104 protein-coding genes and 2 pseudogenes (2 of these 106 running past the window's edge) are annotated in these 115,343 nt (G+C 54.8%); 46 read left to right on the forward strand and 60 right to left on the reverse strand.

What is annotated here, in order from left to right:
* On the forward strand, nt 1–309 hold the 3' portion of the coding sequence (gene idi / locus WH277_RS12870) for an isopentenyl-diphosphate Delta-isomerase (protein WP_339505763.1). Its footprint begins 243 nt before the window's first position; the window shows 309 of its 552 coding nt (coding positions 244–552); the start codon falls outside the window, past its left edge; it ends in the stop codon at nt 307–309.
* Between the two features lie 101 nt (nt 310–410).
* Here the strand turns inward: idi and WH277_RS12875 are convergent.
* The 13 genes and pseudogenes from WH277_RS12875 to WH277_RS12935 form a co-directional block, all read right to left on the reverse strand.
* Nucleotides 411–986: pseudogene (locus WH277_RS12875) on the reverse strand (RES family NAD+ phosphorylase); the annotation flags it as partial.
* Nucleotides 946–1,677: a DUF2384 domain-containing protein gene (locus tag WH277_RS12880; protein WP_205945534.1), complete on the reverse strand. Its 732-nt coding sequence runs from the start codon at nt 1,675–1,677 to the stop codon at nt 946–948. The gene WH277_RS12880 and the pseudogene WH277_RS12875, both read right to left, overlap by 41 nt.
* 131 nt (nt 1,678–1,808) lie before the next feature.
* Nucleotides 1,809–3,287 carry an MFS transporter gene (locus tag WH277_RS12885; RefSeq protein WP_133841140.1) on the reverse strand — a complete coding sequence of 493 codons (1,479 nt, stop codon included), beginning with the start codon at nt 3,285–3,287 and terminating at the stop codon, nt 1,809–1,811.
* A gap of 132 nt (nt 3,288–3,419) precedes the next feature.
* The gene (locus WH277_RS12890) at nt 3,420–3,524 is read right to left on the reverse strand and encodes a protein YohO (RefSeq protein ID WP_133841139.1); all 105 of its coding nucleotides are present in this window, start codon (nt 3,522–3,524) and stop codon (nt 3,420–3,422) included.
* Between the two features lie 74 nt (nt 3,525–3,598).
* Nucleotides 3,599–4,132, reverse strand: a complete 534-nt coding sequence (locus WH277_RS12895; RefSeq protein WP_133841138.1) for a DUF3833 domain-containing protein — start codon at nt 4,130–4,132, stop codon at nt 3,599–3,601.
* A 2-nt stretch (nt 4,133–4,134) separates the two neighbouring features.
* Nucleotides 4,135–4,644 carry a hypothetical protein gene (locus WH277_RS12900; RefSeq protein WP_133841137.1) on the reverse strand — a complete coding sequence of 170 codons (510 nt, stop codon included), beginning with the start codon at nt 4,642–4,644 and terminating at the stop codon, nt 4,135–4,137.
* Nucleotides 4,641–5,123: a DUF2878 domain-containing protein gene (locus WH277_RS12905; RefSeq protein ID WP_339505764.1), complete on the reverse strand. Its 483-nt coding sequence runs from the start codon at nt 5,121–5,123 to the stop codon at nt 4,641–4,643. Before WH277_RS12905 ends, WH277_RS12900 begins: the two co-directional genes overlap by 4 nt.
* The gene (locus WH277_RS12910) at nt 5,120–6,349 is read right to left on the reverse strand and encodes an SAM-dependent methyltransferase (protein ID WP_167864893.1); all 1,230 of its coding nucleotides are present in this window, start codon (nt 6,347–6,349) and stop codon (nt 5,120–5,122) included. The genes WH277_RS12905 and WH277_RS12910 overlap by 4 nt, the downstream gene beginning before the upstream one ends.
* A 3-nt stretch (nt 6,350–6,352) precedes the next feature.
* On the reverse strand, nt 6,353–7,069 hold the full coding sequence (locus tag WH277_RS12915) for a DUF1365 domain-containing protein (RefSeq protein ID WP_167864892.1): 717 nt from the start codon (nt 7,067–7,069) through the stop codon (nt 6,353–6,355).
* Entirely contained in the window at nt 7,066–8,331 is a 1,266-nt protein-coding gene (locus WH277_RS12920; protein ID WP_339505765.1) for an NAD(P)/FAD-dependent oxidoreductase, read from the reverse strand. Before WH277_RS12920 ends, WH277_RS12915 begins: the two co-directional genes overlap by 4 nt.
* Before the next feature lie 3 nt (nt 8,332–8,334).
* Complete coding sequence (locus WH277_RS12925) at nt 8,335–9,051, reverse strand: SDR family NAD(P)-dependent oxidoreductase (protein WP_133841132.1); 717 nt, start codon at nt 9,049–9,051, stop codon at nt 8,335–8,337.
* Complete coding sequence (locus WH277_RS12930) at nt 9,048–9,479, reverse strand: nuclear transport factor 2 family protein (RefSeq protein ID WP_133841131.1); 432 nt, start codon at nt 9,477–9,479, stop codon at nt 9,048–9,050. Before WH277_RS12930 ends, WH277_RS12925 begins: the two co-directional genes overlap by 4 nt.
* Nucleotides 9,480–9,489: 10 nt before the next feature.
* Nucleotides 9,490–10,221 (reverse strand): MerR family transcriptional regulator, encoded by a 732-nt coding sequence (locus WH277_RS12935; protein ID WP_159338090.1) that lies wholly within the window; start codon nt 10,219–10,221, stop codon nt 9,490–9,492.
* 151 nt (nt 10,222–10,372) lie between these two features.
* On the opposite strand from WH277_RS12935, the gene WH277_RS12940 reads away from it, so the two are divergent.
* Nucleotides 10,373–10,936 (forward strand): helix-turn-helix domain-containing protein, encoded by a 564-nt coding sequence (locus WH277_RS12940; RefSeq protein ID WP_133841129.1) that lies wholly within the window; start codon nt 10,373–10,375, stop codon nt 10,934–10,936.
* Nucleotides 10,933–11,463 (forward strand): GNAT family N-acetyltransferase, encoded by a 531-nt coding sequence (locus tag WH277_RS12945; RefSeq protein ID WP_339505766.1) that lies wholly within the window; start codon nt 10,933–10,935, stop codon nt 11,461–11,463. The genes WH277_RS12940 and WH277_RS12945 overlap by 4 nt, the downstream gene beginning before the upstream one ends.
* Before the next feature lie 45 nt (nt 11,464–11,508).
* On the opposite strand, the gene WH277_RS12950 is transcribed toward WH277_RS12945, so the two are convergent.
* Complete coding sequence (locus WH277_RS12950) at nt 11,509–12,594, reverse strand: iron-containing alcohol dehydrogenase family protein (protein WP_159338091.1); 1,086 nt, start codon at nt 12,592–12,594, stop codon at nt 11,509–11,511.
* A 132-nt stretch (nt 12,595–12,726) separates the two neighbouring features.
* On the opposite strand from WH277_RS12950, the gene WH277_RS12955 reads away from it, so the two are divergent.
* From WH277_RS12955 to ybiB, 3 genes and pseudogenes are all read left to right on the forward strand, one after another.
* Nucleotides 12,727–13,620, forward strand: a complete 894-nt coding sequence (locus WH277_RS12955; protein ID WP_192933208.1) for a LysR family transcriptional regulator — start codon at nt 12,727–12,729, stop codon at nt 13,618–13,620.
* A gap of 68 nt (nt 13,621–13,688) precedes the next feature.
* Nucleotides 13,689–15,851, forward strand: a pseudogene (gene dinG, locus WH277_RS12960) (ATP-dependent DNA helicase DinG).
* Nucleotides 15,852–15,878: 27 nt separating this feature from the next.
* Nucleotides 15,879–16,850: a DNA-binding protein YbiB gene (gene ybiB / locus WH277_RS12965; protein WP_339506347.1), complete on the forward strand. Its 972-nt coding sequence runs from the start codon at nt 15,879–15,881 to the stop codon at nt 16,848–16,850.
* Between the two features lie 251 nt (nt 16,851–17,101).
* Here the strand turns inward: ybiB and WH277_RS12970 are convergent, their stop codons facing one another.
* From WH277_RS12970 to hutH, 3 genes are all read right to left on the reverse strand, one after another.
* Nucleotides 17,102–18,244: a M20 aminoacylase family protein gene (locus tag WH277_RS12970; RefSeq protein WP_339505767.1), complete on the reverse strand. Its 1,143-nt coding sequence runs from the start codon at nt 18,242–18,244 to the stop codon at nt 17,102–17,104.
* 123 nt (nt 18,245–18,367) lie between these two features.
* Nucleotides 18,368–20,053, reverse strand: coding sequence for a urocanate hydratase (hutU, locus tag WH277_RS12975; protein WP_133841123.1), 1,686 nt, complete (start codon nt 20,051–20,053; stop codon nt 18,368–18,370).
* 24 nt (nt 20,054–20,077) lie between these two features.
* On the reverse strand, nt 20,078–21,622 hold the full coding sequence (gene hutH, locus WH277_RS12980) for a histidine ammonia-lyase (protein ID WP_133841122.1): 1,545 nt from the start codon (nt 21,620–21,622) through the stop codon (nt 20,078–20,080).
* Nucleotides 21,623–21,922: 300 nt separating this feature from the next.
* Between hutH and hutC the strand changes: the two genes are divergently transcribed.
* The gene (gene hutC, locus WH277_RS12985; protein WP_133841121.1) at nt 21,923–22,669 is read left to right on the forward strand and encodes a histidine utilization repressor; all 747 of its coding nucleotides are present in this window, start codon (nt 21,923–21,925) and stop codon (nt 22,667–22,669) included.
* On the opposite strand, the gene WH277_RS12990 is transcribed toward hutC, so the two are convergent.
* Nucleotides 22,645–23,202: a HutD/Ves family protein gene (locus WH277_RS12990; protein WP_159338093.1), complete on the reverse strand. Its 558-nt coding sequence runs from the start codon at nt 23,200–23,202 to the stop codon at nt 22,645–22,647. The genes hutC and WH277_RS12990 overlap by 25 nt on opposite strands.
* Nucleotides 23,199–24,554, reverse strand: a complete 1,356-nt coding sequence (locus WH277_RS12995; protein ID WP_339505768.1) for a formimidoylglutamate deiminase — start codon at nt 24,552–24,554, stop codon at nt 23,199–23,201. The genes WH277_RS12990 and WH277_RS12995 overlap by 4 nt, the downstream gene beginning before the upstream one ends.
* 81 nt (nt 24,555–24,635) lie before the next feature.
* On the opposite strand from WH277_RS12995, the gene hutI reads away from it, so the two are divergent.
* Nucleotides 24,636–25,853, forward strand: a complete 1,218-nt coding sequence (gene hutI / locus WH277_RS13000) for an imidazolonepropionase (RefSeq protein WP_133841118.1) — start codon at nt 24,636–24,638, stop codon at nt 25,851–25,853.
* Nucleotides 25,850–26,641 carry an N-formylglutamate deformylase gene (gene hutG, locus WH277_RS13005; protein ID WP_339505769.1) on the forward strand — a complete coding sequence of 264 codons (792 nt, stop codon included), beginning with the start codon at nt 25,850–25,852 and terminating at the stop codon, nt 26,639–26,641. Before hutI ends, hutG begins: the two co-directional genes overlap by 4 nt.
* A gap of 79 nt (nt 26,642–26,720) precedes the next feature.
* Here hutG and WH277_RS13010 read toward each other — a convergent pair whose 3' ends face one another.
* On the reverse strand, nt 26,721–27,242 hold the full coding sequence (locus WH277_RS13010) for a 5' nucleotidase, NT5C type (RefSeq protein ID WP_133841116.1): 522 nt from the start codon (nt 27,240–27,242) through the stop codon (nt 26,721–26,723).
* A gap of 148 nt (nt 27,243–27,390) precedes the next feature.
* Entirely contained in the window at nt 27,391–28,017 is a 627-nt protein-coding gene (locus WH277_RS13015; RefSeq protein ID WP_339505770.1) for a flavin reductase family protein, read from the reverse strand.
* Between the two features lie 153 nt (nt 28,018–28,170).
* On the opposite strand from WH277_RS13015, the gene WH277_RS13020 reads away from it, so the two are divergent.
* Nucleotides 28,171–28,707, forward strand: coding sequence for a hypothetical protein (locus WH277_RS13020; RefSeq protein WP_133841114.1), 537 nt, complete (start codon nt 28,171–28,173; stop codon nt 28,705–28,707).
* Nucleotides 28,708–28,852: 145 nt separating this feature from the next.
* Nucleotides 28,853–29,782 (forward strand): 23S rRNA (adenine(1618)-N(6))-methyltransferase RlmF, encoded by a 930-nt coding sequence (rlmF, locus tag WH277_RS13025; RefSeq protein WP_167864885.1) that lies wholly within the window; start codon nt 28,853–28,855, stop codon nt 29,780–29,782.
* Nucleotides 29,783–29,975: 193 nt separating this feature from the next.
* On the opposite strand, the gene glnQ is transcribed toward rlmF, so the two are convergent.
* From glnQ to rhtA, 5 genes are all read right to left on the reverse strand, one after another.
* Nucleotides 29,976–30,698, reverse strand: a complete 723-nt coding sequence (glnQ, locus tag WH277_RS13030; RefSeq protein ID WP_133841112.1) for a glutamine ABC transporter ATP-binding protein GlnQ — start codon at nt 30,696–30,698, stop codon at nt 29,976–29,978.
* Nucleotides 30,695–31,354 (reverse strand): glutamine ABC transporter permease GlnP, encoded by a 660-nt coding sequence (gene glnP / locus WH277_RS13035; RefSeq protein WP_062746608.1) that lies wholly within the window; start codon nt 31,352–31,354, stop codon nt 30,695–30,697. Before glnP ends, glnQ begins: the two co-directional genes overlap by 4 nt.
* 92 nt (nt 31,355–31,446) lie before the next feature.
* Entirely contained in the window at nt 31,447–32,193 is a 747-nt protein-coding gene (gene glnH, locus WH277_RS13040; protein ID WP_200641077.1) for a glutamine ABC transporter substrate-binding protein GlnH, read from the reverse strand.
* Between the two features lie 350 nt (nt 32,194–32,543).
* Nucleotides 32,544–33,047 carry a DNA starvation/stationary phase protection protein Dps gene (gene dps / locus WH277_RS13045; RefSeq protein ID WP_133842093.1) on the reverse strand — a complete coding sequence of 168 codons (504 nt, stop codon included), beginning with the start codon at nt 33,045–33,047 and terminating at the stop codon, nt 32,544–32,546.
* Nucleotides 33,048–33,415: 368 nt separating this feature from the next.
* Nucleotides 33,416–34,309, reverse strand: coding sequence for a threonine/homoserine exporter RhtA (gene rhtA, locus WH277_RS13050; RefSeq protein WP_167864884.1), 894 nt, complete (start codon nt 34,307–34,309; stop codon nt 33,416–33,418).
* A 375-nt stretch (nt 34,310–34,684) separates the two neighbouring features.
* On the opposite strand from rhtA, the gene ompX reads away from it, so the two are divergent.
* Entirely contained in the window at nt 34,685–35,194 is a 510-nt protein-coding gene (ompX, locus tag WH277_RS13055; protein ID WP_133841110.1) for an outer membrane protein OmpX, read from the forward strand.
* A gap of 80 nt (nt 35,195–35,274) precedes the next feature.
* Here ompX and WH277_RS13060 read toward each other — a convergent pair whose 3' ends face one another.
* Nucleotides 35,275–36,855, reverse strand: a complete 1,581-nt coding sequence (locus tag WH277_RS13060; RefSeq protein WP_339505771.1) for a phosphoethanolamine transferase — start codon at nt 36,853–36,855, stop codon at nt 35,275–35,277.
* A gap of 518 nt (nt 36,856–37,373) precedes the next feature.
* Here WH277_RS13060 and mntR point away from each other — a divergent pair.
* The 7 genes from mntR to WH277_RS13095 all read left to right on the forward strand — a co-directional run bounded on the left by mntR (nt 37,374) and on the right by WH277_RS13095 (nt 47,254).
* Nucleotides 37,374–37,823, forward strand: a complete 450-nt coding sequence (gene mntR / locus WH277_RS13065; RefSeq protein WP_133841108.1) for a manganese-binding transcriptional regulator MntR — start codon at nt 37,374–37,376, stop codon at nt 37,821–37,823.
* Between the two features lie 130 nt (nt 37,824–37,953).
* Nucleotides 37,954–39,069 (forward strand): SLC13 family permease, encoded by a 1,116-nt coding sequence (locus WH277_RS13070; RefSeq protein WP_159338099.1) that lies wholly within the window; start codon nt 37,954–37,956, stop codon nt 39,067–39,069.
* A gap of 117 nt (nt 39,070–39,186) precedes the next feature.
* Complete coding sequence (locus tag WH277_RS13075; protein WP_339505772.1) at nt 39,187–40,305, forward strand: HlyD family secretion protein; 1,119 nt, start codon at nt 39,187–39,189, stop codon at nt 40,303–40,305.
* Nucleotides 40,302–41,870: a DHA2 family efflux MFS transporter permease subunit gene (locus tag WH277_RS13080; RefSeq protein WP_339505773.1), complete on the forward strand. Its 1,569-nt coding sequence runs from the start codon at nt 40,302–40,304 to the stop codon at nt 41,868–41,870. Before WH277_RS13075 ends, WH277_RS13080 begins: the two co-directional genes overlap by 4 nt.
* 1 nt (nt 41,871) lies before the next feature.
* Nucleotides 41,872–43,422: an efflux transporter outer membrane subunit gene (locus tag WH277_RS13085; protein ID WP_133841104.1), complete on the forward strand. Its 1,551-nt coding sequence runs from the start codon at nt 41,872–41,874 to the stop codon at nt 43,420–43,422.
* Nucleotides 43,423–44,040: 618 nt separating this feature from the next.
* Nucleotides 44,041–45,528 (forward strand): sugar porter family MFS transporter, encoded by a 1,488-nt coding sequence (locus tag WH277_RS13090; RefSeq protein WP_133841103.1) that lies wholly within the window; start codon nt 44,041–44,043, stop codon nt 45,526–45,528.
* Nucleotides 45,529–45,661: 133 nt separating this feature from the next.
* On the forward strand, nt 45,662–47,254 hold the full coding sequence (locus tag WH277_RS13095) for an ABC-F family ATPase (RefSeq protein WP_133841102.1): 1,593 nt from the start codon (nt 45,662–45,664) through the stop codon (nt 47,252–47,254).
* Between the two features lie 111 nt (nt 47,255–47,365).
* Here the strand turns inward: WH277_RS13095 and WH277_RS13100 are convergent, their stop codons facing one another.
* From WH277_RS13100 to moeA, 3 genes are read right to left on the reverse strand one after another with little or no spacing between them, the layout of a single operon-like run.
* Nucleotides 47,366–48,928 carry a sensor domain-containing diguanylate cyclase gene (locus WH277_RS13100; protein WP_339505774.1) on the reverse strand — a complete coding sequence of 521 codons (1,563 nt, stop codon included), beginning with the start codon at nt 48,926–48,928 and terminating at the stop codon, nt 47,366–47,368.
* Nucleotides 48,929–48,964: 36 nt separating this feature from the next.
* Nucleotides 48,965–49,735 carry a molybdopterin-synthase adenylyltransferase MoeB gene (gene moeB, locus WH277_RS13105; protein ID WP_339505775.1) on the reverse strand — a complete coding sequence of 257 codons (771 nt, stop codon included), beginning with the start codon at nt 49,733–49,735 and terminating at the stop codon, nt 48,965–48,967.
* A gap of 1 nt (nt 49,736) precedes the next feature.
* On the reverse strand, nt 49,737–50,972 hold the full coding sequence (gene moeA / locus WH277_RS13110; protein WP_339505776.1) for a molybdopterin molybdotransferase MoeA: 1,236 nt from the start codon (nt 50,970–50,972) through the stop codon (nt 49,737–49,739).
* Nucleotides 50,973–51,233: 261 nt separating this feature from the next.
* Here moeA and WH277_RS13115 point away from each other — a divergent pair, with 261 nt between their 5' ends.
* The 6 genes from WH277_RS13115 (at nt 51,234) to WH277_RS13140 (ending at nt 58,261) form a co-directional block, all read left to right on the forward strand.
* Nucleotides 51,234–52,190 carry an isoaspartyl peptidase/L-asparaginase family protein gene (locus tag WH277_RS13115; protein WP_339505777.1) on the forward strand — a complete coding sequence of 319 codons (957 nt, stop codon included), beginning with the start codon at nt 51,234–51,236 and terminating at the stop codon, nt 52,188–52,190.
* A complete protein-coding gene (gene gsiA / locus WH277_RS13120; protein WP_339505778.1) occupies nt 52,190–54,040 on the forward strand; it encodes a glutathione ABC transporter ATP-binding protein GsiA in 1,851 nt (616 codons plus the stop codon). Before WH277_RS13115 ends, gsiA begins: the two co-directional genes overlap by 1 nt.
* Before the next feature lie 40 nt (nt 54,041–54,080).
* Nucleotides 54,081–55,619, forward strand: a complete 1,539-nt coding sequence (gsiB, locus tag WH277_RS13125) for a glutathione ABC transporter substrate-binding protein GsiB (protein ID WP_171149364.1) — start codon at nt 54,081–54,083, stop codon at nt 55,617–55,619.
* Nucleotides 55,620–55,660: 41 nt separating this feature from the next.
* Complete coding sequence (gsiC, locus tag WH277_RS13130; RefSeq protein WP_133841096.1) at nt 55,661–56,581, forward strand: glutathione ABC transporter permease GsiC; 921 nt, start codon at nt 55,661–55,663, stop codon at nt 56,579–56,581.
* 9 nt (nt 56,582–56,590) lie between these two features.
* Entirely contained in the window at nt 56,591–57,496 is a 906-nt protein-coding gene (gsiD, locus tag WH277_RS13135) for a glutathione ABC transporter permease GsiD (protein ID WP_133842091.1), read from the forward strand.
* Between the two features lie 99 nt (nt 57,497–57,595).
* Complete coding sequence (locus WH277_RS13140) at nt 57,596–58,261, forward strand: DUF3313 domain-containing protein (protein ID WP_159338107.1); 666 nt, start codon at nt 57,596–57,598, stop codon at nt 58,259–58,261.
* Nucleotides 58,262–58,342: 81 nt separating this feature from the next.
* Here the strand turns inward: WH277_RS13140 and WH277_RS13145 are convergent, their stop codons facing one another.
* On the reverse strand, nt 58,343–59,068 hold the full coding sequence (locus WH277_RS13145) for a DUF3053 domain-containing protein (RefSeq protein WP_159338108.1): 726 nt from the start codon (nt 59,066–59,068) through the stop codon (nt 58,343–58,345).
* A 124-nt stretch (nt 59,069–59,192) separates the two neighbouring features.
* Here WH277_RS13145 and WH277_RS13150 point away from each other — a divergent pair, with 124 nt between their 5' ends.
* On the forward strand, nt 59,193–60,305 hold the full coding sequence (locus tag WH277_RS13150) for a PQQ-dependent sugar dehydrogenase (RefSeq protein WP_133841093.1): 1,113 nt from the start codon (nt 59,193–59,195) through the stop codon (nt 60,303–60,305).
* 41 nt (nt 60,306–60,346) lie between these two features.
* Here the strand turns inward: WH277_RS13150 and WH277_RS13155 are convergent, their stop codons facing one another.
* Nucleotides 60,347–61,003, reverse strand: a complete 657-nt coding sequence (locus tag WH277_RS13155; protein WP_133841092.1) for an HAD family hydrolase — start codon at nt 61,001–61,003, stop codon at nt 60,347–60,349.
* Between the two features lie 274 nt (nt 61,004–61,277).
* Between WH277_RS13155 and WH277_RS13160 the strand changes: the two genes are divergently transcribed.
* Nucleotides 61,278–62,483, forward strand: coding sequence for a serine hydrolase (locus WH277_RS13160; RefSeq protein ID WP_133841091.1), 1,206 nt, complete (start codon nt 61,278–61,280; stop codon nt 62,481–62,483).
* Nucleotides 62,484–62,593: 110 nt separating this feature from the next.
* Here WH277_RS13160 and WH277_RS13165 read toward each other — a convergent pair whose 3' ends face one another.
* The 4 genes from WH277_RS13165 to WH277_RS13180 form a co-directional block, all read right to left on the reverse strand.
* Nucleotides 62,594–63,877: an HAAAP family serine/threonine permease gene (locus WH277_RS13165; RefSeq protein WP_159338109.1), complete on the reverse strand. Its 1,284-nt coding sequence runs from the start codon at nt 63,875–63,877 to the stop codon at nt 62,594–62,596.
* 563 nt (nt 63,878–64,440) lie between these two features.
* Complete coding sequence (ybjG, locus tag WH277_RS13170; RefSeq protein ID WP_159338128.1) at nt 64,441–65,046, reverse strand: undecaprenyl-diphosphate phosphatase; 606 nt, start codon at nt 65,044–65,046, stop codon at nt 64,441–64,443.
* The gene (locus WH277_RS13175; RefSeq protein WP_171149367.1) at nt 65,046–65,786 is read right to left on the reverse strand and encodes a phosphatase PAP2 family protein; all 741 of its coding nucleotides are present in this window, start codon (nt 65,784–65,786) and stop codon (nt 65,046–65,048) included. The genes ybjG and WH277_RS13175 overlap by 1 nt, the downstream gene beginning before the upstream one ends.
* A 217-nt stretch (nt 65,787–66,003) precedes the next feature.
* The gene (locus tag WH277_RS13180; protein WP_339455068.1) at nt 66,004–67,692 is read right to left on the reverse strand and encodes an aspartate:alanine antiporter; all 1,689 of its coding nucleotides are present in this window, start codon (nt 67,690–67,692) and stop codon (nt 66,004–66,006) included.
* Between the two features lie 297 nt (nt 67,693–67,989).
* Between WH277_RS13180 and ybjM the strand changes: the two genes are divergently transcribed.
* Entirely contained in the window at nt 67,990–68,376 is a 387-nt protein-coding gene (gene ybjM, locus WH277_RS13185) for an inner membrane protein YbjM (RefSeq protein WP_159338111.1), read from the forward strand.
* Nucleotides 68,377–68,503: 127 nt separating this feature from the next.
* On the opposite strand, the gene WH277_RS13190 is transcribed toward ybjM, so the two are convergent.
* Nucleotides 68,504–68,767: a GrxA family glutaredoxin gene (locus WH277_RS13190; RefSeq protein ID WP_200640794.1), complete on the reverse strand. Its 264-nt coding sequence runs from the start codon at nt 68,765–68,767 to the stop codon at nt 68,504–68,506.
* Between the two features lie 202 nt (nt 68,768–68,969).
* Between WH277_RS13190 and WH277_RS13195 the strand changes: the two genes are divergently transcribed.
* The 9 genes from WH277_RS13195 (at nt 68,970) to potI (ending at nt 76,895) form a co-directional block, all read left to right on the forward strand.
* The gene (locus WH277_RS13195) at nt 68,970–69,257 is read left to right on the forward strand and encodes a YbjC family protein (RefSeq protein WP_133841085.1); all 288 of its coding nucleotides are present in this window, start codon (nt 68,970–68,972) and stop codon (nt 69,255–69,257) included.
* Nucleotides 69,241–69,963 (forward strand): oxygen-insensitive NADPH nitroreductase, encoded by a 723-nt coding sequence (gene nfsA, locus WH277_RS13200; protein ID WP_339505779.1) that lies wholly within the window; start codon nt 69,241–69,243, stop codon nt 69,961–69,963. Before WH277_RS13195 ends, nfsA begins: the two co-directional genes overlap by 17 nt.
* A 24-nt stretch (nt 69,964–69,987) precedes the next feature.
* Entirely contained in the window at nt 69,988–70,890 is a 903-nt protein-coding gene (rimK, locus tag WH277_RS13205; protein WP_133841083.1) for a 30S ribosomal protein S6--L-glutamate ligase, read from the forward strand.
* A 121-nt stretch (nt 70,891–71,011) separates the two neighbouring features.
* Nucleotides 71,012–71,587 carry a YceI family protein gene (locus tag WH277_RS13210; protein ID WP_133841082.1) on the forward strand — a complete coding sequence of 192 codons (576 nt, stop codon included), beginning with the start codon at nt 71,012–71,014 and terminating at the stop codon, nt 71,585–71,587.
* A gap of 192 nt (nt 71,588–71,779) precedes the next feature.
* Nucleotides 71,780–72,259, forward strand: a complete 480-nt coding sequence (locus WH277_RS13215) for a YbjN domain-containing protein (protein ID WP_133841081.1) — start codon at nt 71,780–71,782, stop codon at nt 72,257–72,259.
* A 463-nt stretch (nt 72,260–72,722) separates the two neighbouring features.
* Nucleotides 72,723–73,829, forward strand: a complete 1,107-nt coding sequence (gene potF / locus WH277_RS13220) for a spermidine/putrescine ABC transporter substrate-binding protein PotF (protein WP_339505780.1) — start codon at nt 72,723–72,725, stop codon at nt 73,827–73,829.
* A 128-nt stretch (nt 73,830–73,957) separates the two neighbouring features.
* The gene (potG, locus tag WH277_RS13225) at nt 73,958–75,091 is read left to right on the forward strand and encodes a putrescine ABC transporter ATP-binding subunit PotG (RefSeq protein ID WP_159338129.1); all 1,134 of its coding nucleotides are present in this window, start codon (nt 73,958–73,960) and stop codon (nt 75,089–75,091) included.
* 2 nt (nt 75,092–75,093) lie between these two features.
* Nucleotides 75,094–76,053, forward strand: a complete 960-nt coding sequence (potH, locus tag WH277_RS13230) for a putrescine ABC transporter permease PotH (RefSeq protein ID WP_339505781.1) — start codon at nt 75,094–75,096, stop codon at nt 76,051–76,053.
* On the forward strand, nt 76,050–76,895 hold the full coding sequence (gene potI / locus WH277_RS13235; protein WP_133841077.1) for a putrescine ABC transporter permease PotI: 846 nt from the start codon (nt 76,050–76,052) through the stop codon (nt 76,893–76,895). Before potH ends, potI begins: the two co-directional genes overlap by 4 nt.
* Nucleotides 76,896–77,025: 130 nt before the next feature.
* On the opposite strand, the gene WH277_RS13240 is transcribed toward potI, so the two are convergent.
* The 3 genes from WH277_RS13240 to WH277_RS13250 are packed head-to-tail and all read right to left on the reverse strand — an operon-like array spanning nt 77,026 to nt 79,288.
* Nucleotides 77,026–78,129, reverse strand: a complete 1,104-nt coding sequence (locus tag WH277_RS13240; protein ID WP_167864871.1) for an amidohydrolase — start codon at nt 78,127–78,129, stop codon at nt 77,026–77,028.
* Between the two features lie 24 nt (nt 78,130–78,153).
* A complete protein-coding gene (locus WH277_RS13245) occupies nt 78,154–78,627 on the reverse strand; it encodes a YjiG family protein (RefSeq protein ID WP_133841075.1) in 474 nt (157 codons plus the stop codon).
* The gene (locus WH277_RS13250; RefSeq protein WP_339505782.1) at nt 78,617–79,288 is read right to left on the reverse strand and encodes a nucleoside recognition domain-containing protein; all 672 of its coding nucleotides are present in this window, start codon (nt 79,286–79,288) and stop codon (nt 78,617–78,619) included. The genes WH277_RS13245 and WH277_RS13250 overlap by 11 nt, the downstream gene beginning before the upstream one ends.
* Before the next feature lie 379 nt (nt 79,289–79,667).
* Between WH277_RS13250 and WH277_RS13255 the strand changes: the two genes are divergently transcribed.
* Together WH277_RS13255 and rlmC are read left to right on the forward strand one after the other, a co-directional pair.
* Complete coding sequence (locus tag WH277_RS13255; protein ID WP_133841073.1) at nt 79,668–80,141, forward strand: YbjO family protein; 474 nt, start codon at nt 79,668–79,670, stop codon at nt 80,139–80,141.
* 55 nt (nt 80,142–80,196) lie between these two features.
* A complete protein-coding gene (rlmC, locus tag WH277_RS13260) occupies nt 80,197–81,324 on the forward strand; it encodes a 23S rRNA (uracil(747)-C(5))-methyltransferase RlmC (RefSeq protein ID WP_339505783.1) in 1,128 nt (375 codons plus the stop codon).
* A 130-nt stretch (nt 81,325–81,454) separates the two neighbouring features.
* Here the strand turns inward: rlmC and WH277_RS13265 are convergent, their stop codons facing one another.
* The 7 genes from WH277_RS13265 to WH277_RS13295 form a co-directional block, all read right to left on the reverse strand.
* Nucleotides 81,455–82,186: an arginine ABC transporter substrate-binding protein gene (locus WH277_RS13265; RefSeq protein WP_133841071.1), complete on the reverse strand. Its 732-nt coding sequence runs from the start codon at nt 82,184–82,186 to the stop codon at nt 81,455–81,457.
* Between the two features lie 138 nt (nt 82,187–82,324).
* On the reverse strand, nt 82,325–82,993 hold the full coding sequence (gene artM, locus WH277_RS13270) for an arginine ABC transporter permease ArtM (protein ID WP_339505784.1): 669 nt from the start codon (nt 82,991–82,993) through the stop codon (nt 82,325–82,327).
* The gene (artQ, locus tag WH277_RS13275; RefSeq protein WP_133841069.1) at nt 82,993–83,709 is read right to left on the reverse strand and encodes an arginine ABC transporter permease ArtQ; all 717 of its coding nucleotides are present in this window, start codon (nt 83,707–83,709) and stop codon (nt 82,993–82,995) included. Before artQ ends, artM begins: the two co-directional genes overlap by 1 nt.
* Before the next feature lie 3 nt (nt 83,710–83,712).
* Entirely contained in the window at nt 83,713–84,444 is a 732-nt protein-coding gene (gene artJ, locus WH277_RS13280) for an arginine ABC transporter substrate-binding protein (protein WP_133841068.1), read from the reverse strand.
* A 15-nt stretch (nt 84,445–84,459) separates the two neighbouring features.
* Nucleotides 84,460–85,188 carry an arginine ABC transporter ATP-binding protein ArtP gene (gene artP / locus WH277_RS13285; protein WP_133841067.1) on the reverse strand — a complete coding sequence of 243 codons (729 nt, stop codon included), beginning with the start codon at nt 85,186–85,188 and terminating at the stop codon, nt 84,460–84,462.
* A 1,036-nt stretch (nt 85,189–86,224) separates the two neighbouring features.
* Nucleotides 86,225–86,875 carry a hypothetical protein gene (locus WH277_RS13290; protein WP_133841066.1) on the reverse strand — a complete coding sequence of 217 codons (651 nt, stop codon included), beginning with the start codon at nt 86,873–86,875 and terminating at the stop codon, nt 86,225–86,227.
* 289 nt (nt 86,876–87,164) lie between these two features.
* On the reverse strand, nt 87,165–87,695 hold the full coding sequence (locus WH277_RS13295) for a lipoprotein (protein ID WP_339505785.1): 531 nt from the start codon (nt 87,693–87,695) through the stop codon (nt 87,165–87,167).
* A 100-nt stretch (nt 87,696–87,795) separates the two neighbouring features.
* Here WH277_RS13295 and WH277_RS13300 point away from each other — a divergent pair, with 100 nt between their 5' ends.
* Together WH277_RS13300 and WH277_RS13305 are read left to right on the forward strand one after the other, a co-directional pair.
* The gene (locus WH277_RS13300) at nt 87,796–88,119 is read left to right on the forward strand and encodes a heavy metal-binding domain-containing protein (protein WP_159338119.1); all 324 of its coding nucleotides are present in this window, start codon (nt 87,796–87,798) and stop codon (nt 88,117–88,119) included.
* Nucleotides 88,119–88,961, forward strand: coding sequence for an N-acetylmuramoyl-L-alanine amidase (locus WH277_RS13305; RefSeq protein WP_159338120.1), 843 nt, complete (start codon nt 88,119–88,121; stop codon nt 88,959–88,961). The genes WH277_RS13300 and WH277_RS13305 overlap by 1 nt, the downstream gene beginning before the upstream one ends.
* A gap of 1 nt (nt 88,962) precedes the next feature.
* On the opposite strand, the gene ltaE is transcribed toward WH277_RS13305, so the two are convergent.
* The 4 genes from ltaE to hcp form a co-directional block, all read right to left on the reverse strand.
* Nucleotides 88,963–89,967, reverse strand: coding sequence for a low-specificity L-threonine aldolase (ltaE, locus tag WH277_RS13310; RefSeq protein ID WP_133841062.1), 1,005 nt, complete (start codon nt 89,965–89,967; stop codon nt 88,963–88,965).
* Nucleotides 89,968–90,032: 65 nt separating this feature from the next.
* Nucleotides 90,033–91,754: a ubiquinone-dependent pyruvate dehydrogenase gene (poxB, locus tag WH277_RS13315; RefSeq protein ID WP_171149371.1), complete on the reverse strand. Its 1,722-nt coding sequence runs from the start codon at nt 91,752–91,754 to the stop codon at nt 90,033–90,035.
* A 131-nt stretch (nt 91,755–91,885) separates the two neighbouring features.
* Nucleotides 91,886–92,866 (reverse strand): NADH oxidoreductase, encoded by a 981-nt coding sequence (gene hcr, locus WH277_RS13320; RefSeq protein WP_171149372.1) that lies wholly within the window; start codon nt 92,864–92,866, stop codon nt 91,886–91,888.
* A gap of 3 nt (nt 92,867–92,869) precedes the next feature.
* Nucleotides 92,870–94,522 carry a hydroxylamine reductase gene (hcp, locus tag WH277_RS13325; RefSeq protein ID WP_133841059.1) on the reverse strand — a complete coding sequence of 551 codons (1,653 nt, stop codon included), beginning with the start codon at nt 94,520–94,522 and terminating at the stop codon, nt 92,870–92,872.
* Nucleotides 94,523–94,721: 199 nt separating this feature from the next.
* Between hcp and WH277_RS13330 the strand changes: the two genes are divergently transcribed.
* Nucleotides 94,722–96,380: an ATP-dependent endonuclease gene (locus tag WH277_RS13330; protein WP_339505786.1), complete on the forward strand. Its 1,659-nt coding sequence runs from the start codon at nt 94,722–94,724 to the stop codon at nt 96,378–96,380.
* A 146-nt stretch (nt 96,381–96,526) separates the two neighbouring features.
* Here the strand turns inward: WH277_RS13330 and cspD are convergent, their stop codons facing one another.
* Nucleotides 96,527–96,754, reverse strand: a complete 228-nt coding sequence (gene cspD, locus WH277_RS13335; protein WP_133841057.1) for a cold shock-like protein CspD — start codon at nt 96,752–96,754, stop codon at nt 96,527–96,529.
* Between the two features lie 321 nt (nt 96,755–97,075).
* On the opposite strand from cspD, the gene clpS reads away from it, so the two are divergent.
* Both clpS and clpA read left to right on the forward strand, forming a co-directional pair.
* Nucleotides 97,076–97,396 carry an ATP-dependent Clp protease adapter ClpS gene (gene clpS / locus WH277_RS13340; RefSeq protein ID WP_133841056.1) on the forward strand — a complete coding sequence of 107 codons (321 nt, stop codon included), beginning with the start codon at nt 97,076–97,078 and terminating at the stop codon, nt 97,394–97,396.
* A gap of 31 nt (nt 97,397–97,427) precedes the next feature.
* Nucleotides 97,428–99,704, forward strand: coding sequence for an ATP-dependent Clp protease ATP-binding subunit ClpA (gene clpA / locus WH277_RS13345; protein ID WP_133841055.1), 2,277 nt, complete (start codon nt 97,428–97,430; stop codon nt 99,702–99,704).
* Nucleotides 99,705–99,762: 58 nt separating this feature from the next.
* On the opposite strand, the gene WH277_RS13350 is transcribed toward clpA, so the two are convergent.
* The 8 genes from WH277_RS13350 to trxB all read right to left on the reverse strand — a co-directional run bounded on the left by WH277_RS13350 (nt 99,763) and on the right by trxB (nt 111,856).
* A complete protein-coding gene (locus WH277_RS13350) occupies nt 99,763–100,590 on the reverse strand; it encodes a cutinase family protein (RefSeq protein WP_339505787.1) in 828 nt (275 codons plus the stop codon).
* Between the two features lie 7 nt (nt 100,591–100,597).
* Entirely contained in the window at nt 100,598–103,009 is a 2,412-nt protein-coding gene (locus WH277_RS13355) for an autotransporter family protein (RefSeq protein WP_339505788.1), read from the reverse strand.
* A gap of 276 nt (nt 103,010–103,285) precedes the next feature.
* A complete protein-coding gene (locus tag WH277_RS13360; protein ID WP_159337138.1) occupies nt 103,286–105,745 on the reverse strand; it encodes an autotransporter family protein in 2,460 nt (819 codons plus the stop codon).
* Nucleotides 105,746–105,942: 197 nt separating this feature from the next.
* Entirely contained in the window at nt 105,943–106,161 is a 219-nt protein-coding gene (infA, locus tag WH277_RS13365; protein ID WP_002211347.1) for a translation initiation factor IF-1, read from the reverse strand.
* Nucleotides 106,162–106,521: 360 nt separating this feature from the next.
* Nucleotides 106,522–107,214 (reverse strand): leucyl/phenylalanyl-tRNA--protein transferase, encoded by a 693-nt coding sequence (gene aat, locus WH277_RS13370; RefSeq protein ID WP_133841051.1) that lies wholly within the window; start codon nt 107,212–107,214, stop codon nt 106,522–106,524.
* Nucleotides 107,215–107,246: 32 nt separating this feature from the next.
* On the reverse strand, nt 107,247–108,977 hold the full coding sequence (gene cydC / locus WH277_RS13375; protein WP_339505789.1) for a heme ABC transporter ATP-binding protein/permease CydC: 1,731 nt from the start codon (nt 108,975–108,977) through the stop codon (nt 107,247–107,249).
* The gene (cydD, locus tag WH277_RS13380; protein WP_339506350.1) at nt 108,974–110,743 is read right to left on the reverse strand and encodes a heme ABC transporter permease/ATP-binding protein CydD; all 1,770 of its coding nucleotides are present in this window, start codon (nt 110,741–110,743) and stop codon (nt 108,974–108,976) included. The genes cydC and cydD overlap by 4 nt, the downstream gene beginning before the upstream one ends.
* Before the next feature lie 147 nt (nt 110,744–110,890).
* Nucleotides 110,891–111,856 carry a thioredoxin-disulfide reductase gene (trxB, locus tag WH277_RS13385; protein WP_159337136.1) on the reverse strand — a complete coding sequence of 322 codons (966 nt, stop codon included), beginning with the start codon at nt 111,854–111,856 and terminating at the stop codon, nt 110,891–110,893.
* Nucleotides 111,857–112,379: 523 nt separating this feature from the next.
* Here trxB and lrp point away from each other — a divergent pair.
* Both lrp and WH277_RS13395 read left to right on the forward strand, forming a co-directional pair.
* On the forward strand, nt 112,380–112,874 hold the full coding sequence (gene lrp, locus WH277_RS13390) for a leucine-responsive transcriptional regulator Lrp (RefSeq protein WP_133841047.1): 495 nt from the start codon (nt 112,380–112,382) through the stop codon (nt 112,872–112,874).
* Between the two features lie 119 nt (nt 112,875–112,993).
* Nucleotides 112,994–115,343, forward strand: the 5' portion of a protein-coding gene (locus WH277_RS13395; protein ID WP_133841046.1) for a DNA translocase FtsK 4TM domain-containing protein. Its footprint extends 1,010 nt past the window's final position; only the first 2,350 of its 3,360 coding nucleotides appear in the window; the start codon lies at nt 112,994–112,996; its stop codon lies beyond the right edge, outside the window.

Genomic DNA, 115,343 nt, shown 5'->3' on the forward strand with positions numbered 1-115,343 from the left:
CGCTTGCGCGAGGAGATGGGGCTGCGCCTGACGCTGCAACCGGTGTTTGAACTCAGTTATTATCTGCCGCTCAGTAATGGCCTGACCGAACATGAATATGGCCACGTCTATTTTGCCATCAGCGATGTGCAGCCTGATATTAATCCGGAAGAGGCCGACGACTGGCGTTATTGTTCCCTGGCCGATATCCAGCGAGAAATGCACGCTCACCCGGAACGCTTCACTCCGTGGTTTTTGCTGACGTTTCCCCGCATCCCTTCTGAATTTGCGCGTTTTACCGCGCAGCAGTCAGATCACTCTTCCAGATAGATCCCCATCCGGTCAGCCAGCGCCAGTAACTCGCCAACCACCGGCGGGGTAGTGAGAAGCTGAGTTCCCTGGTGGTGCATCTGTAATTCTCCGTTAATACGGTCGCCAAAAAACAACCATGCCTGGCCTTCGTGCTGACGTGAAGGCCAGGTCAGACCCTGAATGTGCGGATATTGATGATGGACTGCTTCAGCCCACTGGCGTGTAATGTTGTATTAACTGGCATCGGAGTGAATGAGCTTTTTGTTGGCGCGCATTTTTACCAATGAAGCCAGGTCGAGGCTGGCTAACTGCATGGGGATTGTGGTGACCAGTTGGCTATGACGAAATGCAGCCAACGCTTTAACCTGATAGACAATAGCCGACTGCGAAATATCGATATCATGAAATATCACTTCGCACAGCGCCACCCTGGTGACGTCTCCGGCATAGAGTGTCGGAATGAGTCTGCCCTGCTGGTCGAAAATCGGGCTGAAGCGCGCGTTACCCTGCAATGTATTGTTAAAACTGTCGCCAGCAAACTGCTGACGATGAACGCGAAACAATAAATGACCTGCAGGTAGTAACACAGGGTTAATCGCAACCGAACCTACAGGACATAAAAACGGCGAAAGTCCTTTTCCGTTACTGCTCTCCTTAGCCATGCTGTGCTCCGGATTTTGCCTGAAGCGCAGCATCGGTGACTGCCTGAGGATCGCTGGTGAGCAGGTCTTTTGGCCTGCGTCCCCCCAGCCAACTGTTTCCAGTAGCAAACCAGGCGGCCAGCGACCAGGGCGTGCGTGTGCCATCGAAGATGTCCAGCACCTGTTTGATCACGGGCAGAGGTTGCCAGGCTTCATCAAACGCGTAATCCGGGTAGCGGTCCTGGCCTTCAACGTTGATGGCAAAGGTTTTACCCCGACGTTTCCAGGCATTGGGCCCGGCACTGCGGTTAGCATTGGTAAAATGGGCTTTGTCAGACAGTTCGCCGGATCTGATCCATCGGTCTTCGCTCAGTACGAATTCACGGATATCGTGCTGACGCTGTTGATTACGTGCATGGTACTGCTCATAGCCATCAAAAATACTTTCTGATTTATTTCCGCCGGCGTGAGCGGGTTTTTTTTTGCGCGCAGGTTTAAGCAGTGTCTGGGCAATTTCAAAAAAAGCCAGCGCCAGGGAGGGATCAAGAAGGGGATTGCTGACCATCTTCTCCAGTTTTTTGCGCAATGCGACACCATTGCCTGCAGGCGAAGGGGCGGCATCTTTTAGCTGATTAACATTGATGACCAGATATTCAGCACTCTCTTCAGCAGCCATATTGCGTAGCTGCTGACCATTAAACAGGCTGATGGTTTCTGATATGGCTGGTGTAGATTTTGCTGACATAGAACACCCCCGACTGGATATATTGCATATTTTGAATATATCGAATATTTGTCGGTATGTCTAAAATTTCATCGAAATTTGCGTGCAATGCGGGAGCGTGTGACGAATCATTTCGCCACACGCTTTCTCCTCTACTGATGACTGAAAGCAAAATCCTCGGAATCCACATCATAACCTGAGGGTTCCCAGCGGATAGCCAGCAGGGCGATCAGGCCGATAATCGGTGCCATCCCAATCACCCAGAACACATTAGTGCCCAGCAGGGCGGCCAGCACCGGGAACAGGAACAGCGAAGCCGTCGAACTGGCGCGCACCATTGTCTGATTGAAGCCCACGCCCACGCCGCGCAGCGACGTCGGGTAGCTGAGTGAGGCGTAAGTCATGGTATGTGCGCCCGGTCCGAAGCCCTGGCCCAGCAGGAACAGGGCCAGCATGCCAATCGAGATCGCCGCCTGTTGCCCGTCTTCCGGGCGTCCAACCAGTGCCAGACCGACCAGCGCCGCGATCTGGAACGTATAACCGAGTGTCATCATTTTCCAGGCACCAAAACGTGGCACCAGCCGTACGGCCAGCGTACCCCCGACAAAGGCAAACAACAGATTCAGCGCCAGCGACAGCAGAATGGTGTTCAGCATCGATTGTGCCAGGAAGCTGGAGATAATCACCGGCAGGCCAAACGCCACCGCGTTATAGGCGAAGGGGGAGACAATCGAGGTAACGGTCGCCAGCACGGTACGCTTCAGGTAAACCCCTTTGAACAGCGAGCCGTAGTTGCTCCAGCTGGCACGGCGTACCGCTTTGACTGGCGCGAGATCCGCATCTGCGGCGACATGTGCATTAATGCCCCAGGAGCTGCGCAGGATGGCCGCTGCCCCTTTCAGGTCACCCTGATTGGCGGCCCAGACCGGAGACTCGCTCATATAGCGACTGCGAATGGCGATAATAATCAGTGCCGGAACGGCCCCGAAGCCAAGAATAATGCGCCACATCAGGTCGCTGTGGCTTTCCGGCAGCACTGACCAGAAGAACAACACCAGCAGATAAGAGATAGAGATCGCGGCGTACCAGGTGGGGCACCACATGGCAATACTGGCGGCTTTATTGCCGCGCCCTCGCAGTTTGGAGAACTCGGCAAGAAAAGCCATCGCTACCGGTAAATCAATACCGATACCCATGCCCATCACGAAACGCGCACCGGCCAGAACATACTCATTGGGGGCAAAGGCACAGGCGAGGGCTGCAAAAACAAAGAAGAACATATCCGCCATAAAGACGCGGTAGCGGCCAATTTTATCGGTAAGGTAGCCACCAATTAGCGCGCCGACAATGGCACCCAGCGTAATCGATGAGGCGATCATACCTGCCCCTGCCGGGGAGAGGCCAAATTCGCGAGTGACATCTTTCATGCCAAAGGCGAGTGCACCCAGATCGTAGGCATCGAGAAAAACACCACCGAGGGCGATACCGATAACGATACGTGCATTGTTGCCAGAGTGACTGCTGGTGTTGACCAGCTGAGAGACATCCGATGCCTGACGGAGGGTGACGACCTCGCCTGTCGGCGTGTTCCCTGCCAGCGCGACGTGCGCCGAAGAAGTGATTTCAGTCATGATGTTGAGTTTTATTGTGATGAGTAAACTCAGAGCATAACTGTCTGACCTGTCGTGGTTAATTACGTCTGGTTTTAATTTAAAACCAACGGTGCTAGCGGGGCGGCAACAGGCTGCCGCCGGGCCGCACGATCAGGAACGCACGATGAAGGTATATCCGGCCAGCATCACGCCGCCAATCCCGCCGAGCGCCATCAGCAGGAAGATAAATATCACACCAATCTTTTGTAAGTTCATCACTTCATCCATTTTCTTAACCAGGGGCGAAGTATAGCGCTTTCGCCCGTGGGAATTAAGCCAAAGCCGGCGTTTTATTGTGCCGAATCGGGCTGTTTTGAGAAGAACAGCGTGACGCGTGCCACTTCAATACCAAATTTTTTCATCGAGGTGACGTTCATCAGATGCTGCGCATCCTGCTGATAAATCCAGTCGTCAAAGTTCAGTTTATAACTGCTGTCGTCGGTTTTGACCGTCATGGTGTAACGCCAGTTAAACGCGTTACCGCTGGCATGGCCGGTTGCCGTGCCGATAATATCCCCGGCCGTTCCGGTGTAGCTGCCGTCGGCCAGGCGGCGGATATGCCAGACCCGCGTCTGCTTCTCGCCGTCGTCATAAACGAACTGCTCGTTTAACGTCAGGGTTTCGCCCACCACCTGGCCGCGGATAACCACTTCAAAACGGCGGATCTGCTTCCCGCTGTAATCCTGCACCATGCCCCAGGCGCGGGACTCACCGTTGAACCAGCTGAAAATATCAATCTTCGGTTGCGCCTGCTGATAGTCTTCCAGCGTGGCACCACAGCCTGCCAGCAGCAGGCTGAACGTCAGTAACAGGGATTTCCACATGATTAACCTCCGGTCAGTTCCCGACGGATATCGGGGTAAGTCGACGATGGCGATAGCCAGATATTGAGGAAAGCGTCGCGAAAGGCAGCGTCAAAGCGCGGGCCGATCGGGCTAATAGCCGCCTGCGTTCCGGCGGCCTGCCAGTAAAACTGTCCGCCGCGGGCATCCGCCTGAAATGCCAGGCGGGTGCCATCGCTGACGTCCGGCCAGACGGTGGCCAGCTGTTGTAGCCACTGCTGACGCTGATCGCTGCTGCCGGTATTCTGTGCCTGCCACTGTTCCAGCGTGGCATCCAGCAGTTCCTGGCGGCTGATGTCGCGGCGGTAGGTTATCACCAGTGCCAGCGGCCACTGCTCGGGTTGCCAGCGTCCGCCGGGCGTCAGGAGCTGGGAATCGTACAGTGTAAATGGCCCCCAGGTCAGCGTCGCTTTGCCCACGTTCTTCCAGCGTAGCCAGTCAGCGGCCTGGCTCAGCGATGAAAACAACAACAGCAATAACAGCCATTTTTTCATGAATTTCTCCGCAGGAGTCTGCTGGCTAATGGTAGCCAGATCGCCCAGACAATCGCCAGCGCACCCAGCGCCATGGCGGGTGACTGATGCCATTGCAGGCCACCGAGCCGCTCACCAATGAAATAGGAAAAGGGTCCGCCCAATGCGCCAGCCAGGATCAGCCAGCGCCAGTCAGGTGCAAAGCGATGGAGGATCAGCCCCCACCAGCAGGCGAACGTCAGCCACAGTGCAAGCATCCAGACGGGAAACGCGTGGCTGCCGCTAAAACTGAACAGATCGACGCCCAGCCACAGACTGTCGAGCGCGATACCTGCCAGCGCGACCAGCAGCAGGCGCAGCTTCATCACGCGCGGGCTCAGCAGCCAGGCCAGCAGCGCCCCGGCGCACAGCAGCAGCCCGATGCGCTCGCGCAGCGCCACGGCCAGCCCCCAGTAGAGATCAAAACCGAGGGTGAGCAACCAGAAGCGCAGGCGGCTCATGCGCGTTGCAGTGTGAGCTGGACGGTGCCAATGGTCTGCGCGCGGAAACCCGCCTCGCAATAGCAGAGATAAAACAGCCACATACGGCGGAAGCGCTCATCAAAGCGTCCTTTTGACAGCTGTGGCCAGGCGTTGTCAAACCGCCGCCGCCACAGTTGCAAGGTCTGCGCGTAGTCCGGGCCGATTTCCAGCTGGTCAATTTCGCTGAAATCGCTGATTTCTTGCAGCGTGTTCTGCAACAGGCTGACGGAGGGTAAAAAGCCGCCGGGGAAGATATAACGCTGGATAAAATCGACGCCGCGCGCATAGCTGTCAAAACGTTCTTCACTGATGGTGATCGCCTGCAATGCCAGACGGCCGCCCGGCTTCAGCAACTGCTGGCAGCGCTGAATAAACAGCGGAATATAGGCTTTACCCACCGCTTCTATCATCTCTATCGAGACAATTTTGTCGTACTGGCCGCTAAGATCACGGTAATCTTCACACAGCACGGTTACCTGGTCGCTCAGCCCGGCGGCGGCGATGCGCTGACAGCAATAGACATACTGTTCGCGCGAGATGGTGGTGGTGGTCACCCGGCAGCCGTACTCGCGAGCGGCAAATTCAGCCATGGCGCCCCAGCCGCTGCCAATCTCCAGCAGATGATCATTCGGCGTCAGCCCCAGCTTCACGCACAGGCGTTTCATTTTGGCCTGCTGCGCCTGCTCCAGCGTCATCTCCGGCTGCTGGAACCAGGCGCTGGAATAGAGCATCGCCTCATCTAGAAACGTGGTGTAGAAGTCGTTGCCGAGGTCGTAATGGGCGGCGATATTGCGCTTTGCCTGGCGCACATTGTTGCGGCGCAACGCATGACGCAGCTGATTAAACGGTGCGGTCAGCCAGCTGAGGCGGGCCTCCAGTTTATCAGCGACACGGGTATTTTGTGCCAGCGTCAGGATAACGGCGGTTAAGTCCGGGGTTTCCCATTCGCCATCCATATAGGTTTCTGCAGCGGCAATGCTGCCGCCCAGCAGGATACGGCGATACGCTCGTGAGTGATGCACCATCACTTCGGCCTGAAGCGCAGCCTGCGCATCGCCGAAGAAGCAGGTGCCGAGATGCGGGTCATGCAGGGTTAATCCCGCCCCTTTGATGCCCTGCAACAGGGATAAAATCACCCGGCGTGATGCGGAGAAGCGTTTACCCGTTTTTGCACGGCGTGCCAGGCTGAAATCAGTGCCAGTCATGGGTTATTTCTCCGACTTGCTGTGGTCATACACCGGCGCACCTTTGCGCCAAAGTTTCCACGCCTGCCAGTAAATCGCCAGCGCGGTACGAACGGTCATCATTGGAAAACGCCAGAGAAAATGGCGCAGCGTCTGCCGGGTCAGCGGCTGACGTCGTAAATGCAGGGTGGCGTCAAACTCGCGCCCCTCACGGTGATTCTCAATATGCACCAGCAGTGATTTACCCGGCGGGGACAGCCGCCAGTGGTAAACCATCTCCATGGGATTAAACGGAGAAACATGAAACGCTTTCTGCGTGGTTTCGCTGCCGTCAGGTTTCACCGCATACGTATGACGCTCATTCCACGGCGTATTACGCACTTCGGCCAGCATCCAGCGCAGGCTGTCGGCGGCATCGTACAGGTAGTAAAGGTTGACAGGATTGAATGAGCAGCCAAAGTAACGCAGCTGCGTCAGCAGCATCACACGTCCGGTAAGATGTTCCCCAGTCAGGGCGGCAATGCGCGCCTGAGCACGCTCTTTGATGCCGCTGCCGCCACCAAGATAATCGTCCTCACTGAAGCTGGCAGCGCGCAGATTGTGGTGGCCGATGCCGACGCTTTTCAGTAACGGCAGTTCATCAAGATCAATCAGCGGCATAAAAATGCGGTAGCTGAACTGATGATCCACCGGGGTGAAGCGACGATGGCGCACATGGCCGCTGTACAGCACGCTGTTCACAGTAAACCTGCCTGGTCCATGGCCGTCGTCACATCTAACGCGCTGCGAATGCCATCTTCATGAAAACCGTTGTAGCTCCAGGCACCGCAGAACCAGGTGCGGTTGTTCCCGTTCAGCAGCAGCCGCTGCTCTTGTGTGCACAGAGCATGTGGTCCGAACTGCGGATGATGGTATTCAAAGCGGCGTAACACGCGGGCCGGATCGATCGGTTGTGTCGGGTTGAGGCTGACGCAGAACGTATGCGGTGACTGAATGCCCTGCAGGATATTCATATTGTATGTCACGCTGGCACCCTGCTGTTCGCTGTCGTTTGCTTCATCATCCAGACGGTAGTTCCAGCTCGCCCAGGCTGCGCGGTTCTGTGGTAGCAAACGGGTATCGGTATGCAGCACCACTTCATTGGCGCGATAGGGCACCCCGGCCAACATCTCACTTTCCTGCGGCGACGCATCGCCCAGCAGCTGCAATGCCTGATCGCTGTGACAGGCGAAAATCACCTGGTCATAGCGCTCAACGCCTCGCGGGCTTTCCAGCGTGACGCCATCGGCATCACGCGTTATCCGGGTGACCGGGGTATCGAGATAGACCTGCATCTGCTGCCCGATCAGCTGCATCATGCGGCGGATATATTCCCGCGAACCGCCGGGCACTACGTACCATTGCGGTCGCTGGGTTAAATCCAGCAGGCCGTGATGATGGAAGAAGTTCAGAAACTGGGTCAGCGGCATACGGCGCATCTCACTCAGTGAGACTGACCAGATGGCGGCACCCATCGGCAAAATATAGTGCCGGGCAAAAAATTCACTAAAGCCCTGCGCGGTCAGAAACTCATCCAGTGAACCCTGGTCCTGCTGCTGCGCCAGCCACTGCTTTCCACAGCGATTAAACCGCACGATCTCTGCGAGGAAGCGATAAAACGAGGGCTTTAACAGGTTGCTACGCTGGGCGAAAAGGCTGCTGAGCGTGTGGCCGTTATACTCCAGCCCGGTGCGGGAATTGCGCACCGAAAAACTCATTTCCGTGGGCCTGCCTTCCAGCCCCAGTTCGGCCAGGAATCCCTGAAAACGCGGATAAGTGCGATCGTTAAAAACAATGAATCCGGTATCAATCGCCCAGTGCTGACCGTCCAGCTCAACGTCCACCGTGGCGGTATGGCCACCGAGTGTACTGCCGGTTTCATAAAGATGAACCTCGGTGCGTGGGGCTAATTTCCACGCACAGCTCAGGCCAGCAATTCCACTGCCAATAATCGCAATGCGCACGCATTACCTCGCTATTTTTTGCGTTAACAGACGCTGAAGGGCCTGGGGCAACCGTGAGGTCACCCGCAGAATAAAAGCAAACAGCGCCGGGAAAGCGATTTCGGCCTTTCCTTTTGCCAGCCCGCGCCGGATAAAGCGCGAAGCCTGAACCACGTCGACAATCATCGGCATGGCAAAATCGTTGCGCTGTGTCAGCGGCGTGTCGACAAAGCCGGGCAGCACCAGCGTGATGCCAATCTGCTGACGCTTGACATCCTGCGCCAGGCTGCGGGCGAAATAGGCCAGCGCGGCTTTCGAGGCACCGTACGCTTCGGCGCGCGGCAGGGGAACCATGCTGGCGGTAGAGCCGACCAGCGCCACGCGGCTGCCAGGCTGCATCTGTGGGAGCAGGCTGTCCAGGCAGTTCACCGGACCACTGAAGTTCGTCAGCATCACGCGGTGGACTTTTTCGGCATCGACAATGCCATGGTCAAGATATTCACAGGTGCCTGCACAGAGGATCGCCAGATCTGCCCGCTTGCCGTCCAGAGCGGCGCGCGTTTCAGCCAGGTCAGTGATATCAAACAGGCAGATGTCAATCAGTGGGAACTGCTGGCGCAGTGCGTCCAGTCGCTCCGGATTACGCCCGCAGGCGGTGACATGCCAGCCTTCCGTTGCATAATCCTGCGCTAATTGCAGGCCGATGCCGGAGCTGGCGCCAGTGATCAGGACACGTTTCATGGTTGCAACCTCTTTTTGACCAGGCCGATGATCGTGCCCAGCAACGGTAGCTTTTCGTAGAGCATGGCGCCCATATCGTAGTAATCGCGCTGAAAGACCACTTTATTGTCGCGAAATTGCAGGTAGCTGCTGCCCTCCAGCGTCTGGTCAGCTCCCCGTTGCAGGGCAGGGTGGGCATACTCCATGCGCCACAGCAGCAGCGCGTCGGTATCAAACTCGCGCACCTGCGTCACCACAAAGCGGCAGTAACGCATGTTTTTCAGCAGGCTGGCAAAGTACTGCTCCACCACCGCAATGCCCTGGTGTTCACCTACCGGATCGCTCAGGCAGATCTCCGGATGGTAAATCTGCGCCAGCATTGTCAGCCTGTCGCTGTCCAGCGTCTGGTAAAATGTCACTAACTGCTGTAGTGCGGCCTGCTGAGTCATACCTGATTCCTTAGTGACCGTATGCGGTAATCGAGAACCCCTGCGCCTGCCAGTGGCTCATCTGTTCCTGCTGGCGTTTGGTTAACGCTTTTCCGGTATAAACAAAAATATGCTGACCGGGGAAAAGCTCGGGGCGGGGAGACTCCAGCGGCTCGGCCAGGATGTCAATGCGCCAGCCCTGCTGCGAGAGTCGCCAGGCTTCCAGCCACAGGCGGGGTCGGTCCGTCAGGCCCCAGCCAATCAGCAGTGCATCTTTGCCTGCTTTCTTGCGTGAACCCGTTAAACAGAAGCTTATGTAATCAATTAAAGCACCATCTAATAAACTACACATGGCCCGGGCGGTATTTTGATCTAAACCAAGGCGCTGGCGGATGGGGATGAAAACATGGTCGATAAGCATTTCTGCCGGGTTTTCTTTACCCATTGAGGCGATTTTTACGCGTAGCTTTGACGGACGCACGAGGCGAATAACCGCCAGCATCTCTTCCTGAAGGGCAAGCCACCCATCATCAATATTAACGTTTTCGCCTTCGAGCAGCGCTTTGACCTTACCGACCGGCACGCCGCTCTCAATCCAGCGTTTAATCTCTTCAATGCGCGCAATATCGTCTTCATCAAACAGACGATGACCCCCTTCGGTGCGCTGTGGTTTCAGCAGACCATAACGACGTTGCCAGGCGCGCAGCGTGACCGGATTAATGCCGCAGCGTTCTGCGACGTCACCGATGCTGTACAGTGCCATGTATTACCTCTTGACTTGCTGTCAGACTTTTTATCAGCCTAACCAATATTATCAGGTTGTACAAAGTATTATTTGTTGTACAAGTTGAAATGATGAAAATAAACGGCTATATCTCATATTAGAGATTAATTCCCAAATATGAGAAACCAAGATGGAACAAACCCCAACGGAACAGCGGCTGGCACAACGTCTGGCCGACCTGCGTGTGGAAAAGGGCTGGTCGCTGGAGACACTTGCCGAGCTTACCGGGATTAGCCGCGCTTCGCTATCCCGTATCGAGCGGGCTGAGACCAGCCCGACAGCCTCTTTGCTTAACCGACTGTGTAATGCCTACGGATTAACGATGTCACGTTTGTTAAGCGAAGTGGAACAGGAAGCTGTACAACTTTTACGGCCTGAGCAGCAAAGCGTCTGGCACGATGTAGAAAATGGCTACCAGCGCCGATCGCTCTCCCCGCCTGCGCAGGCGTTTCATGCGGAGCTGGTGGAAGCCCGGCTGGCGGGAGGGGCACGTATTGACTACGACATTCCGCCGATTGCCGGGCTTGAGCAACATATCTGGATCCTGGATGGCGTACTGGAATTTCAAATGGATGAGCGTTTCTGGCGGCTGGAGCAGGGGGACTGCCTGCGTTTTCATCTGTTTGGCCGCACCCGCTTTCATGCACCTGAAGCGGGCGGTGCACGCTATGCACTGGTGGTGGCCCGTCCATGAACAATATTGATTATCAATGGCTGGATGCCGGTCAGGCGCAGCAGGCGCTGCCTGCATTGTGTGAGGTGCTGGATGGCTGCGTGGCGCAGGGTGCCAGTATTGGCTTTATCGATCGTGATGCGCAGAGGCTGCAACATTTCTGGCAGGATGCCGTTCTCAGCCTGGCCTGCGGGGATAAACAGCTGCTGGTGGCGAAGCGCGACGGGCGAATTGTCGGGACGGTAATGCTGGTGCTGGCTATGCCCGCGAACGGCGTGCATCGTGCCGAAGTGATCAAACTGTTGGTGCATCCGGATGCACGCCGCTGCGGGATTGCCCGTGAACTGATGCAGCAGGCAGAAGCCCGGGGACGTGAACTCGGGCGCAGTCTGCTGGTGCTGGACACGCGCAGCGGGGATGCGGCTGAACCGCTTTACCTCTCGCTGGGCTGGAAGGTGGCCGGGCAGATCCCGGGCTATGCCCGATCGACCGCTGGCGTGATAGATGCCACCACGATCATGTATAAGGCGATCGATCCGATTGGGTAAGCGGTCGGGCGCGCTCCCCCGGATCACTTTCCGGGGGAGACGGGGCTAAACGCGGGCGGCCAGCGCGTCCACGCGCGCCATCGCCTGATACAGCGCACTTTCTGTCACCGTCTCGCGCATATTTTCCATATCCGGTGCATGCACCGATTCACGCACAATCACCGCCAGTTCGTCCGCATTCAGTTCGGCAATCTCTGCCAGACTAAGCGGTACACCACAGTCTCGCGCCAGGCGCATTTCTGCCAGCAGCTCTGCATCATCGCGCTGCTCCAGCGCCAGCAGGCAGAGATTGCCGTAGCCGACCAGCAGGCCGTGGCCGAATTCGCGGGTTTTGTCGACGAAAGTGAACCCTTCGTAAATGGCATGGGAAGCCGCCGCATGGGCGCCGTTGCTCATCAGTGAAGTCAGCCCGGCAAAGGTGAAGATGGCATCCAGCGCCTGATCGAGAGCGTGATCAGGCTGCCGCTGGCGCACGGCTTCACAGGCTGCCGGGCCGTGTTTTGCTATCACGTCATAGCAGAGACGGCTGTGTGCCAGCGAGGAGAGCGCATTCGCATCCACGGCCGGGTGGCGTTCGCTCACCGCACGAAACTCATACCATTTTGCCAGCGTATCGCCCAGCCCTGCGGCCAGCCAGCGCAGCGGTGCCTCGGTCAGCAGTTGGCTGTCGATGATCACCGCCGCCGGAGCCTGCGGCAGCGGGAAGATATCAAAAAAGTTGCCGTTATCGTCATAGCGAATGGTTAACGGCGTCACCGCCGAACAGGTCGCGGCGATGGTGGGCAGGGTGATCACCGGGATATTCTGCTCGGCACCGACCGCCTTGCAGGTATCCAGCGATTTACCTCCCCCCGCTGCAATAATCACGTCGGCCTGATATTCCTGCGCCAGCGCGCCCAGGCGGGCAATCTGGCGTAATGAGGTTTCGCCGCCAAACCATTCGCTGCCCACCAGCAGACAACCTGCTGCCGTCAGCTGTTGCGCCACCCGGTCTTTGACCGCCGCCAGCGCCTGGTGGCCGCCAATCAGCAGCACACGCTGGCCCAGTTCACGGCTGAGGGTGCCGATCTGGTTGATGACTCCCGCGCCACGCAGTACGCGCGCCGGGAAAATCAGATGTTGGTGTGACATGGTTATCCTTCAGAAAAAAAGGGGGAAAGTTATGGCTATCATCTGACGGAACCCTCCGCAGGAAAATCACTCGTATCCACTATTCACTTCATGATTTACTTAACTATCGATCGTTTAATCAGTGGAACGAAAGTGAGCCTCAACCGTTTACCCAATCTGAAACTATTGAGTGTGTTTGTCTGTGTGGCGCGCTGCCAGGGCTACTCCCGCGCCCAGCAGGAGCTGAATATGACCACGCCTGCGATCAGCGCCTATATGAGTGAGCTGGAGCAACAGCTGGGTTTCGTGCTGTGCCGACGCGGGCGGGCAGGATTTTCACTGACAGAAAAAGGCGAACAGTATCTGCAATACAGCCTGCAATTGCTGGATACCTTGCAGGACTTTGACCGCCAGGTGGACGGGCTGAAGAATGAGCAGGGTGGCGTGTTTTCACTTGGCGTCGTGGACTCCATCGCCACGGATGACCGACTGCATCTGGCCGATACCCTGCGTCAGTTCAGTGACCGCTTTCCGGCGATCTACCTCAGCCTGGCGGTACGTGACCCGAATGAGTTGCAGCAGCAGGTGCTGGATAACCGCCTTGACCTGGCCATCGGGCATTTCCCGGTGAACGTGAATAATCTGGTGACAGTGCCGCTGCACCATGAACAGCACTGGCTTTACTGTAGCGACAGCCATTCGCTGTTTGCCCGCCACACCCTGGATGACCTGCAAAATGTGGGCTTCGTGACTCGCAGCTACTGGAATCAGAGCGAGCTGGCGCGGCGCGGCTTTAAAGACAGTAGCGCCTCTGTGGAAAGCATCGAAGCGCAGCTGATTCTTATCCTTTCTGGTAAGTATATTGGTTACCTGCCGGAGCACTGCGCGCGGTCATGGGTGGCTGAGGGCCGGTTGCGGCGTCTGTCACCGGAACAGTTCAACTATCGTGCAGCATTTTCCCTGATTTTTCGTCGTGGCCGCAGCCGGGAAGTTCCGATCCGTGCCCTGCGTGACCTGCTGAAACTGCAAGCCGCCGCAGGAGATTAACGTTTGCAGGCTGACGCCGCCGCAATACTGTGTAAAAATACAGCCTTGTTTAGCTGGAAGTGATTGTCATGGCGTTAACTGTCGCGTTAAAAACGCAAATTGCCGGGTGGTATAAAGCCCTGCAACAGGAAGTTCCCGATTTTATTCCGCGTGCGCCGCAGCGGCAGATGATTGCCGAGGTCGCGAAAACGCTGGCGGGGGACGACGGTCGTCATCTGGCAATTGAAGCGCCGACCGGGGTGGGGAAAACCCTCTCCTATCTGATCCCTGGTATTGCTGTCAGCCGCGCCGAGGAAAAACCGCTGGTGGTCAGCACCGCTAACGTGGCCTTACAGGATCAGATTTTCAGCAAGGATCTGCCCCTGCTGAAGAAAATTATTCCCGATTTGAAGTTTACTGCGGCGTTTGGTCGTGGTCGTTACGTGTGTCCGCGCAATCTGTCGGCGCTGGCAACGGATGAAGAAAATCAGGGCGATCTGCTGCTGTTCCTCGACGACGATATGACCGCCAGCAAAGATGAACGGGTCATCTGCACTGAACTGGAAAAATCCCTCAAGCGCTATCAGTGGGATGGACTGCGCGATCACTGTGCGGAAAATATTGAAGACTCCCTCTGGCAACGCCTGAGCACCGATAAAGCCAACTGCCTCGGCAGTAACTGCAACTGGTTCCGTGAATGTCCGTTTTATGTGGCGCGGCGTGAAATCGAAGATGCGGACGTGGTGGTGGCGAATCACGCCCTGGTGATGGCCGCACTGGAAACAGAATCCGTGCTGCCACCGCCGAAAAACCTGCTTCTGGTGCTGGATGAAGGCCACCATTTACCGGATGTGGCACGCGATGCGCTGGAGATGAGCGGCGAAATCACCCCAGGCTGGACCGTGTTACAACTGGATCTGTTCTGCCGCCTGGTGGAGCAGTGCCTGGCGCAGTTTCGTCCGAAACGCCCGCCGTCCCTTAGCCACCCGGACAAGCTCAAAGCCCACTGCGAAGAGGTGCGTGAGCAGTTACAGATGCTGTCGCAAATCTTAGGCCTGTATCTGCCGCCGGAAGGGCAGGAGGGCGAATATCGCTTTGAGATGGGGCTGCTGCCCGAAGAGATCCTGACAATCTGCGCCCGCCTTTTCAAACTCAGCGATGCGCTGCGTGGGTTGGCGGAAGGGATGATGAATGACCTCAGCGAGAAAACCGGCCAGTTTGACGTAGTGCGCCTGCACCGTACGCTGATCCAGATGAACCGTGCGCTGGGCTGGTTTGAAGCCAGCAGCAAGCTGTGGCGACTGGCGGCAATGGAGCAGGCATCCGGCGCCCCGGTGTCGAAATGGGTCACACGGTAAATCCGCGACGGTAGCGCGCATCTGATGTTTCACTGCGCCGGGATACGCGTCAGTGAACAGCTTGAAAAGTTGCTGTGGCGCAAGATCCCGCATGTGGTGGTGACCTCGGCGACGCTGCGCTCGTTAAACAGTTTCCAGCGTCTGCAGGAGATGTCCGGCTTGAGTGAGAAAGCCGGGGACCGTTTTGTCGCCCTCGATTCGCCGTTTAATCATGTGACTCAGGGGCAGCTGATTATCCCGCAGATGAAGTACGAGCCGATGCTGGCGAACGAAGTGATGCACCTGGCGGAAATGGCGCACTTCTTTCGTCATCAAATTAAGCTTGCGGCCCATAAAGGTATCCTGGTGCTGTTCGCCAGTGGTCGCGCCATGCATCAATTCCTCGCTTACCTGCCCGAGTTGCGCCTGATGATGCTGGTGCAGGGCGATAAGCCACGCCCGGCGCTGGTGGCGCTGCACCGTAAACGCGTAGAGCAGGGGGAAACCAGCGTTCTGGTGGGATTACAGTCCTTTGCGGAGGGGCTGGATCTGAAAGGTGACCTGCTTTCTCAGGTCCATATTCATAAAATCGCTTTCCCCCCGATAGACAGTCCGGTTATTTTGACAGAGGGAGAGTGGCTAAAAAGCCTCAAGCGCTATCCGTTTGAAGTGCAAAGCCTGCCCAGCGCCTCGTTTAACCTCATCCAGCAGGTCGGGAGGTTGATCCGCAGCCATGATTGCTTTGGCGAGATTGTGATTTACGATCGGCGCTTGATCAGCAAAAGCTATGGTGCACGCCTGCTGGGGGCGCTGCCGGTGTTCCCCATCGCGCAACCTCCGATGCCGGAAGGTGAACTGCCAAAAGCCGTAACCCCGGCCGCGAAGAAGAAACCCGCGCCGCGCCGTCGTCGTTAACCCTTTTTACTGAGCAAAAACATGAGCATGGACTATAAAAAAATCATCAAAGAGGTCGGACGCGGTAAGAATCATGCCCGCGATATTGATGCGGATACCGCGTGCGAGCTTTATCGCCGGATACTGAACGGCGAGGTGCCGGATCTTGAGCTGGGTGCTCTGCTGATTGCTCTGCGCATTAAAGGCGAAGGCGAAGGGGAGATGCTGGGCTTCTACCAGGCGATGCAGCAGCAGATGCCACGCCTGATACCGCCTGCACAGCGACCGATGCCCATTGTGATCCCGAGTTACAACGGGGCACGCCGTCAGGGAAACCTGACGCCGCTGCTGGCGCTGCTGCTGTCGCGTTTGGGCTTCCCGGTGCTGGTTCACGGCGTTAGCGACGATCCGACCCGCATCACCAGCGAGGCGGTCTTTGCAGCGCTGGATATACCCGCTGTTTCCACCCTGGAAGAAGCACAGGCGAAGCTGGATGCCGGTGATCTGGTGTTTATCACTATTGGCACGCTTTGCCAGCCCATGGAGCAGCAGCTGGCGTTGCGCTGGCGTATGGGGGTGCGTAACAGTGCGCATACGCTGGCCAAGCTGGCAACGCCGTTTGCCGCCGATGCGGCGCTGCGGCTGGCCAGCGTTTCGCATCCGGAGTATATCCCGCGCGTGGCAACATTTTTCAGCGCCGTTGGCGGGCGGGGTTTGTTGCTGAACGGTACGGAAGGGGAAGTGTACGCCAGCCCGCAGCGGTGCCCGTCGATAACGCTGATTGCTGGAGAAGACACGCGTGCGCTGTTGTCCCGGCAGGAAGAAGTGGTGCTGAGCGCTGACCATCTGCCTTCAGCTAAAGATGCGGCCACCACGGCCGCATGGATCAGTCGTTGCCTGGATCGCCAAGTGCCGGTGCCCCAGTCGCTGCGTTTGCAGATTGCCTGTTGTTACCTCGCTACCGGGCGGGCGATTGATCTGGATGGCGCGTTAGCGCAGATCGATTCGGCGGGCTATTAACACCCGCGCCGCATTCGGGTCGGGCATGCCCGACCCCTACCAATCCCTCATCATCGTTAACCGCTGTAGGGGCGAGGCAGGCCTCGCCCGGTGTTGAATGCCGGATTTAACGAGGCAATAACGGCCCGACCCCGACGACATCCCCCTTATCTGGAACGGATGGACCGGACCCGGAAGCCCTTTTATCTGGAATCGCTGTAGGGCCGAGGCATGCCTCGCCCGGTGTTGTATACGCGGTTCTAACGAGGCAATTACTGCCCGACCAGGGCGGTCCACAGCGCAATGCCTGGGCCGATCAGCGTATCGTTAAAATCATAGCGGGCATTATGCAGCGGTGCAGAAGGGATTTTACCGTCGGCCCCCAGCCAGAAATAGGCACCGGGACAGGCTTCCAGCATGCAGGCAAAATCTTCCGATGCCATCGATGGGTTAACATTCCAGTGCACCTGCTCTGCGGGAAGTACCGTCAGCGCACAGTCACGCACCTTCGCGGCTTCCTGTGGATTATTCGCCGTGACCGGATAATCCGTCTGATAAACAATGCTGCCTTCGATGCCCAGCGGGCGAGTGAAGGTGGTGACAAACTCATCAATCATCTGGCGTACCCGTACACGGACATCCGCCTGCAGGCAGCGCAGCGTGCCGCGCAGCACCACCGTCTCAGGGATGACGTTGATCGCCTCGCCACCGTTAATCTGCGTAATGCTGACGACCGCCGAGGCCAGCGGCGACAGGCGACGTGCAGGGATGGTTTGCAGCGCCAGAATCAGTTGGGCAGCAGCGACAATCGGGTCTGCGCCGTTTTCCGGCATGGCGGCATGACAGCTGCGTCCGTTCAGCGTGATTTCGAACGAATCCAGCGAGGCCATCATCGCTCCTTCATTGACCGCCACATGGCCCGCAGGCAGGCCCGGCCAGTTGTGCATACCGTAAATGGCATCCATCGGGAACAGGGTAAACAAGCCGTCTTCAACCATGCGGCGTGCACCGCCGAGGTTTTCTTCCGCAGGCTGAAAGACAAAGTGAACGGTGCCGCTAAAACATCGGGTGGTGCTGAGGTGTCTGGCCGTTGCCAGCAGTATTGCCGTGTGGCCATCGTGGCCACAGGCATGCATCACGCCCGGCTGCGTGGAGCGGTGCGGCGGGTTTCCCAGTTCGGTCATCGGCAGTGCGTCCATATCAGCGCGCAGACCAATGGTCGGGCCGGGGCCGTTTTCCAACGTCCCGACGACGCCCGTCCCCGCCAGGCCACGATGCACCTGAAGCCCCATCGCTGTAAGCTGTTCCGCCACCGCTTGCGACGTATGATGCTCCTGATAGCCAAGCTCCGGGCGGGCATGAAATGCCCTGCGCCAGCCAGTGGCTTCATCAATCAGCGAAACGGGAATGACCATAGATTACTTCTCCTGTCAGGGGCTTTGCTATCCAGTAGCGGGCACAAAATAAGTTAGCATAAAACGGATAAGGAAAGGGGCAGGTGCAGAGAAAAACGGGCCTGAGAGCAGGCCCGTGTGGGGTTATTTGATCATGGGAAGATTTAGCTCGTGCTTGCGGGCACAGGCTTTGGCTGTTTCGTAACCCGCATCCGCATGGCGCATCACGCCGGTAGCCGGGTCGTTCCACAGTACGCGCCCGAGGCGCACATCAGCTTCCGGGGTGCCGTCTGCAACAATCACCACGCCAGCATGCTGTGAGAAGCCCATCCCGACGCCACCGCCATGATGCAGACTGACCCAGGTGGCCCCGCCAGCGGTGTTCAGCAGAGCGTTCAGCAGCGGCCAGTCCGACACGGCATCCGATCCATCCATCATCGCTTCGGTTTCACGGTTAGGGGAAGCCACCGAACCGCAGTCAAGGTGGTCACGACCGATAACCACCGGTGCTTTTAGCTCACCGTTGCGCACCATTTCGTTGAAGGCCAGCCCGGCAAGATGACGCTCACCCAACCCCAGCCAGCAGATGCGGGCAGGCAGACCCTGGAAAGCGATGCGCTCCTGCGCCATATCCAGCCAGCGATGCAGGTTGCTGTGATCCGGGAACAGCTCTTTCAGTTTGGCATCTGTCTTGTAGATATCTTCCGGGTCACCGGACAGGGCGACCCAGCGGAAGGGACCTTTGCCTTCACAGAACAGGGGGCGAATATAAGCAGGAACAAAGCCTGGGAAATCAAAGGCATTTTTCACCCCTTCGTCCAGGGCAACCTGTCGAATATTATTGCCGTAATCCACCGTCGGAATGCCCATATGGCAGAAGTCGAGCATCGCCTGAACATGGACTGCCATTGAGGCACGGGCGGCTTTTTCTACGGCTTTTGCATCGGTCTTGCGGGTGGATTCCCAACGCGCCAGATCCCAGCCCGCAGGCAGGTAGCCGTTGATCGGGTCGTGGGCAGAGGTCTGATCGGTGACGATATCCGGCTTCATGCCGCCGGCTTTCGCACGTTTCACCAGCTCTGGCAGGATTTCGGCCGCGTTACCCAGCAGGCCGACAGAAATCGCGCGTTTCTCTTTGTTTGCCCGGTCGATAATTTCCAGGGCTTCATTGATGCTAAAGGCTTTGTAATCCAGATAACGGGTGCGCAGACGGAAATCAATACGGGACTCCTGGCACTCTATCGCCAGCACGGAGGCACCGGCCAGCACGCCCGCCAGAGGCTGTGCGCCGCCCATCCCGCCTAGCCCGGCGGTCAGGATCCATTTACCGGCAAGATCGCCCTGATAATGCTGGCGCCCGGCCTCCACGAAGGTTTCAAACGTCCCCTGCACAATGCCCTGCGCACCGATGTAGATCCAGGAGCCGGCAGTCATCTGGCCGTACATCATCAGCCCGGCTTTATCCAGCTCATGGAAGTGGTCCCAGGTGGCCCAGTGCGGCACAAGGTTAGAGTTGGCAATCAGCACGCGTGGCGCATCGGCATGGGTGCGGAATACGCCCACCGGTTTGCCGGACTGCACCAGCAGCGTCTCTTCCGGTTTCAGCGCTTTCAGCGATCGCAGGATCTGCTCAAAGCACTCCCAGTTCCGTGCTGCTTTGCCAATGCCGCCATAAACCACCAGGTCTTCCGGGCGCTCAGCAACATCCGGGTCAAGGTTGTTCTGGATCATGCGATAAGCAGCTTCAATCAGCCAGTTAGCACAGTGCAGTTCACTGCCGTGCGGGGCGCGTATGGTACGGGCGACGGCATTTTTTACAGATTCAGTCATGGTGTATTCCTTCTCAATATGGGCTTAGCGCGCGCGTGAGGGTTGCAGGGCGGCGATCATATCCGGCCAGCGATCCGCGCCAGCCCACAGACGCATCTGCTCGATATCCGGTGCCATCAGGCGGTCTTTTTCCAGGTAAGGCACGCGTTCGCGGATGGCGGCGAGCACGTTTTCCAGCTGAGGGGAGCTGTGCAGCGGGCGGATAAAATCAATACCCTGCGCAGCGGCCATCGCTTCGATGCCGACCACGGCAGCGGTGTTAAAACACATCGCGCCCAGACGACGGGCGGCGTAGGTTGCCATGGAAACGTGATCTTCCTGGTTTGCGGAGGTGGGCAGGCTGTCGACGCTGCCCGGATGGGCCAGCGATTTGTTTTCAGAGGCCAGCGCAGCGGCGGTCACCTGAGCGATCATAAAGCCGGAGTTCACCCCGCCATCGTTCACCAGGAACGGCGGCAGACCGGAAAGGCCGGTATCCAGCAGCAGCGCCAGGCGACGCTCAGAGATGGCACCGATTTCGGCAACGGCCAGTGCGATGATATCGGCGGCAAACGCCACCGGCTCGGCGTGGAAGTTACCGCCGGAAATCACTTCGCCGGTGTCGGTAAACACCAGCGGGTTATCGGAGGCGGCATTAGCTTCAATCTGTAACACTTTCGCCGCATGATTGAGGTTATCGAGGCAGGCGCCCATCACCTGTGGGACACAGCGAATGGAGTAGGGGTCCTGCACGCGGCCACAGTTGGCATGCGAAGTGAGGATTTCACTGCCTTCCAGAAGCGCTGACACCGCCGCGGCCACGTCAATCTGTCCCTGCTGACCACGCGCTTCATGAATACGGTGATCGAAAGGTTTGATCGAGCCTTTAATCGCTTCCAGCGACAGAGCGCCCGCCACCAACCCGGCGGCAAACACATTCTCCCCCTCGAACAGGCCGCGCAGTGCCAGCGCCGTCGACACCTGGGTACCGTTGAGTAGCGCCAGGCCCTCTTTGGGTCCCAGCACAAAGGGCTTCAGCCCGGCGATCGCCAGCCCTTCAGTGGCAGGTATCAGTTTGCCCTGTACGCGGACGTCACCTTCACCCAGCAGCATCAGCGACAGATGTGCCAGCGGGGCCAAATCGCCGGAGGCGCCAACGGAGCCTTTTTCCGGGATGCACGGCATGATGCCTGCGTTAAACAGGGCGAGCAGTGCGTCGACAAGTTCAATACGTATTCCCGAATGACCGCGCGCGAGACTGATGACTTTGGTCGCCATAATCACGCGTACAACATCATCTGGCAGCAGATCACCCAGCCCGACGCTGTGTGACAGAACAAGGTTACGTTGCAGCTCGGCCAGGCGTTCCGTTGGAATGGTGGTTTGTGCCAGTTTGCCAAAACCGGTGTTGATGCCGTAGGTCACTTTGCCTTCTTTGACGATCGCGGCCACCGTGGCACTCGCCTGCTGAATACGGCTGCGTGACGTTTCGTCCAGCGCCAGTGTGACACCCCCGCGATAGATCCTTTTGAGGGTGGCCAGGTCCACCTTGCCCGGCGTCAGCAGGCAATGATGCGTAGTCAGTGACATGGTATACTCCTGTATAGACAACTAAGGTTGCTGTGTTTTGTTAGGAAGACGTTAATGAGTGAAACACATGTGTATAGTCTTGTCTATACAACCAGCAAGAGTTGTGCCAGCTGCGTCACAAAAACGATTTCGGAGAAAATGTGTGTTTAACCGGGGATTTTTCCAGCAGCCCGCGCACAGCAGGCTTTCGGGTTTGCACTGCATCAGGGCATCATGCTTTATTCAGGTGCGGTCCGGATGTCTATACATATCAGGTTTTAGCCCGTAAACTTCCGTTATCAGATAATTAAGGAATCCGCTATGGTCGTGCAGACTGCCATTTCACAACTCTCCGCAGCCATGAGCGATCAGCCTGCTCCGATTTACCTGCGTGTTAAGCAGGCGATTATCAGCCAGATCCGTGAAGGGGTGTGGAAAGCCAACCAGCGCGTGCCGTCAGAAAGCGAGCTGGTCAATGAACTCGGCGTCAGCCGTATGACCATCAACCGCGCGCTGCGCGAACTCACCAGCGAAGGGTATCTGATCCGTATGCAGGGGGTGGGCACCTTTGTGGCCGAAGTGAAGGGCTATACGGCAATGCTGGAAGTGCACAATATCGCAGAAGAGATCGCCCAGCGTGGTCATCGGCACAGCAGCAAAATCCTCACGCTGCGCGAATGTAAAGCCGACCCGGAACAAGCGGCTGTGCTGGGATTAACCACCGGTCAGTCACTGTTCCACTCGCTGATGGTGCATTACGAAAACGAGCAACCCGTACAGCTGGAAGATCGCCTGGTGAATCCGCAAATGGCACCGGATTATCTGCAACAGGACTATGAGCATCAGACGCCTTATACCTATCTGATGCATGTGGCACCGCTGACAGCAGGTGAGCATATTGTGGAAGCGGTATTGCCGGATGCACAGCAGTGCCGTCATCTGGCAATCGAGGCTACGGAACCCTGCCTGTTGATCCGCCGCCAGACCTGGAGCGAGGGCAAGATTGTGACTTACGCGCGCCTGCTCTATCCTGGTTCACGCTATCAGTTATTCGGACGTTTTAAGTGAAGTGTGCCCCAGAGCAACTGCGCATCTTCTGACACCGGGATAAACGCCCCGGCATTGTTCTCCCACCATGCGCCCTGGCCTGCTTTTAGCAGCGTTTGCTGATGCTGCCACTGACCTGAAATCACATACACCACGCCCGCCTCAATCGCTGCAGGTGCAAAGCGCGTGGTGGCAATCCCCGCCTCCGGCAGAAAAGCACTGCGCCGTGCCATGATATTAAAGTCTGTACTGATTTTGCCGGAGAGCCGGGCGCTGATGGCTTCTTCGCCACGAAAGGCGAACGGCTGATGCAGGCTCAACGGCTGATAAAGCTGGTCATGACGATAGAGCGCCACATCCCCGCTGAGCAGCGTAATAATGCGATCGATACCGGGGAACAGTGAAAAATCACCGTCAGCGGCAATGGTGGCAATGCTAATGCGCCAGTCAAAATCCGCTGCACCGGGTGGATAGCTGACAATTTCCCGCGTTTCACCACCGCCATTACGCCAGCGGGTGGCGGGCAGGCGGTTGCTCTCATACAGATGGATCACTGTAATGCCTCCAGGGCATCACGCAGATCGGCATTAATTGCGGTCTGTTGTGCATGCTGTCCGTCACGGATGCGCTGCTGTCCGGCGACAAACACATCCTGAATCTGGCTACGGTGGCCGGCAAACAGCCAGCGGTTCAGCAGTGAGGTATCCGGGGTGCTGTCCAGCAGGGCATCCCCGGCCAGCACCAGCCAGTCAGCGCGGTAGCCGGGTTGCAGGCTGCCGATCTTCACGCCGCATGCCTGAGCACCACCTGCCAGCGCTTGCTGATACAGCACGTCACCCACTGACGGTTCCTGTGCGGTCACAATACGGTTGCGGCGGCGGTCGCGCAGTCGCTGGGCATATTCCAGCCAGCGCAACTCTTCCACCACATCCAGCGAAACATGGCTGTCAGAGCCAATCCCCCAGCGACCGCCCTGAGCCACGTAGTCGGTGGCCGGGAAAATCCCGTCCCCCAGATTAGCCTCGGTGGTCGGGCACAGACCGGCAACGGCCTGGCTGGCGGCAAGGCGGCGGATCTCCTGTTCGTCCAGATGCGTGGCGTGAATCAGACACCAGCGTGAATCCACGGCAAAGCGATCCAGCAGCCAGCTCACCGGGCGTTCACCGCTCCAGGCCAGCGAGTCGTTGACTTCTTTTTCCTGCTCCGCGATATGAATATGTACCGGAAGATCGGCGGGACTGCTTTCCAACACCTCGCGCATCTGCTGTTCGTTCACCGCACGCAGAGAATGGAAGCACAGCCCCTGGTTGTACAACGGCCGCCCGGCAATCAGCTGGTGCAGGCGCTGCTGCTGAGCCAGATAGGTGTTGGTATCCTGAATAAACCGTTTCTGCCCCGGCTGTGCGGGCTGGCTGCCAAATCCGGCATAACTGTACAACACGGGTAACAGCGTCTGACCAATGCCGCTGCGGTCGGCGGCGTGCATCAACTGGTGCAGCATCGCATCGTCAGGATAGGGCTGGCCATCGGGCTGATGGTGCAGATAGTGGAACTCGGCCACCTGGGTATAGCCGCCTTTCAGCATATCAACATACAGATGTGTGGCGATGGCACCGACCTGCTGCGGCGACAGACGCTGCACCATGCGATACATCAGGTCGCGCCAGGTCCAGAAGCTGTCCTGCGGGTCACCCGCTACTTCAGCCAGCCCGGCCATCGCCCGCTGGAAAGCGTGTGAATGCAGGTTGGCCATCGCAGGCAGCACGACGCCATTAAGACGCTGTGCTCCCTCAGGCGTGCTGTTGGCAGCGGTGGCGGTGATCATGCCTTGTGCGTCGACATCGATCAGGACGTTGCGTTGCCAGCCATCGGCCAGCAGGGCGCGGGGCGCAAAAAAGCGTGTCATGGTTGCTTCCTGTGCAATGAGGTTGTATATACATATACATACTTATGATTCAACAGTAAAGTGCATAACATGGGAGAGCGGATGAACCAGCAACTCAGCTGCGACCATCTTTGGTATGGGGCCGATATTGTCACCATGCAGGATGGGCGTTACAGCATCATTGAGCAAGGCGCCATTGCCGTCAGCGGGGAAGAGATTGTCTGGCTGGGGCCTTATACACACAGTGCGCATATTGCGGCCAGTCAGCGCACCGATCTCGGCGGGGGGATCATCACGCCCGGTCTGGTGGACTGTCATACGCATCTGGTGTTTGGGGGCGATCGCAGCCATGAGTTTGAACAACGTCTGAACGGGGTCAGTTACAGCGAGATTGCGGCCCAGGGCGGGGGCATTTTGTCTACCGTGCGCGCAACCCGCAGCGCTTCCCAGGCGCAGTTAGTGGCCAGTGCCCGCAAGCGCCTCGATCATTTGCTGGCCGAGGGTGTCACCACCGTTGAGATTAAATCCGGTTACGGGCTGGAAATTGCCAGCGAGCTGCGGATGCTGCAGGCCATTCGTCAACTGGCGCAGCAGGTACCTGCACAGATCCAGGCAACCTGCCTGGCGGCACATGCGGTGCCGCCGGAGTATCAGCAGCAGCCCGATGCCTGGGTTGATGTCATTTGTGATCAGCTGTTGCCTCAGGTGGCGGCAGAAGGTCTGGCCGATGCGGTGGATGCCTTCTGCGAGCACCTGGCCTTTTCCCCCGATCAGGTACGGCGGGTCTTTACCGCGGCGCAGCGGCTCGGATTGCCAGTGAAGCTGCACGCAGAACAGCTGTCACCGCTGGGTGGCAGTGCGCTTGCGGCAGAATTTAATGCGCTGTCGGCGGACCATGTGGAATATGCCACTGAAACTGACGTTGCTGCGATGGCGCAACATGGCACCGTTGCCGTACTGCTGCCCGGTGCTTTCTATTTGTTGCGTGAAACACAGCGCCCGCCGGTTGAGTTGTTCCGCCGTTATCAGGTGCCGATGGCGCTGGCCAGCGACGCCAACCCGGGAACGTCCCCGGCTTTGTCACTGCGTCTGATGCTGAATATGGGCTGCACGCTGTTTGGTATGACGCCGGAAGAGGCGCTGGCAGGAGTGACGCTGAACGGTGCGCGTGCACTGGGTCTGGCCGATCGACTGGGTTCGCTGGAGGTGGGTAAGTTGGCCGATTTCGTCCACTGGCCGCTGGCGCGCCCGGCTGAACTGGTTTACTGGCTTGGCGGGCAGTTACCCTGCCGGGTCATCTTTCGTGGAGAAGAACGATGAACGCTTATCAATTCAGCGCCGGTACGCTTCCGCTGCTGCTCAGTATTCCCCATGCGGGCACGCAGCTCACGCCTGAAGTGGAATCCGGCTTAAGTGATGCCGCACGCGGGTTGCCCGATACCGACTGGCATATCCCTCAACTGTACGACTTTGCCCGGGCAATGGGCATCAGCGTGCTGGTGGGCAACTATTCACGCTTTGTTATCGACCTCAATCGTCCGCCGGATAACCAGGCACTGTACAGCACGGCGACCACCGGGCTTTATCCGGAAACCCTGTTTGACGGCTCTCCAACGTTTGCCCCGGGAAAAACACCGACACCGGCACAGCGTGAAGGTTATCTGCAGCATATCTGGCAGCCATATCATGACAAAATCGAGCAGGAGCTGGCGCGGATCAGGCATCAATTTGGTTATGCACTGTTATTTGACGCCCATTCGATAGCGTCAGTGATCCCACGTTTATTTGATGGCAAATTACCGGATTTGAATCTGGGAACTAACGATGGTGCCAGTTGCCACCCGGAACTGGCGCAACAGCTCACGGCCTGCTGTGATGCCCAGTCTCAATTTAGCTGGGTGCTGAATGGGCGCTTTAAAGGCGGCTATATTACCCGCGCTTACGGTAAACCGCAGGAGAACCAGCATGCGGTGCAGCTGGAACTGGCGCAGTGTCATTATATGGATGAGCAGCCGCCCTTTGGCTGGAGAGAAGATAAAGCCAGCAGGCTTCAGCCGCTGCTTAAGCAGCTGATCGAGACGCTGCTGCACTACGGCAAATCGCGTTGATCTTTCGGGCGCAACGGTGTTGCGCCCTGATTTTATCTGCCTTACAACAATTTATCTGCCTTACAACAACGTTTCTGTCTTACAACAACAGGGTTTCAATGTCCTGCCAGTTTTCCACGCGTCGGTAGCCCGTCACATGGCGGTTATGCGGCGCCGAATAGAGAATGCCTTCCCCGCAGAAATTCGCGAAGTTAATCACGTTGTCATCGATCATATAGTCGGCATTGATAATGCTTTTGTTGCCGCAGAACACGATATTGCTGGGTTTGATGGCCGGGAAGTGTTGTTTCAGCCACTGGAATTTAGCGTTGAACGATGTCGGCACTTCCATCGCAGCGGTGGTAATAAAAATCTCGTAATGCTCGCTCAGCCGGGCGATCACCCGCTGACTGTCGGCGATCACGCCCAGGTCGGCAAAGAAGGTGGGGTCGCCGACCAGCTCAAAGATTTCCACCAGTTTATCTTGATCGTCCTGATGCAGATTAAACAGGTTCAGCTCATCCGGCATCAGCTGCTGTGAAAAATGGGCGTTCCAGGTGGCTAATATCTTAGTATGAAAATCAGCGATGACTTCATCCATATCGATGGCGATGCGTTTCATAATCACTCCATGACTAATGTTTTTAGAATTCGCATCATAGCAAAAAAGCCTGCGGACGGCATGTCGGCGTTTGTCATGCCTGCCTCACTGGATGGTCTGCTATCTGACGTTTATTCCATTGCCCCTGCCGGGCATGCCCGACTTGTATTTAACCCCGGGCATCCGGCCTGACCATATCAAACTTCAACGCTTCACTGATGCCGTAATAGGCGGAGGGGCCGCCTGCACGCAGGATCGGTTCTGCTTTTGCCGTCTGATAGATCCCGTCAACCAGCAGATCCTGATCAATATGGATCGCCACCACTTCGCCCAATACCAGCCAGGTCGGGATCTGCTCGCCATCGGCGGTTTGCAACTGAATGCACTGTGAGAGTCGGCACTCAAAATTGACCGGGCTTTCGGCCACCATACTGACGTTCACCAGGCTGGCGGGCAGGGCAGTCAGCCCTGCATAAGCAAACTCATCCTTGCCGTGGGCAAGAGAGGCCGAGCTTTCATTCATTGGAACGGCCAGCGAACGTGTCGCCAGGTTCCAGACAAATTCTCCGGTTTCAACGATGTTCGCCACGCTGTCTTTCCAGCCGCTGCTGGCGAACCCAATCACTGGAGGGCGGTAATTAAAGCAGTTAAAGAAGCTATAGGGTGCGAGATTACGCTGCCCGGCCACATTCTGTGAACTGATCCAGCCAATCGGGCGCGGACCAATGATCGCATTGAGTGGATCGTGCGGCAGGCCGTGGCCTTGTTTAGGTTGATACGAATGACGCGTACGCAAAGGGAACTCCTATAATAATAAAGATAAATATTAAAGACTTAAGTCAAATGCATTCAGTTGGGAAATCATTTGAAACATGCAATATATTAGGGGCGCTATCTAAGAAGATATGCCCTTATATTTTTTAAGGAACTTAATTTTAAGGAGCTTTACATGTATTCAAATGCCTCGCGTTTTACTGCAACCCCTCTTCTGATTGCTGCCGCGGTACTGTTTTCGGCTACAGCGGCTACAGCGGCGGATAATAGCGCATTTTTTGATGCCGCATTATGCAAACCAGCCTACACCACCAAGGCTGCCAGCGCGCTCTACAATGAAGCAGAAAAAGTGTCCAAATATCAGCTGGTGGGTGCAATGGCGGTTTACCCGCTGACTGAAGCTGTGGTCAAAGATGGTTACAGCACCAAAGCCTTTGTGCTGGCAGGTACCACCTACGGCGTGCTGGTCGAAGGCAATAAAGCCGATGAGCTGGCGAAAACTTATCAGTTAACGCCTGAGCCCAAAAACCCGATGATCGTGGCGACCAAAAGCTACATTCGCGTATTAGCCGATGCCGACCAGCCTTCACCGGAGATGGGACGCGTGGCGATCACGGCACGTGAAGCGCAGGGGATCCCGGGTAAGACACTGCTAAGCTGCGAATTTACGTCATTAGCCGATCTCGAAGCGATGAAAGCGATGGCGAAATAGTCAGCACAAAAATCAGGGCCGTCAGGCCCTTTTTCTCTCAGCAGGCGCTGCCCACCCGCAGGCACAACGCGTGAATTATCTGCCAGTGGTTTACCATTAATAGCGCAGCAGGTATCTTACGCGTCTGCTGATAAGAGAATGACTGATGAAAACCCCTGTTGAAAAAAATGTGCTTCACCCCCGTAACCGTCATCGCGGTCGCTACGATTTTGCCGCGCTGATTGCCAGCCATCCCTCCCTGGCACCTTTTGTCGCGGTCAATAACTGGGGCAGCGAGTCCGTGGACTTCGGCAATCCCGATGCAGTTAAGGCGCTGAATCAGGCCCTGCTGAGCCATTTTTATCAGATCGCTCACTGGGATATCCCGGAAGGTTTCCTTTGCCCGCCAGTGCCGGGACGTGCCGATTATATTCATCATCTGGCTGACCTGTTGGCGGAAGATAACCGCCGCGTGGTGCCGCGTGACATTAACGTGCTGGACGTCGGCTGCGGTGCAAACCTGATTTATCCGTTGATTGGCCACAGCGAATACCAGTGGCGCTTTACCGGCAGTGAAGTCAACGAGCAGGCGATGGCCTCCGCCAATGCGATTATCGCGGCGAATCCGGGCCTGAACCGTGCCGTTCGTCTGCGCCGTCAGAAAGACACTAACGCGATTTTTAAAGGTGTGATTCACAAAAGTGAGCTGTATCAGGCCGTACTGTGTAACCCACCGTTCCACGCATCCGCAGCCGATGCCCACCAGGGCAGCCAGCGCAAGCTGCGCAACCTGGGGCTGGATCGCCACTCTCCGTTGAACTTCGGCGGGCAGCAGGACGAACTCTGGTGTGAAGGCGGCGAAGTGGCGTTTATCAAGCGCATGATTGAAGAGAGCGCCAGCTTCGGCCGTCAGTGCGTGTGGTTCACCACGCTGGTATCACGCAAAGAGCATCTGCCGGAGCTGTGGCGTACGCTGGAAGAGGCGGATGTTGCTGCCATGCGTACCGTTGAAATGGCGCAGGGACAGAAGCAGAGCCGCTTTATTGCGTGGAGTTTTATGGAACAGCCGCAGAGAACGCGCAACCTTAATCTTTAACCTTGCCGCTGTGTGAGTCGGCCCGTTTCGTTTAAGCGGGCGTCAAACACCCTGTTCGTGTGCGCGAATCCTCTTCTCCTGTAGTGGCGATCGGCAGAAAAGTATAGACCGTCAAGACGGTGTGAAAGAGAAAGGAGAGGTTTTGAGACAAAGACGAAAAGCAGGGGCGAACGCAGGTTCGCCCCTGAAGGGATTACGACACGTGCTGTAAGAACTCACGCAGACGGGCGCTTGGCGGGTTGGAGATCAACTCGTCAGGGTTACCGTCTTCCGCAATACGGCCTTTATCGATAAAGATCAGGCGCGATGCCACTTTCTGCGCAAAGCCCACTTCGTGGGTCACGATGACCATGGTCATGCCTTCTTCAGCCAGGTCCTGCATTACTTTTAACACTTCGTGACGCAGTTCCGGGTCAAGCGCAGAGGTGGGTTCATCGAACAGCATCATTTTCGGCTTCACGGCTAGCGCACGGGCAATCGCCACGCGCTGCTGCTGGCCACCGGACAGCTCGGAAGGGAAGTGGTTAGCACGTTCAGCCAGGCCGACTTTACCCAGCAGTTCCTTCGCCAGACGCTGAGCATCGGCTTTCTTCGCACCGCGTACGCGGATAGGACCGAAGGCAACGTTGTCCAGCGCACTCATCTGTGGGAACAGATGGAACTGCTGGAATACCATGCCCGCTTCCTGGCGGATCAGACGATCGTCCACTTTCGGGTCGTTGACCTTTTTGCCATCAACAATCAAATCACCGCTGGTGATCTCTTCCAGTTTGTTGATGCAGCGCAGCAGTGTGGATTTACCGGAACCCGATGGGCCGATAATCACCACCACTTCGCCCTGGTTTATTTTCAGATCGATGTCATGCAGGACCTGAGTAGCACCGAAGTGCTTGGAAACATTTTTAAATTCAATCACAGGATTTTCATCCTTCTCTCAAGGCGACGCAGAACGAAACTCAGCACCAGCGTAATAATCAGATAGATAACCGCAACGGCGCTCCAGATTTCCAGTGCGCGGAAGTTACCTGCAATAATTTCCTGTCCCTGGCGGGTCAGTTCTGCCACACCAATCACGATAAACAGTGAGGTGTCTTTGATGCTGACGATCCACTGGTTACCCAGCGGTGGCAGCATACGGCGCAGTGCCAGCGGCATAATCACGTAGCGCAGCGTTTCACGGCTGGAGAGGCCCAGCGCCAGGCCGGCTTCACGGAAGCCACGGTTAATCGACAGCACCGCACCACGCGTAATCTCAGCGATGTAGGCACCTGAGTTGATCATGATGGTCACCACCGCTGCAGTGAACGGGTCGATTCTGAAATCGGGCAGTGCCATTGGCAGTGCGAAATAGATAAACATCACCTGCACCACGATAGGAGTGCCACGGATCAGTTCAATGAAAACCAGCGCGATGTTGCGTGAAAGCCAGCCACCGTAGGCGCGGGCGAAACCTGCGGCCAGACCGATGATCACACCGCCAAGCAGACCGAGGACCGAAATCCACAGGGTCATTTTGGCACCTTCAAGCAGGATTGGAATAGCAGGCCAGATGGCGCTCCAGTCAAACTGCATGTTTATTCTCCGGATCTAAAACAGTGTGTTGATGTGGAAAAAACGCAGGAGCAACACGCTCCTGCATTTAAGGCGTTACCGATATTTTCTTATTATTTAGGTTCGCTGCCGAACCATTTTTTGTACAACGTATTGTAGGTGCCGTTCTCACGCAGTGTTTTCAGTGCGCCGTTCACTTTCCCACGCAGTTCGTCGCTGCCTTTCGGGAAGGCGATGCCGTACTGCTGGGCTTCAATTGAATCACCTACGGCTTTGAACTGGCCTTTGCCTGCAGTGTGGATGAAGTAAAGAATGTTTGGTGTGTCGTGCAGCACCGCGTCAGCACGGTTGGTACCCAGTTCCATATAGGCATTGTCGATGTTCGGGAACTGACGCAGATCTTTAAATTTGATGTGCTGTTTAGCGTAGTCAACCGATCCGGTGCCGCTCTTCACTGCAACCACTTTACCGTTCAGGTCATTGATGCCTTTAATGGCATCGTTACCCGCTTTTACCATCACTAACAGGCCGCTTTTGTAGTAGCCGTCAGAGAACTCGATCGCTTTTTGGCGCTCTTCAGTAATGGTGATACCGGCCAGAGCCAGGTCAACGTTACGGGTTTGCAGCGCAGGAATGATGCCGCTGAAGTCCATTGGCTTCAGGGTGTATTCCATGTTCAGTTGTTTGGCAATCGCATCCCACAGGTCGATGTCGAAACCGACATATTTATCACCCTGTTTGAATTCAAAAGGCACGAAAGCGGTATCGGTAGCAACAACCAGTTTTTTGTCAGCAGCCGTGGAAGACATCGCAAACGCCAGCGTCAGCGCTGCAAGAGAAACCTTAAAAATTGACTTCATCATTTTATCCTTATCGCTTCTCGGGAAAGGTCTTTCCCGATTAAATGCCCGCAGCCCTATGAAAGAATCGTGCCAGTTTTGCAAAAACAATGAAAAACAGCAAGTTAAATGCGATTTTTCTTAAGCTCATTGACAGGGTTCAGGGTGGTGCACAATTTTGGTGCCCTATTATGGTGCGCTGTGTCTATGGTGGTGCATCAGCAGTTTTAGCAAATTACGGGATAAAAACAACAGATAGTGTCGGGGGGGATTAATTTAATGTCACAGAGTTCTTACTTTAGCAACATTTTGGCAAAAAAAAGGCAGATGGATCACCATCTGCCAGGAGCTGAGCGGAATCGTCAGTGCGATTATTCGATGTTAGATTCGATAAACCACAGGAATTTATCCAGATCGCGTGATGCGGCGGTGAAGATGTCGGCAGAGTCTTCATCCGAGACTTCACTGATGGCTTTACGCACGTCATTAGCAACGATGCCATAACGATCGGCCAGCGCTTTCAGGTGATCCTGCACGCTGTGAATATTCAGCGGGTAGCTTTTCAACGGTGTTTTGTCGGCAACGATCTGCGTGGTGCCCAGTGCCACGCCACCCAGCTGCACAACGCGTTCTGCAATGGTGTCCTGGTGGTCGGTGATCGCAGTGCGGAAGCCATCAAGCATCTCGTGGACGCCAATAAAGTTTGCTCCGCGCATGTTCCAGTGCGCCTGCTTGGTGATCAGCGACAGATCGATAAATTCAATAACCAGACGATTAAGCACCTCAATGGTGGCTTTTTTCTCGTCATCGGCCACGTCGTTACGGGTGTAAATCAGATCAGAAGATTTTGCTTTAACCAGTTTAGCGGTACTCATCATTAATATCCTCTTGATAGTCAGGTTGTCCTAATTGAATACGGGATTAAGTATAGCACTGGTTTTTAATTTTGTTGGAAAGTTAGTGCCTATTGATTGAATAGTGCCGGCCTGTTGACAGAATAAAGACAGAGAAGGGTGAGGTTAAATAATGATGCGAATGATTTTTGTTTATTTTATTATTATATATTTATGTTTTTAAAGGGTAATTTTTTTAATTTTGCATTAAGTGATTCATTTTTATTAAAATTATAACTGGATGTTTCTGATGAGGTAATTAACCAATTTGTCACAATTCGCGCTGTGGAATTAAGCATGGAGGATGTCATCACCTGCGGGAGATACATTTCCCGCAGGCAGGGTGCCGTTTATTCTCTTAATTCTCCCACCGGGTCAATGTCCTGCTTTGCCGGGCGCATCGTCAGGGTTGAACCCGCCGAGGCGGTAATAATCGCCAGCAGTGCCAGCCACTGTACCAGCGTCAGTACTTCACCCAGGAACAGCATGCCAGAGATAGCCGCCATTGCCGGTTCCAGGCTCATTAACGTACCAAAAGTCCGTGCAGGCAGACGTGTCAGTGCGACCATTTCCAGTGAGTAGGGCAGAGCACTGGAGAGCACCGCAATCGCCAGGCCAATGGGGATCAGTGATAAGGTCCAGATCCCGGGGTTGGCATACGCCAGACCCAGCGGTACAAACACCAACGCGCCAATCAGGGAGCCTGCCGCGACGGTGGCCGGGCCGTGCTGGCTACCCGCACGTTTGCCCGCCAGAATATACACTGCCCATAGGGCGCCAGCGGTCAGCGCATATATCGCACCAAGTGGGTCTATGCTATCAATGCTATGCCCGATCGGCAGCAGGAAGAACAGCCCCAGTACGGCCAGCCCGACCCAGAGAAAATCCAGGGGGCGTCGTGATCCTGCGAGCGCCAGCACCAGTGGGCCGGTAAACTCCAGTGCCACGGCAATACCCAGCGGTACAGTGCGTATCGATAAATAGAAGGAATAGTTCATTCCGCCCAGCGCCAGACCGTAGATCACCAGTGGCAAGATCTGCTGACGGTTGAAACGCAACCGCCAGGGTTTGAAGATCACGCAGAGAATAACCGTACCCAGGCCAAGACGCAGGGCGGTAATGCCTGGTGCACCGACGGTAGGAAACAGTGTTTTGGCCAGCGCAGCACCACCCTGAATTGACGTCATGGCAATCAGCAGCACCAGCACGGGTAACCAGACAGCATTTTTTACGTGTGAAGACATCCTGTATTCCAGCCTTAATTGATCCGTTTCGAAGATAAACGCGCTGTGACAGTGTACTGGAAGGCGCTGTTAAACCCAGTGAAGGGAAAAAAATAAGTGAAAAAAACAGAAATTTTGTCAGAAAACAGGGCCAGTTCAGTAAAGAACTGTCAGATTTGATTAGGATTTATCTCAATGAAGCTTTTTTTACAGTCGATAAAAATAGAATGAAAATGGCAATAATCATAAGAAAAAAGAATGACATAGAAAGCATCATTAACTTTCTGTTACACCAAACATTCTGTTAGACAACAAAATCAGGGCAGAGTTTCTCGCTGATTTTTGTTATATTTCCAGCGTTGTCAGGAGAGAAGTACTTTCACATTTGAGGTGGTTATGAAAAAAATTGCATGTCTTTCAGCATTAGCTTGCGTACTGGCAGTATCTGCTGGTTCAGCAATGGCGCAGAGCACCGTTTCCGCTGGTTACGCTCAGAGTGATTACCAGGGCGTAGCTAACAAAGCTAACGGCTTCAACCTGAAATACCGCTACGAGAACGGCAGCGATGCACTGGGTTGGATTGGCTCTTTCACTTACACTGAGAAAGACCGTACCGATGCAGGCGACTACATCAAGGGCCAGTACTATGGCATCACTGGTGGTCCAGCTTACCGTCTGAACGATTGGGCAAGCATCTACGGTGTTGTGGGTATCGGCTACGGCAAATACCAGTACAACGAACCAAACCGTGAAAAATATGATTCAAGCGACGTAGGCTTCTCCTACGGTGCTGGCCTGCAGTTCAACCCAATCCAGGACATCGCTCTGGACGTGGGTTACGAGCAGAGCCGTATCCGCAGCGTTGACGTTGGCACCTGGACTGCTGGCGTAGGTTACAGCTTCTAAGTTGCTAACCGCAAGTCCGGATTACCGGACTGACGTTGAAGAATCCGCCCCTCGGGGCGGATTTTTTTTATGTGAATGTCCTATTTAGCAAAATGATCCTGCGGCAGTTGATTAAACGGCAGGCGCTTCAGTGCAAAGTTAGTCACTTCAATCGGTGGCGCTTTCTCTGCGGATACAAAGCGATAGCGTGATGTAATTTCCCTCGTCTCAATCCCCGTCCACTGTGAGAACAGCATCAGGAAATCATTGGCTGAGCGCGGCGTAGTAATCATCTGATGACGACTGTCGTTACTTGAGCTGATAAACATCGGCACCTCAAAGTTCTGACGATATTTATCATCGTGAGTCAGATACTCGTTACGCGTCCCTTTCTCTTTAAATGCCAGGCCGTGATCGGAAAAATAGATCATCGAAAAAGTCAGGCCGCTGCTGTGTAACTGCTCCCAGAGCTGCTGCAGGAAACCATCGGTCTGCGTCATGCTGTACAGATAACATGAGGTTTCCAGCGAATGCAGACGTTCGACAAAGCGACCACGCGTGCGATCACAGGCCTTCGGATGCGAGCCGACAAGGTGATACACCAGTAAGCGAGGACGATCGACCGGACGTGCCAGTGCACCCGGCGTAAAACTCAGCAGGTCTTCATCCCGCGTGTTTTTATCCGCTTCAAAGTCGCCGCTTTTAAGGAAATGCACATTTTTGGCTCGCTGAGCAATGCTGGCAATCGGCGTATCATATTGTCCAATCTGGCCCTGGTTCGACATCCACCAGGTATCAAACCCGGCGCGGTTGGCGAGAGTAATGATATTGTTCTGGTATTCAGGGTTACCGTCCACCACCTGATTAAGCGTCAAGCCCAGCGATTTCTGAGTGGAAGAGGCCGCCGAGGTATAGCGGGTGAAAAACTGGCCGTTAAGCTGGCTGGCAAAAGGCGTATTATCCCAGTGCCCGCCAAAGGCACCCAGCGCATCACGACGCGCGCTTTCCCCAATGACCACCACATAAATCTGCTGCTGGGGTTTGACGCTTAACACATGCCAGTCGTCTTTCAGCGTGGCCAGCTGGTTCATCCGGTCGATCTCTTTATAGACAGAAAACATACTCTCCAGCGTATCTTTCACAAAGCGCACAAGTGGGAAACCGGTATCCTTCAGATTAAACACCCCGCCCGTCAGCTGGTTCATCACTGGCTGTGTCACCCACGCCACCAGTACGAAGGCAAGGCAGGCACTTTCCGCGTGCCACCAGCGCTGTTTTTCCAGTGGTTTACGCCTGAGCGCCAGCAGCCCGGCGGCCAGAATGGCCATGCCAATAAAATAATCATGCAGTGGGAAGATCAGCATTATTTCACTGGCTTCTTCCACATTGGTCGCGTGCAGTGCCAGCAGGGTATTAAAATTGGGTGGGCCATAAACCTGACCAAAAGGGTAATAGAACCCGGCCATCAGTACACCGACGGCAATCAGCGTTTTCTGTGTCTTCGGGGCAACCGCCGCCAGCAGCACCAGCAGTGCCGTAAAGGCCAGACTGTATAAACCGCTTAACGGGTAACCGAATGCCAGATTAATCAGAACGGATAAAAGTAAATACAGCCCAACGTACGGGCTAACCCAGGCACGATAACGGCCTGCTGTAGCAGTTTTAATTAATGTCAGATTCATTATTGGTTCTTATTAGGGAAAGCTATAGCGACCATTCAGTTCGACGCTGAAGTGGCAAACTGCCTGATACAACTCGTAAGATCATGGGGGAAGGGGTGGGGTGGAGCCCGATCGGCCTGCATTCTTTACGAAAGGCTGGCACGATAATCGCTGTTTTGCCGAAAGGCAACCAGCATCATCAATAAGTTCTGTGAAGTGACAAACAAAATAGTCGGAACAAGGGCTGAGTGGTTAAGAAGCCTGACGGGCAGGCTTCGAATTCACCAGCATTTCCAGCAGCATCAGTCGGAGTGTAAACGGCGAACGGCAAAAGAGTTTTAATAGCAGTGGTGTTTTCATCTGATGTCCCTCCGGTCAATCAGGATATGCGCGAATTATCATCAGGTATAGCACAGGCTATACCCTATAGCCATAGCTAATACGCTAAATTTTGTGCTTGCCTGCGGTTCGTTTACAATGTGGCACACAACAGACCGCTGCCCGCTATAATGCAGCGGTTGATAAGAAGAGGAAGCTGAATGAGTCGTCGCGCAAAAGTGGCAGTGCCCGCGCCACTGAAAGATATTGAAGAGCATGTCGAGGGTTTCCGTCAGGTACGTGAAGCGCACCGTCGTGAATTAATCGATGACTATGTAGAGCTGATTTCTGATCTGATCCGCGAGTTTGGTGAAGCCCGCCAGGTGGATATGGCTGCTCGTCTGGGCGTGTCGCAGCCAACGGTGGCAAAAATGCTTAAACGTCTCGCCACAGGCGGGCTGGTTGAACAGGTACCTTACCGGGGCGTTTTCCTGACACCGGAAGGGGAAAAACTGGCTGAAGAGAGCCGCGAACGTCACCATATTGTTGAAACCTTCCTGCTGGCACTGGGTATCAGCCCGGATACCGCACGCCGCGATGCGGAAGGTATTGAGCATCACGTCAGCGATGAAACGCTGGCCATCTTTAAAAAATTTAGCGAAAGTCGTTAATCACCTTCTTCCCCCATCACTGGCGTTGCCTGCGACAGCCCTGAAGAACCTTACCCCATCCAGGGACGGTCCATCGGGCGTATGCTGATGCAGCGTCAGGGATAAAGGGGATATCACATGGCGCGCCAGCATGACTTCTCTGCTCAGACCTTTTTTGCACGATCGTTTTTTGCATCTGTTGGTGGTTCTGGGGCTGCTGCTGGCCTGTTTTGTGCCTTTCCGGCTGGCAGAACTGCCTGGTGCCGTAGACTGGCCCACCATTATCACGCTGAGCGGCTTGCTGATGCTGACCAAAGGCATTGAGGCCAGCGGTTATTTTGATGTGCTCGGGCGTCGTCTGGTGCAGGGCTTTCGCCATCAACGCCAGTTAGCGCTGTTTCTGGTGGCCGCCGCCGCACTGCTCTCAACGTTCCTGACCAACGACGTTGCTCTGTTTATTTTGGTGCCGCTGACGCTCTCTCTGCGAAAGTATTCCTCGCTGCCGATTGCCCGCTTAATTATCTTTGAAGCCCTGGCGGTGAACGCGGGTTCGCTGCTCACCCCTATCGGTAATCCGCAAAATATTCTGCTGTGGCGTCACGGTGATGCAGGCTTTGCTGGTTTTATCTGGCAGATGTTACCGCTGGCCGGATGGCTGGTGCTCAGCCTGCTGTTACTGACCGCCTGCTGTTTCCGCGCGAAGAAGATTGAGCAGCATCAGACGTCAGAGGATGCCCCCTGGCAGCGCCGGTTGCTGTTCGCCAGCGCGCTGCTTTATCTGCTGTTTATTACGGCGCTGGAAATGGATCTCGCCATCTGGGGGCTGGTGCTGGTCTTTGCTACCTTCCTTGTGCTGGCGCGTCGCATCCTGTTAAGCATCGACTGGAGCCTGCTGGTGGTGTTTATTGTGATGTTTATCGATGTCTTCCTGCTGACAAAGCTGCCGCTGGTACAGTCCACCCTGCATCTGGCCGGGCAGCTTCCGGCTGGCGGGCAGTTTTTGCTGGCCGCGGGGCTGTCGCAGGTGATCAGTAATGTTCCTGCCACTATCCTGCTGCTCAGCAGCCTGCCGCCGTCGGTGCTGCTGGCCTGGGCGGTGAATATTGGTGGGTTTGGCTTGCTGCCAGGCTCGCTGGCCAACCTGATCGCGCTGCGCATGGCAAAAGATCGCGCTATCTGGTGGCACTTCCACCTCTATTCCCTGCCGATGCTGGTGTGGGCGTTAGTCAGTGGCTGGGGGCTCTATTTGTTTATTCATGCGAACTGACGTCAGGCAATTCCGGATTTGTCAGGAAACCCTGGCATTTGTCAATTTTGGCCCTATGGTTATACCAGACTGAATCATTGTGCTCGCTGAACCCGGGCGCACTCACCGACGGATACTATGGCTAATCAAACCTCCTCTGCACCTGATGATGAATCCCAGCATCAGTCTGATGCTGCGCAAAATGAAGAAACTCCACGCAAACGGCCCGGTAAAAAGCCTCTGGTTATTCTGGCGATAGTGGTTGTCGTGATGATTATCGTGGCGCTGTGGTTCTGGCTGACCACGCGCAATATTGAAACCACCGATGATGCTTTCACTGAAGCGGATGCGGTGACCATTGCGCCGAAAGCCTCTGGCTATGTCACCGAGCTGCGGGTTAAAGATAACCAGCGAGTGAAGAAGGGCGATCTGCTGGTAGTGATCGATCCGCGTGATACCGCTGCCCAGCGCGATCAGGCGAAAGCGCAGCTCGGCCTGGCTCAGGCACAGCTGCATCAGGCGCAGGCTCAACTGGAACTGGCACGGGTACAGTACCCGGCACAGAAAGACCAGGCGCTGGCACAGCTCGCCAGTGCGCAGGCCAATTATATGAATGCTCAGGCTGACGATAAGCGCCAGCGTGGCGTCGACCCGCGTGCCACGTCACAGCGCAATATCGATACAGCAAACGCCCAGTTACGCAGTGCCAGAGCTGAACTGGCGAATGCCCAGGCGCAGGTTGAAGTCGCTTCTCAGGTGGCTTTGCAGATCCGTCAGCAGGAAACCAATGTTGAAGCGCGGCAGAGCCAGGTTGAACAGGCACAGGCACAGCTCAATACCGCGAATCTGAATCTCTCTTATACCGAAGTCCGTGCCCCTTACGACGGTTTTGTCACCAAACGTAATGTACAGGTGGGGACGCTGGTGCAGGCAGGCTCGTCGCTGTTCTCACTGGTATCACCCGACGTATGGATTGTGGCTAACTTTAAAGAGTCGCAGCTGGCACGGATGAAACCGGGCGACAGAGTGGAGATTAGTGTCGATGCCTGGCCGGACCTCAAGCTGGAGGGACATGTCGACAGCGTACAGATGGGCAGTGGTTCCCGCTTCTCTGCTTTCCCTTCTGAGAATGCTACTGGCAACTACGTGAAAATCGTGCAGCGCGTGCCGGTGAAAATCGTGATTGATAAAGGGCTGGATCCGAACCATCCGCTTCCGATTGGTCTGTCGGTTGAACCTAAGGTCACGCTGGAATGAATCCCGGCCAGAACTGGAAGCCCGCCAGTAACCCCTGGCTGGTCGCGATGACCGTGACGCTTGCGGTGTTCATGGAGATCCTCGACACCACCATCGTTAACGTTGCCCTGCCGCATGTGGCCGGATCGCTCTCGGCCAGTTATGACGAATCCACCTGGGTGCTGACCTCCTATCTGGTGGCCAACGGCATCGTGCTACCGATTTCAGCCTTCCTGAGTCGTTTGCTGGGCCGTAAGCAGTTTTTCCTCATCTGTATTGTGATGTTTACCGTCTGCTCATTCCTGTGCGGCATTGCGACTGAACTGTGGCAGATCATTCTGTTCCGCGTATTACAGGGATTCTTCGGCGGCGGGTTACAGCCTGTGCAGCAGTCTGTGCTGCTGGATTATTTTAAGCCGGAGGATCGCGGTAAGGCGTTCGGTCTGTCGTCGATTGCGGTGATCGTGGCGCCGGTTCTCGGACCGACGCTTGGCGGTTGGATCACCGATAACTACAGCTGGCGCTGGGTGTTCTTCATCAATATTCCGGTGGGGATCCTCAGCGTGCTGGCGATCTACCAGCTGCTGGAAGATCCGCCGTGGGAGCGTAAAAAGGCGAAGGGCAAACTGAGCGTCGACTATATCGGCATCAGTCTGATCACACTCGGCCTTGGCTGCCTGCAGGTGATGATGGACCGTGGCGAAGATGAAGACTGGTTCCAGTCGGGGTTTATCGTTACCTTCGCGCTGTTGGCTCTGACCGGGATTGTCGGAGCGATTTACTGGTTGCTGTATGCCAAAAAGCCGGTGGTCGATCTGCACGTACTGAAAGACCGTAATTTTGCGGTGGCCTGCTTGTTGATGGCGGGCATGGCTGCGATCCTGTATGGCAGTTCGGTGGTTATCCCTCAACTGGCACAGCAGGACCTGGGGTATACCGCCACGCTCTCGGGGCTGGTGTTGTCGCCCGGGGCGGTGCTGATTGTGCTGTCGATCCCGCTGGTGCTGAAGCTGATGCCCATCGTGCAGACGCGTCTGCTGATTGCCTTTGGCTTTGCATTGCTCGGGGTGTCGTTTATCTACTCATCGACCCTGACGCCGGATATCGACTTCACCACGCTGGTCATCATGCGCAGTTTCCAGACCATTGGCCTCGGCTTCCTGTTTGTACCGCTGACCACCATCGCGTTTGTCACTATTCCGCAGCGGCTGAATGCCGATGCCTCGGCGCTGTTTACCATGTTTCGTAATGTGGCGGGATCGATTGGTATTTCGCTATCGACGGCGATGATCACCGAACGCCCCCAGGCGCGTAGCGCGCAACTGGTACATAACATGACCCCACTCAATGAGCCGTTTAACCTGACGGTTGAGCGTTGGGCCCAGGGCGTCAGGGACTATGTGCATATGGCGGGTGACCCGGTGACCATCGCCACCGGGCAGTTGTATAAACAGATGATCGTGCAGGCGCGTTTCCTCGCCTATATCGATGTTTTTATGGGCCTCAGTATTGTTGCCCTGGTCCTTATTCCATTTTGTCTGTTACTGGCGCCTATCAAGAGCCAGGGCAGTGCAGGAGCACACTGACATGAACGTTCCTCCTTCTTTTTTGCGTTCGCGCAGTGGTGGGCTGATAGCCGTTGCACTGATGCTCAGTGGCTGTGCCGTTGGCCCGGATTACCAGGCGCCGAAGCCCGCCACACCGGAGCGTTTTAACAGTATGCAGCCGGACGGTATCTCCGCGCCGCTGGCGGCAGCGACTAACCCGAACTGGTGGAAGTCATTTAACGATCCGCAGTTGGACAGCCTGATCGCACGTGCCATTAAAGGCAATTTATCCCTGCAGCAGGCGGTACTGCGTATCGCTGGCGCACGTCAGCAGCTGAACCAGGCACGCGGTGCCTGGGCACCTTCCGTGAACGGTAACGCCCGTTTTACCCGCCAACAGTTGGGCATTAAAGGCGAACTGGAGTCCGAAGGGGTCTACGACCAGATTGACCAGGCGGGAAGCGAAACCGATTTACAACCGGCCCTCGACAGCCTGTCTAAGCCGGTCGGGCTGTATCAGGGCAGTTTTGACGCTTCGTGGGAGCTGGATCTGTGGGGCAAAGTGCGTCGTCAGGTCGAAATGGCCGATGCGCAGCAGCAACAATCGGTAGAAAACCGTAATGATGCGCTGGTGTCACTGGAGGCCGAAGTGGCGCGGGCTTACCTGCAGCTGCGGGGCGCGCAAGCCATTACCCGTACCCTGCAAACACAGATTGACGTGGCGGAGCAGACACTGGAGCTGACGCAGAGCCAGCAGCGTAATGGGCTGGCACCGCAGACCAATGTGGAGAACTCCCGCGCCCAGGTGAATTCACTGCGCGCTCAACTGCCGCAGTATCAGGCGCAGATCCACCAGGCGATGAACGGTCTGGCCGTGCTGACGGGCAGAGTCCCCGGCGCACTGGATGCGGAGTTAATGACCGCCAAACCGCTGCCGGCTCTGCCGAAAGCGGTGCCGGTCGGCGTACCGTCTGAGCTGGCGCGTCGTCGCCCGGATGTGCGTGAAGCGGAAGCCAGCCTGCACGCGGCGACCGCCAATATTGGTGTTTCTGTGGCACAGCTGTTTCCCAGTCTGTCACTGACCGGGCAGTTTGGCATGCGTAACAGCGATGCCAGCTATCTGGATAACTGGAGCAGTCATTTCTACAGCTACGGACCGTCCGTCACCATCCCGATCTTCCAGGGGGGGCGGCTGGTATCCAGTGTGAAGCTGGCCCGTGCGCAGCAGGCGAGCGCGGCGCTGGGTTATCGTCAGACGGTGCTGACGGCGTTGCAGGATGTGGAAAATGCGCTGGTCAGCTATCGCAGCGACCAGCAGCAGGTGGAAGGGCTGGATGACACTGTGGCGGCGTTACAGCGTGCCTTTACGCTGGCCAGCGACAGCTATCGCCAGGGGATCTCGACCTTTATTGAGGCGCTGGATGCACAGCGTCAGCTGGCGCAGGCGCAACAGCAGGCGGAACAGGCACGGGTACAGAGCACGCTTGACCTGGTCGCGCTGTATAAAGCGCTGGGCGGCGGCTGGGAAGCGTATCAAAACGTGAACATGCCGGATTATTCGGTATTTGGCCCCGCAGAAAACCCACAGTAAGGTTTTATCTTTATAAAAAAACGCGGCTCTCATCAGGGGCCGCGTTTTTTTTGGTTTGAATCTCATCGCCTTTTTTCCTCAAAAAAAGCAAGAAATGAGAGTTTACTCCATTTCACTCTTTTAACCTGTGCAAGCCATAACGATGGAATTCCTGTTTATTTTCATTATGTTTGACCATAAATGAGAGGCCTGTTCTGCGAAAAGAGAGTTTTTTATGATTCTATGATAATTAATTATCATTTTCTTAATTTGTTGTAATTAATGGAATTTATGAAAGAGGTTTACGAGATTATCTGTTTTTTGGTTTGATATTTTCCTATCATTTTTTTATTTTAAATGAAATGAATAATGATTATTTCATTCTGGATGAAATGTTCTCAAATATTTTTTTCGCCCATTAGATCACATTAATACAACGTCATTGGCATGTTTATGTGATGGGTGTCGCAATTAAAATGAAATAATGCGATGTAACGCTCAAAATTTAATTTTCATTGTTAATTGAAATGAAAGAAATAGTCTAAATTAAGGTTCAGAGGCGGTGAACGGTTGAGCAAAATAATGATTTACCCCCCTGCACCCTACTAACCAGGTCGATGAGAGGTCACTGTAGTCACCATGGCAAAAGAACAATATTTAACACCTAACCGGGCTTCAGGTCCGAATAGTCGAACGAAAACTGAACCATTTGTGAAAGTGATCGCCGCGGTGGCTACCCTGGGTGGCTTGCTGTTTGGCTATGATACCGGCGTAATCTCAGGTGCTCTGCTGTTTATGGGCGATGAATTACATCTCACGCCATTTACCACAGGCCTGGTCACCAGCTCGCTGTTATTCGGCGCCGCTTTTGGCGCACTGCTCTCCGGGCATTTCGCTAATACGGCCGGACGTAAGAAAATCATCATCACTCTTGCCATCATCTTTGCCATTGGCTCCATCGGAACCGCGATGGCGCCTGATGTCGAGTGGATGATTTTCTTCCGCCTGATCCTCGGTGTCGCAGTGGGTGGGGCATCGGCGACGGTGCCGGTGTATATTGCTGAAATTGCCCCGGCGAATAAACGTGGTCAGCTGGTGACCATCCAGGAACTCATGATCGTCACGGGTCAACTGCTCGCCTATATATCCAATGCCGGTTTTAACGCCGCCTGGGGCGGTGATGAAACATGGCGCTGGATGCTGGCGATTGCCACCGTTCCGGCGGTGCTGCTGTGGTTCGGAATGATGTTTATGCCCGATACGCCGCGCTGGTATGCGATGCAGGGCAGGCTGGCTGAAGCCCGTCGCGTGTTGGAACGCACCCGTGCCAAAGAAGACGTTGACTGGGAAATGGAGGAGATTGAGGAGACGCTGGCCGAGGAGGAGAATCAAAGAAAACCGGGCCTGCACGATCTTGCCAAACCCTGGCTGATGAAGCTGTTTCTGATCGGCGTGGGGATTGCGGTTATTCAGCAGACCTCAGGCGTTAATACCATCATGTATTACGCTCCAACTATGTTAAAAGCTATCGGCATGAGCACTAATGCGGCGCTTTTTGCCACGATTGCTAACGGCGTCGTCTCGGTGCTGATGGTCTGCGTGGGTATCTGGCTGCTGGGTAAAATGGGCCGCCGTACCATGACGCTGATCGGTCAGTTTGGCTGTACCTTCAGCCTGCTGTTTATCGCAGCGGTGAGTTTCTTTATGCCGGAAACGGTGAATGGTCAGGTGGATGCCCTGCGCGGTTATCTCGTGCTGCTGGGTATGCTGATGTTCCTCAGCTTTCAGCAAGGCTTCCTTTCGCCAGCGACCTGGTTGTTGCTGTCGGAGATCTTCCCGACCCGGCTGCGCGGGATGTTTATGGGCAGCGCGATTTTCGCGATGTGGATCGCCAATTTCCTGATCTCACTGGCATTCCCGATGTTACTCGCCAGCGTGGGTCTGTCAGGCGCCTTCCTGATTTTTGCGCTGATCGGTATTGCTTCCGGCATCTTCGTTATCAAATGCATCCCGGAAACACGCAATCGCAGTCTTGAGCAGATAGAGCATTATCTGCATGACTGGCTGAGTAATGAAGAAGAGAGCAAAGCATTAACCGCGTCGAAACGTAAAGCAGAAAGTCATTAACCGTCAGGGCCGGGTTGCTCCCCGGCCCTGATGTTCCCCCTCTCCAGGATTTCCCGCTGTATGCCCCGCGCCTTTTTTTTGGCATAATGCGCGCTGACTCACATACTCACATTAAAAATTAAAGGCTATCTCTGTGCTAGTTTCCAGCAACGTCACCATGCAGTTTGGCAGTAAGCCGCTGTTCGAAAACATCTCTGTCAAATTTGGCGGCGGCAACCGTTATGGCCTGATTGGCGCCAACGGCAGCGGCAAATCCACCTTTATGAAAATTCTGGGCGGCGACCTGGTACCCTCTGGCGGCAACGTTGCTCTTGACCCGAACGAACGTCTGGGTAAATTACGCCAGGACCAGTTCGCCTTTGAACAGTATTCCGTACTGGATACCGTGATCATGGGTCACGGCGAGCTGTGGGCGGTGAAAGAAAAGCGCGATGCGATCTATGCGCTGCCGGAAATGAGCGAAGAAGACGGCTACAAAGTCGCCGATCTCGAAGAGAAGTATGGCGAGATGGACGGTTATACCGCGGAAGCGCGCGCCGGTGAACTGCTGCTGGGCGTGGGGATTCCGCTGGAGCAGCATTACGGCCCGATGAGCGAAGTCGCTCCCGGCTGGAAACTGCGTGTGCTGTTGGCACAGGCGTTGTTCTCTAACCCGGAAATTCTGCTGCTTGACGAACCAACAAACAACCTGGACATCGATACCATTCGCTGGCTGGAGCAGGTGCTGAACGAACGTAACAGCACCATGATCATCATTTCGCATGACCGTCACTTCCTGAATATGGTGTGTACGCATATGGCGGATCTGGATTACGGCGAACTGCGCGTCTATCCGGGTAACTACGATGAATATATGACGGCGGCCACCCAGGCCCGCGATCGTCTGCTGTCGGATAACGCCAAGAAGAAAGCGCAGATCAACGAACTGCAATCCTTCGTCAGCCGCTTCAGCGCCAACGCCTCTAAATCTCGTCAGGCAACGTCACGCGCCAAGCAGATTGATAAGATCAAGCTGGACGAAGTCAAAGCCTCCAGCCGTCAGAACCCGTTTATCCGTTTCGAGCAGGACAAGAAGCTGTTCCGTAACGCCTTGACGCTGGAAGCGGTGACCAAAGGTTTCGACAATGGTCCCCTGTTTAAGAACGTCAACATGCTGCTGGAAGTGGGCGAAAAGCTGGCGATTCTGGGGCCAAACGGTATCGGTAAAACCACGCTGCTGAAAACCCTGATCGGCGAACTGCTGCCAGAAAATGGTACGGTGAAATGGTCTGAAAACGCGCAGATTGGTTACTACGCGCAGGACCATGCCCATGACTTTGCCGACGACCTCACCGTGTTCGACTGGATGAGCCAGTGGAAGCAGGACGGTGATGACGAGCAGGCCGTACGCGGTATTCTCGGCCGCCTGCTGTTCAGCCAGGATGATATTAAGAAGCCTGCGAAGGTGCTGTCCGGTGGTGAAAAGGGCCGTATGCTGTTTGGTAAGCTGATGATGCAGAAGCCTAATGTGCTGATCATGGATGAGCCAACCAACCACCTTGATATGGAGTCCATCGAAGCGCTGAACATGGCGCTGGAAATGTACGAAGGTACGTTGATCTTCGTGTCTCACGACCGTGAATTCGTCAGTTCGCTGGCGACCCGCGTGATTGAAATGACACCAGGCAAAATCAACGACTTTACCGGTGACTACGAAGATTACCTGCGTAGCCAGGGTATCGTTTAAGGCCCAGTGGCTGCGGGCTGACCGAAACATAAGGTCGACCCTGGGCATTAGGATCCTGTAGAGGGCGACCTTTTTTTCCGGTCGCCCCGTGCCAGGAATGTGTACGCTATATCAGTCACTCACCTCAGATTGATTTTCCGCTACCCGGTTTTTCCCCGCCTTTTTCGCTGCATAAAGCGCTTTATCCGCCTCCGCAATCAGTGCCAGACTGATATCAACATTGCGTTCTGCGTTTACCACATGCACTCCCACGCTGATGGTGACCACATTCCCCGTTTTTTCGGCATGCTGATGAGGAATAGCAAGGTTGGCGATGGCCGCGATGGCCTGATGAGCAAAGCGCAGCGCGGCAGCACGATCCGCCCCTGGCATCACCACCGCAAACTCTTCCCCCCCATAGCGGGCAACCAGATCCTCGGGTCTGCGCGGTAAATGCGCCAGCGTATCACCCACCTGTTTCAGGCAGTCATCACCTGCCAGATGCCCGTAGCTATCATTAAACAGCTTGAAGTTGTCGACATCTATCATCAGCAGCGCCAGCGGACTGTGCAGTTTTACCGACCGTTCCGCACTGCGCTGCAGATAGAGATCAAACTGCCGCCGGTTAGCTAACCCGGTCAGGCTGTCCACCAGCGCCAGCGTCTGCAGAGTCCGGTTCATTGAGGTCAGCCTGTCGCGCACCAGGGACAGCTCCTGCTGATTTTTCAGGTTAAGTGAAATATGGCGCAGCACCAGGAATCCGAGCAGGGCGATCACCAGCAGCAGAATGGTGCAGAGCGTAATAAAGATGCTGATATCGGAGAACCACACTTCCAGCAGATGGTTTTTGTCGTAGCCTGCGGCCACAACCAGCGGATACCGTTTCAGGCTGGAGTAACCAAACACCCGTTCGATGCCATCCAGCGTAGAGCCATAAATGGCGGTACCGCTGGTCGCATTTTTGAGCAGGCTGGTAAACAGCGGGCCGCCGGCAATATTGCGATTAATGGTGTCATCGGAGAAAGGACGAACGTACAGAATTGTGCCGTCTTTCAGCATCAGCGCCAGCACATCGTGCTGGCCGAGGTTGTAGTAGCTGTACGCTTGCTTGAAGTAGCTCAGCCTGACGCTGGCCAGCAGCACACCCCGAAAAGAACCATCGTAATTATCCAGGCGCATGGACACTGGGATAATGAGATCCCCGGTCGTTCTGCTGCGGATCACTTTGCCAATGTGCACCTGCGTGCTGCTGTTCTGCTGGTGATAAAGATAATATTCGCGGTCGCTATTATTGGCACGTTTGGGGATATTGCCATCTGAGGTCACCAGCCAGCGGCCCTGGGCGTCAAAGATAAACAGACCATGCAACTGTGGCAGACTGGCTTTACGATTGGTCAGGATCTCACGCAGGTAATCGGTCTGATCGTCGCGCAGGCCGATCAGAGAGATGCGGTCACGCAGATCCTGTAATGTCAGATCAACCTGTAAGAAGGTATCTTCCGCCTGGCGGGAAAGGGACTGGGAGAGATTACGCGCATCATCCTTCGAGGTGGAAATCATGCGGTTCCACGAGCTCCACACAATCCAGCTGTTAATCGCAATCACCGCTGTGACAATCACCAATAGAAAAATAATCATCATCTGGCGCAATGATGATTTTTCACTCGCGCTTATCCCACTTTGCTCATCAATCATGTGCTAATCAATCCTTTATGCATCCAGGCATTCAACTTAACTATAGTGCTGGTTGATGATGCCGCACACTTCACAATCCGGATCTTTAGCCAGTGTCATACTTCGGAACTGCAAGGTCATTGCATCATACAACAGCAGTTTCCCTGCCACCGGGCTGCCGTATTGGGTCAGGACACGGATCGCCTCCATCGCCTGCAATGAACCGATCACGCCCACCAATGGCGCCATTACGCCCGCTTCCACACAGCTCAGCGGCGCGATGCCAAACAGGCGGCTGACACAGCGGTAACAGGGTTCATCGTGGCCCCAGGTGAAGACGCTGATCTGGCCTTCCATGCGGATCGCCGCACCGGATACCAGCGGAATTTTGCGCGCATGGCACAATCGGTTGAGCTGCTCACGCGTTTCCAGGTTATCGCAACAGTCCACCACCAGGTGATGCGCAGCGATCTGATCGCCCAGCGGTTGATCGTCCAGCCGGTCGTTGATGGCCTCAAGGGAAATCAGGGAATTGATGGCCGCCAGCCGCAGCCGTGCTGAGTCCACCTTTGCCATACCGACCTGCGCTTCGCCGTGCAGGATTTGACGTTGCAGATTCGACACCGACACGTGGTCGAAATCGAGCAGTGTCAGATGACCCACACCGGCCGAAGCGAGGTACTGGCTGGCGCTACAGCCCAGCCCGCCCAACCCGACCACCAGCACCCGGGCAGCCTTCAGCCGCTCCTGTCCGTCAAAATCGAAGCCGCGCAGCACGATCTGGCGATTGTAGCGCAGCATCTCTTCATCATTCAGTTCGGGAAACATATCAGCCTTCCAACAGGGAATTGAACGGTTCGACTTCCACCCATTCTCCCACGTCGACGTTGCCGCGATCCCGTTCCAGAACAATAAAGCAGTTAGCCTGTTGGAAGGAACTGAAGATATGTGAGCCCTGATGGCCGGTGGTGGCTACCTCCAGCTCGCCTTGCCCATTGCGCTGCAAAATACCGCGCTGAAAGTCGAGGCGGCCGGGGGATTTCTTCAGAAAGCTGGCGCTCCGCACCCGCTGACGTGGCGGCAATGCCGGGCCTGCCTGCCCCGTCAGCTTCGCCAGTAATGGCTGCACCAGATGGTAAAAGGTCACCACCGCCGAGACCGGATTGCCAGGCAGACCGCAGAACCAGCTGTTCGGCAGGCGACCGAAAGCAAAGGGCTTACCGGGTTTCATTGCCAGCTTCCAGAAGCCGATTTCACCCAGTTCTTCCAGCATCTGCCGGGTGTAATCCGCTGCACCCACCGATACGCCGCCGCTGCTGATCACCACATCCGCACGACTATCGGCCTCAATAAAGGCAGCACGCAGCGCAGCCGGGTCATCACGGATAATCCCGAGATCGATCACCTCGCAGCCGAGTTTGTTCAGCATCAGCTGCACGGCGAAGCGGTTAGTATCGTATATCTGGCCCGCAGCCAGCGGCTGACCCACCGGCTGTAACTCATCGCCGGTGGAGAACAGGGCAACCCGTAGCTTACGCAGCACCGCGACCTGGGCAATGCCCAGCGAGGCGAGCAGCGGCAGTTCGGCCGCACCCAGTTTTATTCCCGCCTCCAGTACCTGGGTTCCCTGGCGGATATCTTCACCCACCCGGCGGATATTTTGCCCGGCACTGACATCGGCAGTGATGCGGATGGCCTCACCTTCCTGCTCAGTCTGTTCCTGCATCACTACCGCGTCACAGCCCACAGGCAGCGGCGCACCGGTCATAATTCGAATGCAGGTCCCGGCAGGCCAGTTGCCGCTGAATGGGCTACCGGCAAAAGCCCTCCCCGCCACGGGCAGTGTGCTTCCCGCGGTGAGATCGGCCATGCGCAGGGCATAACCGTCCATGGCGGAATTGTCGAATGGGGGGACATCGATGGGGGAGATCACCGCGCTGGCGGTAATACGACCCGCGGCATCCGGTAAAGCCACGGTGTCATGTTGCTGAACAGGGATCACGCGCGCCAGCAACGTGCTGATTGCATCATCAAGCGAGATTAACCCCGCAGTGAAAGCTTCCATTGAGTTATTTCTCCAGGATTCGGGCAAAAAACTGATGGGATCATTATGGCGTGAATCGCTCGCAGGGTCACGTTTGCCCGCCTTCGTAAGCCATAACCGTCTATAAAGTTTATCTTAGAATTAATGGTTATTATCAGGGTGCGAACTTTCTGCTTTACATCGCTATATTGCCTGCCTATAGTCAAAAACTGCTTTTTTTCGACAAATATATTCTAACTCAGTGTTTTTCATGCTGATTTGGCACACAGGGTAAAATGAATTATGGCCATAGCGACGATTGCAATTCACGGTGGTGCAGGAGCTATCGCGCGTGCCAGCATGGATGCAGAGAAAGAACTGCTCTATCGCCAGGCGCTGTTGCAGATCGTTGCCAGCGGGCAGGCGTTGCTGGCGGCGGGAGGGAGTGCGCTGGATGTGGTGACCGAGGCGGTGCGCCAGCTGGAAGAGAGTTCACTGTTTAATGCCGGGGTCGGCTCAGTCTTTACGCATGAAGGCACGCATGAGCTGGATGCCAGCGTCATGGATGGCCGCACGCGAGAAGCCGGGGCTGTGGCGGGTGTTACCCGCGTGCGTAATCCGGTGCTGGCGGCACGCACGGTGCTGGAAAACAGTCCTCATGTGTTGTTTATCGGCCAGGGTGCGGAATCGTTTGCGGCATCACATGGCCTCGAAATGGTCGAAAATGCGTTTTTCTCCACGCCAGAGCGCCGTGCACAGCTTGAGCGCGCCATCGCCACACAACAAACTCTGTTGGATCACGATGGCGATGCGTCTGGCGAACCGCTGGATCCTGACCGCAAGTTTGGCACGGTGGGTGCGGTTGCCCTCGACCAGGCGGGCAATCTTGCAGCGGCAACCTCTACGGGCGGCATGACTAACAAGCAGGTGGGTCGTGTCGGTGACTCCCCCTTACCTGGCGCAGGATGCTACGCCAGCGACAGCGTGGCCGTCTCCTGTACGGGTACCGGGGAAGTGTTTATGCGCACGCTGGCGGCCTATGATATCGCCGCGCTGATGGCGTACGCCGGACTGTCGTTACAACAGGCCAGTGACAAAGTGATCCACGAAAATATTCCTGCACTGGGCGGCAGCGGTGGGCTGATTGCCATCGACGCTGCTGGCAACGTGGTGCTGCCGTTTAACAGCGAAGGCATGTATCGCGCTTATGCCGTGGTGGGTGAACGGCCAGTGGTCGCCATTTATCGGGAGGAGCCCTGATGAGTGAGTTACCCCATCAGGATGATGTGGTGCTGTCGGTAAGCGACCTCAGCGTCAGCTTCCAGCATGAAGGCCAGCGTATTCAGGCCGTCAATAACCTGTCACTGGAGGTCCGCCGTGGCGAAACGCTGGCGATTGTTGGTGAGTCCGGTTCCGGTAAATCGGTTACCTCACTTGCCCTAATGCGGCTGGTGGAGCAGGGCGGCGGGCAAATTGACAACGGGGAGATGTGGCTACGTCGTCGCAATCATCAGTTGGTCAATCTGGCCACACAGTCGCCGTCGCAGTTGCGCACCCTGCGCGGTGCCGATATGGCGATGATTTTCCAGGAGCCGATGACCTCGCTGAACCCGGTATTCCCGGTGGGTGAGCAGATTGCCGAATCCATTCGTCTCCATCAGGGCAAAAACCACGCCGGGGCGCTGGCCGAGGCGCAGCGGATGCTCGACCTCGTGCGTATCCCTGAAGCAAAAAATGTGCTGGCGCGCTATCCGCATCAGCTTTCTGGCGGGATGCGTCAGCGTGTGATGATCGCGATGGCGCTCTCCTGCCGTCCTGCGCTGTTGATTGCCGATGAACCCACTACCGCGCTGGATGTGACCATTCAGGCACAAATACTCCAGCTGATCCGCGTGCTGCAAAAAGAGATGCAGATGGGGGTGATCTTTATCACTCACGATATGGGCGTGGTGGCCGAGATGGCCGACCGCGTTCAGGTCATGTATCGCGGTGATGTGGTGGAAACCGGCAGCGTCGAGGCGATCTTCAGTCACCCTCAACAGCCCTATACGCGTGCGCTGCTGGCAGCCGTACCGAAACTGGGGGCGATGACCGGGCGTCACTGGCCAGCCAAATTCCCGTTGGTCAGTGAAGGTGAATCCGTGGCAGAGCAGCCGCAGGATACGGTAAACCCGCAGGATACGCCGATTCTTCAGGTGCGCGACCTGGTGACGCGTTTTGATATTCGTGGCGGCCTGCTCAACCGGGTACAGCGCCGTGTGCATGCGGTAGAGAAGGTGAGCTTTGATCTGCGCCCCGGCGAAACGCTGGCGCTGGTGGGAGAGTCCGGCTGCGGCAAGTCCACCACCGGGCGTTCGCTGCTGCGGCTGGTTGAAAGCCAGGGCGGCAGCATCACTTTCAACGGCCAGCGTATCGATAATCTGACTGGGAGCGCGTTGTCGCATCTGCGGCGTGATATTCAGTTTATTTTCCAGGACCCTTATGCGTCGCTCGACCCGCGCCTGACGGTGGGGTTTTCGATCATGGAACCGCTGCTGGTGCACGGCATTGCCCGTGGGCGGGAGGCCGAGCAGCGCGTGGCCGCCCTGTTAGAGCGCGTCGGCCTGCTGCCTGAACACGCCCAGCGCTATCCCCATGAATTTTCCGGCGGGCAGCGACAACGCATCTGTATTGCCCGCGCGCTGGCGCTTAATCCGAAAGTCGTGATCGCCGATGAAGCGGTTTCCGCGCTGGATGTGTCGATCCAGGCACAGATTATTAATTTGATGCTCGATTTGCAGCGTGAATTTGGCATTGCGTTTCTGTTTATCTCGCACGATATGGCGGTGGTGGAACGAATCAGCCACCGTGTGGCGGTGATGTTCCTTGGGCAGATTGTGGAAATCGGTCCGCGCCAGGCGGTGTTCGAACATCCCCAGCATCCTTACACCCGTAAGCTGATGGCCGCTGTACCGGTGGCCGACCCTGCGCACCGGAGACGTGAACGCGCACTGCTCGTTGATGAAATACCCAGCCCAATCCACGCCCTCGGTGATGAGCCGGATGTGGCACCGCTGGTAGAGGTGAGCGCCGGGCATTACGTGGCGCGCCATGCCATAAATCGCAGCTAGAACCTGTTTACTCCAGAGTAGAACGACAATAAGGGATGACATGATGAATCACTACACGCGTAAATTGCTGTTAACTGCTGGCCTGCTCGGCAGCGTTGTTGCACTGCCTGCCTGGGCGGCGAAAGATGTCACCATTGCAGTCGCCTCAAACTTCACCACCCTGGACCCGTACGACGCGAATGACACGCTGTCGCAGGCCGTGGCAAAGTCGTTTTATCAGGGGCTGTTTGGCTTTGATAAAGAGATGAAGCTGGAAAACGTGCTGGCAGAAAGTTACCAGGCCAGCCCGGATGGACTGAGCTATACCATCAAACTAAAAACCGGTGTTAACTTCCAGGATGGCACCCCGTTTAATGCTGAAGCGGTAAAAGCCAACCTCGACCGTGCCAGTAACCCGGACAATCATCTCAAGCGGTATAACCTGTTTAAAACCATCGCCAGCACCGAAGTGGTGGACGCTAACACGGTAAAAATCACGCTTAAGCAACCGTTCTCTGCCTTTATCAACACCCTGGCCAGCCCGGCAGCGGCGATGATCTCCCCGGATGCGCTGAAGAAATACGGTAAGGATATCGGCTTCCACCCGGTCGGCACCGGTCCTTACGAGTTCGTCACCTGGAATCAGACTGATTTTGTGAAAGTGAAGAAGTTTGCGGGTTACTGGAAAGCGGGCTATCCGAAGCTGGACAGCATTACCTGGCGCCCGGTCGTGGATAACAACACCCGTTCCGCGATGCTGCAAACGGGCGAAGCCAACTTTGCTTTCCCTATCCCGTTTGAGCAGGCGAAACTGCTGGAGAAAAACAGCAAACTGGATCTGGTGACCTCGCCATCGATCATGCAGCGTTACATCAGCTTTAACGTGACGCAGAAGCCGTTTGATAACCCGAAAGTGCGTGAAGCGATCAACTACGCGATTAACCGTGAGGCGCTGGCGAAAGTGGCCTTCGCCGGTTATGCCACCCCGGCAACCGGTATTGTACCGCCGTCGATCCAGTACTCACAAAGCTACCCGGCCCCGGAATACAACCCGGCTAAAGCGCGTGAACTGTTGAAGGAAGCGGGCTATCCGAACGGCTTTACTACCGCACTGTGGTCTTCGCATAATCACAGCACTGCGCAGAAGGTGTTGCAATTCACCCAGCAGCAGCTGGCACAGGTGGGCATCAAAGTGGAACTGACGGCGATGGATGCCGGTCAGCGTGCGGCACAGGTTGAAGATAAAGGCCAGAAAGAGAGCGGCGTGCGCATGTTCTACACTGGCTGGTCTGCCTCTACCGGGGAAGCCAACTGGGCCTTAACGCCGCTGTTCGCCACGCAGTCCTGGCCGCCAACCATCTTTAACACCGCTTTCTACAGCAACACACAGGTGGATAAAGATCTGGCTGATGCGCTGAATACGACTGACGGCGAGAAAAAAGCCGCGCTGTACAAAGATGCGCAGGACCGTATCTGGAAAGATCAGCCTTGGGCACCGCTGGTCGTGGAAAAGCTGGTTTCGGCAAACACCAAAAACCTGACCGGGTTCTATGTGATGCCGGATACCTCGTTCAGCTTTGACGATGCTGACCTGAAGTAATGGACTAACGCGCCTCCCGTCAGGGAGGCGCAGGGTACAAGATGCTTAACTATTTTCTCAAACGCTTACTGGGGCTGATCCCCACGCTGCTGATCGTGGCGGTGCTGGTGTTCCTGTTTGTTCACCTGCTGCCCGGCGATCCGGCGCGACTGATTGCCGGGCGCGAAGCCGATGCCGATGTGGTGGCGATGGTGCGCCAGCAACTGGGGCTGGATTTGCCTTTGCCGCAGCAGTTCTGGCAGTACATCACCCATGCCGTGCGCGGGGATTTTGGCATCTCGATGGTGTCGAAACGCCCGGTCTCGGAAGAGATCGCCCAACGCTTTCTGCCGACGCTGTGGCTGACCCTGAGCAGCATGGTGTGGTCAGTGATTTTTGGTATGGCCATTGGCATTGTCTCTGCCGTATGGCGCAACCGCTGGCCGGACAGGCTGGGGATGACGCTGGCGGTTTCAGGGATCTCTTTCCCGGCGTTTGCGCTGGGCATCCTGCTGATGCAGGTTTTTTCCGTGGAGCTTGGCTGGCTGCCGACCGTCGGTGCCGATAGCTGGCAACATTATATTTTACCCTCCATTACCCTCGGCGCTGCCGTGGCGGCGGTGATGGCACGCTTTACCCGGGCCTCTTTCGTTGAGGTGATGCAGGAAGACTATATGCGTACTGCACGCGCTAAGGGCGTGCGTGAATCGGTGGTGGTGATCAAACACGGCCTGCGCAATGCGATGATCCCGGTGGTCACGATGATGGGCCTGCAATTTGGCTTCCTGCTGGGGGGCTCCATCGTGGTGGAGGTGGTGTTTAACTGGCCTGGCCTGGGGCGACTGCTGGTGGATTCGGTGGAAATGCGCGACTACCCGGTTATCCAGGCCGAAGTGCTGCTGTTTTCGCTGGAGTTTATCTTGATTAACCTGGTGGTCGATATGCTGTATGCCGCGATCAACCCCGCCATTCGCTACAAGTAAGGATGCATGATGATTAACTGGCGACGTAACGCCGTACTCTCAGCGCTGCCGGGTATCAGTCCCAATCGCGTCCGTACCCCGTGGCGTGAGTTCTGGCGGCGTTTTCGTCGCCAGCATGTGGCGATGATTGCCGCTGTTTTTGTGCTGCTGCTGATCCTGATTGCGCTGTTTGCACCGCTTCTCGCCCCGTTCGATGCCGAGAACTTTTTTGATTACGATCGGCTGAATGAAGGGCCGTCGCTGGTCCACTGGTTTGGCGTGGATGCGCTGGGGCGTGATATTTTCAGTCGCGTGCTGCTGGGTAGCCGGCTATCACTGGTCGCGGGTTTCTTCTCGGTAGCGGTGGGTGCCGCGATAGGCACGCTGCTGGGGCTGTTAGCCGGTTACTACGAAGGCTGGTGGGACCGCATCATTATGCGTATCTGCGATGTGCTGTTCGCGTTTCCCGGCATTCTGCTGGCGATCGCCGTGGTGGCGGTGATGGGCAACGGCATGTCGAATGTGATTCTGGCGGTGGCGATATTCAGTATTCCGGCCTTTGCCCGCCTTGTCCGCGGCAATACGCTGGTGCTGAAGCATTTGACGTATATTGAGTCGGCACGCAGTATCGGCGCATCGGATCTGACTATCATCCTGCGGCACATTCTGCCGGGGACGCTGTCGTCGATTGTGGTTTATTTCACTATGCGTATTGGTACTTCAATCATTTCGGCAGCCAGCCTGTCATTTCTTGGGCTGGGCGCGCAGCCGCCGACCCCGGAGTGGGGGGCGATGCTCAATGAGGCTCAGGCTGATATGGTGCTGGCACCGCACGTGGCGATTTTCCCCAGTCTGGCGATTTTCCTGACCGTGCTCGCCTTTAATCTGCTGGGGGATGGCCTGCGGGATGCGCTGGATCCGAAGCTAAAAACCTGACGCTGACCGCAGTCAGATCAACTATTTTGCTTATCCCGCTGGTGAAAGGTCAGGCGCGCTCTATGCTTGAATAACCTTCACTGAGCAAGGAATTTGGCAATGCAGAATTTGCGTCTCCCTCTGGTCGCCGGGCTGGCAACGTTGTGTCTTGTGCTGGCCGGCTGTTCGTCAAAAGTAGCTGATACCACACAATATTCCGGTTTTTTGCCGGATTATTCCCGCCTGAAAGCATCGGAGTCTCCCAGCGGTCATGAAACGTTGCGCTGGGTTTCACCTGATTTTAAACTGTCTGATTATCGCGGCATTTATTACACCCCGGTGGTCTATTACCCGGCAGCAAAACCGACTGCCCGCGTCAGCCAACCCACGCTGGACCAGGTGCGCAGTTATCTCGACCAGCAGCTGAAAAGTGCGGTTGGGCAGCGTAAAGCGCTGGTGAATCAGTCCGGCCCCGGCACGCTGATCATGAAAACGGCGATCACGGCGGTGAATGCCGAAAATCAGGATATGAAGTTCTATGAAGTGGTGCCGGTGGCGGCGGTCGTTGCCAGCACGATGGCGGCCTCCGGGCATCGTACTCAGAACAGTGTGCTGTTCCTGGAAACGCAGTTGCTGGATGCGAAAACCGGCAAACCGGTGGTGGAAGTGGTCCGCAAGGCTTACGGAAAAACCGTGCCTAACAGCAATGCACCGATCAATCTGAGCGAGCTGAAAAGCGGTATCGATGAGATGGTACGGGACGTTGTGACTTTCCCTGCGCAGTAAAGTACTCGTTGTTGGCCGACCGCAACACTCGGTCGGCCACTTTTATCTTGATGCTGTAACGGGTGAACTTTCTGCCCGGATTTAACGGATCATGCTTTGTAACTGACCGGCGGTTTTCATCAGATCCATGACTAACGGCTGGAGTTTTTGCTGAATGGCATTGTACTGATCCAGAGCTTTCTGGTCGGTAAACTGCACGATATTCCCGGATACGGTGACTTTGTCTCCCTGCTGTTTCAACAGATCCACCTGGCTCACCAGCAGCGTCAGCACCTCCGGGACCTGCGTGGCAACCTGCAACGCCGCATCACCCGGTGCAACAATCACTTTAGCCCACACCTGGTCATAAACCGCCTTCAGATCGTCCGGCTGTTTCAGCGCGGCATGTTTGCTTTCGCTATCCGCGCGCAGCTTCTCCAGCACCGGTTTCCAGGCGGCACTTTGATCGGCCATTTTTTTGAGGTCATCGCGCTTAGCCATCAGGTTGCTGACGGTATTCACACCCCTGAACTGGGCAAAAACTTCGCCCAGGGAGGCGCTGAACACGTTGCCCATCCCCTTGTGATAATCCGTCAGTAACGCATAGTCGCTGGCATAGGGGCCGAATGCTTTGGTCTCCTCGTCCGTCAGGGTAGGGACGGCAACCTGCGATTTTGCCAGCACGCGTGTTTGCAGGAATTCAATAAATGCCTTGCGCTGTTCTGGCTCTTTGTCGCCGCAGCCGCTTAATGTCAGCAGCAGGGCCATCATGATCAACGGTAGCAGTAAAAAACGGATGAAACCCGTCTGTGGTAATCGTGAAGTCATCAGACATATCCCTTGTAGTATTGAAAAAATAGCCCGGGGAATATAGCGCACTGAACCGGATAATTCGGCAATTATTGGTAATTTAACTACGTTTAATTAACAAATAGCGATAAGGAGCATAACGATGAGAGGTTGCCTGGCGGCGTTAACGATGGTGTCAGCGTTATTACTCAGCCCAGCGATACGGGCTGAAAAAGTCCATGCTGAGGTGCTACAGGATGGGTTGGATCATCCCTGGTCGCTGGCCTTTCTACCGGATAACCAGGGGATGTTGATCACCGAACGTTCCGGCCAGTTACGCCGCTGGCAGGCCGGAGCGGGGCTGTCTGAACCGATTGGTGGTGTGCCTGAGGTCTGGGCGCAGCGCCAGGGCGGATTGCTGGATGTGGTACTGGCACCTGATTTCTCCAGCAGCCGCCGCGTCTGGCTCAGTTATACCGTCGCCGGGCAGGACGGCCGCGCCGGAGCGGCAGTTGGCTATGGCCGGCTCAGCGAGGATCATCGCCAGCTGAGTGACTTCCGCGAAGTGCTGCGGCAGCAGGGGATGTCAACCGGTGCCAATCTGGGGACACGCCTGGCCTTTGACCGCAGCGGCCATCTGTTTATCGCTTTTGGTGATAATTTCCAGGCTGAAAAAGCGCAGGATTTGTCGGCTCTGCAAGGCAAGATTGTTCGTCTTAACGCCGATGGCTCTGTTCCGGCCGATAATCCACTGACCACTAAAGCAGGGGCTCGGCCTGAAATCTGGAGCTGGGGGATGCGTAATCCGCAGGGACTTGCCCTGAATCCGGCCAGCGGTGAAATCTGGGAGAGTGAACACGGTCCGCGTGGCGGCGATGAAGTGAATATCCCACACCGGGGCAATAATTACGGCTGGCCGCTGGCGACATGGGGGATTGATTACAGTGGTGAAAAAGTCCCCGGCTCGAAAGGAGGCCGCGTGGCGGGAACCGAGCAACCCGTCTGGTACTGGAAAGTTTCTCCGGCGATTAGCGGCATGGCGTTTTACAGCGGCACACGCTTCCCACAGTGGAAAGATTCACTGTTTATCGGTGCACTGAAAGAGAAAAACCTGATCCGCCTGAGCCTTAATGGCAATCGGGTTGAAGGGCAGGAACGTCTGCTGGCCGACCGTGGTGAGCGTATTCGTGATGTACGGGCCGGGCCGGATGGCTGGCTGTATGTGCTGACTGACGAGGCGAATGGCAAACTGCTGAAGGTGGGGTTGCAGCCTTAAGCAACAAAGCAGGGCTGACCGGAAACGATCAGCCCTGAACGTTACCGAAGCCAGTGACAGATTTCCCAGCCGCGCTGCTGAGCCAGCAGGCTGAGCGGTTCCGCAGGGTTAATAACCCAGGCATGGTCCGCATGTTCCAGCATCGGCAGGTCGTTGATGGAATCACTGTAAGCCCAGGTGCGGGAATAGGTCGGCGTTTGCGCCTGTTGCAACCAGTCGTTCAGACGGCTGACTTTGCCCTCTTTATAGGTCATGGTGCCATAGGTCTGGCCGCTGTAGCGGTCATCAACGATCTCCACGCCAATCGCCAGTGCACCGCACGCGCCCAACTGTTCTGCGATCGGTGTAACCAGATGTTCACCACTGGCCGAGATAACAATGACGGTATCGCCACGTTCCTGATGCCAGCGCATTCGCTCGCGGGCGGCAGGGTAGACGCGTGGCAGGATGTCTCGCTGAATAAAGCGGCGGATCCAGCCGGATACCGTGGCGGCTGACATCCCAGCCAGCGGGGAGAGTGTGGTATGCATATAGGCTTCCATCGACAGCGAGCCTTGATAGTATTGTTCCATCAGCGCCCGCTCTTCATCGATCAGAGCGGCAGGGGCAAATCCCTGGGAAACCAGCCAGCGCAGCCACAGGCCGGTACTGTCTTCACAAATCAGTGTTTCATCAAGATCAAACAGCGCTAAATCCATCGTCGTGACTCCTCTTGCAGACTTTTCTCAGATTAGCGGATTTTTGTGACAGGCTTAACTGTTCGCCGATAATTCGGATTTACGCCCGTTTTACTCTTTGTGAAAATGACGCTAGATTGTGCCTTATTGCAGGAAAAATCTGCCATATTGAATAAACTCTAGAAATCTTTACGGTAAAATTGTTCTTTTTCAGGATGTAACACCTTAGTGTAGGGAGTTAGTCTCCTGGCTTTAATTTTAATCATTGTCTTTCAAATGGATACCTGGTCACGACATGAAGAATATTCCCCTGTCATCCCGTGTTTATACACTGGCTACCACCTCCACGCTGTTGCTATTCACGCTATCCCCCGTCAGAGCAGAGCAGGCACCTGCCGCTCCGCAGATTGAGGCGAAAGCCTGGGTGCTGATGGACTATAACAGCGGTAAAGTGCTCACCGAGTCTAATGCCGATCAGCGCCTTGACCCGGCCAGCCTGACGAAAATGATGGCAAGCTATGTTACCGGGCAGGCTCTGAAAGCAGGCAAAATCAGCAACGATGATATGGTGACCGTTGGCAAAGACGCGTGGGCCACCGGTAACCCGGTATTGCAGGGGTCATCCCTTATGTTCCTGAAACCCGGCGACCGTATCCCGGTTTCAGAGCTGAATAAAGGCATTGTGATCCAGTCCGGTAACGATGCCAGTATTGCCCTGGCCGATCATGTGGCGGGCAGCCAGGATTCGTTTGTTGGCTTGATGAATAACTACGTGAAGGCGCTGGGGCTGCAAAATACCCATTTCAAAACAGTGCACGGGCTGGATTCCTCCGGTCAGTACAGCACTGCTCGCGATATGGCGCTGATCGGCCAGGCGTTGATTCGCGATGTGCCGGAAGAGTATGCCCTGCACAAAGAGAAAGAATTTACCTTCAATAAGATTCGCCAGCACAACCGCAACCGCCTGCTGTGGAGTACCAATTTGCACGTTGACGGTATCAAGACGGGTCATACGTCCGGTGCCGGCAACAACCTGGTGGCTTCCGCGACGGACGGCGATATGCGCCTGATCTCCGTGGTGCTGGGTGCGGCTACCGATGCGATTCGTTTCCGCGAAAGTGAAAAGCTGCTGACCTGGGGCTTCCGTTTTTTTGAGACCATCACGCCGATTAAAGCGGGGAACGCATTTGCCACCCAGCGCGTCTGGTTTGGCGACCGGAAAGAGGTCAGTCTTGGTGTGGCGAAGGATGCTTCAATTACGCTGCCAAGAGGGCAGATGAAAAATCTGAAGGCCAGTTTCACACTGACCCAACCGCAGCTGACGGCGCCGCTGGCTAAGCATCAGGTCGTTGGGACAATTGACTTCCAGTTGGATGGCAAATCGATTGAGCAACGCCCGCTGGTGGTGCTGGAGGAAGTGAAAGAGGGGGGATTCTTTAGCCGCATGTGGGACTTCGTGATGATGAAGATGAATAGCTGGTTTGGTAGCTGGTTCGCGTAAATCGTCAACGTATTGGGCGAGGCGTGCCTCGCCCCTACATACGACTTCGGGATTTTGCAGGGCGAGGTGTGCAAAGCGGTAGGGGTCAGGCATGCCTGACCCTGTGAACATCAGATCAGGTCATACGCCACGGCGGAAATTGCCACCAGGCCTACCAGCACGACAAACACATTGCTCAGCTTGCCGCTGTATTTGCGCATCGCCGGGACTTTGTTAATCGCGTACATCGGCATCAGGAACAACAGCACGGCGATGATAGGGCCACCCAGGCTCTCAATCAGGCCGAGAATGCTTGGATCGAGTGTTGCCACAATCCAGGTCGTCACCAGCATAAACAGCGCGGTAAAGCGGTTCAGTTTATGCTCGGCAATGGTTTTACCCCGGCTGCGCAGCATCTTATTCACCGTACCATTAAAGCCTTCACGTGCACCCAGATAGTGGCCCAGGAAGGATTTGGTAATGGCCACCATCGCAATAATTGGTGCCAGCCACGCCATCAGCGGGGTGTCAAAGTGGTTCGCCAGATAAGACAGAATAGAGATGTTCTGGGACTTGGCTTCCGCCAGGTTTTCCGGTGTCAGGCTCAATACACAGCTGAACACGAAGAACATCACGGTAAGCACCATCATGATATGGCTGCGTGCCAGAATGCGTGAGCATTTTGGTTCAGCCTGGTCGCCGTACTCTTCGCGTTTGGCAACGGCAAAGGCAGAGATAATCGGTGAGTGGTTGAAGGAGAACACCATGACCGGGATGGCCAGCCACAAAGTCATCATCAGACCTTTTCCGCTGCCACTCAGGCTGACGTTGTCGAAGATTGCGCTGCTCCAGTGTGGGATCAGGTATAACGCCAGCAGCATCAGTACCAGAACAAACGGATAAACCAGCACGCTCATCGTTTTGACGATGATCTCTTTACCAAAACGCACAATCGTCATCAGACCGACAATCAGAATCAGAGACAGCAGCGCACGTGGCGGTGCCTGAATCTGCAACTGGTGAGTCATGAAGCTTTCCACGGTATTGGTGATCGCCACGCTGTAGACCAGCAGGATCGGATAGATGGCAAAGAAGTAGAGCAGGGTGATCAGCTTACCGGCACCCACGCCAAAATGTTCTTCAACCACTTCAGTAATATCTTCGCCCGGATTACGGCCAGACAAGACGAAGCGGCAGAGTCCACGGTGAGCAAAATAGGTCATCGGGAAGGCCAGTACGGCCATGATGATCAACGGGATCAGGCCACCAATTCCGGCATTGATTGGCAGAAACAGTACGCCCGCACCAATCGCCGTACCATAAAGGCCGAGCATCCACATAGTGTCAGTTTTACGCCACGCGCTGGCATCCTGCGTTGCTTCGGGGCTCAACACCGCCGTTTGGGATGTGTCCATGATTTCTCCAGGGTTGAAATGTTAAAACAATTAACTAAATCGTATTCCTTCCGCGATATCAGAATTAACCCCTGATTACGGCTTTAATTAATTACTCTGATTTTATGGCGCACACTCTACCACTAGAAAAAATAGAAGAAAGCACTGTCTTTGGGGTTACCGGTGATCGAAATCACATTTCCATCACCTTTTTTAGTGTGAACATCTGTAGGGTGGGTTTTTGAAGGGGTTATTGACCAGGTAATGAGTGTTTAAACAGGTATTTACACTGATTTTTATCATTTTGGTATGGTGAAATAGTGAGCGTAGGTGGCGAAAACATCAGCTTTGTTTTTAATAATTCTTTAATTATCAATGTTTTGTATTTTTTTTAGTGGAGTGGTTTGCGGTTAATTTAAGCGCCTTGCGCAACACGCATAATATCTGGGAGATAGGTTGATGATGTTGCGCAATAAGCAAAAAGTGATTTGCATGAAATAGCCGTGCATTTTTTAAAAAAACAGGGAGAGGTGTGATCTGCATCAAAGTAAAAGGGCCTGAATAATCAGGCCCATCATGTTGGATTAATCGCGTACCCATCCTTTACTGATGGGGAAGGCAAACAACGCCCGATAGAGAGAAGAGAGGCGGGGTAGCAATGTCGCGCCAAACAACTGCCAGAATATTTGCGCAAACAGGCAGGAGAGCAGTCCCACCAGCATGCCACCCAGCATATCCAGCGGCCAGTGTACGCCCAGATAAACGCGCGACCACGCAATGGCTGCGCCAGTCACCATCAAAATCGCGCCTGACCACAGGCGGTGCCAGCAGATAAAGGCAATGGCAAAGGTAAAGATCACCGTACCGTGATCGCTGGGGTAAGAGTCATCCGGCGCATGTGACAGGAACTGATGCCCCAGACCAATAGCAAAAGGGCGCGGGTGTGGGAAGAGTTGCGCCAGGCACCAGGAAATCGCAAGGGCGTAAAGCAGTGCTATGCCGGTTTTAACCACCAGCACACGTTGTGAAGTGAGCTGGCTGCGAGGCCCCCACAGCCACAGGCCCACGATCAGCAGGGGAACAATGGCGATCACATCACGGGCAATAAAGGTGGCCAGGTCGATCAGCCATTCGGGTGACGCCGCGTTGGCATTGACCCAAAGAAACAGTGCCCGGTTCAGCTCTTCCATCATGTTGATTTCCTCGTCTTGTTAAGCAGATACGTTACGCATCCGAAAGTCACACATTGCGTCAGCCAGACCCACCATGCTGCCCACAGGTTGTGGGAGAGAAAGTGGGCGCCGCGCATAATCTGTCCAAAGCCCATCACCATGCCAACGGTCAGGGCTGCCCACCAGCAGGCCCAGGCCAGGCGTGTGCGTTGTGGGTAGAACAGAAAAAACAGCGCCAGGGCACTGAAGCCGCTGGATGCATGGCCGCCGGGGAAACAGCGTCCCGGCCCGCTGTTCACCGGGACAGCGCCGAACAACGGGTATGAGACCGCCTTCCCCCCAAATTCCACCAGATCCCACGGACAGGAGTGGGCACTGGTGGCCTTGAGTACGCCCACCACCAGCGGGCCAATGCCCATCAACAATGCCACTAATACCCAGCGTGGCTGACGGCGTACCACGCCGGCCAGCAGCAGTACGATACCCCCGCCAATGACCATCTGTTTAAGCAGCCGATGGTTAATCAAATCAAGCCAGTGATTATCTTTCCACGGAAATTGCTGTGTCAGCGGGTCAAACCACAGGCGAGTGATCGCCATATCGATGCTTTCACTGCGCGACAACCAGATAAACACCATGGCGCTGAGGATCAGTAGCACGAATTGCTTAAGGTAAAAGTGTGTGGGCAAGGGGTAAAGAGAATCGCTCTTAATTACACGATTCGTTTGGCTTTTGTTGAGAATTAATGATGATTTCATGACAGTTTGGCGACCAGGGGAGCATGGTGCTACTTTGCCGTGAGGGGCTTAAGGAAACATTAAGAAGGCCGCAGAAAATCGGACAGGAGCAGAAAAGAAAAAAACCCGAAAATCATAAGATTAACGGGCTCCACAATAAGGGGATTTCAAAGAAAAGCAGTGGCATAAATTAAGACTTCACGCCGTCACAAAAGTTCTCTGAAATCGATTAATTATTTTATCCGCCTAAAATCGGCCAGATTATCACGATTAATGTTCCAGCCAGCGTCAGTAAAACGTTAGCAATGGCATAGGTTCCTGCATAGCCCAGTGCCGGGATGTTACTACGTGCAGTATCGCTGATTATTTCCATCGCCGGGGCGCAGGTGCGGGCACCCATAATGGCGCCAAACAGCAGGGCGCGGTTCATTTTCAGTACCCAGGCACCGAACAGGAAGCAGATAATCACCGGCACCAGACTGACAACCAGCCCGGCACCCAGCATCAGCAGACCGGTTTCGCCTAAACCGTGGGTGATGCCGCTACCGGCGCTTAAACCGACACCCGCCATAAATACCATCAGCCCGAACTCTTTCACCATCGTCAGCGCGCCCTGAGGAATGTAGCCAAAGGTTGGATGATTGGCACGCAGGAATCCCAGCATAATACCGGCAAACAGCAGACCTGCCGCGTTGCCAATGCCGAAACTAAAGCTGCTGAACTGGAAGGTGATCATCCCGATCATCAGGCCGACGATAAAGAAGGCACAAAATGCCAGTAGGTCGGTCATCTGACTGTGAATCGAGATAAAGCCGATGCGGTCGGCGACGGATTTCACGCGTCGTGCTTCACCGCTGATGTGCAACACATCGCCTTTGTTCAGGATAATGTTGTCGTCGATAGGCATTTCGATCTGGCTGCGGATCACCCGGTTAAGGAAGCAGCCGTGGTCTGTCAGCTTCAACTGGCTCAGACGTTTATTCACGGCATTGTTATTCTTAACCACGATCTCTTCATTGACGATGCGCATATCCAGCAGGTCGCGGTCGAACACTTCTTTTCCGTTACGGAAGCTCGGATCCAGGCGGGAATGCGCGTCAGGATAGCCTACCAGCGAGATCTCATCGCCAGGTTGGAGCAGGGCATCGCCGTCGGGGTTGGCGAGAATGCCATTACGGCGAATTCGCTCAATGTAGCAGCCGGTTTGACGGTAGATACCCAGCTCACGCAGATTCTTCCCATCGCTCCAGGCAACCAGTTCCGGGCCAACGCGATAGGCACGGATCACTGGCAAATAGACTTTGCGCTGGCTGTCCGGGTCCAGCCCACGTTCGCGGGCAATCTGCTGTGCGCTGGTCGGCAGGTCCTGATGCTGTAATTTAGGCAGGTAACGTGCACCAATAATCAAACTTACCAGGCCCATCAGGTAGGTCAGCGCATAGCCAAGGCTAAGATGATCCTGTGCCAGCGTCAGGCTTTTCTCGTCGGTGAGGGTTTGCCGCAGGGTATCGCCCGCGCCAACCAGCACCGGCGTGGAGGTCATTGAACCGGCCAGCATCCCGGCGGTCAGGCCGATATCCCAGCCGAACAGTTTCCCGAGTCCAAGCGCAAGTATCATCGCACTGGTGACCATGACAATCGCCAGCATGAGATAGTTTTTTCCATCGCGGAATAAAATAGAGAAAAAATTCGGCCCGGCTTCCACGCCGACACAAAAAATAAATAACATAAAGCCGAGATTGAGTGCTTCAGTATTAATCGAAAAATGCTGCTGGCCGAGCAGTAATGAAACAACTAAAACACCAATAGAATTACCCAGTTGAACAGATCCTAACCGAAGTTTGCCTAAACATAACCCCAGGGCGAGTACGACAAATAATAACAGAATGTAATTTCCACTTAACAAATCTGCGATGTTTATATTCACGGTTTAACTTCTTGTTTACCAGTAACCTATTGAAGAAAAGGGGTTTATACGCTAGATTCCACCCTGTGTTCGTCATTCGTCCGCTGTGGGTTAACAGGACTTGCCAACAGCCAGATAAATTGCACCACTATGTTAATCCCTATGCCGATTGACAGCCAGTCTCCGGCACGCTTATTTGTTACCCGTTCTGTTTTTATCGAATAGGCTGACCAAAAACGGCAATTACCCATAGTGACTGAAATGGCTAATTGATGCGTTGAATTGAATTGGGTTTTAAATAACCTGGAGAAAATTCCCGTGTGGATAAAAGGTATCCGTTGGACAGGCCTGATTGCCTGTAGCGCACTCTATGGTGCGATCTATATCGCCGTGCGCTATCCGCTGCCCGCAGGATACATCGGCCATGCACAGTTGGGTCTGTTGTTGTTTGTGCTGCCGGGCGCGCTGGCAGCGTTGACCTCAAAAGAGTCCCCTCTGACGGCAATGGTGATTGCTATCGCACTGGCATCCCCTCCTTGCCTAGTGCTGATGCAGTCTGACGGTTTTAACTCTGTGGGCCTGGGGCAGGAGATCGCGTTTATCGCCAGTGCGGTATTCTGGTGCGGGTCTGGCACATTGGGCGTGATGCTGTGGCGCACGCTGATGGATATCCATCACCAGCAGGATGGAAAAGGGCGTTTATAGCATTGCTGCAAAAGCAAAGGGCCGATCTCAACGATCGGCCCTGACAGTCATCATGGCTGCGGTGATACGGGTCGATCGGAAAAGATGATCGACCCCTACGGTAATCATCCCCGCAAGGCGGTGATGATTACTGGAACAGGCCCAGATTGTCTTTGGCATAGGCTTCGAAATCAGTGCAGCCGCCAATATGGGTTGAATCGAGGAAGATCTGCGGCACGGTTTCTACCGGTTTACCCACCGTCTTCTCTAAGTCAGCTTTAGTGATCCCTTCCGCGTGAATATCGATGTAGCGGAAATTGAAGTCTTCACGTTCTTCAGTCAGTTTTTCAGCCAGCTCGGTCGCGCGAACACAGTAAGGGCAGCCAGGGCGTCCAAAAATCACTGCAAACATAGGTTTCTCCTCAAAGGGTCAGAATTTTATGTGATTAACATCACATTTCATTGCTCAATGGCGCTTATGATGCCCGCATCCTCCGGTGAAAGGAAGAAGGAATTACCTGTTAGTCTGATTCGCAGCACCTATGCACAAGGGCATAATCTACGCTTTAATACCCCCTTTCAGCAGGAATATCGTCATCAGCAGGAGAGCCGTTATGCGTGCCTTTAGTCAACTGCCCCGGGCGGTGTTAGTTCTCGAAGTATTCGGTATTTTGCTCTTGATCCTGTCTTACCTCACGTTACATGAAATGCTACCCTTGCCGTCGCCTTTTACCGGTAAGCTTGCAGCAACGCTGATGATCTTTGCCGGTATTGCCCTGATGCTGCCTGCCGCCACGGTGATGATGTGGCGGACAGCGAAGGTGATGGCACCCGAACTTTTTAACACGCGCCGTTCGCGTGATAAGCCCAAATCAGGAGATTCCCATGACGCCGACCATTGAACTACTGCGTTCACACCGTTCGATTCGCGCCTACAGCGACCAGGTTATCACCGCAGAGCAGCGTGCCGCGATTCTGGATGCTGCACAGTCGGCCTCCACCTCCAGCTTTTTACAGTGCTCCTCGATTATTCGTATTACGGATACTGAGACGCGCAATGCGCTGGTCGCTTTGAGCGGCGGGCAAAAATACGTTGCCGAGGCCGCCGAATTTTGGGTGTTTTGTGCCGATTTCAACCGTAACCAGCAGATCTGCCCGGACGCCGAATTAGGGCTGGCAGAACAGCTGCTATTGGGTTGTATCGATACGGCGTTGATGGCGCAGAATGCTCTGGTCGCTGCCGAATCGCTCGGTTTCGGCGGCTGCTTTATTGGTGGCATCCGTAACCATATCGCTGATGTGACGGAGCTGCTGGGTTTGCCGAAGTTCGTTCTGCCACTGTTTGGCCTCTGCCTGGGCAGCCCGGAGCAGGATCCTGATCATAAACCGCGTATGCCTGCGGGGCTGTTGATGCATGAAAACTGTTATCAGCCGATCGATCCTGCGTTACTGGCGCAATATGACCGCGAACTGGTGGCCTATTACCAGTCACGCGACAGCAACCGTCGCTCGGAAAGCTGGAGCGAGCACATTCAGAAGACGCTGATCAAGGAGAGCCGTCCGTTTATTCTTGATTACCTGCATCAGCAGGGCTGGGCTACGCGCTAATCCTTTTGGCCCCGGAGGCTATTGGTGAAAATTGCTATTCTTTCCCGTGATGGTTCGCTTTACTCGTGTAAACGTCTGCTGGAGGCCGCGCGAGCGCGTGGTCACAGCATTGACGTCATCGACCCGCTCTCCTGCTATATGAATATCAACCCTGGCGCATCGGCTATCCATTACCGGGGGCGCCAGCTGTCACATTATGACGCGGTTATTCCACGCATTGGTTCGGCCACCACGTTTTACGGCACGGCGGTACTGCGCCAGTTTGAAATGTGTGGCAGCTACCCGCTGAATGAATCGCTGGCGATAGCCAGGGCGCGTGACAAGCTGCGCTCGCTGCAACTCCTGGCGCGAGCGGGGATTGCCATGCCGATCACCGGATTTGCCCATTCACCGGATGACACCCGCGATTTGATCGAGATGGTGGGCGGTGCGCCGTTGGTGGTCAAGCTGGTGGAAGGTACCCAGGGGATTGGAGTGGTGCTGGCAGAAACCCGCCAGGCTGCGGAAAGTGTGATTGATGCTTTTCGCGGTCTGAATGCTCATATTCTGGTACAGGAGTTTATCAAAGAGGCGCGCGGGCGTGACGTGCGTTGCCTGGTGATCGGTGGGAAAGTGGTGGGTGCGATCGAGCGTGAGGCAAAAGAAGGTGATTTTCGTTCTAACCTGCATCGCGGCGGCACTGCCCGGCGTGTGACGATCAGCGACAGCGAGCGAGAGATAGCGATTAAAGCGGCCACCACGCTGGGGCTTGATGTGGCCGGCGTCGATATTCTGCGTGCCAGCCGGGGACCGCTGGTGATGGAAGTTAACGCATCTCCTGGATTAGAAGGTATTGAGAAAACCACCGGCCTGGATATTGCGGCGATGATGATTGGCTGGATTGAAGAGCAGGCCCAGCCGGGTTTTTGTTTGAAAACCGGTGGTTAACCTCAAGAAGCGATCTTATTCAACAGAGGGGTGACGCTGTAAAAGGGTAATGCAGAGAGTACCGTGAATAAAATCATGCGGTCAGGTGTTTACGCAATGACGTCTAAAGAGAGGTTTACCCATGATGCGTTCTTGCTGCTTTCTGAGTTTTTTACTGCTGATCAGCCCGGTTCTGTATGCTGCGCCTGAAACCTATGTCATCTCGACGGACAAAACTGCCATCGGGCTTTCCTGGCGCGCGTTTGGCCACGCGTTTTCTCAGGCGCATTTAGAGGGGGTGACGGGAACGGTGATACTGGATCCCATGGCGGACTGGGACGATCATATTGAGGTGAAAATACCGGTCGCCACGCTGGTTGCGTCAAACATCCTCCTCACCAGTCAGATGAAAAGTGCCCTGTTTTTTGATGCGGTTCATTATCCCTGGATACGCTTTACCAGCAGCCGCGTGGTGGCACTGGGGCAGGGGCAGTTCAGAATTTTCGGTCTTTTATCCGTCAAAGATGTTCGTCGTCCGATCATCATGGAGGCGACGCTGGATAATCACGGTGTGTTATCGCCAGAGGCACAAACGCTGGCACTGCATGCATCCACCGCGATTTCGCGCAGTGCATTTCGGGTTGATCGCCTTGTCGGCATTGTTGACGATCGGGTGGCAATTGACCTGACGATTGCGGCGCACGCCACGCGGCCATAATATTCGTTGGTCTGAATGCTGCAGCGGCAGGGGGCGTTCTGTTGTTGCCTCAGGCGGCGTGGCCAGGAAGTGTCTCCCTGAGTTAATGCTTAAAACCAGCTGCTGGCGTCATATTTCTGTCGTAATCATGGTTTTTGGCGGCGTTTTTACGTAAGCTAGGGCGCAATTTTATTGCGGCATGAGACAAAGAATATGGATTCACTCGTCGTTCCGGATCTCGACGTATTGCGACGTTGGCTGGATCAGCAAAGCATCACCTGGTTTGAGTGTGATTCATGCCAGGCACTACATCTGCCGCATATGCAGAATTTTGATGGGGTGTTTGATGCCAAACTCGATTTGGTGGATAACGTCATTCTGTTTTCGGCTCTGGCTGAAGTTAAACCCACGGCCCTGATCCCGCTGCTGGGCGAATTGTCACAGATCAATGCCAGTTCGCTGACGGTGAAAGCGTTCCTTGATATTCAGGACGATAATCTGCCGAAACTGATAGTCTGCCAGTCGCTGAGTGTGACCGCCGGGTTGACCTATGGCCAGTTTGTCCATTTTATGAAGCAGAGCGAAGAGCAAATTTCGATGATCGTCATGGAGGCTTTTGCCAATAATCTACTGATGATCGGTGAAGATGACGATCGGACACCCGTGAGCACGGGGCATTCGGTTCTGCATTAATCGGCATTTTTACACCCATGCTTTCCTCCGGGCGGATACTCTTTCCGCCCGTTTTAATCCTGTTTCCTCTGTTCACTCCACGCCCCTGAATCAAATGCTGTTTTAAACACCAACTTCAGCATGATCATAACCACTTTTTATTCTGCATTTTGCCCTATATTGCCAGATATCTGTCGCTGTTTATGCCGTGAATGGCGTATCACATAGAGGAAACATGCATAAAAAATCGATAAAAGGCGTTTTTTACGCTAGGGGCTGGTCTGATCCTGATACTGGGGCTATTCTTGCGTGGCTGCATTACGCGTGCAACGTCCCCAGATATATAGGTTTTTAGTATTAACGGGCCGGTGAATAATGATTCATTCTTTAGCCTTAATTCTTCAAACTTTATCTATCAAGAAAGCAGGTGTTCACCGGTTCACCTGCCCGGCAAAATGTTTATCTCTGTTCATGAGGATGGAAAATGTTCAACCAACGTAAAAAATGGTTGTCAGGTGTGGTAGCGGGTACGCTGATGGCGATCTCTGCTGGCTCACTGGCCGCAGACAAGACGCTGCACGTTTATAACTGGTCTGATTATATTGCGCCGGGTACGGTGGCGGATTTTGAAAAGCAAACCGGTATCAAAGTGGTGTACGACGTATTCGACTCCAATGAAGTACTGGAAGGCAAACTGATGGCCGGTAGCACCGGTTATGACGTCGTTGTGCCGTCCTCCAGCTTCCTTGCGCGTCAGCTTCAGTCGGGTGTGTTCCAGCCGCTGGACAGAAGCAAACTGCCGAACTACAAAAATCTCGACCCTGATTTGATGAAAAAGCTCGAGCAGCACGATCCGGGCAACAAATATGCGATCCCTTATCTGTGGGCGACCACCGGGATTGGCTATAACGTTGATAAAGTGAAAGCCGCTCTGGGTAAAGATGCCCCGGTCGACAGCTGGGATCTGGTCCTGAAGCCGGAAAATCTCGAAAAGCTGAAGAGCTGTGGCGTCTCCTTCCTCGATGCACCTGAGGAGATCTTCGCGACTGTGCTGAACTACATGGGCAAAGATCCGAACAGCAGCGATGCAAAAGATTATACGGCGGCGACCGATCTGCTGTTGAAACTGCGTCCGAGCATTCGCTATTTCCACTCTTCCCAGTACATCAACGATCTGGCAAACGGCAATACCTGCGTGGCGATTGGTTGGGCGGGTGATATTCTCCAGGCGAAAAACCGCGCTGTAGAAGCGAAGAACGGCGTGAATATCGCCTACAGCATTCCTAAGCAGGGCGCGCTAGCGTTCTTCGATATGCTGGCGATCCCGAAAGATGCGAAAAACGTCGATGAAGCCTATCAGTTTATTAACTATCTGATGGAGCCGAAAGTGATGGCGCAGATTTCCAATACGGTGTTTTACGCCAGCGGTGTAAAGGCTTCCCTGCCGTTTGTTGATGCGGCTATTCGCGACAACCCGGGAATCTATCCAACCCCTGAAACCATGGCGAAACTGTTCACCCTGAAGGTGCAGGATCCGAAACTTGACCGTGTGCGTACGCGTGCATGGACTAAAGTTAAAAGTGGTAAGTAAGCCATAACCGTTTCACACTCGTTAAGCAGCAGAGGCGCGGTTACCGGCCTCTGTTTTGTTTTTTTTAGGGCAGGGCAGACGTCAACCCGCACAGCGGCCCCGCCTTTTAGCGCCGGAGTATAATGGTAGTGAATGACGCGATCCCCCGTCCTCAAAGCAAAGCAGGTAAGGCGCTGACGCCACTGCTGGAGATCCGCAATCTGACCAAATCGTTTGATGGTCAGCATGCGGTGGATGATGTGAACCTCACCATCTATAAAGGCGAGATTTTCGCTCTGTTAGGTGCCTCAGGCTGCGGTAAATCAACGCTGCTGCGTATGCTGGCCGGTTTTGAAGCGCCAACGCAGGGGCAAATCGTGCTGGATGGCCTGGATCTCTCCCATGTGCCACCGTATCAGCGCCCCATTAATATGATGTTCCAGTCCTACGCCCTGTTCCCCCATATGACGGTGGAGCAGAATATCGCCTTTGGACTGAAACAGGACCGTCTGCCGAAAGCCGAAATTGCCGAGCGTGTGGCTGAAATGCTGACGCTGGTGCATATGCAGGAGTTTGCCAAACGTAAGCCTCATCAGCTCTCTGGCGGTCAGCGTCAGCGTGTCGCACTGGCCCGTAGCCTGGCAAAACGCCCTAAACTGCTGCTGCTGGATGAACCGATGGGCGCGCTGGATAAAAAACTGCGTGACCGCATGCAGCATGAAGTGGTGGATATCCTTGAGCGTGTAGGGGCGACCTGCGTCATGGTGACCCACGACCAGGAAGAAGCCATGACCATGGCGGGCCGCATCGCGATAATGAATCGTGGCAAGTTTGTGCAGATCGGTGAACCGGAAGAAATTTACGAGCACCCGACCACGCGTTTCAGTGCCGAATTTATCGGTTCAGTTAACCTGTTCGAAGGACTGCTGCGTGAACGTCTGGAGGATGGGCTGATTATTGAGAGTCCGGGCCTGATCCATCCGCTGAAAGTGGCCTCTGACGTGTCGGTGGTTGATGGTGTTCCGGTGTCCGTGGCGCTGCGCCCGGAAAAAGTGATGTTATGCGATGAGATTCCGGCCGATGGCTGCAACTTTGCCGTGGGTGAAGTGGTGCATATTGCCTACCTGGGCGATCTGTCGATTTATCATGTCCGTCTGCATAGCGGGCAGATGATCAGTGCCCAGTTGCAGAATGCCTATCGCTTCCGTAAGGATACTCCGACCTGGGGTGACGAAGTGCGTCTTTGCTGGGATGCCGATAGCTGTGTGGTCTTAACGGTATAATCATGAGCCAATTTTCTGAACGCCCTCCCGAGCCGCCAAGCGGCCAGCAAACCGGCATTAAAGGGCTGTTGACACGTCTGTCGATGGCGCACGGTCGTAAGCTGGTGATTGGACTGCCTTACCTCTGGCTGTCGCTACTGTTTCTGCTGCCGTTTCTGATTGTTCTGAAGATCAGTTTTTCCGATATCGCCCGTTCAAGCCCACCGTATACCGAGCTGTTAAGCTGGGCTGACGGCCAGCTTAACATGGCGCTGAACTTCGGCAATTACCTGATGCTGACTGAGGACCCGCTGTATATCGATGCCTACCTGCATTCATTGCAGGTGGCGGGGATTGCCACGCTGATCTGTTTAGCGATTGGTTATCCGCTGGCATGGGCGGTGGCACATGCTTCACCTTCTACGCGCAATATCCTGCTGTTGCTGGTGATCCTGCCGTCATGGACCTCGTTCCTGGTGCGCGTTTATGCGTGGATGGGCATCCTCAATAATAACGGTATTCTGAATCGATTCCTGATGTGGACGGGGGTGATCGATCATCCGATCACCATTCTTTACACCGATCTGGCGGTGTATATCGGTATTGTTTACTGCTATCTGCCGTTTATGGTGCTGCCGATTTACACCGCGCTGACACGTATTGATTACTCGCTGGTGGAAGCCTCGCTCGATCTCGGCGCACGTCCGATAAGAACCTTCTTCAGTGTGATTGTGCCGCTGACCAAAGGCGGCATTATCGCCGGGTCGATGCTGGTGTTTATTCCGGCGGTAGGGGAGTACGTGATCCCGGAACTGCTGGGGGGCCCGGACAGCATTATGATCGGGCGCGTGGTGTGGATGGAGTTCTTTAACAACCGTGACTGGCCTGTCGCATCGGCCCTGGCGGTGATTATTCTGTTGATCCTGATCCTGCCGATTATCTGGTTCCATAAACATCAGAATAAAGAGGGGGATAAAGCGTGAGTCAGCTACCGGTTATTCGCTCAAAGTGGCGCACGGCTATCCTTGCCGTCTGTTTCTTCTTCCTGTACGCACCAATGCTGTTACTGGTGATTTATTCGTTTAACTCATCGCAACTGGCGGCATGGGAGGGCTTCTCGCTGCGCTGGTATCAGGTACTGTTTAACGACGATGCCATGATCCGTGCGGTAACGCTTAGCCTGTCCCTTGCCGGGCTGTCGGCGACGGCAGCGGTGATCCTCGGGACTATCGCTGCGATGGTGATTGTGCGCTTCGGCCGCTTTAAAGGCTCCACTGGCTTTGCCTTTATCCTGACGGCACCGCTGGTCATGCCGGATGTGATCACCGGGCTTTCGCTGCTGCTGTTGTTTGTGGCCATGGCGAATGCGTTCGGCTGGCCTGCTGAGCGCGGGATGCTGACGATCTGGCTGGCCCACGTCACCTTCTGCACCGCCTATGTGGCGGTGGTGATTAACTCGCGTCTGCGTGAGCTGGATCGCTCGATTGAAGAGGCGGCGATGGATCTGGGGGCGACGCCACTGAAGGTGTTTTTTGTGATCACGGTTCCGATGATTGCGCCTGCCATTGTCACCGGCTGGCTGCTGGCATTTACCCTGTCGCTTGACGATCTGGTGATCTCCAACTTCGTCACCGGGCCAGGTGCTAATACGTTACCGATGCAGATATTTGCCACCGTGCGCCGTGGGATTAACCCCGAAATTAACGCGCTGGCAACCTTGATTCTGCTGGTGGTGGGGATTGTTGGCTTTATTGCCTGGCGTTTGATGGCCAGTAAAGAGAAGCAGCGCCTGAAAGACATTCAGAGGGCGCGCGCCGGGCATTAATCCGCGTTTAAGCAAGACCTGTCGTGGCTGACCTTCTGTTTCTTCCAGCCTGCGACGTTATGCCGCAATGAAAACGGGACGACCGGAAAAAGGTCGTCCCGTTATCTCTACGAGGTTCCTTGGCGACCAATCACCCAAGCACCTTCTTCACACAGGCTTTGAAAATCTTAATCCCCACCGGCAATGAATTCAGATCAAAATGCATATCCGGATGGTGCAATCCAGGAACTAACCCGGTGCCCAGGCCCCAGAAACCGGCCTTCACTGAAGGACGCTGCACCGGATAGTGGAAGAAATCTTCACTGCCCGGCGTGGAGCGCGGTTCAAGTAAAGCGTCCTGACCCAATACCTCGACAATCGCGCCGGAGATCAGCGCACTCATCTCATCATCAATTTCGGCTGCGGGCATGGCTTTCAGTACCTGCACTTCAGCCTGTGCGCCAAAGGCGGCAACGCTGTGCTCAATGGCACGCTGCACACGATGTTGCAGTTCGATCATATCCTCGTTCTTTGCGGCCCGAAGATCGAACACCACGCGTGCTTCATCCGGGATCGAGTTAGTCACGCCTGCATCGCAGAGGAAACGCGTGGCTTTAACGCTCCACACGCTGTTCGGTGCCATATGAATCGCATTTACTGCCTGCACTGCGCTAACGCCAGCATCCAGCGCATTGACGCCAAGGTGTGGGCGAGCGCCGTGCGCGGTCTGGCCGCGGATAATGGCTTCAACGGTCACACAGGCTGAGTAATACACGGCAGGGATCGCTGTGCCAACCGCGCACTCTTCCGCCGGACGGACGTGGAAACCGAGGATCATATCGACATCATCAATTGCCCCGCCGTCGATCATCGCCAGCGCGCCGGTTCCCAGTTCTTCAGCAGGCTGGAAAATTAGTTTCAGGCGACCTTTTTTAATCGCCTGCTCGGCGATCAGTTCCTGGGCGGCGGTGAGCACCACTGAAGAATGACCGTCGTGGCCGCAGGTATGGCGGGCGCAGGGAATGCCGTTGATGATATGCCCCAGCGCATCCATATCGGCACGCAGTGCCAGAGTCGGGCCTGGAACACCGCTGTCCAGCACAGCGACAATGCCGGTGGTGGCATTAAAATGATCCTGAACCTCATAACCGGCGGCTTTAAGCTGCTGGCTGATGTAGGCCGAGGTCTTAAACTCCTGGAAACCCAACTCCGGGATTTCGTGCAGGTAGTGGTAATGTTCTAACACTTTTGACACGTTATACACTCCATTCAGCTTCTGTTACGCAATGACTCGCATCACCAGCATCGCGATGACCGAGTTCATAATGCTGGTCAGCATTAACAGCGGCCAGTATTTTTTCGGCACGTCGGAAACACCGAGCAGGCGGCCCATATACTGTAACTGAGAACCCATTAAAAAGATCGCCGGGGCCAGAATAGTGATATCTCCCCCGGTCAGCACGCCTTTCGCCAGCAGGCTGATAGCAACGCCGGTTCCGGCAGAGGAGGAGAGCCAGGCGGTCAGCAGTACGGTAACCGCTTCACCGGGCAGGCCGAACAGCCCCATGACGGGCGCGAAAACGGTACCAATCAGTTTCATCACGCCGAGCAGGTTCAGCACTTCAGCAATGACATAAGCCATCACCACGTTCGGCATTAAATTATGAATGGCAATATGAAAGCCTTTACGTGCACCAATCACAAAGATATCGAAGGGATTATTAGAAACGCTAACCTGAGGGTTATTCTGCATGTTGGAAATCTCGCTTGTAAACGGTATTCAGCATCAGACGGACAAAAGCGCCGCCAACAAATTTCAGTACGAACATCAGCACCAGCGGGACCAGTACCGGTGTGGCCAGCGAAGCAAATAACGCCGACCCGATAGAGAAGTAGTTATTAATCAGCCCTGCGCCGGAATATTGCCAGGCCGCCATGATCACTACATCTTTTTTCGTCACCTGTTTGTTGTCGTACAGCTCTTTCGTTAATGCCGCACCTGCATCGGTGCTTTGTAAATCGGTAATTAAGGCCAGCCCTGTGCGTCCTGGAATACCTAACAGGGGACGTAACAGTGGCGTCAGCAATTTGTGGGCCGCGCGAATGGCGCCGTAATGAGTGAAGATCTCCAGTAGCCCCAGCGCCAGCATCACGGTTGGCACCAGCGACAATGCAAACAGGAAGCCGGCTTTGGCACTGAGTCCGCCCGCACCGACAAAGGTATTATGGGCCGGATCTTTCATGGTGCCGAAACTGCCACCCAGTGTGGTGAAATCAAATGCACCCAGCCATGCCATGCCGTCGACGTTAAACAGCAGGCCGGAAAAAAACAGTATGGCTAATATTAATGCCAGCCAGGCCCCTTTGCCGACTGACCACTTTTCACCCGACAGGGTTATTTTCTCTTCAGACATCTGGTTCCTACTCCCCGGTATTCATCAAAGGTTATGCAAATAGCCCATAGCGGAATTTTCGTTCCATATAGTGGAATTATTGACCGACCTGGACTAAAAATAATGTGGTTGCTGCCGATAACGATCGAACCACAGGGTTCGGATTGCAGATATCGTGCCAGAATGCATTCATATCATTAATCTTACGGAATGAACTGAGGCAGGGCGGGTTAATTTCGCTATAAGATAAAAGTGAAAAACCGATTATTTATTTTCAACGATGAAATAAAAGACACTTTTTTTCTTTTCTCAGTGGGAATATTCTTGTGAGTGCAACCGTAAGACACCATGATGGATCAGTTGCACCATCACAGGGCGTGGCAGCAGCAGGAGGGAAGAAATGTCTGAAGTGATAAGAGAGAGCAAAACGCTGTTCAGCGGCGCGGCAAGCATTCCGGTGCCCGTATGGATTGCGGGTATCGCCATTATTGCTACCCGCTGCCTCGGCGTATTGCTGCTCGCTAACGAGCTGGGGTTGATGGAGCTGATGAACTTTGTGCATCGCAGTGCACAGGCCTGGGATTCAACGCTGATCTTTATTGCCAGCCAGCTGATCTTCTTTATCGAGCTGCGCTGTGCCATTGCCCTGATGCGCGGGCACAGCTGGGGGCGCTGGGGTTTCCTGGCAGCTCAGGTGCTGGTGCTGATCTATATGTTTGTGGCGTCTATGGGCTGGGTCTATCCGGAGATTTTCAGCATTAATAGCGATAATGATAGTCAGGTTGTTCCCTCTCTCCTGGTACAAAAGCTTCCCGATATCCTGGTGTTGTTGCTGCTGTTTGTGCCGCAAAGTAGCCGACGGTTTTATCGTTAATCCTCCACTGCTATACTGTTCGACTGCATTTCGCTTCCCAGATCAGGCTTCCATCATGCATTGCGCGCTTTATGACGCCGGCCGTTGCCGTTCCTGCCAATGGCTGGAGACACCTTACTCCCGACAAGTTTCTCAAAAACAGTCACATTTACAGCAATTGTTGGCATGTTTTCCGGTTGGTCAGTGGTTGCCGCCAGCGCTCTCTCCGCTACAAAAATTCCGCAATAAAGCCAAAATGGTGGTCAGCGGCAGCGTCGAACGCCCTCTGCTGGGTATGTTGCATCGTGATGGTACGCCAGTCGATCTGAGCGACTGTCCGCTCTATCCTGACAGTTTTGCCAGCGTGTTTGCTGAACTACGCCCGTTTATTGCCCGTGCCGGGCTGACGCCCTATAACGTGGCACGCAGGCGAGGTGAACTGAAATATATCCTGTTGACCGAAAGCCGGTATAACGGGCAACTGATGCTACGTTTTGTTCTGCGCTCAACCACCAAACTGGCGCAGCTGCGCGCCGCACTGCCCGAGCTTCAGCGCGCATTGCCTCAATTGGCGGTGATTTCTGCCAATATTCAACCTGTGGCGATGGCGATTATGGAGGGGGAGGAAGAGATTCCATTAACGGATAATCAGGTCCTTGCCGAACAACTCAACGACGTGCCGCTGTCACTACTGCCGAAGAGCTTTTTTCAGACCAATCCACGGGTGGCGGCCGAACTGTATGCCACTGCGCGAGTCTGGGTCAGAGAATTGCAGGTGAGTGCTATGTGGGATCTGTTCTGCGGTGTGGGTGGTTTTGGTCTGCATTGTGCGACGCCCGAGATGCAGTTGACGGGGATCGAGATCAGCCAGGAGGCGATTGCCTGTGCGCAGCGGTCTGCGGAACAGATGGGACTGAAACAAGTGAGCTTTGCAGCACTGGACTCCACTGCTTTTGCCACCGGAGAGGGCAGCGTGCCGGAGCTGGTGCTGGTCAATCCACCGCGCCGCGGAATTGGTGCCGGGCTTTGTGCGTATCTGGAAAAAATGGCACCGCCATGGATACTCTATTCCAGCTGTAATGCCGAAACGATGGCCGCCGATATCGGACGCCTGAAAGCCTATCGCATCATCAAAGTTCAGATCTTTGATATGTTTCCGCACACCACGCATTACGAAGTGTTGACGCTGTTGCAGCGGGTGTAAAGGGGGGGGGGCCCCCCCCCCCCCCTACGATGATACCACTATATGGGGCGTGGCATGCCGCGCCCTGATGCCTTACGATGACGTCAGCATGTGGGTAGGGGCGTGGCATGCCGCGCCCGGATGCCGAAAATTACTCGGGGAACCACTGCTTATTGAGTTTATCAATCGTCCCGTCAGCTTTCAGTGCAGCCAGCGCGGTGTCCAGCTTCTTCAGCAGCGCATCATTATCTTTACGTACCGCAATACCCAGACCCGTGCCGAAATAACTGCTGTCCGTAATATGCTCGCCGACGGCGCTGAGATTAGGGTTGGTCTTAAGCCAGGCGCCGACCACTGCGGTGTCACCCAAAATGCCATCCAGGCGATTATTTTTCAGGTCGAGGATCGCGTTCTGGTAGCTGTCATAGGCCACCGCCGTGATGTCCGGCTGCTTATCATGCAGGTACTTCTGGTGAGTGGTGCCGTTCTCAATACCTACACGTTTACCCTTCAGCTGATCCAGGCTGGTGAACTTGCCTTTCTGCGCAATAATAATCGCTGAGTTGGCGTAGTAAGGTTGAGTAAAGCTGACCTGTTTCTGGCGCTCTTCAGTGATATCCATACCGGAAATCACGGCATCGTAGCGGCGGAACTTCAGCGCAGGAACCAGACTGTCAAAGGGATTATTGGTGAAGCTGCACTCCGCCTGCATCTGTTTGCACAGTGCTTTCGCCAGATCGATATCGAAGCCGACAATCTGGTTATCGCTGTTCAGGGATTCAAAGGGAGGGTAGGTCGCGGAGGAGGCAAAACGAATCTTGTCTGCAGCCTGCGTTCCTAAGGCAACGCTGGCCAGCAAGGCTGCCAGAACGAGTTTTTTCATCTATTAATTCCTTTAGGTCTCATTGTCCTGACCAGTATCGACGACAGAAGCTGTTCGTTATCCGTTGATTAAAGAGCTACGAAGGCTTTTTTTTCATGAATGCCCGAGGCGCGGGTGCGGATCGGGCATCGGTAAGCATCAATTCCGCTGTTCGAACGCCAGTGCCCGGCGCTCAATCATGCGCATCATCAGGGTCAGTAATCCGTTTACGCACAGATAAATCACCCCGGCGGCGGCAAACACGCTGACATCGTAGGTGCGTCCGTAAAGCATTTGCCCGTGACCCATGACTTCCATCAGCGTAATGGTGTAGGCCAGCGAGGTACTTTTAAACACCAGCACCACCTCATTGGAGTATGAGGAGAGCGCACGTTTGAATGCATACGGCAGCAAAATTCGCAGTTGATCGCGGCGGTTCATGCCCAGCGCCGCACAGGACTGCCATTGCCCGGCAGGAATAGCACGCACCGCGCCGTGGAACAGCAGTGTGGTATAGGCCGCGCTGTTCAGTGACAGGGCCAGCAGCGCACACAACCAGGGTTGTGAAAGCAGGCTCCATAACCAGTGAATATTCTGGATCGCCGGGAACTGTCCTGGTCCGTAGTAGATCAGGAAGATCTGCACCAGCAGTGGGGTGCCGGTAAACAGGGTGATATAGGCGCGAGTCATCTGGTTCAGAACCGGGACTTTTAACGCCAGGATCACGGTAAACACCAGGGCCAGAATCAACGCCAGCAGCAGTGCCGCTACGGTGAGCATCAGGCTGGTATTCAAACCTTTCAGCAGTTCAGGGAAATAACTCAACATCAGCAGTCTCCCCGCTCAAAGCGTGTGGTGCGCAGTTCAATGCGTTTCAGGACGAATTGGCTGAACAGGGTGATCAGCAGGTAAATCCCCGCCGCGATAACGTACCAGGTAAAAGGTTCCTGGGTGCGGGTCGCGATGCTTTTGGTCTGCAACATAATATCGTTAACGCTAATCAGGGAGACCAGCGCGGTATCTTTCAACAGCACTAACCACTGATTGCCGAGGCCGGGCAGCGCATGGCGCCACATCTGCGGCATAATCAGGCGGAAGAAGATAGCGGTCTTCTTCATTCCCAGCGCTTGTCCTGACTCCCACTGGCCTGACGGTACGGCTTTCAGCGCACCGCGCAGGGTTTGTGATGCATAAGAGGAGTAGAGGATAGCCAGCGCAATCACCCCGCAAAGAAACGGGCTGACGTCAAAATTCTCAATGGCGACCTGAACCGGGATTTGAACGAACCCCAGGTTAACGGTGAAGCCGTCCGACAGCGTCAGCAGCAGCTGTGAGGCACCGAAGTAGATAAACAGCACCACAAGGATTTCCGGCAGGCCGCGAAACAGCGTGACCAGTCCGGTTCCCAGCCAGGCGAGGGGACGCCAGCGCGCAGATTCCCAGACGGCGAAAATCATCGCCAGTATTAAACCGGCAATCAGTGCACAAACGGCCAGGCCGACGGTCATCCCGGCGGCGCTGGCGAGAGTATAAAGTTCGCTCATTAATTACTGCTGAAACCACTTGCTGTAGATAGTCTTATAGGTGCCGTTGGCTTTCACCTTGTCCAGCGCCGCGTCGAATTTGCTCTGAAGCTCGGTATTACCCTGACGCACGGCAATGCCGAGGCCGGTGCCGAAGTAGGCTTTATCCGTCACTTTCTCGCCCATTGGCGTCAGATTTGGGTTCTGTTTCAGCCATTCGTTGACCACCGCTGTATCACCAAATACCGCATCGATACGGCCATTTTTCAGGTCGAGGATCGCGTTCTGATAGCTGTCGTATGGCACAACGTTAATAGCAGGCAGCTTTTCGCTCAGGTATTTCTGGTGTGTAGTGCCGTTCTGCACACCCACGCGTTTGCCTTTCAGTGCATCTACGCTGCTGACTTTATCTTTCTGGATAATAAACAGCGCAGAGTTGTCGTAATAGGCTTTGGTGAACAGGACCTGTTTTTCACGCTCAGGCGTGATATCCATACCGGCCATCACCGCATCAAAACGACGGAATTTCAGACTGGGGATCAGGCTGTCGAACGCCTGGTTGGTGAAGGTACATTCGGCACCGATTTCGCGGCACAGCGCGTTGGCCAGATCGACATCAAACCCCTGGATCTTATTATCAGAATCCACGAATTCGAAAGGAGGGTAAGACGCCTCAGTAGCAAAACGAAGGGTTTGAGTGGCGCTGGCGCTCAGGCTGCAACCGGCTAACAGTGCGGCAATGACAATTTTTTTCATCGTTATGTCCTGCAATTAATGCGAAAGATAATGGGCAAACGCCTCGGTTTGCGGCTGTGTAAAGCGGCTGGCATCACCCTGTTCGACAATATAGCCATTTTCCATATACACCACGCGGCTGGCCGTTTTACGCGCCACTTCCACTTCATGGGTGACGATCACCTGGGTGATATTGGTCTGCGCCAGTTCACGAATGATGCTGACGATCTGGGCGGTGATTTCCGGGTCCAGTGCAGCGGTGGGTTCATCGAACAGCAGCACAGCCGGTTCCATCATCAGAGCACGAGCAATGGCTACGCGCTGCTGCTGGCCACCGGACAGGTGCAGAGGATAACGGTCGGCAAAGGTCGTCAGACGCAGGCGATCGAGCAGTTTCGCAGCACGTTCATGTGCCTGCGCTTTGCTTAAGCCCAGCACGCGGCAGGGGGCTTCGATCAGGTTCTGAACGACAGTCAGGTGAGGCCAGAGATTATACTGTTGGAACACCATACCGACGTTTTGACGCAGTTCGCGTATTGCCACGTCGCCAGGGGGTTTTGTGAAGTCAAAGCGATTGCCAGCGATTTCCAGCGTACCGGAACGCGGCATCTCCAGCAGGTTTAACACACGCAGGAGAGAGCTCTTCCCGGCACCGCTTGGCCCCAGCAATACCAGCGTCTCACCCTGAGGGCAAGCCAGCTGAATGTCAAAAAGCGCCTGGTGGGCACCGTAATAGCAGTTAATACCGTTTAGTTGAATACTCATGCGCAAAAAGTGAATAGCAATTGATGCCGCGAATCTTAACGTCGACAGCATAGTTATGCAATCATTGTGCGTTAAAATTTATTTATGCGGGCAGGGTGATTAAATAGTAGCACAAGATAGCGCGATGTTACGGTTTTCACTGAAATGTATCGGGGCCGTTATGCAATTATGTGCGCGGGATCGGATCAATGACTGTGCTACAGAAGGATGGCGAGCCCGTGAACCTTCATGAGCATAGATAACTATGTGGCTGGGGCGAATGGGTGTAGAAAACGCATCTGCATCTTAAAGTATGAAGGGTATGCCTCTGATTATTAAAATACGCCATCGAATTCTTAACGTGAATGCATGCGATAATCAGGGATTACTGGTTGTGGCTAGAAATTTAATCATGATAATAATTTACGCTCATTGAACTAATTAAAAGTTACGGTTACAATATCCACGTGATTGCAGATGTCGTATTTTTATGGCTTTCATAGAATCGGATCTCAAGCAAAGTAATGATTTATTGTTTCAATTATGATTTTTTCGAAATGCAATTTTTTCTGATAAACCATGACGGTTCGTCACTTCCGGGATCAGGTGGATTACATGTAATATGCTATTTGCATGTCGAAATCATTAAGGTGAGAATAACTTACAGGAGTTATATTGAATGGATTCAAAAAAGCACTTTAAAATGTTCATGGTTTTTATCTCTTTCCTTTTTTTTGCTTTTTTTTGCTTTGTTTTTGTTAGCGCTATTTTTTCAATAAAAAGAATTGTCGAGGATGGTGGTATCTATTCTTTTAACTCAGGAGATCTGATTGGCCATCTGTTAATATTGCTGATTATAGTAGGATGTCTTTATTTTTCAATAAAGACATCATTGTTAATGTAATAATATATTTTCTCAAAATATTGGTGTTAGGGAGTGGGCTAACGCCGTTGATGAATTTTTTGGGTGTTGTTGTTTTTTTATCGAACTTTGATGGCACTAATTGATAGATTTAAGATAATAGATATGCTAATTTCTAATTAATTAAAATGACATTTAGTTAATTCCACTTAAAATATTTTTTATTATCTCATGAAATTCCTCTTCATTATTTTCCTTTATTGATAGTGCGTCAATAAAGGGTTCCAGGTAATCATCGACAAGAAAATAAAACAGGTCGAGGTCATCTTTTTTTCTCATCATATAAAACAATGAAGGTGACTTGTTTTTTAATTTTCTCGAAACATATAAAGATCTTGCTCTGGCTCCAGCTATTGTAACACTCAGTGTGAATGTTGCGTTGAATATAATCTTGGGAAGTAATTTACTGGTAAAGTAAGATGCCATGTCCTGAAGCAGAATGCTGTTTATAAATATTCGCCCAGAAGCCTTTCCTGCTTGTTCAGCGATAATGTCTGTGACGTGTTTTCTCGAGTTTCTTGTAAATTCGCCCACAACTAATACTATTATTTTTCTTATCTCATCATTAGAAATACCGAATTTAATTCGTCTAAATAACCTGTCTGAATCCAATCTATTTACCCATCTGTTTTCGGTATCAAAGTATTCATAAGAAGAATATCCGATATCTCTTGAGAAGTCCTTGACGATATTACCAGCGAAGGTTGTGTATTTTATATAAAATGGTTTGCTGTCAGTTTTCATTAACGCTATTATTTGTTTTGAAATTCTTTCTGTATCACTCATTTTACATCCTTTTTTGTGCTTTTTTCATTAGGTTGAAGTGACATTATTATTATTATTTTAACTGAGTAATTATAATGTGTTTCATTGGTGCCTGTCTGGTTTGTTTTGCGCCAGTGTGACTTTCTGAATAAACCATCTGCTCGGCGAATTTTACGTTCAATGAATTAGATTGGAAATAGTAATAATACGATTATAAATCAGGGGGCAGGAGGCGATCGTATGAATTATGCTATGGGGATAAAGACGGCATTAAACATCGTGCCGCCAGCCAGCGGCACGTATTCGTGACTTATTTTTGCAGCAGTTGGACGAGTGAGCCGCCGGAAAGATGCGGATTAGGGCCCAGATAGCGCACATCACTGACGGACCAGCAGGTGCCCTCACGAACCATCAGCACTTCATCCTGCCAGCTTGTATCACCCCGTTTCAGCGTGACGCGCAACGGGATGTTACGGGCATCGGTATTCGGGATAGTCGAAGCATCCGCCACGCTGGCGTCCGTAGCACCCTGGCCCTGACTGGAGAAGATGTCTCCCGTCAGCAGTGCGGTTTTATTCGGTTTCGTCTGTGCATTAATCAGAGACTGATAGAGCGCATCACTGAGTAGCGGGCGGTACTTTGCCAGCAGTTGAGCATCAGGCAATCCCGGTGAAGGTTGTTGTGTCCGCAGATCGTAGAACTGCTGCGCTACGCTGTCCGGGCCGCCATCAGCACAGGGCCCCACCCGGGTACCAATGTCCTTATAGGCAGGTTCTACGGTAGTACAGGCACTCAGTAACAGCGCAAGGGGTACCACGGAAGCAAAGGGTAGGTATTTCATTCTGATTTCCTTATTGTTATCAGCGAGTGTGCTTTATCATTGATTATAGCCGCTGAGTATAGTTGCAAGAGCGAAGTGAACACTGAACAAGGAGAGCGACATGAAATTTTCCACAACGCCAACGCTGGAAGGCCAGCCCATTACTGAATATTGCGGTGTCGTCACCGGCGAGGCGATTCTTGGCGCCAACATTTTTAAAGACTTTTTTGCCGGCATCCGTGACATCGTTGGCGGCCGTTCCGGGGCGTATGAGAAAGAACTGCGTAAGGCGCGCCAGATAGCCTTTAGCGAGCTGGAAGCACAGGCGAAAGCGCTGGGGGCCGATGCCGTTGTCGGAATCGATATTGATTATGAAACCGTGGGCAAAGACAGCAGTATGCTGATGGTCAGTGTCAGTGGCACCGCAGTGAAACTGCATCACTGATGCGTCCGTTGTCTATCGTTCGCCCGCTGTTGCTGCTGCTGGCGGTCTTTCTGTATACCTCTATTACCCCGAAAGGGCTGCAACCGCATCAGGGATACACGGTGGATACCCGGCAGGAAGCTTACGGTGCGCGCCCGCGCGTCAAAGTACTGGTGATCCACTATACGGCCGGGGACTTCCCGCGTTCACTGAATACGCTAACCGACCGTCGGGTAAGCGCTCACTATCTTTTACCGGCAACGCCACCGAAATATGATGGTCAGCCGCTGGTATGGCGACTGGTGCCGGAGGCGATGCTGGCGTGGCATGCCGGGGAGAGTTTCTGGCGCGGCGCAACCCGGCTGAATGATACCTCCATCGGTATTGAGCTGGAGAATCAGGGCTGGCACCGTGAGGGCGGCGTTGTGGTCTGGCAGCCGTTCCCACAGTCGCAGATGGATGCACTGTTGCCGCTGGTGCGTGACATTGTGCAGCGCTACGGTATTCAGCCACAGGACGTGGTGGCGCACAGTGATATTGCTCCGCTGCGTAAACAGGACCCTGGCCCGCTGTTTCCCTGGCAGTGGTTTGCCGGGCAGGGTATTGGTGCATGGCCTGATGCAGAAAGGGTGACATTCTGGCTGGCGGGTCGCCCACCGACACAGCGCGTGGATAAAACCCGCCTGCTGGATCTGTTAGCCCGTTATGGTTATGAGGTGACGCCGCAGATGAAACCGTATCAGCAGCAGGCGTTGATCGCCGCCTTTCAAATGCACTTTCGCCCGTCAGATTACAGCGGCGTGGCCGATGCTGAAACCGAAGCCATTGCCGCTGCGTTACTGGAGAAATACGGTTCTGACTAATTTACTGCGCGGCTAAAAATGCCTGCCACTGGCTGACCAGCTGTTGCAGTGCATCACGGTCGGCATCCAGGTGGGTTACCAGACGCGTCACGGGTCCGGGGCTGAGGAGAATACCGCGTTCGCGCATCCACGGCCCCAGCGTGGCAACCTGCGCTTCTGGCAGCCGCAGGAACACCATGTTGGTATCGTGACGGGTGACATCCACGCCGATGCCACGCAGTGCCTCTGCCAGCCAGGCGGCATTGTCGTGGTCATCTTTTAAGCGGGCGACGTTATGCTCCAGCGCATACAGCCCGGCGGCGGCCAGAATTCCCGCCTGACGCATGCCACCGCCTGTCATCTTCCGCCAGCGGCGAGCGCGATGAATAAATTCCTCACTGCCGCACAACAGCGATCCTACAGGCGTTCCCAGCCCTTTAGACAGGCAGATCGTCAGCGTATCGCAATAGCGTGCAAGTGTCTCCAGTGGCACGTCCAGCGCCACCGCCGCGTTGAAAATACGTGCACCATCGATATGCAGCGCCAGTTGACGTTCGCGGGTAAAATCCCATGCCTGTTGCAGATAGGCAATCGGCAGCACCTTGCCGTTATGGGTATTCTCCAGGCTTAACAGGCGAGTGATAGCGAAATGGACATCATCGGGTTTGATAAACTGCGCCACCACATCCAGCGGTAACGATCCGTCAGCGGCTGCAAGGATCGGCTGGGGCTGTATGCTGCCCAGCACCGCCGCGCCGCCTGCTTCGTATTTGTAGTTATGTGCCAGCTGACCGACGATATACTCTTCACCACGCTGACAGTGGCAAAGCAGGGCGACCAGATTCGCCTGGGTACCTGTGGGCAGGAACAGGGCGGCGGCCTTGCCGCTCAGGCGAGCAGCCTCTGATTCCAGTTGATTGACGGTGGGGTCATCACCATAAACATCATCGCCGGTTTCAGCCGACATCATGGCATTCAGCATCGCCTGGCTGGGGCGGGTCACGGTATCACTACGCAGGTCAATCACGCTCAACTCTCCTGTCAACAGTAAAACGGACGCCGCAGCGTCCGTGAAAAGGCCTTCACTCTTTTTTACCGCAGCCAGTTGGTTTTTGCCAGATCAACCACTTCGTCACCGCGACCATTAATAATTGCGCGCAGCATATACAGGCTGAAGCCTTTCGCCTGTTCGAGTTTGATTTGCGGCGGCATCGCCAGCTCCTCTTTGGCGGTGACCACGTCGATCAGTGCCGGGCCATCATGTGCCAGCGCCTGTTGTATGGCGTCGTCCAGTTGCGATGCCTGTTCAACCCGAATGCCTTTCACTCCGCAGGCGTTAGCAATCGCCGCGAAGTTGGGGTTTTCCAGGTCGGTGCCGTCGGTGAGATAGCCGCCAGACTTCATCTCCATTGCCACAAACCCCAATACGCTGTTGTTAAACACCACGATTTTGACCGGCAACTTTAGCTGTGCCAGTGAGAGGAAATCGCCCATCAACATGCTGAATCCTCCGTCACCACACAGCGCGATGGTTTGACGGCCAGGATCTATGGCCTGGGCACCAATGGCCTGCGGCATCGCATTGGCCATTGAACCGTGACTGAATGATCCAAGCAGGCGGCGTTTGCCGTTCATTTTCAGATAACGGGCTGCCCAGACGGTTGGGGTGCCGACATCACAGGTGAAGATCGCATCTTCGCTGGCGTAGCGACTGATCTGCTGTGCCAGATACTGCGGATGGATCGGTTGTTTATCGTTAGCGGTGGCCAGCGCATCCAGCTCTTTACGCGCTTTGGCGTAGTGCTCCAGCGCCTGATCGAGGAAGCCGCGTTCGGTTTTCACACTGAGCTGTGGCAGTAAGGCCGTGAGCGTGGCCTTGACATCACCGACCAGCGCCATATCCAGCGCACAGTGGCTGCCCAGACTGCCGGGATTGATATCGATCTGAATGATTTTCGCATTGGCCGGATAAAAAGCCCGGTAAGGGAACTGGCTACCGAGGATCAGCAGCGTGTCAGCATTCATCATTGCGTGGTAGCCGGAGGAGAAGCCGATTAATCCGGTCATACCCACGTCGTAGGGATTGTCGTATTCGATATGTTCTTTGCCGCGCAGGGCGTGCACCACCGGGGCTTTCAGGGTTTCAGCCAGTGCCAACACTTCGCTGTGCGCGCCTGCACAGCCGCTGCCGCACAGCAGGGTTATATTGCCGCCCTGATTGAGCGCAGCAGCCAGTTTCTCCAGCTCAGCGGCAACGGGCTGCACCTGCGGTAACTGCGGAGGATACCAGTCGGCACTGGCGGTTTCCGGGGCCAGCTGGAGCGCGATATCTCCCGGCAGTACCACCACGGATACACCTTTATTGAGGATCGCTTTACGCATCGCGATGCCCAGCACCTGAGGGAGCTGCTCAGGGTTAGAGACCAGTTCGCAGTAGTGGCTGCATTCACGAAACAACTCTTGTGGATGGGTTTCCTGAAAGTAGTTGCTGCCGATTTCCGCTGACGGAATATGTGCGGCAATCGCTAATACCGGCACGTGGTTGCGGTGACAGTCGAACAGACCATTGATGAGATGCAGGTTACCGGGCCCACAGGATCCGGCACAGACCGCCAGTTCTCCAGTAAGGTGAGCTTCAGCGCCAGCGGCAAACGCCGCCACTTCTTCGTGACGCGTGGGCATCCAGCGAATGGTTCCCATACGATTAAGGCTGTCACTCAAGCCGTTCAGTGAGTCGCCCGTGACGCCCCAGATACGTTTTACGCCCGCACTTTCCAGTGTTTTTGCGACCAGGGCTGCAACAGTTTGCTTCATGCGTTCTCCTCAGTGATGGGGATGTCCTTTGACGGGAAGATAAAGTTCACGGTTACAAGCTTAGTTTAGGATGCGCCGGGCAGGTGATACCGTGTGAAACAAGCGGTTTCACACGGGAGTCAAACGTGAGATCAGGCGAGGACGATATCGCTTTCTGGATAGCAGCTGCATGCCAGTACGTAACCCTGGCTAATCTCGGTGTCACTAAGTGTCTGCTGGCTGCGGGTTTGGTAGTGGCCTTCCGTCACGCGGGTTTTACAGCAGCCGCACACGCCCGAGCGACAGGCAGCGGCAGCGGGGAGTTTATGGTGTTCCATCGCGGCCAGCAGTGACCAGCCTGACGGAAAGGTGTCAGCCTGTAAGCGCATCGGGCTGCGCAGGGTAAACTGCGTCTCTTCTTTGGCGACATCGGCTACTGGGGTGAACTGTTCTGTGAAAATCGTCTTTGCCCCCAGTGCCTTCACATCATGTTGCAGGCTCGCCATATAGGCCTCGGGTCCGCAGATCATCACGGTACGCCGAACCATATCAGGCACCAGTGCGGCCAGGCGCATACGATCCAGGCGGCCGGATAGCATCGCTTCCGTGCCGCTATTTTCAGCGATAATCGTCAACGTTAACCACGGCTGCATGGCGCTGAGTTCATGGGCAAAAATGACATCCTGCGGTGAGCGAACGCTGTACAGTAGTTGCACATTGCAGGCCGGGCGCTGCGCATGTAGCCAGCGGCACATCGACATCATCGGTGTGATGCCGCAGCCTGCCGCCAGAAAGAGATAATGGCTGGCGGGATGGCGCTGACAGCTGAAATCTCCCTGAGGATCGGACAGCCAAATATCGTTTCCCGGGCGAACATCTCGCGTCAACCAGCCCGAGCCTTTGCCCTGTTCGATCTGCCGCACGGTGAGCGTGATAAACGGGCTTTGTCCTGGGGTGGATGACAGCGTATATGCGCGCATTTCATCGCTGTTACCGATTTTCACCAGCGCGAACTGGCCCGCCTGCCAGCGATAGAAGTCATGGTTAATCAGCGCAAGCGTCCAGACATCGGGGGTTTCCTGCTGCACATGGTGAACCTGCATGCGCCAGGGGCATAGTATCGTTGAATTCATGAGTTACTCCACGTTGCCGAGGATGGTGGCCAGATCGTTTTCCACGCTGCTAACCGGGATCATACCGAACTCTTTTTGCAACAGTGCCAGCAGGTTATCGGTGAGGAATGCCGGGGAGGTTGGGCCGGTACGAATGTTTTTTACCCCCAGTGATAACAGCGTGAGCAGTACGACAATGGCTTTTTGTTCAAACCACGAAAGCAGCAGTGACAGCGGCAGGTCGTTGACGCCGCAGTTGAGTTTTTCTGCCAGTCTGACCGCCAGCATAATGGCCGCGTAGCTGTCGTTACACTGGCCCACGTCCAGCAGGCGTGGTAACCCTTCGATATGGCCAAACTCCAGTTTATTGAAGCGGTATTTCCCGCAGGCCAGCGTCAGCACCAGGCAGTCCTGTGGGATCGCCAGCGCCATATCCGTGTAATAGCTACGCTGGTCACGGCTGCCATCACAGCCACCCACCAGGAACACATGGCGCAGTTTCTGGCGGCTTACCAGGTCGATGATACTGTCACAGGCATCCAGCAGCACTTTACGCCCGAAGCCGACAGTGATCTCATGAGGAATTTCACTCCAGGGGAAGCCCGGCATACTCTCTGCCTGGTCGATGACGGCAGAGAAATCGTCACCTTCCAGGTGATTGACGCCAGGCCAGCCGACGATGCTGCGTGTCCAGATACGCTGCTGATAATCGCCTACCAGCGGGTCAATAATGCAGTTGGAGGTCATCACTATCGGGCCTGGGAAGCGGGCAAACTCCGTTTGCTGGTTCTGCCAGCCACTGCCGTAGTTACCCACCAGATGCGGGTATTTTTTGAGTTCCGGGTAGCCGTGGGCAGGTAACATCTCGCCGTGGGTGAAAACGTTAATGCCTCTTCCGGCGGTCTGCTCCAGCAGGAACTGGAGGTCTTTCAGGTCGTGACCAGAAATCAGGATCGCCTTGCCGGCCACCGGGCGGACATTGACGGTGACGGGCTGCGGATCGCCATAAACCGTCGTTTGCGCTTCATCCAGCATCCCCATAATGGTGAAGTTCATTTTGCCGATCTGCATGGCGCAGGCCACCAGATCGTTGGTGGCAGAAGGGTTTGTCCCCAGCCAGGCCATGATCTGATGATACTCAGCATAGATCGCGTTATCGAAGCGGTTATGGACGTGTGCATGCTCCATGTAGGCTGCCGCCCCTTTTAGTCCATAGAGACAGAGCAGACGCAACCCGAGGGTATCGGCATCCGCGCCACCCTCGTTCAGTGCAAACTGTGCGGCCTGCTGCTGCAACCCGGCGATTTCATGGCTTGCCAGGTTGAGCGCGGCGAGCGGGTGATCGAGAAGCAGGCTACCCCCCCTCTGCACGCAGCGCTGTTGCAGACGATCGCGCAGGGCGATCGCTTCAAACGCATAATCCACGATACGCGCGGAATCAAAGTTGACGTTAGTCAGCGTGGAGAAAAACGCGCGCGGGGCGAAATTATCCACTTCGTGATCGATAATTCCCAGACTGCGTGCCTGAAGTGCCCAGGCTGACAAGCCCTGAAGCACCGCCACCAGCAGATCCTGTAGATCTGACGTTTCCGCTGTTTTACCGCACATACCTTGCGCGTAAGCACAGCCGTCGCCGACCGGAGTACGCATTGTTTGCTCACATTGAATACAGAACATGGTCTCACCTTTTATAAGATGTATTTAATATGCATCTTTATGTATGAGATTACGGCCCGGGATACAAGCAGCCGTAAAGATTAACCTGCCTTGGTTTGATCTGGCGCAATTCTGCAACGGCAAACAGCGTTTTTTCTCCGTGGCTTGACCCACCGACGCAGGCCGACCATTCTCAATACAAAAGCAAAAAGGGGCAAAGATGATTCTGGAAAAAATGGCCATCGTCGGCTTTCGTGGCATCAACCGCTTGTCGTTGCCGCTGGAAGGAAACAACGTTCTGATTGGCGAAAATGCCTGGGGGAAATCCAGCCTGCTGGATGCGCTGACGCTGTTGCTGGCTCCTCAGCAGGATCTGTACCAGTTCAGGCGGCATGATTTTCATTACCTGCCGGGTGAACGGCATCGTCGGGAACGCGATGTGCAGATCGTACTGACGTTTTGCGAACGCGAGGTGGGTGAGGCGGAAGCGGTGCAGTATCAGCCGCTTTCCTCCCTGTGGTGGCGAGGCGAAGGCGGATTGCGCCGTCTTGAACTCTGTATCGAGGGGCGGCTGCTGGACGAAGAACAGATAGTAACCCGCCGACAGTTTCGAGATGCCCGGGGACAAAGCATCATTAGCGGTGACCAGGCGACGGAGGCGATAACAGCACTGATCCGCCTGCATCCCGTGCTGCGCCTGCGCGATGCACGTTTCAGCCGACGCCAGCCACACGATGCAGCACCGTCTGCGCCGCTGACTGAACTGACAAGTATGATGGAAGATCTGATGCGTGACGGGGCGATCTGCCCGCAAAATCTGACGGATACCGCACTGCGCGAAGGGCTGAATACCCTGCAACAACTGGTGGAACACTATTTTTCTTTTCAGTCGTCCCAGGCCTCTCTTCCGGCCAGCCGTGTCCCTCCCCAGCAGCGTGAATCCGGCAGTGGCTGGCGTCATCTGCGGGAGATGAATCACCTGATTGCCGAAGGCGACCGCAGCCGTCGACTGATCCTGTTGCGCATGTTTGCCCTGCTGGTTCAGGCGCGTGGCGCGCAGCAGTTGGATGCGCAGGCCCGGCCTTTATTACTGGTGGAAGACCCGGAAACCCGCCTGCACCCGACCATGCTGGCAGTGGCCTGGGAGTTACTCTCCCTGCTGCCCCTGCAAAAAATCGTCACCACGAACTCGGGTGAACTGCTGTCGCAAGTGCCGGTGGAGCAGGTGTGTCGCCTGGTACGCGAGCCACAGCGCGTAGCCGCGTGGCGTATTGGCCCCGCAGGCATGAGCGCTGAGGACAGCCGACGCATCGCTTTTCACATTCGTTTTAACCGCCCGTCTTCGCTGTTTGCCCGCTGCTGGTTGCTGGTGGAAGGTGAAACAGAGGTGTGGGTGATGAACGAGCTGGCGCGCCAGTGCGGTTATCATTTTGCGGCAGAAGGCGTGAAGGTGATTGAGTTCGCCCAGTCCGGGTTAAAGCCGTTGCTGAAATTCGCTCAGCGTATGGGCATTGAATGGCATGTTCTCACCGATGGCGATGATGCCGGAAAGAAATATGCTGCTACGGCTCGCAGTATGCTGGATCAGGCGCGGGCAGACGAACACCAGCACCTGACGCAATTACCCGCACTGGATATGGAGCATTTCCTGTACAAAGCGGGTTTTGCTGCGGTCTATCATCGTATCGCCAGGCTGCCTCCCAATGTACCGATGAATATGCGGCGAATTATTGGCAAGGCCCTCCAGCACGCTTCCAAGCCGGAGCTGGCCATTTCAGTGGCGATGGATGCCGCTGAACGCGGAACGGAGTCAGTACCGCCTTTGCTGCGTAACATGTTTACCAGCGTACAGGGGCTGGCGCGAGGGAAAGCGGATTAATGCCGTTATTTCCGTTCATGGCATTCTGCCTGGGTTGAAAAACGCATCTGTCCACCCATATTAGGAGAGTGAGCAGAGCGCCCAATAAAAATGCCAGCATCACTGGCTGGCATTTTGTCGCAGGGTTGTACAGAATGAGTAAAGGGTCATGCGCTGATAGCGATGGCCTCTTCAACAGGGACGATGAGGCTGGCATGATTGCCTTTTGGGCCCTGATGCAAATCAAACTGGACTTGTTGCCCGGCTTTCAGCGTTCTGTAACCGTCCATCTTAATCGTTGAGTAGTGAGCGAAAATATCCTCGCCGCCGCCCACCGGACAGATGAAACCGAAGCCTTTGGCGTTATTAAACCACTTAACAGTACCCGTCTCCATGCTTCTACATCCCTCGCAAGACATTCAAATTGAGTGAGGTGTCCAGGTTTAAAAACCTGACGGCTGGTTAATCTTCATTCAGCCTGTGTTTGTACTGTAGAGAATTGGCATCAAGGGTCAAGCAAACGGGCGGTTATGATGGGGATGAAATCATCAAAATTTGAAGCAGTTAACGCTATTGCGAATTTTGTGATGAAGGTCGCGATTGATGATTTCTGTACACAATTTCAACCGCGCTGTACAACATTGTGCTCATGTTATTCCTAACATGAATGATGTTAGTCTGGCGTAAGTAAGCAATGTTGATCACACTGGGTAGGTATGGGAAAGACTAACGATTGGCTTAATTTTGAAAAGCTTGCAGACGATAAAGTCCGTGAGGAGCTCAAGCCACCCTCGATGTATAAAGTTATTCTGAATAATGACGATTATACGCCTATGGAATTTGTTATTGACGTTCTGCAAAAGTTCTTTTCTTATGATGTTGAACGTGCAACGCAACTGATGCTCGCGGTTCACTACCAGGGAAAGGCGATATGCGGTGTGTTTACTGCTGAAGTCGCAGAGACTAAAGTCGCTAATGTGAACAAGTATGCCAGGGAAAATGAGCATCCGTTGCTTTGTACGCTGGAAAAAGCCTGAATAAGGCGATCTATTTGTGGGGGAGGTGCCTATGCTCAATCAAGAACTGGAACTCAGTTTAAACATGGCTTTCGCCAGAGCGCGCGAGCACCGACATGAGTTTATGACCGTCGAGCATTTGTTACTGGCATTGCTCAGTAACCCGTCGGCCAGAGAGGCACTGGAAGCCTGTACGGTGGATATTGTCGCGTTACGGCAGGAGCTCGAAGCTTTCATTGAACAAACCACCCCGGTCTTGCCGGTCAGCGAAGAAGAGCGCGACACACAGCCGACGCTAAGTTTCCAACGCGTACTGCAACGTGCTGTTTTCCACGTGCAGTCATCCGGCCGCAGCGAAGTCGCGGGCGCTAACGTACTGGTCGCGATCTTTAGCGAGCAGGAGTCGCAGGCTGCTTATTTGCTGCGCAAACATGAAGTCAGTCGTCTTGATGTGGTGAACTACATCTCACACGGCACACGCAAAGATGAACCAGGCCCGGCATCGGGTGCTGAGAATCCGGTTAATGAAGAGCAAGCAGGCGGGGAGGAACGTATGGAAAACTTCACCACCAACCTTAACCAGCTTGCCCGTGTAGGCGGAATTGATCCGCTGATCGGCCGTGATAAAGAGCTGGAACGCGCCGTTCAGGTTCTCTGCCGCCGTCGTAAAAATAACCCACTGCTGGTGGGGGAATCTGGCGTCGGTAAAACGGCGATTGCGGAAGGGCTTGCCTGGCGGATTGTGCAGGGCGATGTGCCGGAAGTGATGAAAGATTGCACCATCTACTCACTGGATATCGGCTCTTTGCTGGCGGGCACCAAATACCGTGGTGACTTTGAGAAACGCTTTAAAGCGTTACTGAAACAGCTTGAGCAGGACACCAGCAGCATTCTGTTTATCGATGAAATTCATACTATTATCGGGGCTGGCGCAGCATCTGGCGGCCAGGTGGATGCCGCGAACCTGATTAAACCGTTGCTGTCGGGCGGAAAAATTCGCGTGATGGGCTCCACCACCTACCAGGAATTCAGCAATATTTTCGAAAAAGACCGTGCACTGGCACGTCGCTTCCAGAAAATAGATATTACTGAACCAACGGTCGAAGAAACAGTACAGATCATCAATGGTCTGAAACCTAAATACGAAGCGCATCACGATGTTCGTTATACCGCAAAAGCGGTGCGAGCTGCGGTGGAGCTGGCGGTGAAATACATCAACGATCGTCATCTGCCCGATAAGGCGATTGACGTCATTGATGAAGCCGGTGCCCGTGCGCGCCTGATGCCGGTCAGCAAACGCAAAAAAACCGTCAACGTGTCGGATATCGAAACGGTGGTGGCGCGTATTGCCCGTATTCCTGAGAAGAGCGTGTCGGCTTCCGACCGTGACTCACTGAAAACGCTGGGCGATCGTCTGAAGATGCTGGTATTCGGCCAGGATAACGCTATTGAAGTGCTGACCGAAGCGATCAAAATGAGCCGTGCAGGTTTGGGCCAGGATCGTAAACCTGTTGGTTCCTTCCTGTTTGCCGGCCCGACCGGTGTCGGGAAAACCGAGGTCACGGTTCAGCTGGCGAAAGCGTTGGGTATTGAGCTGCTGCGCTTTGATATGTCCGAGTATATGGAACGTCACACCGTCAGTCGTCTGATTGGTGCGCCTCCTGGCTATGTTGGTTTTGATCAGGGCGGCCTGTTAACCGATGCGGTGATCAAACATCCGCATGCGGTGGTATTGCTGGATGAAATTGAGAAAGCACACCCGGATGTCTTCAACCTGCTGTTGCAGGTGATGGATAACGGTATGCTGACGGATAATAACGGCCGTAAAGCGGACTTCCGTAACGTGGTGGTCGTGATGACCACGAACGCCGGGGTACGTGAAACGGAACGTAAATCTATCGGCCTGATCCAGCAGGACAACAGTACCGATGCGATGGAAGAGATCAAAAAGATCTTCACACCAGAGTTCCGTAACCGCCTGGATAACATCATCTGGTTCAAACATCTCGACCAGGCTGTGATCCATCAGGTAGTCGACAAGTTTATCGTCGAACTCCAGGCCCAGTTGGATGCGAAAGGTGTCTCGCTGGAAGTGAGTGACGATGCCCGTGACTGGCTGGCTGAGAAAGGCTACGACAAGGCAATGGGCGCACGCCCAATGGCGCGTACCGTTCAGGAAAGCCTGAAGAAACCGTTAGCCAATGAGCTGCTGTTTGGTTCACTGGTTGATGGGGGATCGGTGTCGGTGGCGCTGGATAAAGATAAAAACCAGCTTACTTATCACTTCCTGAGTGCGGAGAAGCGTAAAGCGGAGGGGACCGTGCATTAATTTGCCGGACCTGCGTGAATAAAAAAGCCTGATGATGATTCATCAGGCTTTTTTTTATCTATTTGCAGGCGGGCTGTTGTGCCAGTAACCTGGACCAGTGTGCTTCCCAATGGCCACCATGCGTCAGCCCGGGAACCTCAACGATTTGTACGCAGGAAGAGTCGCTGGCATCGGCATAGCCTCGTGCAACGCTGTTTGGCACCACCCGATCCTCACTGCCAGAGAAGTGGATCTGCGGTAGCCCTGCCAGCGTGGGGGCAACGTCTTTAGCATTCAGTGACTGCGGCATCGGGCTGGCCTGGTGCAGACGGTTCACCTCATCCATATCGAGATTTCCCGCCACCGTGCGCAGCGACTGCACATCATGGCGCCGCGCCGCGACTAACGCAGCCACCGCACCACCACCCGAGTAGCCTACCAGCACGAGCGGCTGACCGGGGGCCTGGCGGGCAATCTGTGTGATGGCTTTATTCATTGCATTAATCACCTCTGGAGCAAAGCGGCGGTCGGTCCACCAGCTCTTGTTACAGACGGGATTGCGCGTCATTGGGATGTACTGGCAGGGACGTGCCAGATAGACCACATTCAGGGCAGGGTCGGCAGCGGCAAGTTTAAGCGCAGTAGGGTTAAACGGGGTGGGATCGCGTGAGGGCTGACTGGGAGTGACCCAGGCAAAACCATCACCTTCAATATAGAGATGCACAGGCTGCTGAGGATCGCGAATGCGCCCCCACCAGCTGAGTACAAAGGGGGCGGCGTTGATTTCACCCTGCTGTAAACCCGCCGCACGCGCAATGGCGTCGGCGGTGACAACTCGGTTATCGGTGGCGCAACCGATGAGCAGGCTGCACCACAGTAACCCAACGCAACGGGATGTGAATTTCACCCGTGGCTTAGAACAGCTTACGCACTTGCAGGCTGACGGTCTGACCCATGAACTGCGGTGCAGTTTGCAGGTCGTACCGCGCTTCCAGCGTCAGGTCGTCGGCATGGGCCAGTGAAACACCAACGCTGGTATCCGCACTGTCTGCAGCCTGGCGGGCGCCCTGTGAGGTAAAGCGGGTTTCCCCCAGGCTGTCCGCGCTGAAACCGGAGTTAGTGGTCATCGGGCTGCGATCGTACTGATGGGTCCACATCACCTGGACAAACGGAGACAGATCGCCGGCAGGCGTTGACCAGCTGTGCGCCAGTTTACCGCCGAGGCTGCTTTCGACCGACTGGCTGTGCGCGCTGTCGACATCCAGCGCACTGCCGTTGTCGCTGTTTTCCTGGTAGCTGCCCTGATGCAGGTAGCTGTAGCTCAGGCTGGCCAGCGGGGTCAGGGTGGTGTTAGCCCCTAATGCCAGCGGATAACCGACCTCCGACTTCAGTGCCACCTGCTGCCCGGTAAAGTGCGCGCTGGCGTTGTCGTTGAAGCCATCGAAGGCCACCTGACGCTGGCTGTCGTAAGACTGGCGTGTCAGGCTGGTGCTGAGGTTAACGAACCACGGCTCGCCGCTGTAGGTGGCATAGAGAATGCCGCCCCATGCGTCAACGTCGCTGCTGCTGCCTTTGACGTTGTCCTGGCCTTTAACGGAGGTGCGGCTGTAGCTTAACGCCGCACCGGCACGCCAGCTGTCCAGAATCTGACGGTCGGCACCCAGCACCAGGCCGCCGTAATGGGCGCGGTAACCACTGACGTTATCGACCATGCCCTGACGCGCGCTGCCGTAGAAAGGTTTGCCCCAGGCGGCCCAGTCGAGGCTGTCATCACCGGTGGCGATACCGCGTGCGCTGGCGCCCGGGGTGATGCGCAGACCGTCCAGATGCGTGCCAACCACGCCCAGGGCATCCATGGATGCGGCCGAGGTGGCGGCGGACGCCATGCTGTTCTGGCCTGGCGAAAGCTGCTCGCCGATGCGGTTGGCTTCCGCTTCCGTGGTGATGGTTTTTGAGGCGTTGAACAGATTCAGCAGCGCAGGGGAGGAGATACCGCTGTAGCTCGACAGACCATTCAGTGAAGAGATGGCATTGCCCGTCGTCGGAAGCGGTCTGCCCGTGGTTGGCGTATTGCCACCACCGCTGTTCTTGCCGCCGGACAGATAGACGACCAGGTTGTCGGTATTACTGACTTCGTCGCTAATCGCTGCACCTGACACTGTCCCATTAAACGTGTCAGCACTGTAGTGCAGCTTGCTGGCATTATAATCGGCAGTACTGGCTTTGATCACCACATAGCGCTGACCATCTGCAAAACCATAGCTGCCTGTATTAAGTAATTTGATTGAAGACCCTGCATCAATCACTGCATTTCCTTTAACGTTCAATCTTCCATAGCCGGTATCCAGTGCGCTTCCCAGTGCCTGGGAGGCATCGGAAACCCCAATACGCAGGATCGCGTTAGCGGTCTGATGGTAGTTGCCGTCGACCTTCAGACTCTCATTAATCAGAACGTCAGCATTGTTGGTCAGGGTATGAGTGCCGCCCAGGTACACGTTGTCGTTCAGCAACAGCTGTCCCGTCTGGAAACGCACATCTGCCCCTGTGCTGTTTATCGCACCAATCGGTGAGGATGTTGGTAATGAGAATGAATAAATCATCTGATTACTACCGATCAGCGAACCGCGACGATTTATACCCCCATTGATCACCAGCTCATTACTGGTGGTGTTGGTGATATTACCGGCAATCGTACCACTGTTGTTAATGGTGCCGATGGTGCCGGAGTTTTCGATAGCATTACCAATGGAAGAACCATTATTGTACAGACCGATGTAACCATCGTTGTTCAAGGTGGTGATCGTGCCGAAGTTATAAATTGCTGACTGCAAACCGGTAATGTTCCCGTTTTCAGTATTGGTCAGTGATGTGATCGTGCCGAAATTCATCAGCCCGACACCCTGTGACATTGACGATAATATGCTGCCGGCGTTGATACTGCCGCTGTTTATCAGGGAGTTTATATTATTGTCATTCTGCAGCGCTATGCCACTTCCGCCATTAATGAATCCTGAGTTTTTCAGTAAATCGAGTTCGCCGCCGTTGTAAAAGCCAATGTTACCGTCATTGGTAATTGTCCCCTGATTATCCACCAGGCTGGTGTTTTTACTGTTGCGTACAGCGAAACGCTCACTGTTAGTGCTCACTATGCCGTCAGGGGTGATCGTCAATTTATCCGACGCAACCACGTAAGGTGCAGCTTGAGACGAATCACTAATTGTTACCTCGGCTGGCAGGGGTTCTGCATGAGCAGTGGTTAAACATTGAGCAGCAGCCAGTGCAACAACCAGCGGCTTGAGTGGGAAAGAATACAGCGATTTATTCATTATGTTTGCCACCATCAGAGTTAACAAGACGGTTTTTTCCGTCTATTTTTTTAGGAATTTTCTGATTTATCGGCAGGGGTGAACGGCACTTTAGGGGCACGAATCAATATATTTCAGGCGTAAAAAAACCGGACTGAAAGCAGTCCGGTTTGGCGTAGCGGTACTGCTGGCAGCGCCCCGGTATAGAAGCCAGAGGCACCACTTTTGCAGCAGGATTACTGCGGCAGACTACACCGCAGTAATCCAACGCCAGGGGGCATGAATTTCACCCGTGGCTTAGAACAGCTTACGCACTTGCAGGCTGACGGTCTGACCCATGAACTGCGGTGCAGTTTGCAGGTCGTACCGCGCTTCCAGCGTGAGGTCGTCGGCGTGGGCCAGTGAAACACCAACGCTGGTATCCGCACTGTCTGCAGCCTGGCGGGCGCCCTGTGAGGTAAAGCGGGTTTCCCCCAGGCTGTCCGCGCTGAAACCGGAGTTAGTGGTCATCGGGCTGCGATCGTACTGATGGGTCCACATCACCTGGACAAACGGAGACAGGTCGCCGGCAGGCGTTGACCAGCTGTGCGCCAGTTTACCGCCGAGGCTGCTTTCGACCGACTGGCTGTGCGCGCTGTCGACATCCAGCGCACTGCCGTTATCGCTGTTTTCCTGGTAGCTGCCCTGATGCAGGTAGCTGTAGCTCAGGCTGGCCAGCGGGGTCAGTGTGGTGTTAGCCCCTAATGCCAGCGGATAACCGACCTCCGACTTCAGTGCTACCTGCTGCCCGGTAAAGTGCGCGCTGGCGTTGTCGTTGAAGCCGTCGAAGGCCACCTGACGCTGACTGTCATAAGACTGGCGGGTCAGGCTGGTGCTGAGGTTGACGAACCACGGCTCGCCGCTGTAGGTGGCATAGAGAATGCCGCCCCATGCGTCAACGTCGCTGCTGCTGCCTTTCACGTTATCCTGGCCTTTAACGGAGGTGCGGCTGTAGCTTAACGCCGCACCGGCACGCCAGCTGTCCAGAATCTGACGGTCGGCACCCAGCACCAGGCCGCCGTAATGTGCGCGGTAACCGCTGACGTTATCGACCATGCCCTGACGCGCGCTGCCGTAGAACGGTTTGCCCCAGGCGGCCCAGTCGAGGCTGTCATCACCGGTGGCGATACCGCGTGCGCTGGCGCCCGGGGTGATGCGCAGGCCGTCCAGATGCGTGCCAACCACGCCCAGGGCATCCATGGATGCGGCCGAGGTGGCAGCGGACGCCATGCTGTTCTGGCCAGGGGAAAGCTGCTCGCCGATGCGGTTGGCTTCCGCTTCCGTAGTGATGGTTTTTGAGGCGTTGAAGAGATTCAGCAGCGCAGGGGAAGAGATACCGCTGTAGCTCGACAGACCATTCAGTGACGAGATGGCATTGCCCGTCGTCGGAAGCGGTTTACCCGGCTTTGGCGTATTGCCGCCACCGTTGTTATTACCGCCACCGCTGTTATTACCGCCGGACAGATACACGACCAGGTTATTGGTATTATTGACTTCGTCGCTAATCGCTGCACCTGTCACTGTCCCATTAAACGTGTCAGCGCTGTAATGCAGCATGGCGGCATTATAATCGGCCGTGGTGGCATTGATCACTACATAGCGCTGGCCGCTGGCGAAACCATAGCTGCTGCCAGTACTGGTTAAGCGAATGGACGACCCCGGGTCTATCTGTGCATTGCCATTCACGTTCAGGCGGCCGTAGCCCACATCGAGAGTGCTGCCGTTAGCGTTTGTAAAGTCGGTAACACCAATATTCAGGACGGCCGCAGCAGTTTGATGATAATTCCCATTAATGTTTACCGGTTGGGTAATCAGAACGTCAGCGCTATTGGTCAGTGTACCGTTGCTGCCGAGCCCGACATTATCATTCAACCAAAGCTTGCCCTGCTGGAAAGCGAGATTAGCATTGTAACTGCCCAGTGTACCGAGCGTTGAGTTTGGTAAGATTATCGAATCACTTGTGATGCCGGTCAGTATGCCACGTCGGATGTTCCCACCGTTTATCACCAGGTCGGTCATGGAGTAACTGGTGACATTCCCGATGATAGTACCGCTGTTATTAAGGGTCGTCAGCGTGCCGTAGTTGGTGATAGCCGTTCCAATATATATGTTGCTATTACCCAACTGACGAATGGTGCCCTCGTTGTTCAGCTCGGTAATGGTACCTGAATTGAAGATGGCCGTATTAGTGCTGGAAATAGTGCCGAGCGCCTGATTAGTCAGTGTCGTAATGATTCCATTGTTCTGAATCCCCGCAGCTCCCATACCGGGCATCGGCATAGACGTACCATTGGTACTGATGGTACCGCTGTTAATCAGGTTAGTAATGGTGGCGTTATTGGTGTTGTAAATCGCGCCGCCCGATAAAACCATTCCACTGTTGGAACCAATAGTGAGCTGACCTGAATTGCGCAGGGTGTCGATGATCCCCTGGTTCATCAGCGTCGATGAGTAAATCGAGTTGAGAATGCCCTGATTATCCACCCGTTGGGTATGCTGCTGGTTATTTACCGCAATGCTGGAGATGGAAAAGTTGGCGTCAGGTGTGAACGTCAGAATATCAGTAGTGGGGCTCAGTGTTGTCGTATAGCTATAACTGGCGTCAACAACCTGCTCAGTCTGTGTTGGGATGGCATGTGCCAGAGACGTCAGACTTTGAGCCGCCGCCAGTGCAATCACCAGGGGTTTAAGAGGGAAAGAGTGCAGCGTTCTTATCATTTATTTGCCACCATCAGAATTATAAGGTTGAGGTACCCATTTTTTAAGAATTATCTGATTTATCGGCAAGGAGGCAACGGCACTTTAGGGGCACGAATCACTATATTTCAGGCGTAAAAAAACCGGACTGAAAGCAGTCCGGTTTGGCGTAGCGGTACTGCTGGCGATTAACGCGGCAGCACCTCAGAATGGGTCACTTAGCGACTACGGAAGACAATGCGGCCTTTGCTCAGGTCGTACGGGGTCAGCTCTACAGTGACTTTGTCGCCCGTCAGGATGCGGATGTAGTTTTTGCGCATTTTACCGGAGATATGAGCGGTAACCACGTGACCGTTTTCCAATTCAACGCGGAACATGGTGTTAGGTAACGTATCGAGTACGGTACCCTGCATTTCAATATTGTCTTCTTTGGCCATCGAATCCTCTAGGTGGACTACCTTAGTTTTGAACCGGCGAGATAATGCCGAATTTCACGTATTAAGTAAAGAATTGCGGATGAATTCATCCACATCAATCCCTCTGACGCGCACCTGGCGCAGACGGATTACGAATTAATCTGGAGTCAGTGACGTCAGCGTGGGGGAACAGCGGGCTAAGAATCTGTTTAAAATATGCTTTGGTCGCACGATTAAAACAGTTCTGAAAAGGTGCGTTGAGATTCCCAGCCTGGTATTCCGCATCACCATCTTGTACCGGTGAAAGGCGGACGACATACCAAACGCGCATATTATATCACTGTTCTTGCCCTGTTGCGTGCAAAACATAGAAGGATTGCATTAAAAAAGCCGACGTGGCTGCCAGCAATCAGCAGAAAGAGGCTGATGCGCCAGAGAATGGACATATTGCAGGTAGGCCGCGCGGGGAATTTCCTGCGCGCCCAGAGAGAGGGTATGAGGATTAAGCACCTGGCAGTCGATTAACTTGCCACCCTGTTGCTGAAAGTACTCACTGAAGACCAGCAATGCCGTTTTGGAGGCATTCTCGCTGCGGCTGAACATCGATTCACCGCAAAAGATTTGCCCCAGTTCCAGCCCGTACATACCGCCGACCAGGTCTTCACCACGCCATACTTCTATCGACTGTGCGTGTCCCAGCTCATGCAACTTTTGCCAGGCGCGTTTCACCTCATGGGTGATCCAGGTTCCTTCATTACGATCGCTGGCGCAGCCTTCTATCACCTGCTGAAATTGTTGGTTCAGTGTGACCTGATAAGGGGATTTTTGATGAAAGCGTTTCATACTGCGGCTGAGATGGAAATGTTCAGGCAGCAGCACTGCCCGCGGATCGGGTGACCACCAGAGGATAGGATCGCCAGGGGAAAACCACGGAAAAATGCCCCGATGATAAGCGTTAAGCAAACGCTGCGGACTGAGGTCTCCCCCCATTGCCAGCAGGCCATTGGGTTCCCGCAACGCCATTTCTGGCGGCGGGAAATTAAGCGATTCACGTGAGAGCTGGATCAGGCGCATCGGGCAATACTCATCAGCACGAGAGGTAATGACTATAGCGCAAAGCGCTGCAGAAATGTCCAGTATCGGCCCTGTTTTGAGACTAATTCCTGGTGATTGCCTTGTTCAATAATCTGGCCGCTATCCATAACACAAATTCGATCGAAATGTGCCAGACCCCGCAGACGGTGCGTCACCATAATCAGGGTTTTCCCGCGGGCGACCTGGCGCAGCAAAGCCAGGATCTGCTGTTCGGTTTCCGCATCCAGGCCTTCCGTCGGTTCATCCAGTAACATTAAATCGCCGCCGTGCAGCAACGCGCGCGCCAGACCCAGTCGGCGCAGCTCCCCACCGGAAAGCTGACGACCGCCTTCACCCAGCCAGGCATTGAGTCCCTGATCATTATCCAGCAGTGTCTCCAGCCCGACCTGATGAAGGGCATCACACAGCTGCTCATCGCGGCATGCCGGTGCGGCCAGCAGCAGATTGTCACGCAGGCTGGCGCTGAACAGATGCACACGCTGGGTGACCACGCTGGTGCGGGCACGTAAATCGGCTTCACTCCAGTCAGTCAGCGGTTGACCATTCAACAGGATAGTCCCTTGTTGCGGGTCCCAGGCGCGGGTGAGTAGTTGCAACAGCGTGGACTTGCCGCAGCCAGTCCGACCGAGCAGGGCGATATGTTCGCCAGCGCCAATCTCAAGCGTTAGCCCGGCAAGGGCGTACGGGCCTTCGCCGTAACGGAAGCTGACATCACTCAGGCTCAGCGCCGCACCAGCACTCTGTAATGTTCCACTTTCCGCTGTGAAGTTAACGGCCGGTCGCTGTTCGATAATCTGTGAAACGCGTTTTGCTGAGGCGATAACGTGGCCGAGATGCTGGAATGCAGTACCGACCGGTGCCAGCGCTTCAAAGGCCGCCAGCGCACAGAAGACAAACAGCGCAATGTAAGCACCAGGATAAGGATCGCCGCCGATGCCAACAGCACTTAACCACAACAGCAGCGTGACGGCGATGCCACCCATCAACATCACCAGTCCCTGAGACATCCCGGTCAGGCTCGCCTGACGCTGTTGCGCTGCCAGCCCGTCCTGCTCGGTGGCATTCATTGTGCTGCGGAACTGGCTGGCAGCCCCATACAGACTTAATTCGGCTTGCCCCTGAAGCCAGCGGGTCAGGCCGCTGCGATATTCGCCACGCAGGCGAGTTAAATCAGCGCCTACCGGCAGCCCGGCACGGTAAAACACAGGAGGGATAACAATCAGCGTCAGCAGCATCAGTGCGCCAAGGGTCAGTGCCAGACTGGTATCCAGCCAGCTCAGGCCGATCGTCACCACCACAATGACGGCCAGCGCCCCCACCAACGGTGAAATGACACGCAGATAGAGATGATCCAGCGTATCCACATCCGCCACCAGACGGTTGAGCAAATCGCCTTCACGGAAACGGGCGATACCGGCAGGAGAGAGCGGCAGCAGCTTGCTGAAGGTGAATACCCGCAGATGCTGAAGCACACGGAAGGTAGTGTCGTGGCTGACCAGGCGCTCCAGGTAGCGTGCCACCGTACGGCTGATTGCCGTGCCGCGAACCCCGGCGGCAGGAAGCATATAGTTAAAGCTGTAGATCCCGGCGACGCCCGCCAGAGACGTCGCGGCGAGGAACCAGCCCGACAGCGTCAGCAGGCCGATACTGGCCAGTAGCGTCAGCACAGCCAGCACAATGCCCGCCAGTAACCGCAGGATATGGCGACGATAGAGTCTTAAAAACGGCAGCAGGGTTTTCATTCGAGCGCTCCTCCTCGCTGGGCCATCAGGTCTGCAAATGGGCCTGGTTGATGGGCCAGAGCCTCCCAGCTTCCTGTCTGAACAATTTCGCCTTTGCGCATCAGCCAGATTTCATCCCACTGATCCAGGCGATCGAGCTGGTGGGTGATCAACAGCGTACTCTGGGCATGAGAAGCCTGTAACAGCGCGTGGTTAACATGCTGTTCACTGTGCGCATCGAGGCTGGCATCAGGTTCATCCAGCAGCAGCAGCTGGCAGGGCTTCATCAACGCACGTGCAACGGCAACACGCTGCGCCTGGCCAACAGAAAGCCCCGCAGCCTGATCACCGGTTTCACTGTCAAGACCCGCGGGTAACTGTGAGAGGAATTCATTCACACCAGCCAGTGCCAGCACCTGGTGAAGACGGGCTTCATCGCTATTACCGCTCAGCAAAATGTTCTGCCGCAGTGTACCGGCGGGAAGGTGCGGGTTTTGGCCCACCCAGGCCAGCTGCAACTGCCAGTGCGGCAGAGCGATATCTCGCAGCTCTGTGCCATTAATCAGCAGCGAACCGCGATAGGGCAGGTAGCCGAGCAGCACATTCATCAGCGAAGTTTTGCCCGCACCGCTTTGCCCGACCAGCGCCACGCGTTGTCCCGGTTGTAAAGTAAAACTCAGTGGACCCGCAAGCGGTGTGCCTTCTGCCGTAGTGATGACCAGATCCTGGGCCACCAGACTCAATCCATTACTCAGGTCCGGAGTCAGCGATCCACGTTCAACTGAGGCAGACTCACTCTCTTCAAGGAAGGTTTGCAGCGCATCGGCGGCGCCAATCGCCTGTGCCTTGGCATGGTAGTAAGTCCCAAGGTCACGCAGTGGCTGGTAAAATTCAGGGGCGAGTATCAGCACGAGGAACCCGGCAAACAGGGTAACCGGGGTGCTGTAGTGACCAAAATTGAAGACGCCAAGATAAGAGAAACCGAAATAGACCGCGATCAGGGCAATGGAGATTGACGCGAAGAACTCCAGCACCGCCGAGGACAGAAACGCCATGCGCAGCACTTCCATGGTGCGCAGACGGAACTGCTCGGACGCTTCTGCGATGGTGGCGGTTTCAGCCTGTGCGCGGTGAAACAGACGTAACGTTTCCAGCCCGCGCAGACGGTCAAGGAACTGACCGCTCAGACGTGCCAGTGCCTGAAAGTTACGGCGGTTTGCATCGGCAGCACCCATTCCCACCATTGCCATAAATAAGGGGATCAATGGTGCAGTCGCCAGCAGGATCAGCGAGGCTGCCCAGTTCACCGGGAACAGCAGGATCAGTACCAGCAATGGGATGATCCCCGCCAGCATCATCTGCGGCAAATAGCGCGCATAGTAATCCTGCATCTCCTCAATCTGTTCCAGCAGCAATGTGGCCCAGCTCCCGGCGGGTTTACCCTGAATCCAGGCGGGCCCGAGATCAGACAGACGGTTCAATACCTGACGGCGCAGGGTCTGGCGGATAGCCTGGCCGGTTTTGAAACCGATCTTTTCGCGCAGCCATGCCAGAAAGGCACGACCCGCAAAGCAGGCCAGTAGCAGAATAAAATGCAGCAGCTGGCTATCACGCGGCTGATGGTCAATCAGCAGGGCCTGAAGCAGCGAGGCAAGAAACCAGGCCTGGGCTAAGATCAGCAGGGCGCTCAATGTGCCTAGCAGGTATGAGAGGCGCAGCCAGCGATGGCCATGCACACTCTGACTTTTCAGCCAGCGGGTGAGTTGTTGTTGTCGTGTTTTATTAATCTGTTGCCGTATTGCCCTGACGTAAACAGTAGTGAGGCAAAGGCCCCAGGAAGATAGGTGTCAAGCGCGGCAATGTTACAATGCGGAGGATAAAAAGGCGACAATTGCTCGTCGCCTTAGGCAAGATTAGCTCAGAGTTTTAACAACTTACTGATTATTTTTAACTAAACCGTCAAGATAACGCTCTGCGTCCAGGGCGGCCATACAGCCCGTTCCGGCAGAGGTAATCGCCTGGCGGTAAATATGGTCCATCACATCACCTGCGGCGAATACGCCCGGAATGCTGGTCTGCGTGGCATTACCCTGAAGTCCGGACTGGACTTTGATGTAACCATTTTCCAGTGCTAACTGACCATTAAAGATAGCGGTGTTCGGGCTGTGACCGATAGCAACGAACAAGCCTGCGACTTCCAGTGTTTTAGTCTGATCGTCTTTGGTGGAGCGCAGACGCAATGAGCTGACGCCCATCTGATCGCCCAGCACTTCATCCAGCGTGTGGTCAGTATGCAGCACGATATTGCCGTTTTTGACCTTTTCATTCAGACGGTCAATCAGGATTTTTTCCGCACGGAAGCTATCGCGACGGTGGATCAGATGCACTTCGGCGGCGATATTCGCCAGATAAAGCGCTTCTTCCACTGCGGTGTTACCACCGCCAATCACCGCGACTTTTTGGTTACGGTAGAAGAAACCGTCACAGGTGGCGCAGGCTGAAACACCGCGACCTTTGAACGCTTCCTCTGAAGGCAGACCCAGGTAACGAGCGGATGCACCGGTAGCAATAATCAGTGCATCAGCAGTGTACACACCTTCATCGCCGGTCAGCCGGAACGGGCGGTTTTGCAGATCCACGCTGTGGATATGATCGAAAATGATCTCGGTGTTAAATTTCACCGCGTGCTCGTGCATGCGTTCCATCAGCAGTGGCCCGGTCAGCTCGTTCGGATCGCCTGGCCAGTTTTCCACGTCGGTGGTGGTGGTCAGCTGACCCCCTTTTTCCAGACCGGTGATCAGCACCGGGTTCAGGTTAGCGCGGGCTGCATACACGGCAGCGGTATAACCTGCCGGGCCCGAGCCCAGAATCAGTAATTTACTGTGTTTAGCCGTACCCATGAGACCCTCATTAATTGACTGGCAAACCTATACCCGGATTGTAGGGAATTTAGCGAGGCAAAAAAAGCATTCTGCGATTTTGTTAACAATTAATGAAAAAGGTCTGGCCAATCGTTGTCCGTATGACAGGGTGAGGGTGGAAAAATAGCATTTCAGCCATTTTTTGTCATTTTGGCGACAAAATTGTCATTGAAAAACAGAGAGACAGCATTCGCTTTGGCATGTTGTACTGATTTTGTTTGTTTTGCTTTGACAATCGGCTGCGCTTTTGCGAAAACATTATGGGAAGCAGAGTGTATTTGGTCACCTAAGTCAGGGTTTCATCCCGGATTTTGCGTTTATCGCCCGATATACTCAGCCTGTTATTTGGAATGACGCATGGTGTGGACAGACAACATGCGTCATGCAGATAGAGCGTTTAATACCGCGACAGGCTCGATGTCTTCACTTAGATCAACCCTGTTACATTGAGTCGTTCAGGGTATGGCAGGTAAAGGGAAGAAATTTAAGAGAGACAATAATAATGGTAGACAATAAAAAACGGCCGGGTAAAGATCTCGACAGAATTGACCGCAACATCCTGAATGAACTGCAGAAAGATGGGCGTATTTCTAACGTCGAGCTTTCCAAGCGCGTAGGCCTATCACCCACGCCGTGCCTTGAGCGCGTTCGCCGTCTGGAGCGACAGAACTTCATTCTCGGCTACACTGCTCAGTTAAATCCGCACTATCTGGATGCATCACTTCTGGTATTCGTTGAGATTACTCTGAATCGTGGTGCGCCTGATGTGTTTGAGCAGTTTAACGCCGCAGTACAAAAACTTGAGGAAACTCAAGAGTGTCACCTCGTTTCCGGTGATTTTGACTATCTGCTAAAAACCCGTGTTCCAGATATGTCTGCGTACCGTAAATTGCTGGGCGAAACCTTGCTACGTCTGCCGGGTGTGAACGATACCCGTACTTATGTGGTCATGGAAGAAGTGAAACAAAGTAACCGGTTAGTGATTAAAACCCGGTAACACAGGGCAGGTGCAAAACCTGTTAGTTTTCGGTACACTCCTGTGAATTCATACAGGTTCAGCGCCGGGCATGCCCGGCGCTGTTACCTCCATAGTTTACAGGCACCTGGAGAGTACTCTTGAGCCAGGAATACACAGAAGATAAAGACGTTTCGTTAGAACCGTTGAGCAGCGGGCGTCGCCTGCTGGAAGCGCTATTAATTGTTGTTGCTCTTTTCGCCATTTATCTGATGGTGGCGCTGGTGAGCTTCAATCCTTCCGATCCCAGTTGGTCACAAACCGCCTGGCACGAACCTATCCACAACATCGGTGGTGGCGTTGGGGCGTGGCTTGCAGATACGCTATTCTTCATCTTTGGCGTGATGGCTTATGCGCTTCCTCCCGTGATTTTAGGCCTGTGCTGGATCACGTTCAGCCGACGCCACTTCCAGGATTACATTGACTATTTTGCCGTTGGTTTGCGCATGATTGGCGTGCTGGCGCTGGTGGTTACTTCCTGTGGTCTGGCCGCATTGAATGCTGACGATATTTGGTATTTTGCGTCGGGTGGTGTGATTGGGAGCTTGTTAAGCAATGCGATGGCTCCCTATTTTAGCGGGCCGGGCGGCACGCTAACCCTGCTGTGCATTTGGGCAGCGGGGCTGACGCTCTATACCGGCTGGTCATGGCTGACGATTGCCGAGAAGATTGGTGGCGTGGTGATGGGAGTACTGACTTTCGCCAGTAATCGCTCACGTGCTGATGAGAAATGGCATGAAGAAGACGATGAAGATGAAGTGGATGCGCCGGTAGCGGTACGCAGTGCACCGATGCATGCTGACGATCACGACGACGTACTGCTGACGAAACCACAGCCTGTTCACGCAGATGATGAGGAGGGCGAGCAGGACGATCCGCTGCTGGCCAAACCGACATCCAGCGATGTTGTTTCGGTTCCTGCGCAGCAATCTGCGATTGCCCCCGTTGCGCCGGTCATTGCTCCTGCGCAGGAATACGCAGCCCAGGCTGAGGTGCAGGTTTCCACACCAGTGGCACCGCCACAACCATCGCTCTATCGTTTTGAAGTGCCAGCAGAAGCCAGGACGCCAGCGCCTTCGCTACCGGTTGATGAAGAAGACGGTCCGCAGATGGGCAACTGGCAGGATACCTCAGCGGCTTCGCCGTTTGATTTCTCCACACCACATGCCTCTCATCCAGCCTCAGTAGCTGCTGCTGCAACCGGAGCTGCGCTTGGTGCTGTTGCACAGTCAGCCAGCAGTAATATGCCGTTTATGCCGGGCTTTACGGCAACCAGTGGCGACGATCTTAATCCCCAGGTTAAGCAGGGTATCGGCCCTGAACTGCCGCGCCCAAATCCTGTAAAATTGCCGACACGCCGCGAATTGGCTTCTTACGGCATTAAGTTGCCTTCGCAGCGCATGGCGGAAGAAAAAGCCAAAGAGCAGGAGTCCCTGCAGCCAGAGGTTGCTGAAGGAGATGCCTGGCAGGCTGTCACGCCTGACGAGCAGGATGATGCGGAACAGGCACAGCTACGTGAAGCGTTCCTGGCACGGGAACAGCAGCGTTACGGCGAAGAGTTTGCTGCTGAAGATGAAGAAGCACTGCAACAGGCGGCGCTGGCGCGTCAGTTTGCTGAACAGCAGCAGCAGCGTTATGCCGCCGAAACGTCAGGCCAAAGCCCAACCTTTACGCTTGATACCTCCGGTGCTTTCGATTTCTCACCGATGGACGATCTGGTCAATGACGGCCCGACTGAGCCATTGTTTACGCTGTCGGCAGCACCGGAAACAGAGTCCGTTGCCCCCGTTCAGTCACAGTGGCAACAGCCCGAAGAGGCGCAACCGCAGGCTCCCATTGCGCAGACTTCTCCTGCCTGGCAACCTGCTGCTGCACCTCCTGTGACGGCCCAGCCAGTGAAGCCGCAAGAACCGGATATGGACAGTTTGATCCATCCGTTCCTGATGCGTCATGAGCAGCCAACGTACAAACCAACCACGCCGCTGCCAACGCTCGATTTGTTAGCGTCGCCGCCAGCCGAAACGGAACCGGTAGACCAGTTTGCGCTTGAGCAGACCGCTCGTTTGATTGAGGCGCGGCTGGCTGACTATCGCGTGAAGGCTGAGGTGGTTGGGTACTCACCGGGTCCGGTTATCACCCGCTTTGAGCTGGATTTGGCGCCGGGCGTAAAAGCTGCGCGTATCTCTAACCTGTCGCGGGATCTGGCTCGCTCATTGTCAGCTGTTGCCGTGCGTGTGGTGGAAGTCATCCCTGGCCGTCCATATGTGGGGCTGGAGTTGCCTAATCTGAATCGCCAGACGGTTTATCTGCGAGAAGTGCTGGATTGCCCGGCATTCCGTGATAATCCCTCCCCGTTGTCGATTGTGCTGGGCAAAGATATTTCCGGCGATCCAGTGGTAGCCGATTTGGGCAAAATGCCTCACTTGCTGGTTGCCGGTACGACCGGTTCCG

It is taken from the genome of Erwinia sp. MYb416, assembly GCF_037479575.1.
Lineage (GTDB): Bacteria > Pseudomonadota > Gammaproteobacteria > Enterobacterales > Enterobacteriaceae > Erwinia > Erwinia rhapontici.

What these genes read in the sequence shown, in the direction of transcription:
- WH277_RS12880 (WP_205945534.1), bottom strand. Translation starts at nt 1,677, where the DNA reads ATGTCAGCAAAATCTACACCAGCCATATCAGAAACCATCAGCCTGTTT.
- WH277_RS12885 (WP_133841140.1), bottom strand. Translation starts at nt 3,287, where the DNA reads ATGACTGAAATCACTTCTTCGGCGCACGTCGCGCTGGCAGGGAACACG.
- WH277_RS12890 (WP_133841139.1), bottom strand. Translation starts at nt 3,524, where the DNA reads ATGAACTTACAAAAGATTGGTGTGATATTTATCTTCCTGCTGATGGCG.
- WH277_RS12895 (WP_133841138.1), bottom strand. Translation starts at nt 4,132, where the DNA reads ATGTGGAAATCCCTGTTACTGACGTTCAGCCTGCTGCTGGCAGGCTGT.
- WH277_RS12900 (WP_133841137.1), bottom strand. Translation starts at nt 4,644, where the DNA reads ATGAAAAAATGGCTGTTATTGCTGTTGTTGTTTTCATCGCTGAGCCAG.
- WH277_RS12905 (WP_339505764.1), bottom strand. Translation starts at nt 5,123, where the DNA reads ATGAGCCGCCTGCGCTTCTGGTTGCTCACCCTCGGTTTTGATCTCTAC.
- WH277_RS12910 (WP_167864893.1), bottom strand. Translation starts at nt 6,349, where the DNA reads ATGACTGGCACTGATTTCAGCCTGGCACGCCGTGCAAAAACGGGTAAA.
- WH277_RS12925 (WP_133841132.1), bottom strand. Translation starts at nt 9,051, where the DNA reads ATGAAACGTGTCCTGATCACTGGCGCCAGCTCCGGCATCGGCCTGCAA.
- WH277_RS12930 (WP_133841131.1), bottom strand. Translation starts at nt 9,479, where the DNA reads ATGACTCAGCAGGCCGCACTACAGCAGTTAGTGACATTTTACCAGACG.
- WH277_RS12935 (WP_159338090.1), bottom strand. Translation starts at nt 10,221, where the DNA reads ATGGCACTGTACAGCATCGGTGACGTCGCAGAACGCTGCGGCATTAAT.
- WH277_RS12940 (WP_133841129.1), top strand. Translation starts at nt 10,373, where the DNA reads ATGGAACAAACCCCAACGGAACAGCGGCTGGCACAACGTCTGGCCGAC.
- WH277_RS12945 (WP_339505766.1), top strand. Translation starts at nt 10,933, where the DNA reads ATGAACAATATTGATTATCAATGGCTGGATGCCGGTCAGGCGCAGCAG.
- WH277_RS12950 (WP_159338091.1), bottom strand. Translation starts at nt 12,594, where the DNA reads ATGTCACACCAACATCTGATTTTCCCGGCGCGCGTACTGCGTGGCGCG.
- ybiB (WP_339506347.1), top strand. Translation starts at nt 15,879, where the DNA reads ATGGACTATAAAAAAATCATCAAAGAGGTCGGACGCGGTAAGAATCAT.
- WH277_RS12970 (WP_339505767.1), bottom strand. Translation starts at nt 18,244, where the DNA reads ATGGTCATTCCCGTTTCGCTGATTGATGAAGCCACTGGCTGGCGCAGG.
- hutU (WP_133841123.1), bottom strand. Translation starts at nt 20,053, where the DNA reads ATGACTGAATCTGTAAAAAATGCCGTCGCCCGTACCATACGCGCCCCG.
- hutH (WP_133841122.1), bottom strand. Translation starts at nt 21,622, where the DNA reads ATGTCACTGACTACGCATCATTGCCTGCTGACGCCGGGCAAGGTGGAC.
- hutC (WP_133841121.1), top strand. Translation starts at nt 21,923, where the DNA reads ATGGTCGTGCAGACTGCCATTTCACAACTCTCCGCAGCCATGAGCGAT.
- WH277_RS12995 (WP_339505768.1), bottom strand. Translation starts at nt 24,554, where the DNA reads ATGACACGCTTTTTTGCGCCCCGCGCCCTGCTGGCCGATGGCTGGCAA.
- hutI (WP_133841118.1), top strand. Translation starts at nt 24,636, where the DNA reads ATGAACCAGCAACTCAGCTGCGACCATCTTTGGTATGGGGCCGATATT.
- hutG (WP_339505769.1), top strand. Translation starts at nt 25,850, where the DNA reads ATGAACGCTTATCAATTCAGCGCCGGTACGCTTCCGCTGCTGCTCAGT.
- WH277_RS13010 (WP_133841116.1), bottom strand. Translation starts at nt 27,242, where the DNA reads ATGAAACGCATCGCCATCGATATGGATGAAGTCATCGCTGATTTTCAT.
- WH277_RS13020 (WP_133841114.1), top strand. Translation starts at nt 28,171, where the DNA reads ATGTATTCAAATGCCTCGCGTTTTACTGCAACCCCTCTTCTGATTGCT.
- rlmF (WP_167864885.1), top strand. Translation starts at nt 28,853, where the DNA reads ATGAAAACCCCTGTTGAAAAAAATGTGCTTCACCCCCGTAACCGTCAT.
- glnP (WP_062746608.1), bottom strand. Translation starts at nt 31,354, where the DNA reads ATGCAGTTTGACTGGAGCGCCATCTGGCCTGCTATTCCAATCCTGCTT.
- glnH (WP_200641077.1), bottom strand. Translation starts at nt 32,193, where the DNA reads ATGAAGTCAATTTTTAAGGTTTCTCTTGCAGCGCTGACGCTGGCGTTT.
- dps (WP_133842093.1), bottom strand. Translation starts at nt 33,047, where the DNA reads ATGAGTACCGCTAAACTGGTTAAAGCAAAATCTTCTGATCTGATTTAC.
- rhtA (WP_167864884.1), bottom strand. Translation starts at nt 34,309, where the DNA reads ATGTCTTCACACGTAAAAAATGCTGTCTGGTTACCCGTGCTGGTGCTG.
- ompX (WP_133841110.1), top strand. Translation starts at nt 34,685, where the DNA reads ATGAAAAAAATTGCATGTCTTTCAGCATTAGCTTGCGTACTGGCAGTA.
- WH277_RS13060 (WP_339505771.1), bottom strand. Translation starts at nt 36,855, where the DNA reads ATGAATCTGACATTAATTAAAACTGCTACAGCAGGCCGTTATCGTGCC.
- mntR (WP_133841108.1), top strand. Translation starts at nt 37,374, where the DNA reads ATGAGTCGTCGCGCAAAAGTGGCAGTGCCCGCGCCACTGAAAGATATT.
- WH277_RS13070 (WP_159338099.1), top strand. Translation starts at nt 37,954, where the DNA reads ATGACTTCTCTGCTCAGACCTTTTTTGCACGATCGTTTTTTGCATCTG.
- WH277_RS13075 (WP_339505772.1), top strand. Translation starts at nt 39,187, where the DNA reads ATGGCTAATCAAACCTCCTCTGCACCTGATGATGAATCCCAGCATCAG.
- WH277_RS13080 (WP_339505773.1), top strand. Translation starts at nt 40,302, where the DNA reads ATGAATCCCGGCCAGAACTGGAAGCCCGCCAGTAACCCCTGGCTGGTC.
- WH277_RS13085 (WP_133841104.1), top strand. Translation starts at nt 41,872, where the DNA reads ATGAACGTTCCTCCTTCTTTTTTGCGTTCGCGCAGTGGTGGGCTGATA.
- WH277_RS13090 (WP_133841103.1), top strand. Translation starts at nt 44,041, where the DNA reads ATGGCAAAAGAACAATATTTAACACCTAACCGGGCTTCAGGTCCGAAT.
- WH277_RS13100 (WP_339505774.1), bottom strand. Translation starts at nt 48,928, where the DNA reads ATGATTGATGAGCAAAGTGGGATAAGCGCGAGTGAAAAATCATCATTG.
- moeB (WP_339505775.1), bottom strand. Translation starts at nt 49,735, where the DNA reads ATGTTTCCCGAACTGAATGATGAAGAGATGCTGCGCTACAATCGCCAG.
- moeA (WP_339505776.1), bottom strand. Translation starts at nt 50,972, where the DNA reads ATGGAAGCTTTCACTGCGGGGTTAATCTCGCTTGATGATGCAATCAGC.
- WH277_RS13115 (WP_339505777.1), top strand. Translation starts at nt 51,234, where the DNA reads ATGGCCATAGCGACGATTGCAATTCACGGTGGTGCAGGAGCTATCGCG.
- gsiA (WP_339505778.1), top strand. Translation starts at nt 52,190, where the DNA reads ATGAGTGAGTTACCCCATCAGGATGATGTGGTGCTGTCGGTAAGCGAC.
- gsiB (WP_171149364.1), top strand. Translation starts at nt 54,081, where the DNA reads ATGATGAATCACTACACGCGTAAATTGCTGTTAACTGCTGGCCTGCTC.
- gsiC (WP_133841096.1), top strand. Translation starts at nt 55,661, where the DNA reads ATGCTTAACTATTTTCTCAAACGCTTACTGGGGCTGATCCCCACGCTG.
- gsiD (WP_133842091.1), top strand. Translation starts at nt 56,591, where the DNA reads ATGATTAACTGGCGACGTAACGCCGTACTCTCAGCGCTGCCGGGTATC.
- WH277_RS13140 (WP_159338107.1), top strand. Translation starts at nt 57,596, where the DNA reads ATGCAGAATTTGCGTCTCCCTCTGGTCGCCGGGCTGGCAACGTTGTGT.
- WH277_RS13145 (WP_159338108.1), bottom strand. Translation starts at nt 59,068, where the DNA reads ATGACTTCACGATTACCACAGACGGGTTTCATCCGTTTTTTACTGCTA.
- WH277_RS13150 (WP_133841093.1), top strand. Translation starts at nt 59,193, where the DNA reads ATGAGAGGTTGCCTGGCGGCGTTAACGATGGTGTCAGCGTTATTACTC.
- WH277_RS13155 (WP_133841092.1), bottom strand. Translation starts at nt 61,003, where the DNA reads ATGGATTTAGCGCTGTTTGATCTTGATGAAACACTGATTTGTGAAGAC.
- WH277_RS13160 (WP_133841091.1), top strand. Translation starts at nt 61,278, where the DNA reads ATGAAGAATATTCCCCTGTCATCCCGTGTTTATACACTGGCTACCACC.
- WH277_RS13165 (WP_159338109.1), bottom strand. Translation starts at nt 63,877, where the DNA reads ATGGACACATCCCAAACGGCGGTGTTGAGCCCCGAAGCAACGCAGGAT.
- ybjG (WP_159338128.1), bottom strand. Translation starts at nt 65,046, where the DNA reads ATGGAAGAGCTGAACCGGGCACTGTTTCTTTGGGTCAATGCCAACGCG.
- WH277_RS13175 (WP_171149367.1), bottom strand. Translation starts at nt 65,786, where the DNA reads ATGAAATCATCATTAATTCTCAACAAAAGCCAAACGAATCGTGTAATT.
- WH277_RS13190 (WP_200640794.1), bottom strand. Translation starts at nt 68,767, where the DNA reads ATGTTTGCAGTGATTTTTGGACGCCCTGGCTGCCCTTACTGTGTTCGC.
- WH277_RS13195 (WP_133841085.1), top strand. Translation starts at nt 68,970, where the DNA reads ATGCGTGCCTTTAGTCAACTGCCCCGGGCGGTGTTAGTTCTCGAAGTA.
- nfsA (WP_339505779.1), top strand. Translation starts at nt 69,241, where the DNA reads ATGACGCCGACCATTGAACTACTGCGTTCACACCGTTCGATTCGCGCC.
- WH277_RS13210 (WP_133841082.1), top strand. Translation starts at nt 71,012, where the DNA reads ATGATGCGTTCTTGCTGCTTTCTGAGTTTTTTACTGCTGATCAGCCCG.
- WH277_RS13215 (WP_133841081.1), top strand. Translation starts at nt 71,780, where the DNA reads ATGGATTCACTCGTCGTTCCGGATCTCGACGTATTGCGACGTTGGCTG.
- potF (WP_339505780.1), top strand. Translation starts at nt 72,723, where the DNA reads ATGTTCAACCAACGTAAAAAATGGTTGTCAGGTGTGGTAGCGGGTACG.
- potH (WP_339505781.1), top strand. Translation starts at nt 75,094, where the DNA reads ATGAGCCAATTTTCTGAACGCCCTCCCGAGCCGCCAAGCGGCCAGCAA.
- WH277_RS13245 (WP_133841075.1), bottom strand. Translation starts at nt 78,627, where the DNA reads ATGCAGAATAACCCTCAGGTTAGCGTTTCTAATAATCCCTTCGATATC.
- WH277_RS13250 (WP_339505782.1), bottom strand. Translation starts at nt 79,288, where the DNA reads ATGTCTGAAGAGAAAATAACCCTGTCGGGTGAAAAGTGGTCAGTCGGC.
- WH277_RS13255 (WP_133841073.1), top strand. Translation starts at nt 79,668, where the DNA reads ATGTCTGAAGTGATAAGAGAGAGCAAAACGCTGTTCAGCGGCGCGGCA.
- rlmC (WP_339505783.1), top strand. Translation starts at nt 80,197, where the DNA reads ATGCATTGCGCGCTTTATGACGCCGGCCGTTGCCGTTCCTGCCAATGG.
- WH277_RS13265 (WP_133841071.1), bottom strand. Translation starts at nt 82,186, where the DNA reads ATGAAAAAACTCGTTCTGGCAGCCTTGCTGGCCAGCGTTGCCTTAGGA.
- artM (WP_339505784.1), bottom strand. Translation starts at nt 82,993, where the DNA reads ATGTTGAGTTATTTCCCTGAACTGCTGAAAGGTTTGAATACCAGCCTG.
- artQ (WP_133841069.1), bottom strand. Translation starts at nt 83,709, where the DNA reads ATGAGCGAACTTTATACTCTCGCCAGCGCCGCCGGGATGACCGTCGGC.
- artJ (WP_133841068.1), bottom strand. Translation starts at nt 84,444, where the DNA reads ATGAAAAAAATTGTCATTGCCGCACTGTTAGCCGGTTGCAGCCTGAGC.
- artP (WP_133841067.1), bottom strand. Translation starts at nt 85,188, where the DNA reads ATGAGTATTCAACTAAACGGTATTAACTGCTATTACGGTGCCCACCAG.
- WH277_RS13290 (WP_133841066.1), bottom strand. Translation starts at nt 86,875, where the DNA reads ATGAGTGATACAGAAAGAATTTCAAAACAAATAATAGCGTTAATGAAA.
- WH277_RS13295 (WP_339505785.1), bottom strand. Translation starts at nt 87,695, where the DNA reads ATGAAATACCTACCCTTTGCTTCCGTGGTACCCCTTGCGCTGTTACTG.
- WH277_RS13300 (WP_159338119.1), top strand. Translation starts at nt 87,796, where the DNA reads ATGAAATTTTCCACAACGCCAACGCTGGAAGGCCAGCCCATTACTGAA.
- WH277_RS13305 (WP_159338120.1), top strand. Translation starts at nt 88,119, where the DNA reads ATGCGTCCGTTGTCTATCGTTCGCCCGCTGTTGCTGCTGCTGGCGGTC.
- poxB (WP_171149371.1), bottom strand. Translation starts at nt 91,754, where the DNA reads ATGAAGCAAACTGTTGCAGCCCTGGTCGCAAAAACACTGGAAAGTGCG.
- hcr (WP_171149372.1), bottom strand. Translation starts at nt 92,866, where the DNA reads ATGAATTCAACGATACTATGCCCCTGGCGCATGCAGGTTCACCATGTG.
- hcp (WP_133841059.1), bottom strand. Translation starts at nt 94,522, where the DNA reads ATGTTCTGTATTCAATGTGAGCAAACAATGCGTACTCCGGTCGGCGAC.
- WH277_RS13330 (WP_339505786.1), top strand. Translation starts at nt 94,722, where the DNA reads ATGATTCTGGAAAAAATGGCCATCGTCGGCTTTCGTGGCATCAACCGC.
- cspD (WP_133841057.1), bottom strand. Translation starts at nt 96,754, where the DNA reads ATGGAGACGGGTACTGTTAAGTGGTTTAATAACGCCAAAGGCTTCGGT.
- clpS (WP_133841056.1), top strand. Translation starts at nt 97,076, where the DNA reads ATGGGAAAGACTAACGATTGGCTTAATTTTGAAAAGCTTGCAGACGAT.
- clpA (WP_133841055.1), top strand. Translation starts at nt 97,428, where the DNA reads ATGCTCAATCAAGAACTGGAACTCAGTTTAAACATGGCTTTCGCCAGA.
- WH277_RS13355 (WP_339505788.1), bottom strand. Translation starts at nt 103,009, where the DNA reads ATGAATAAATCGCTGTATTCTTTCCCACTCAAGCCGCTGGTTGTTGCA.
- WH277_RS13360 (WP_159337138.1), bottom strand. Translation starts at nt 105,745, where the DNA reads ATGATAAGAACGCTGCACTCTTTCCCTCTTAAACCCCTGGTGATTGCA.
- infA (WP_002211347.1), bottom strand. Translation starts at nt 106,161, where the DNA reads ATGGCCAAAGAAGACAATATTGAAATGCAGGGTACCGTACTCGATACG.
- aat (WP_133841051.1), bottom strand. Translation starts at nt 107,214, where the DNA reads ATGCGCCTGATCCAGCTCTCACGTGAATCGCTTAATTTCCCGCCGCCA.
- cydC (WP_339505789.1), bottom strand. Translation starts at nt 108,977, where the DNA reads ATGAAAACCCTGCTGCCGTTTTTAAGACTCTATCGTCGCCATATCCTG.
- trxB (WP_159337136.1), bottom strand. Translation starts at nt 111,856, where the DNA reads ATGGGTACGGCTAAACACAGTAAATTACTGATTCTGGGCTCGGGCCCG.
- lrp (WP_133841047.1), top strand. Translation starts at nt 112,380, where the DNA reads ATGGTAGACAATAAAAAACGGCCGGGTAAAGATCTCGACAGAATTGAC.